Source organism: Arthrobacter sp. 131MFCol6.1 (genome assembly GCF_000374925.1).
In the GTDB taxonomy this organism is placed as follows: Bacteria; Actinomycetota; Actinomycetes; order Actinomycetales; family Micrococcaceae; genus Arthrobacter.
Window position 1 is genome coordinate 1 of record NZ_KB895556.1, and the last position, 86765, is coordinate 86765.

Annotated in this window: 72 protein-coding genes, 3 tRNA genes and 1 pseudogene; 31 read left to right on the forward strand and 45 right to left on the reverse strand. The window is 68.0% G+C overall.

The genetic code is table 11. The features are described from left to right. The 14 genes and pseudogenes from C566_RS0118910 to C566_RS0118975 all read right to left on the reverse strand — a co-directional run. Nucleotides 1-584 (reverse strand): annotated as a pseudogene (locus tag C566_RS0118910) (bifunctional D-altronate/D-mannonate dehydratase); the annotation flags it as partial. Between the two features lie 32 nt (nt 585-616). Further along, the gene (uidB, locus tag C566_RS0118915) at nt 617-2041 is read right to left on the reverse strand and encodes a glucuronide transporter (protein ID WP_018775927.1); all 1425 of its coding nucleotides are present in this window, start codon (nt 2039-2041) and stop codon (nt 617-619) included. A 58-nt stretch (nt 2042-2099) separates the two neighbouring features. After that, nucleotides 2100-3911, reverse strand: a complete 1812-nt coding sequence (gene uidA / locus C566_RS0118920; RefSeq protein ID WP_018775928.1) for a beta-glucuronidase — start codon at nt 3909-3911, stop codon at nt 2100-2102. Nucleotides 3912-4119: 208 nt separating this feature from the next. Then, nucleotides 4120-5553: a mannitol dehydrogenase family protein gene (locus tag C566_RS0118925; RefSeq protein ID WP_018775929.1), complete on the reverse strand. Its 1434-nt coding sequence runs from the start codon at nt 5551-5553 to the stop codon at nt 4120-4122. Continuing rightward, nucleotides 5550-6956 (reverse strand): glucuronate isomerase, encoded by a 1407-nt coding sequence (gene uxaC, locus C566_RS0118930; RefSeq protein WP_018775930.1) that lies wholly within the window; start codon nt 6954-6956, stop codon nt 5550-5552. Before uxaC ends, C566_RS0118925 begins: the two co-directional genes overlap by 4 nt. Before the next feature lie 83 nt (nt 6957-7039). Next, nucleotides 7040-8116, reverse strand: coding sequence for a LacI family DNA-binding transcriptional regulator (locus C566_RS0118935; RefSeq protein WP_018775931.1), 1077 nt, complete (start codon nt 8114-8116; stop codon nt 7040-7042). Between the two features lie 94 nt (nt 8117-8210). Further along, nucleotides 8211-9377: a Gfo/Idh/MocA family protein gene (locus tag C566_RS0118940; RefSeq protein ID WP_018775932.1), complete on the reverse strand. Its 1167-nt coding sequence runs from the start codon at nt 9375-9377 to the stop codon at nt 8211-8213. Between the two features lie 25 nt (nt 9378-9402). Beyond that, complete coding sequence (locus tag C566_RS0118945) at nt 9403-10263, reverse strand: sugar phosphate isomerase/epimerase family protein (RefSeq protein WP_231386440.1); 861 nt, start codon at nt 10261-10263, stop codon at nt 9403-9405. Nucleotides 10264-10374: 111 nt separating this feature from the next. Continuing rightward, complete coding sequence (locus tag C566_RS0118950; RefSeq protein WP_018775934.1) at nt 10375-11250, reverse strand: ATP-binding cassette domain-containing protein; 876 nt, start codon at nt 11248-11250, stop codon at nt 10375-10377. Next, a complete protein-coding gene (locus C566_RS0118955) occupies nt 11247-13124 on the reverse strand; it encodes a dipeptide/oligopeptide/nickel ABC transporter permease/ATP-binding protein (protein WP_018775935.1) in 1878 nt (625 codons plus the stop codon). Before C566_RS0118955 ends, C566_RS0118950 begins: the two co-directional genes overlap by 4 nt. Beyond that, nucleotides 13121-14062, reverse strand: coding sequence for an ABC transporter permease (locus C566_RS0118960; RefSeq protein ID WP_018775936.1), 942 nt, complete (start codon nt 14060-14062; stop codon nt 13121-13123). Before C566_RS0118960 ends, C566_RS0118955 begins: the two co-directional genes overlap by 4 nt. 6 nt (nt 14063-14068) lie before the next feature. Then, complete coding sequence (locus tag C566_RS0118965) at nt 14069-15595, reverse strand: ABC transporter substrate-binding protein (protein ID WP_018775937.1); 1527 nt, start codon at nt 15593-15595, stop codon at nt 14069-14071. 315 nt (nt 15596-15910) lie between these two features. Then, complete coding sequence (locus C566_RS0118970; RefSeq protein WP_018775938.1) at nt 15911-16918, reverse strand: Gfo/Idh/MocA family protein; 1008 nt, start codon at nt 16916-16918, stop codon at nt 15911-15913. Nucleotides 16919-16956: 38 nt separating this feature from the next. Then, the gene (locus C566_RS0118975; protein ID WP_026266855.1) at nt 16957-17805 is read right to left on the reverse strand and encodes a sugar phosphate isomerase/epimerase family protein; all 849 of its coding nucleotides are present in this window, start codon (nt 17803-17805) and stop codon (nt 16957-16959) included. A 207-nt stretch (nt 17806-18012) separates the two neighbouring features. On the opposite strand from C566_RS0118975, the gene C566_RS0118980 reads away from it, so the two are divergent. Next, nucleotides 18013-19038, forward strand: coding sequence for a LacI family DNA-binding transcriptional regulator (locus C566_RS0118980; protein WP_155846949.1), 1026 nt, complete (start codon nt 18013-18015; stop codon nt 19036-19038). 113 nt (nt 19039-19151) lie between these two features. After that, nucleotides 19152-19973 (forward strand): ammonia-dependent NAD(+) synthetase, encoded by an 822-nt coding sequence (gene nadE, locus C566_RS0118985; protein WP_018775941.1) that lies wholly within the window; start codon nt 19152-19154, stop codon nt 19971-19973. Nucleotides 19974-20121: 148 nt separating this feature from the next. Here nadE and C566_RS0118990 read toward each other — a convergent pair whose 3' ends face one another. Beyond that, nucleotides 20122-21027 carry an NADP-dependent oxidoreductase gene (locus C566_RS0118990; protein WP_018775942.1) on the reverse strand — a complete coding sequence of 302 codons (906 nt, stop codon included), beginning with the start codon at nt 21025-21027 and terminating at the stop codon, nt 20122-20124. Between the two features lie 240 nt (nt 21028-21267). After that, on the reverse strand, nt 21268-22041 hold the full coding sequence (locus tag C566_RS0118995) for an IclR family transcriptional regulator (protein WP_018775943.1): 774 nt from the start codon (nt 22039-22041) through the stop codon (nt 21268-21270). Nucleotides 22042-22290: 249 nt separating this feature from the next. On the opposite strand from C566_RS0118995, the gene C566_RS0119000 reads away from it, so the two are divergent. From C566_RS0119000 to C566_RS0119035, 8 genes are all read left to right on the forward strand, one after another. After that, nucleotides 22291-23025 carry a CoA transferase subunit A gene (locus C566_RS0119000; RefSeq protein ID WP_018775944.1) on the forward strand — a complete coding sequence of 245 codons (735 nt, stop codon included), beginning with the start codon at nt 22291-22293 and terminating at the stop codon, nt 23023-23025. 82 nt (nt 23026-23107) lie between these two features. Beyond that, nucleotides 23108-23788, forward strand: a complete 681-nt coding sequence (locus tag C566_RS0119005; RefSeq protein WP_018775945.1) for a CoA transferase subunit B — start codon at nt 23108-23110, stop codon at nt 23786-23788. Beyond that, complete coding sequence (locus C566_RS0119010; RefSeq protein WP_018775946.1) at nt 23785-24987, forward strand: acetyl-CoA acetyltransferase; 1203 nt, start codon at nt 23785-23787, stop codon at nt 24985-24987. The genes C566_RS0119005 and C566_RS0119010 overlap by 4 nt, the downstream gene beginning before the upstream one ends. Nucleotides 24988-25136: 149 nt before the next feature. Continuing rightward, nucleotides 25137-26192 (forward strand): zinc-dependent alcohol dehydrogenase family protein, encoded by a 1056-nt coding sequence (locus C566_RS0119015; protein WP_018775947.1) that lies wholly within the window; start codon nt 25137-25139, stop codon nt 26190-26192. A gap of 93 nt (nt 26193-26285) precedes the next feature. Beyond that, a complete protein-coding gene (locus C566_RS0119020; RefSeq protein ID WP_231386441.1) occupies nt 26286-26642 on the forward strand; it encodes a hypothetical protein in 357 nt (118 codons plus the stop codon). A gap of 165 nt (nt 26643-26807) precedes the next feature. After that, a complete protein-coding gene (locus C566_RS21825) occupies nt 26808-29573 on the forward strand; it encodes a PEP/pyruvate-binding domain-containing protein (RefSeq protein WP_018775949.1) in 2766 nt (921 codons plus the stop codon). A gap of 89 nt (nt 29574-29662) precedes the next feature. Next, nucleotides 29663-30610 carry an alpha/beta fold hydrolase gene (locus tag C566_RS0119030; protein ID WP_018775950.1) on the forward strand — a complete coding sequence of 316 codons (948 nt, stop codon included), beginning with the start codon at nt 29663-29665 and terminating at the stop codon, nt 30608-30610. Between the two features lie 148 nt (nt 30611-30758). Continuing rightward, nucleotides 30759-30962, forward strand: coding sequence for a cold-shock protein (locus C566_RS0119035; protein WP_009357211.1), 204 nt, complete (start codon nt 30759-30761; stop codon nt 30960-30962). Between the two features lie 167 nt (nt 30963-31129). Here the strand turns inward: C566_RS0119035 and C566_RS0119040 are convergent, their stop codons facing one another. Further along, entirely contained in the window at nt 31130-33106 is a 1977-nt protein-coding gene (locus C566_RS0119040) for an amino acid transporter (protein ID WP_018775951.1), read from the reverse strand. 323 nt (nt 33107-33429) lie between these two features. Between C566_RS0119040 and C566_RS0119045 the strand changes: the two genes are divergently transcribed. The 8 genes from C566_RS0119045 to C566_RS22200 all read left to right on the forward strand — a co-directional run bounded on the left by C566_RS0119045 (nt 33430) and on the right by C566_RS22200 (nt 45539). Then, nucleotides 33430-35406, forward strand: a complete 1977-nt coding sequence (locus C566_RS0119045; RefSeq protein WP_018775952.1) for an amino acid transporter — start codon at nt 33430-33432, stop codon at nt 35404-35406. Between the two features lie 339 nt (nt 35407-35745). Next, nucleotides 35746-35844 carry a potassium-transporting ATPase subunit F gene (locus C566_RS22520; protein WP_018775954.1) on the forward strand — a complete coding sequence of 33 codons (99 nt, stop codon included), beginning with the start codon at nt 35746-35748 and terminating at the stop codon, nt 35842-35844. A 7-nt stretch (nt 35845-35851) separates the two neighbouring features. After that, nucleotides 35852-37519, forward strand: a complete 1668-nt coding sequence (gene kdpA / locus C566_RS0119060; protein WP_018775955.1) for a potassium-transporting ATPase subunit KdpA — start codon at nt 35852-35854, stop codon at nt 37517-37519. Next, on the forward strand, nt 37516-39654 hold the full coding sequence (gene kdpB, locus C566_RS0119065) for a potassium-transporting ATPase subunit KdpB (protein WP_018775956.1): 2139 nt from the start codon (nt 37516-37518) through the stop codon (nt 39652-39654). The genes kdpA and kdpB overlap by 4 nt, the downstream gene beginning before the upstream one ends. Before the next feature lie 10 nt (nt 39655-39664). Continuing rightward, entirely contained in the window at nt 39665-40294 is a 630-nt protein-coding gene (gene kdpC, locus C566_RS0119070) for a K(+)-transporting ATPase subunit C (protein ID WP_018775957.1), read from the forward strand. Nucleotides 40295-40306: 12 nt separating this feature from the next. Further along, on the forward strand, nt 40307-42985 hold the full coding sequence (locus C566_RS0119075) for a DUF4118 domain-containing protein (RefSeq protein ID WP_018775958.1): 2679 nt from the start codon (nt 40307-40309) through the stop codon (nt 42983-42985). Continuing rightward, nucleotides 42982-43656, forward strand: coding sequence for a response regulator (locus C566_RS0119080; protein WP_018775959.1), 675 nt, complete (start codon nt 42982-42984; stop codon nt 43654-43656). The genes C566_RS0119075 and C566_RS0119080 overlap by 4 nt, the downstream gene beginning before the upstream one ends. Before the next feature lie 68 nt (nt 43657-43724). Next, nucleotides 43725-45539 (forward strand): sensor domain-containing diguanylate cyclase, encoded by a 1815-nt coding sequence (locus C566_RS22200; protein WP_018775960.1) that lies wholly within the window; start codon nt 43725-43727, stop codon nt 45537-45539. On the opposite strand, the gene C566_RS0119090 is transcribed toward C566_RS22200, so the two are convergent. Beyond that, on the reverse strand, nt 45536-46669 hold the full coding sequence (locus C566_RS0119090; RefSeq protein WP_231386444.1) for an acyl-CoA dehydrogenase family protein: 1134 nt from the start codon (nt 46667-46669) through the stop codon (nt 45536-45538). The two genes, C566_RS22200 and C566_RS0119090, sit on opposite strands and share 4 nt — an antisense overlap. A gap of 375 nt (nt 46670-47044) precedes the next feature. On the opposite strand from C566_RS0119090, the gene C566_RS0119095 reads away from it, so the two are divergent. The 4 genes from C566_RS0119095 to C566_RS0119110 all read left to right on the forward strand — a co-directional run bounded on the left by C566_RS0119095 (nt 47045) and on the right by C566_RS0119110 (nt 53722). Further along, on the forward strand, nt 47045-48805 hold the full coding sequence (locus C566_RS0119095) for an AMP-binding protein (RefSeq protein ID WP_018775962.1): 1761 nt from the start codon (nt 47045-47047) through the stop codon (nt 48803-48805). 2 nt (nt 48806-48807) lie between these two features. Then, the gene (locus C566_RS0119100) at nt 48808-49314 is read left to right on the forward strand and encodes a MarR family winged helix-turn-helix transcriptional regulator (RefSeq protein WP_018775963.1); all 507 of its coding nucleotides are present in this window, start codon (nt 48808-48810) and stop codon (nt 49312-49314) included. Nucleotides 49315-49371: 57 nt separating this feature from the next. Continuing rightward, nucleotides 49372-50370 carry a zinc-binding metallopeptidase family protein gene (locus tag C566_RS0119105; RefSeq protein WP_026266857.1) on the forward strand — a complete coding sequence of 333 codons (999 nt, stop codon included), beginning with the start codon at nt 49372-49374 and terminating at the stop codon, nt 50368-50370. 175 nt (nt 50371-50545) lie between these two features. Further along, entirely contained in the window at nt 50546-53722 is a 3177-nt protein-coding gene (locus C566_RS0119110) for a bifunctional cytochrome P450/NADPH--P450 reductase (RefSeq protein ID WP_026266858.1), read from the forward strand. Between the two features lie 16 nt (nt 53723-53738). On the opposite strand, the gene C566_RS0119115 is transcribed toward C566_RS0119110, so the two are convergent. The 4 genes from C566_RS0119115 to C566_RS0119130 all read right to left on the reverse strand — a co-directional run bounded on the left by C566_RS0119115 (nt 53739) and on the right by C566_RS0119130 (nt 58166). Further along, complete coding sequence (locus tag C566_RS0119115; protein ID WP_018775967.1) at nt 53739-54518, reverse strand: enoyl-CoA hydratase; 780 nt, start codon at nt 54516-54518, stop codon at nt 53739-53741. A 69-nt stretch (nt 54519-54587) separates the two neighbouring features. Then, a complete protein-coding gene (gene mmsB, locus C566_RS0119120; protein ID WP_018775968.1) occupies nt 54588-55547 on the reverse strand; it encodes a 3-hydroxyisobutyrate dehydrogenase in 960 nt (319 codons plus the stop codon). Further along, nucleotides 55540-56667 carry an enoyl-CoA hydratase/isomerase family protein gene (locus C566_RS0119125; RefSeq protein ID WP_018775969.1) on the reverse strand — a complete coding sequence of 376 codons (1128 nt, stop codon included), beginning with the start codon at nt 56665-56667 and terminating at the stop codon, nt 55540-55542. Before C566_RS0119125 ends, mmsB begins: the two co-directional genes overlap by 8 nt. Beyond that, nucleotides 56667-58166 (reverse strand): CoA-acylating methylmalonate-semialdehyde dehydrogenase, encoded by a 1500-nt coding sequence (locus C566_RS0119130; protein WP_018775970.1) that lies wholly within the window; start codon nt 58164-58166, stop codon nt 56667-56669. The genes C566_RS0119125 and C566_RS0119130 overlap by 1 nt, the downstream gene beginning before the upstream one ends. 131 nt (nt 58167-58297) lie before the next feature. Between C566_RS0119130 and C566_RS0119135 the strand changes: the two genes are divergently transcribed. Together C566_RS0119135 and C566_RS0119140 are read left to right on the forward strand one after the other, a co-directional pair. Next, a complete protein-coding gene (locus C566_RS0119135; protein WP_026266859.1) occupies nt 58298-59104 on the forward strand; it encodes an exodeoxyribonuclease III in 807 nt (268 codons plus the stop codon). A gap of 31 nt (nt 59105-59135) precedes the next feature. Further along, nucleotides 59136-60047, forward strand: coding sequence for a hypothetical protein (locus tag C566_RS0119140; protein ID WP_018775972.1), 912 nt, complete (start codon nt 59136-59138; stop codon nt 60045-60047). Between the two features lie 3 nt (nt 60048-60050). Here C566_RS0119140 and C566_RS0119145 read toward each other — a convergent pair whose 3' ends face one another. The 15 genes from C566_RS0119145 to C566_RS0119215 form a co-directional block, all read right to left on the reverse strand. Further along, the gene (locus C566_RS0119145) at nt 60051-61118 is read right to left on the reverse strand and encodes a LacI family DNA-binding transcriptional regulator (RefSeq protein ID WP_018775973.1); all 1068 of its coding nucleotides are present in this window, start codon (nt 61116-61118) and stop codon (nt 60051-60053) included. Between the two features lie 109 nt (nt 61119-61227). Continuing rightward, nucleotides 61228-61482, reverse strand: coding sequence for a hypothetical protein (locus C566_RS0119150; RefSeq protein ID WP_018775974.1), 255 nt, complete (start codon nt 61480-61482; stop codon nt 61228-61230). Between the two features lie 10 nt (nt 61483-61492). Then, a complete protein-coding gene (locus tag C566_RS0119155) occupies nt 61493-62392 on the reverse strand; it encodes a carbohydrate ABC transporter permease (protein WP_018775975.1) in 900 nt (299 codons plus the stop codon). Continuing rightward, a complete protein-coding gene (locus C566_RS0119160; RefSeq protein WP_026266860.1) occupies nt 62389-63426 on the reverse strand; it encodes a carbohydrate ABC transporter permease in 1038 nt (345 codons plus the stop codon). Before C566_RS0119160 ends, C566_RS0119155 begins: the two co-directional genes overlap by 4 nt. Nucleotides 63427-63433: 7 nt before the next feature. Continuing rightward, nucleotides 63434-64717, reverse strand: a complete 1284-nt coding sequence (locus C566_RS0119165; protein WP_018775977.1) for an ABC transporter substrate-binding protein — start codon at nt 64715-64717, stop codon at nt 63434-63436. A 267-nt stretch (nt 64718-64984) separates the two neighbouring features. Beyond that, nucleotides 64985-65596 carry a hypothetical protein gene (locus tag C566_RS0119170; protein ID WP_018775978.1) on the reverse strand — a complete coding sequence of 204 codons (612 nt, stop codon included), beginning with the start codon at nt 65594-65596 and terminating at the stop codon, nt 64985-64987. Then, on the reverse strand, nt 65593-66252 hold the full coding sequence (locus C566_RS0119175; protein WP_018775979.1) for a DUF6286 domain-containing protein: 660 nt from the start codon (nt 66250-66252) through the stop codon (nt 65593-65595). Before C566_RS0119175 ends, C566_RS0119170 begins: the two co-directional genes overlap by 4 nt. Next, complete coding sequence (locus C566_RS0119180; protein ID WP_018775980.1) at nt 66249-66632, reverse strand: hypothetical protein; 384 nt, start codon at nt 66630-66632, stop codon at nt 66249-66251. The genes C566_RS0119175 and C566_RS0119180 overlap by 4 nt, the downstream gene beginning before the upstream one ends. Further along, nucleotides 66629-66820 carry a hypothetical protein gene (locus C566_RS0119185; RefSeq protein WP_026266861.1) on the reverse strand — a complete coding sequence of 64 codons (192 nt, stop codon included), beginning with the start codon at nt 66818-66820 and terminating at the stop codon, nt 66629-66631. The genes C566_RS0119180 and C566_RS0119185 overlap by 4 nt, the downstream gene beginning before the upstream one ends. Continuing rightward, nucleotides 66817-67338, reverse strand: coding sequence for an Asp23/Gls24 family envelope stress response protein (locus tag C566_RS0119190; protein WP_018775982.1), 522 nt, complete (start codon nt 67336-67338; stop codon nt 66817-66819). Before C566_RS0119190 ends, C566_RS0119185 begins: the two co-directional genes overlap by 4 nt. A gap of 196 nt (nt 67339-67534) precedes the next feature. Then, nucleotides 67535-67993, reverse strand: a complete 459-nt coding sequence (locus C566_RS0119195; protein WP_018775983.1) for a hypothetical protein — start codon at nt 67991-67993, stop codon at nt 67535-67537. Between the two features lie 429 nt (nt 67994-68422). Beyond that, nucleotides 68423-69127: a class I SAM-dependent methyltransferase gene (locus C566_RS0119200; protein ID WP_018775984.1), complete on the reverse strand. Its 705-nt coding sequence runs from the start codon at nt 69125-69127 to the stop codon at nt 68423-68425. 278 nt (nt 69128-69405) lie between these two features. Continuing rightward, a tRNA-Phe gene (locus C566_RS0119205) sits at nt 69406-69481 on the reverse strand. A 48-nt stretch (nt 69482-69529) separates the two neighbouring features. After that, nucleotides 69530-69603: transfer RNA gene (locus C566_RS0119210), tRNA-Asp, on the reverse strand. Between the two features lie 105 nt (nt 69604-69708). Further along, nucleotides 69709-69781 (reverse strand) — tRNA-Glu (locus tag C566_RS0119215). 189 nt (nt 69782-69970) lie between these two features. Between C566_RS0119215 and C566_RS0119220 the strand changes: the two genes are divergently transcribed. Beyond that, entirely contained in the window at nt 69971-70990 is a 1020-nt protein-coding gene (locus C566_RS0119220) for a PHP domain-containing protein (protein ID WP_018775985.1), read from the forward strand. A gap of 71 nt (nt 70991-71061) precedes the next feature. On the opposite strand, the gene C566_RS0119225 is transcribed toward C566_RS0119220, so the two are convergent. Both C566_RS0119225 and C566_RS0119230 read right to left on the reverse strand, forming a co-directional pair. Continuing rightward, nucleotides 71062-71607, reverse strand: a complete 546-nt coding sequence (locus C566_RS0119225; protein WP_018775986.1) for a methyltransferase family protein — start codon at nt 71605-71607, stop codon at nt 71062-71064. Nucleotides 71608-71734: 127 nt separating this feature from the next. Beyond that, entirely contained in the window at nt 71735-72337 is a 603-nt protein-coding gene (locus C566_RS0119230) for a LysE/ArgO family amino acid transporter (protein WP_018775987.1), read from the reverse strand. A 68-nt stretch (nt 72338-72405) separates the two neighbouring features. On the opposite strand from C566_RS0119230, the gene C566_RS0119235 reads away from it, so the two are divergent. From C566_RS0119235 to C566_RS0119255, 5 genes are all read left to right on the forward strand, one after another. Then, nucleotides 72406-73287 (forward strand): ArgP/LysG family DNA-binding transcriptional regulator, encoded by an 882-nt coding sequence (locus C566_RS0119235; protein WP_018775988.1) that lies wholly within the window; start codon nt 72406-72408, stop codon nt 73285-73287. An 86-nt stretch (nt 73288-73373) separates the two neighbouring features. Beyond that, nucleotides 73374-74354, forward strand: coding sequence for a DMT family transporter (locus C566_RS0119240; RefSeq protein WP_018775989.1), 981 nt, complete (start codon nt 73374-73376; stop codon nt 74352-74354). A 9-nt stretch (nt 74355-74363) separates the two neighbouring features. Then, entirely contained in the window at nt 74364-74834 is a 471-nt protein-coding gene (locus C566_RS0119245; protein ID WP_018775990.1) for a metallopeptidase family protein, read from the forward strand. A gap of 10 nt (nt 74835-74844) precedes the next feature. Next, nucleotides 74845-75765, forward strand: a complete 921-nt coding sequence (locus C566_RS0119250; RefSeq protein ID WP_018775991.1) for a cation diffusion facilitator family transporter — start codon at nt 74845-74847, stop codon at nt 75763-75765. A gap of 193 nt (nt 75766-75958) precedes the next feature. Continuing rightward, complete coding sequence (locus C566_RS0119255) at nt 75959-77422, forward strand: C40 family peptidase (protein ID WP_018775992.1); 1464 nt, start codon at nt 75959-75961, stop codon at nt 77420-77422. A gap of 51 nt (nt 77423-77473) precedes the next feature. Here C566_RS0119255 and C566_RS0119260 read toward each other — a convergent pair whose 3' ends face one another. The 6 genes from C566_RS0119260 to C566_RS0119285 form a co-directional block, all read right to left on the reverse strand. Next, nucleotides 77474-78286: an ABC transporter permease gene (locus C566_RS0119260; RefSeq protein ID WP_051082378.1), complete on the reverse strand. Its 813-nt coding sequence runs from the start codon at nt 78284-78286 to the stop codon at nt 77474-77476. Nucleotides 78287-78425: 139 nt separating this feature from the next. Next, the gene (locus tag C566_RS0119265; RefSeq protein WP_018775994.1) at nt 78426-79520 is read right to left on the reverse strand and encodes an ABC transporter ATP-binding protein; all 1095 of its coding nucleotides are present in this window, start codon (nt 79518-79520) and stop codon (nt 78426-78428) included. Between the two features lie 40 nt (nt 79521-79560). Beyond that, a complete protein-coding gene (locus C566_RS0119270; RefSeq protein WP_018775995.1) occupies nt 79561-80649 on the reverse strand; it encodes a LolA family protein in 1089 nt (362 codons plus the stop codon). 109 nt (nt 80650-80758) lie between these two features. Next, nucleotides 80759-81556 carry a hypothetical protein gene (locus tag C566_RS0119275; protein WP_018775996.1) on the reverse strand — a complete coding sequence of 266 codons (798 nt, stop codon included), beginning with the start codon at nt 81554-81556 and terminating at the stop codon, nt 80759-80761. 9 nt (nt 81557-81565) lie between these two features. Further along, nucleotides 81566-84316, reverse strand: coding sequence for a PEP/pyruvate-binding domain-containing protein (locus C566_RS0119280; protein ID WP_018775997.1), 2751 nt, complete (start codon nt 84314-84316; stop codon nt 81566-81568). A gap of 43 nt (nt 84317-84359) precedes the next feature. After that, a complete protein-coding gene (locus tag C566_RS0119285; RefSeq protein WP_018775998.1) occupies nt 84360-85397 on the reverse strand; it encodes a universal stress protein in 1038 nt (345 codons plus the stop codon). A 472-nt stretch (nt 85398-85869) separates the two neighbouring features. On the opposite strand from C566_RS0119285, the gene C566_RS0119290 reads away from it, so the two are divergent. Further along, nucleotides 85870-86499 (forward strand): FAD-binding protein, encoded by a 630-nt coding sequence (locus C566_RS0119290; RefSeq protein WP_043467483.1) that lies wholly within the window; start codon nt 85870-85872, stop codon nt 86497-86499. Nucleotides 86500-86765: the final 266 nt, after the last annotated feature.

Sequence of the window (86765 nt, forward strand, 5' to 3'; positions counted from 1 at the left end):
CGGAGGTAGGCGCGGGTGTCCCAGTCCTCTTCCTGCGGGAACGCGCCGCGCCCGGCCGGTTCGTAGTCGTACCGCTCCCCGGAGGCCTGGGCCTGGGCCGCGACGCCGTAGACGGCCTTGATCCCGGGGACCGCGGTCTGGATCCGGATCGACTTGTACCCGAGCTCCAGGTGTTCGCGGACCGAGTCGAAGAGCGAGGGCAGGTCCGCGCCGGAGGCGTGCCCGTAGGCGCGCAGCCCGTTCCGGGACGCCCCGCCCAGGAGCTGGTAGACCGGCATCCCGGCGAGCTTGCCCTTGATGTCCCACAACGCCATGTCCACCGCGGCGATCGCGGCCATCGTGACCGGCCCGCGGCGCCAGTACGAGGACCGGTACAGGAACTGCCAGGTGTCCTCGATCCGGTGCGGGTCCTTGCCGATCAGCAGCTGCGCGACGTGCTCCTTCAAATACGCGGCCACGGCCAGCTCGCGCCCGTTCAGGGTCGCGTCCCCGATCCCGGTCACCCCGTCCTCGGTGGTGATCCGCAGGGTCACGAAGTTCCGGGAGGGGCTGGTGACGAACACTTCAGCGGCAATGATTTTCACAACAGGTCCTTATCTGCTCTAACGGGGATGTCTTAATTGCCCGGCGCCAGCGGCGCGGCATCGGCCGTGACGGCGGGGGCGGCGCCGTCGGAATCGGAGGGCCGGTCGCCGGCCGACGATCCTTCGCCGTCGGTGCGGCGGGCCTGGATCTCGGTGAGGATCCGGGCGTGCATGGTGTCGGTGAGCGTGTACTTGGCCATGACGATCACGGCCAGGATGGTCATGGCCGCCGGCAGGGCGCCGGCGGCGAGCTGGATGCCGAAGACGGCGTCGGGCGTCTGGACGGCGCCGGACTTGTAGCCGCCCAGGGCCAGGGCGTAGGCCGCGAGCGCGCCGCCGACTGCCTGGCCGGTCTTGCGGGTGAAGGAGAACAGCGCGTACGTGATGCCCTCGGTGCGGACGCCGGTCTTCCATTCGCCGTATTCGACCGTGTCGGCTTCGAGGGCCCACACCACGATGTTGACCGCGAGGACGCCCACGAGGCTGACCACCAGGCCGGTGAAACCGATCCAGACCTGGCTGGCCGGGGTGAAGAAGACGACGGTGCCGCCAATCACCGTGAGCAGCGACGAGAGGATGTAGACCCGCTTCTTGCCGAGGTTCCGGACCAGCTTGGGCATGAAGGCGGCCAGCACGAAGGTGAGGACGAGCTGGATGATGGACAGCACCGGGTACAGGTCCAGCCGGCCCAGGACGTCGCGGAGGTAGTAGAGCTGGACCGAGGTGAGGGCCAGGTAGCCGGTCAGGAAGAAGAAGGAGCTCAGGCACAGCATCAGCAGCGGCCGGTTGCCCTTGAGGGTGTCCATGCTCTGCTTGAACGTGACGTTGGGGACGGCGCGGTGGACCCGCTCCTTGGCGGTCAGGACGGTGAAGAAGTACAGGGCCGCACCGATGACGACGAACGCCAGGGTGATGGTGGTGAAGGTGGCCTGCAGGTCGGCGCCGGGCTTGATCAGCGGGGCCACGAAGATGCCCAGGGCGGAGCCGACCAGCAGCGCGCCGATCATCCGGGCGGAGCCGAGCTTGGCGCGTTCCGCCGGGTCCTGGGTCATGGCGCCGGCGAGGGAGCCGTAGGGGATGTTGACCAGGCTGTAGGCCAGGCCCAGGGCGGCGTACGTGACGTAGGCGTAGAGCAGGGTGCCGGATTCGCCGAGCTCAGGAATGGAGAAGGTGGCCACACTCAGCAGCAGCAGCGGGATGGAGCCGAACATGATGAACGGACGGAACTTGCCGAACCGCTTGCTGTAGGTCCGGTCCACCACGCGGCCGGCGAAGACGTCCGCGAAGGCATCGAAGATCCGCACCACCAGCAGCAGGGTGCCGGCGGCCGCGGCGGAGATCCCGGCCACATCCGTGTAGTACACGAGCAGGAACATGGTGGCGGTGGTGAAGGCCAGATTGTTTGCGGCGTCGCCGGCGCCATAGCCGACGATGCTGAGCTTGTTCAGCTTTTTCATGATTGGGCTCCTTTACCCGTTGCCGGACCTGGGTCCGGCGAAAAATGTGCGGTAAGGCCTACGCCTTGGAGGTGCTGTTCTTGGTGCCGGCCAGTGCCGTCCACCGTTGGCGCAGGGCATAGGCGGCGGGTTTGGGCCGCCTGTCCCGGGTGAAGACGCCCTTCTTGTTGCCGTCCACGCGCATGATGCCGTTGGAGGTCTGGAAGTCCGCGAAGTTCCAGACCTGTTCACCGGCCATGGCGTCCACCCGGTCGAAGACCCGGTGGTACATGGCCAGGAACGCTGCCTGGTATTCCTCGCTCCAGGGCTGTTCATAGATGGAGTGGAAGCCGGGCATGGTGTCCGGTCCGTACTCGGTCATGATCATGGGCTTGCCGTACTTGGCTTCCCACTCGCGCAGCTCCTTCTCGAGGTGCTGTTCGGCGGTTTCGAGGTCGCCGTTGTCGACGTACCAGCCGTAGTAGCGGTTGAGCATGATCACGTCGAACAGGTCCCCGAGCAGTTCCTTGTCCGGGGTGTCGAACAGGACGTTGACGTAGCCGACGGGCCGGGTGGGGTCCAGGCTGCGGGTCAGCTCCACGAGGGGTGCGAAGTACTCGCGGGCGCCCTCCTCGGAACCGTTCGGTTCGTTGGCGATCGACCAGATCACGACCGAGGGGTGGTTCTTGTCGCGGGCGACGAGTTCGGTAATCGCCTGCCGGTGGTTGGCGGCGGTGTTGGCGTCCACGCCGCCCTCGACGTAGGTCTTCTTGGCGATGCCGCCGAAGACGGCGCCGAAGCCCAGGTGCAGCCCGACGGCGGCGGTTTCGTCAATCACCACAATGCCGTGCCGGTCCGCGAACTCCATGACTTCCTCGGCGTAGGGATAGTGCGAGGTCCGGAACGAGTTGGCGCCCACCCAGTCCAGGAGCTGGAAGTCGTTGACCATCTGGGCGTTGCTGTGGCCCTTGCCGATGGCCACGTGGTCCTCGTGCATGCCGAAGCCGGTGAAGTAGAACGGTTCGCCGTTGATGAGGAATTCCTTGCCGCTGACTTCCACGGTGCGGACGCCGACCGGCAGGGTGTAGCTGTCCAACAGCCGGCCGCCGTCGCGGATCTGCGCGGTGAGGCTGTACAGGTAGGCGGCGCCGGGCTTCCAGAGCACGACGTCGGCGACCGCCAGCGTGCCGCGGGCACCGTCGGCGCGGGCGACCTCGACGCCGTCGGCGTCGCGGAGGGAAACGGTGACCGTTTCGCTGCCGGTCCCGCCGGCGGTGGCAATCGTATAGTCGACGCTGCCGGTGGTTCCCTCGAAGCCGGTGACGACGGTGATGTCATCGACCGTGACCGCGGGGGTGCTGAACAGCCAGAGGCTGCGGTGCAGGCCGGCGTAGTTGTAGAAATCGTGGAGGTAGCTCTGCTGGCGGCGGCCGTCCCCGGTGACGGTGATGGTGCCGGGCGGGATGGTGGCCTGCGTGAGCTCGTTGTTGACCGAGACCGTCAGGCGGAAGACCTGCCCCGGTGTCACGTGGTCCGTGATGTCCGCGCTGAAAGGCATGTAGCCGCCGGTGTGCTGGGCCACCAGGGTGTCATCCACCCACACCATGCCCTCGTGGGTGGCCGAGTCGAGGCGGACGTGGATCCGCTCCCCTGCCCAGCCGCGCGGGACCCGGACATCGCGCTGGTACCAGACGTAGCCCACGTGGTCCCGGACGGCCTTGTCGGGGAAGACATCGTTGTAGCTGGCCGGGACGCCCATTTCCAGCCCGGTTTCCAGGGGCGCCTTGAACCATTCGTCCCGGTGGCCGGAGCGGTCAAAGTCGACCTTGAAGCGGTACAGGCCGTCGAGATTGACGATCTCGCGGGTTTCGCTGGCCTGGGGCTTGAGCATTGGAAGGTCCTATCGCGTCTTTGCGGGCAGTGCCGGGGAGTATTTATTGGGGTCCGGCCGCGGGGCCGGTTTGTGCTCTTGCTGTAATCCTAATCACTTGGCAATCATTTGGCAAGCGGTTGCCATAATTCTTGTGAAAGTTCATCGAAACACTGCTGCCCGGCTCCCCATGGTCGGGGGCCGGGCAGCAGTCCTTGCACGCAGGGCGTTACGGGGAGACAGCCTGCTCCCCGAACGTTCCGCGCAAGCCTTCGATGAGGTCCACGGCGGAACTGTCTCCGGCCAGGGCAGGATCCACCAGGGCCAGCAAGGCACGGGTCCGCTCGGCGCCCGCGAGCCGGTTGGCTGCGGCCACCTCGTCGGCCAGCGGATCCTGGAACGCGGCGGAGGCGGCGCTGTAGTCCATCCAGGCGGCAATCATGAGCGCGGCCGCCGCGCCGGGCCTGCCCGCGGCACGCTCGGCCCGCAGCACCGGAATGGCGCGCATCCGCAGCTTCGTGCTGCCGTCCATCGCGATCTGTGCGAGGTGGTGGGCAATCCGGGCGTTGCCGAATCGCTCCAGCAGGGCGGCGCGGTAGGCCGGGATCTGCAGGTCCGCGGCATTTCCCTCCGGTCCGGACAGGTTTGCCTCCGCCTCGTCCCAGAACTTTTCGACGGCCCGCAGGCACAGCGGGTCCGCCAGGGCCTGGGCCACGGTGGTGTGGCCGCGCAGCTGCCCGGCGTAGGCCAGCAGGGAGTGTGCGCCGTTCAGGAGCCAGAGTTTACGGTTCTCGTACGGCTCGATCTCGGCGACGAACACGGCACCGGCGTCTTCCCAACGCGGCCGCCCGGCGGGGAACTCCCCGCTGAGCACCCAGTTGGAGAAGGGCTCGGCCACCACGGGCGAATTGTCGCGGTAGCCGCACGCGGCCTGGACGGCGGCGATGTCCGCGGCCGTGGTGCGGGGAGTGATGCGGTCCACCGAGGTGCTGACGAAGCTGACGTTGGCGTCGATCCATCCGGCCAGGCCCGCGTCCCATGCCCCGGCCATGCCTGCCACGGCGTTGTGCGCGACGGTGCCGTTGTTGGAAAGGTTGTCGCAGCAGACGACGGCGAGCGGTCCCGACCCGGCAGCCCGGCGGGCTGCGAGGGCCAGCACCAGCCGGCCCAGCGGCGTCGCCGGGCTTCCGCTGCCGGACGTCAGCAGCGCCAGGTCGGCGGCGACGTCGGGCGCGGTGCGGTCAAGCTGCCCGTCGACGCGGAGCCGGTAGGCCGCTTCGGTGATGGTCAGGGTGATCACCGCGGTGGCCGGCGCGGCGACCAGCTCCGCGAGCCGCCGCACATCCGCCCCGTCCACGGCTTCGACGATGCTGCTGACAACGGTGAAGGAGTCGCCGCCGTCGGCCCGGTTCACGATCGTGTAGAGCCCGTCCTGTTCGGCCAGCGCCAGGGCGGCGTCGGGGCGGCGGCCGGTGAAGGCCGCGATGCCCCAGTCCGCGGCGTCGGACGCCTGGTGGGTGTACCACCCCTGGTGCGAGCGGTGGAAGGCGCCCAGGCCCAGGTGGATGATCCGCACGGGTGCCTTGGCGCCGGGGCGCAGGCGGCGGCTCAGTTGGGGAAGTTCCACGCCGGCCGGGGCCCCGGTGTGCTGTTCGACGCTCACAGTTTGAACACCCGTCGGGGTGAGCCGTCCACGATGTCGACGATCAGTTCATGGGCGCGGTCCTCGCTGACGCGGTGTTCCGCGACCAGCCGCGCCAGGAAGGAGGCCTCGATCCGGCGGGAGGCGTCGTGGCGCGCGGGGATGGAGCAGAAGGCGCGGGTGTCATCGATGAAGCCGGACGAGCGGGAGAATCCTGCGGTTTCGGTCACGGCCGAGCGGAAGCGCAGCATGGCGTCGGGTGCGTCCAGGAACCACCACGGGGCGCCGAGGTAGACGGAGGGGTAGAAGCCTGCCAACGGCGCGAGTTCGCGGGAGAACACGGTCTCATCGAGGGTGAAGAGCACCAGGTGGAAGTCCTTGGCGGTGCCGAAGTCCTGCAGCAGCGGACGGATCGCCTCGGTGTAGTTGACGGCGAACGGGATGTCGTGGCCGGTGTCGGCGCCGAAGGCGTTGAACGTGGGTTCGTGGTGGTTGCGGTAGGACCCCGGGTGGATGGTCATGACCAGGCCGTCCTCCACGGACATCCGGGCCATCTGGTACATCATGTGGGCTTCGAAGCCGTCGCGGTCGGCCGCCGTGGCCTGGCCCGAGCGGGCGCGGTCGAACAGCCTGGCCGCGTCGCCGGCGTCGAGCTTGAGCGTTGCCGGGGTCCGGACGCCGTGGTCGGCCGAGACTGCGCCATGGTCCACGAAGTAGCGACGCCGGTTTTCCAGTGCGGTGATGTAGCCGGCATAGCCGGTGGCGCCGTCGCCCGCTGCCGCGACGAGCCGGTCCACGTTCGCGGACCATGTGGGGTGCGCGATGTTGAGGTAGGCGTCGGGGCGGAAGGTGGGCAGGACGCGGCCGTGGAACGTGGGGTCCTCGGCGATCGCCGCGTGGCTGGCGAGGCTGTCCAGGGGGTCGTCCGTGGTGGCCAGCACCTCGATGTTGAAGTCCTTGAAGAGCTGGCGGGGACGGAATCCGGGCTCCAGCAGCTTGGCGGAGATCGCATCGAAGCTGGCATCGGCGGTCTCGGCGCTAATCTCCTGCCGGAGGCCGAAGACGCTGCTGAACTGGGTGCGGAGCCAGTAGCCGGAGGCCGTGCCTTCGAACAGCGGCCAGGCCTTGCAGAACTCGCGCCAGACCGTGCGGGAGTCCGGCTCCGCCGCTGCCGAGCCCCGCAGCCGGTCCAGCGGGACGCCGCTGGCGTGGATCAGCCGGGTGACGTAGTGGTCCGGGCTGACCAGCAGCGCTGCCGGGTCCGGGAAGGGGCTGTTGTGCTCGATGACCGCGGCGTCAACGTGCCCGTGCGGGGAAATGATGGGGAGGTCCTGGACGCGCTGCAGGAGGTCGCGCGCAATGCTGCGCGTTCCGGGATCCGCGGGCAGGAGCCGGTCTGGGTTGGCGGCAATCGACTGTGACATAGATCAATGGTCCGGCTTGCCTCCGGCATTTGTCAACCGGTTGCCAAAAATTGCCACCAGGTTGCGAGTGGCCCCAGGCGCGGCTAGCCCGCGGGCAGCAGCCGCCCGCTCGAGCCGCGCAGCACCAGCTCCGTCTCGACGCGCAGGGTGGGGGCAGGTTCCCCCGCGCTGCGCGGGAGATCATCGTGCAGCAGATCCAGGAGCAGCGTGGCGGCGCCCGAGCCGCACTCCCCCAGCGGCGAGCGCACGGTGGTGAGCGGAGGCGTGGTGAAATCCGCCCCGAAGATGTCGTCGAAGCCCACGATGCTGATCTGGTCCGGGACTACCATGCCGGCGGCCTGGAGTTCCTGCATGAGCCCGATGGCCAGGAGGTCGTTGTAGGTCAGTACGGCCGTGGCCCCGCTGGCCCGGACGTCGCGCGCCACCTGGCGGCCGCCGTCGACGGTGGGTTTGGCGGATTCCAGCCGCACGGCCTCGAGCCGGGACCATTCGCAGGCCGCCTGCACGCCTTCCCAGCGGCGCGCGGACATCCAGGACTGCGGCGGCCCGGCAACAAAGGCAACCTTGTGGTGCCCGTTGGCGGCCAGGCTGCGGACGGCCTCGCTGATGCCCTTGTTGACGTCGGGAACCACGCACGGCACGCCGTCGACCTCGCGGTTGATGACCACCACCGGCTTGTCCCGGGCGATGGCGCGGATGTCGTCGTCGTCCATGCGGGGGCTGGCCAGGATGAGTCCGTCCACGGTGGCCATCATCCGTCGTGCTGCCGTCAGTTCGGTGACGCCGGACTCGGCCGACTCGGCCAGCACCAGGGTGTAGTCCCGCAGGGTGGCCGTCGTTTCCGCCCCGCGGATGATGTCGAAAAACGTGGGGTTGGTGATGTCCGCGACGATCAGGCCGAAGGTGTTGGTGCGGCCGGTGGGCAGCGCGCGGGCGAACGGATTGACCTGGTAGTTCAGCTCGGCTGCGGCGTCCTCGATGAGTTTCTGCGTCTTGGCGCTGACCCGGCCGGGCTTGCTGAGCGCCCGTGAGACGGTGGAGGGATTGACGCCGGCAACCTTGGCAATGTCGTAGATGGTGGCGTGGGACTTTCCGGACCGGGAATGCTTCTTGGCCGGCTCTGTTGTTGCGGCAGCGTCCGGCATCTTGGGTTCAGTCACCGCCCCATCCTAACGAGGAAACAACCCAACCAGCTCGCAGCAGGGGCCGTTTTGAGCGCTCAAAACGGCCCCTGCCGCGACTGGGTCGGGTGGGCTAGGAGCGCTCGGGGAACTTGCCTTCCTCCGCGATGCGCTTGTTCAGCTCGGCGAGGAACTCGTCCTCGTCGAAGTCCAGCGCCACCTCCGTGCCGGTCCAGCTGGAGAGGTGGATGGCGTTGGCCAGGCGGACACCCTTGATGCCGTCCGATCCCGGGGCCAGCAGCGGCGTCCCGTCCAGGATGTTGGCGGCGAAGTTCGCCAGGACGCCGGAGTGCTGCGCGCCCCAGGCGGACTCGAACTCGATGACCTCGGTGGTGTAGTACTCCCCGGGGTTCAGCTCGCCCATGAAGAGCTTGCGGACATCGTCCATGCCCATGCCGTCGCTGAGTTCACGCTCGGGCTTCTTCAGCCGGGTCACGGTGGCGGTCTTGCTGTTCTCCACCACGATCTTGCCCTTCTCGCCCAGGATCTCGAAGCGGTCGGTACCCACGAGGTCGTGCGTCGCGGTGACGAAGACGCCGGTGGCGCCGCTGCCGTAGTCCACGACGGCCGTGACTTCGTCCTCCACGGCGATGTCGCGGCGGAAGCCGTAGGCAACCTTGGCGTACACGGACTTCGGCACGCCGCAGATCCACTGCCACAGGTCCAGCTGGTGCGGTGCCTGGTTGACCAGGACGCCGCCGCCCTCGCCGCCCCAGGTGGCGCGCCATTCGCTGGAGTTGTAATAGCCCTGCGGGCGCCACCAGTTGGTGATGATCCAGTTGGTGCGGCGGATGCCGCCGATCTCGCCGCCGTCGACGATCTCTTTCAGCTTCTGGTACAGCGGGTTGTTGCGCTGGTTGAACATGATGGCGAAGGACAGCTCGGGCTTGCTAGCGGCAAATTCGTTGAGCTCCCTGACCTGCTTGGTGTACACGCCGGCCGGCTTCTCCACGAGGGCGTGGATGTTGCGCTTGAGGGTCTCGATCCCCATTTCCGGGTGCAGGAAGTGCGGCACGCACGTCACGACCGCGTCGACGTCGCCGCTTTCCAGCATGGCGATGTAGTCGTCGTAGAAGGGTGCGTCGGGGTACCTGGCGGCCGCCAGTTCCTTTTTCGCGGGGTCGGTGTCGCAAATGGCACCGATCACCATGTTCGGGACCAGGCCGTCGGTGATGAACTGGGCGTAGGCGCCGCCCTGCTGGCCCAGGCCGATGATGCCGAGGCGTACTTTCTTGCTCATGAGTGAATTCTCCATAGTCAGGGGGTTAGAAAAGGTCGGCGTGGCCGAGCGCCACCAGGTTGTCGTAGGAGGTCTGCAGCGCGTCCCACACGGTGCGCCCGTAGAGCTCGTCCTGCTCCACCAGCAGGTACTCGGCACCGGCGGCCTGGGCGGCCGGAATGATGGAGGCGAAGTCCAGGTTGCCTTCGCCCACTTCGGCGAACTGGACCACGTCCTTGAACTCGGCCATGAAGCCCTTGATGTCCCCGGTTTCCAGGAGCCCGAAGGCGCGTTCGGGGAGCTGGCCGATCCGGTAGTCCTTCAGGTGGACCATGGCCGTGCGGCCGGCGTACTTCTGCAGCGTCCGGACGGGGTCCAGGCCGCCGCGCTGCACCCAGTGCACGTCGATTTCCAGGCCCATGGCCGGGGAGTTCGCGGCGATGATGTCCAGCATGTAGGTGCCGTCGAACTTCGCGAACTCGATGTGGTGGTTGTGGTAGTACAGGCTCAGGCCCTGTTCCTGCAGGCGCTCCGCGTACTCGTTGGCCTGCTTGGCGAAATCAACGACTGCCGCGATCGACTTCATGGCCGGGAACGGCAGCATGCCGATCCGCAGGAGGTTGGAGTCCAGGCGCTTGGCCTCCTCCACGATCTTGTCGAAGTGTTCCGCCAGCGAATCTCCGGGACGGCCCTTGGGGGTCTCCAGCGCGACGGAGAGTGCCGCGATGTCCATGCCCAGTTCACTCCGGGATCGGTCCAGCTCGGCGACGTTCTCCGTGGTCATCGGGATCTGGGAGATTTCGACGGCGTTGTATCCGATCGCGCTCACCTTGCGGAGCGTCTCGAACGCCCCCACTTCGGCGAAGCTGTCTCTCAGCATCATCGCTTGTACGCCAATCTTGGCCACTGTATTCCTCCGTGGTGTTCCGGACCCTTAGGGCCCTCTTTGCCGGTTAGGTGCTGCCGCCAGGGCGCCGGCCGTTGTAGCCGGCCGTTCTATCTGACGGCGAGGGTTTCCTCAGGCGAGGGCACCCGCTTGTTCGTGCTGCATCCGCTGCGTTTCGAGCAGGCGGTGCCGGTCTGCGCGGCGCTGTTCCTGCCGGTCCGGGTCCGGGACCGGGGAGGCGAGCAGCAGCCGCTGGGTGTAGGGGTGGTCGGGGTCGGTGGTGACGACGCCGGCCGGGCCTTGTTCGACAATCTCCCCGTGGTACATCACGGCGACGCGATGGCTGATGTGCCGGACGACGTCGAGGTCGTGGGAGACGAAGAGGTAGGACACACCGGTGTCCTTCTGGATCTGCAGGAACAGGTCCAGCACCCGGGCCTGGGTGGAGAGGTCCAGGGCACTGACCGGCTCGTCACAGACGATCAGCTTGGGCGAGAGGGCCAGGGCGCGGGCGATCGCCACGCGCTGGCGCTGTCCGCCGCTGAATTCGCGCGGCAGCCGGTGGATGGCGTCGGCGGGCAGGCCCACCTGGTCCAGCAGTTCCTTGACACGCTTCTTGGCCGCCGCTGGCTCCATGCCCTGCACGCCCAGAGGTTCGGCGAGGATGTCGCCGATCTCCAGGGCGGGGTTCAGCGAGGTGTAGGGATCCTGGAACACCACCTGCAGGTCCCGGCTCAAGACCCGCCGGTCCCTGCGGGTGGCGTGGCTGATGTCCTTGCCGTCGAAGCTGATCTTCCCGCCGGTCACCGGGGCCAGCCCCAGGATGGCGCGGCCCAGGGTGGTTTTGCCGGAACCGGATTCCCCCACCAGGCCGAGGGTTTCGCCGCGGCCGATGCTGATGTTGATGTCCGTCAGGGCGCGGAAGGGTTTGGCACGGAACTTCTTGCTGGGGTACTCGACCACCAGCTGGTCCACTGTGAGCAGCGGAGCGCTTTCGGTGGGGCTCATGCGACTGGCTCCTTCTGGCCGGTGGAAACGAGCATGGACATGGGTTCCTTGCCTTCAAGCATCGATGCAAGGAGTGTTTGCGTGTAGGGTTCCTGCGGATTGCGCAGGATGTCGCGGACGGATCCTTCCTCTACGAGCCGGCCGTTCTGCATGACAGCCACACGGTCGCAGAGGTCCGCCACCACCCCGAAGTTGTGGGTGACCAGGATGACGCCGATGTTCAGGCGCTGCTGGAGTTCGCGCAGCAGGTCCAGCACGTCCGCCTGCACCGTGACATCCAGGGCCGTGGTGGGCTCATCGGCGATCACCAGGTCCGGTTCGCAGCTGATGGCGCCGGCGATCAGGACGCGCTGGGCCATGCCGCCGGAGACTTCGTGCGGGTAGGCGTTGAAGGTCCGTTCCGGGCTGACGATTCCGACGTCGGTGAGCAGCTTCAGCGCCCGCTTCCTGGCCTCGGCCTTGGAGATCCCGAGGACGCGCACCATGGGAGTCACCAGCTGGTTGCCGATGGTGAAGGCCGGGTCCAGGTTGCTCATGGGCTCCTGCGGGATGTAGGAAATCCGTCTGCCGCGGAGTTTGGACAGGCGCTCCTGGCTGACATGTTCCTCGCCCGGGGCCACGGTGTAGCTGCCGTCGAACTGGATGGAGCCGGCCACGATGCGGGCATTGTCCGGCAGCAGCCCCAGGATGGAGAAGGCGGTCTGGGACTTGCCCGAACCGGATTCGCCCACGATGCCCAGGATCTCGCCGCGGTCCACGTGGAAGGAGACGTCGTCGACGACCTTCTTGATGGAGCCATCCGCCTGCGGATAGCCGACGCCCAGATTGGTCACCTTGACCAGGTGGTGTTCGGTTCCGGGGTCGACGGCGGCCACGGACTTTCGCGACGGCCGGGCGGCCGGCGCCGCCGCCCGGCCTGCAACCGGGACCGTGACCGGCGCCTTGGTGCGGCGGGGCTTGATCTTTTCACCGTCCTCGAGGGCATCGCGGATGGCGTTGCCCAGCAGGACCAGGCCGCCGATGGTCAGCGCCATGGCCAGTGCCGGCCAGAACAGCAACGTCGGGTTCAGGTAGACGTTCTTGAAGCCCTCCGAGAGCATGACGCCCCAGGTGGACTTGGTGGGGTCGCCCAGACCGAGGAATTCCAGGCCGGACTGGATGGCGATGGCCACGCCGGCGATCGCCGCGGTCTGGATGATGATGGGGGCGCGGACCACGGAGAAGATGTGGCGGGCGATGATACTCAGATCGGACAGTCCGGAGACCCGTGCGGCGTCGACATAGAGCTCGTTGCGCACCGACTGGACGGCCGTGCGGGTCAGCCGGAAGTAGGACGGGCTGATCAGGATGCCGAAGGCGATCATGGACATCCAGACCGAGGGGCCGAAGGCCGCCCGGATGGTCAGCAGCACGATCAGGCCCGGGAGGCTCATGAGGATGCCGACCACCCAGTTGGAGGCTGCCTCGAATTTGCCGGCGTAGTACCCGGCGATCAGGCCGGCCGGCAGGCCGATGGCAATGGCCACGCCCGCGCAGAGCAGGGCGGAAAGCAGCGTCAGCTGCGCGCCGTACAGCAGCCGGCTGAAGACGTCGCGCCCGGCGCTGTCCGTTCCGAGGATGTTCACGGAGTCCGGGGCGGCGAGGGTCTTGGCGATGTTGGCGTAGTTCTGGTCGAAGGGCGCCAAGACCGGGGCCAGTACCGCCAGGAGCGAGACCGCCAGCAGGATGGTCATGGCAACGATGCCCAGCGGGTTCTTGAACAGGCGCCGGATGACGGTGGACCGGACCACCGTGCCGCTTTGCCCGGCGGGAATCGCAGTGGCGGGCGCGGCGGCTGCCGCGGTTGCGGCGGCTTCTTCGGAAGAATTGTTCATGACACACGTACTTTCGGGTTGAGCCAGCCATTGAGAATGTCCACCAGCAGGTTCACCACAATGACCACGACCACCGTGTACATCACGACGCCCATCACCACGGGAAGATCCGACTGCCCGGTAGCGGCGACCGCCAGCGGACCCATGCCGGGAAGGGCGAAGATCTGCTCGATGATCACCACGCCGCCCAGCATGCCGATCAGCTGCAGGCTCAGCACGGTCAGGCCGGCCGGCGCGGCACTGCGCAGGACATGCTTGAACAGGATCTCGCGCTCGCCGATCCCGCGGCTGCGCAGGGTGCGGACGTAGTCCCGCTCGAGTTGTTTGATGACGGCGCTGCGGATCTGCTGCGCGCCCCCGGTGACGCCGTTGATCAGCAGGGCGATCACCGGAAGGGACATGGAATAGACCCACGCGTCGGCCCCGGAATCCGGTGAAATGGTGCTCGTGGCCGGGAAGAGGCCCAGCTGGATGGCCAGGATGGTGACCAGGATGACGCCGATCACGAACCCGGGAACGGAGTCGCCGACGATGGCGCCAACCTGGACCACCCTGTCCACCCAGCCGCGCTTGACCGCGGCGATGACACCAATGAGTGCCGCACAAATTGCGATCAGGATCATTGCGGCGAGAACCATGGTCATGGTCACCGGAATCCGGGTGGCCAGGGAGTTGGCCACCGGTTCCGAGGAGAACCAGGAAGCACCCAGGTTTCCGCTGAGGGCATCGGCCACCCAGGCAAAGTAGCGGGTCAGCAGGGGCTGGTCCAGCCCCAGCTCGTGTTCCTTCATCGCCACCTGCTCAGCGGTGGCCTGATCGCCCAGGATGTTCCGGGCGATGCTCCCGCTGGACATATACAGCAGGAAGAAGGTGAGCGCCGAGACAACAAGCAGCACCACCAGCCCGCTGCCCAGTCGTTTCGCAATGAACCTGATCATGGTGTCCTACTTGGCGGGTGAGTAGTTGTAGATGGACGGAACGGCCTGCTGGATCTGGGGCGTGACGTTGACCTTGGCGTTGTGGTAATACATCTGGTTGACGCGGAACAGCGGCGCGAACCAGGCCTGCTCCACCACGTACTTGTTCACTTCCTGGGCCAGCTTGCCCGCGTCGGCCCCGCCGGCGCGCACGGCCTCAATCTTGGCGTCCAGCTCCGGCGTCGCATTCTTGAACGGGTTGTAGAGCGCCTTGGTGGAGATGATCTGGTTGACCGCAACCGTCGGTTCACCCTGGAAGAGGGAGAAGTACATGGTGGTGTACTTCTGGGCGGCGACATCGGATGTGAAGGTGTTGGTCAGCGCGGCGCCCACCTTGAGGGTGATGCCGACGTCGGCCAGCTGCTGCTGGACAACGGAAATCTGGGTTTCGAAACCGGGGACGCTGGGGATTTCCAGGGTTACGCCTGTTTCATAGCCCGCTTCCTTGAGGAGCTGTTTGGCCTTGGCAGGATCGTAGCTGTAGTAGTTCTCCAGCTCTTCGGTCCAGGCCCCGCTGGCCTTACCGAACGGCTGGGACGTCGGCGTGCCCTGCCCCAGCATGACCTGGTCCAGGATGGTCTTGCGGTCAAAGGCGTAGTTGATGGCCTGGCGGACCTTGACGTTTTGCAGGGCCGGGTTCTTGGCACCGTCGCGGTCCAGGAGGAGCAGGCCCTGCCAGTCAACCTCGTTGGCGGCCAGCTTCATCTTGGCGCCCTCGGCCTGCTTGCCGTTCTTGGGGTCCAGGATCGTCGCATCCACCTGGCCGGAGACGAGGGCGTTGGTGCGGGCGGTGAGATCGGTCAGGATCTTGAAGGTGAGCTTCTGGAACTTCTGCAGGTCCTTGTTCCAGTAGTCCTTGCGCGCCGTGAACACCGTCTGGGAATCCTTGACGGACGCGGCCTTGTCCATCACGTACGGGCCGGAGCCGACCGGTTCGGTCTTGATGCCTTCGGTTCCCAGCGCCTTTGGGCTGCCCATCAGGCCGGCCGCCTGGCTGAGGAAGTATTCCAGGGCCGGGTCCGGGGTGCTGAGGTTGATGTCGATGGTGTCGGCGTCCACGACGGCCACGTCTTTGACCGCACTGAGCTGGGCCATCTGCGGCCCATTGGCTTTCTTGAAGTGGTCCATGTTGGCCTTGGCCGCCGCGGCGTCGAACGTGGCGCCGTCACTGAACGTGACATCAGAGCGCAGGTCCACCGTCAGCTTGGTGTTGGCTGCGTTGTACTTCCATGCCGTGGCCAGCATCGGGCTGAGCTTGCCGTCCGGCTCGCGCAGGATCAGGGTGTCGTAGACGGCCTGGTACGGCTGCAGGATGTGGCCCACGTGCGCCTGGGCCGGGTCCCAGGACCGGACGTCTTGGATGGTGCCCAGCGTCAGGGACGTGGCCGTGGAGCCTGCGGCCGCGCCGCCGGCTGCGGTGCCGCCACAGGCGGTGAGCGCGAGGGACGCGCTGAGGATGAGGGCAGCAGCTGCTGCCTTGGGACCGAACTTCATTGTTGGCTCCTTTTGGATCGCTTCTCGAGGTCCGTTACCCGGACGATGGCGGCGGCAATGTGGCCTGAGCCACACTGCCGCTTGTGGGTTCAGCGTACGTTGGGTTGCCACTTCTGGCAACCGATTGTCATTACCTTTTTGAATTATTGCGCCCGGGCCATGGCCGGGCAGCACGACGGCGCATGACGGCGCGCCCGAGGCGCGCACGCAGTGCGTGGGCACGACGTTCGCAAGCACTGCGTGCGCAGCGGAAAGCGGTACGGAGTCCGCGCGCTGCCGCAGGGGCAGTGCGCGCGGCCGCGGAGGCGGCTTCGGTTAGGACACTTTTTCCTCAGAGCCGGGGTAGGACTGCCGGTAGAGTTCCTTCACGATCCGCAGCGACTTCGCCCCTTCGGCGGCGTCAATCCAGAACGGGCCCGGTTGCGCCAGCCCGGCATAGAAATCTGCGATCAGCAGCCCATGCGAAACACCCCAGTAGGAGCGGCCGCCCGATCCGGCGGCGCGTTCACGCACCACCTCGCTGCGCCCGCCGTCGTAACTGACCGTCAGGTCCCCGCGCAGACTCAGTGTTGCCGTCTCGGTACTGATGTCCAGCGTGACGGGCGCGTTGCGGGTGTTGGCGAGGGTGGCGTAGAAGACGCTGCGCGCGCCGTTGCTGTGCAGCGCGGCGAACTCCGCCGTATCCTCCACCTCAATGGCCTCTGCCAGCGCATGGGTCGAGGCGCTGCCGGCGAGCGAAACGACGTCGCCCACCAGCCATTGCAGCAGGTCCACGGTGTGGATGGCCTGGTTCATCATCAGGCCTCCGCCGCCCTCGCCCCAGCTTCCGCGCCAGGGCCGGCTGAGATAGTAATCGGGTTGCCGGTGCCACATGACCGTGGCCGAGGCCCCCAGCACCTGGCCCAGATCGCCCGAGTCCAGCAGCCGGCGCATTTCCTGTACCGGGGCGTTGTAGCGGTTCTGGAAACACAGGCCAATTTTCGCCGTGCTTTCGGCAGCCGCGGCCAGCAGCCTTTCACCCTCAGTCAGGGTGTGCGCCAGGGGCTTTTCCAGCACCACGTTGACGCCGCGGCGCAGGCATTCGATCGCGATCGCCGCGTGTTCGTGATGCGGGGTGGTGATGTGCACGACGTCGGGAGCGGCCGCCTCGAGCATGTCGCGGTAGTCCTCGAAGCCGGGGACGCCGTGGGCTTCCTGTGCCGCGGCGCGGCGGCCCGGATCCGTGTCACAGACAGCCACCAATCCGGCGTCGTCCATCCCTGCAAGTGCTTCAAAGTGAACGACCGACACGTCGCCGCAGCCGATGATTGCCGCCTTTGGCATCCGGAGCTCCCTCTTTCCGTAGTGGTGGTGCGTTCCTGCTAGACGAGTTCGATCTGGTTTTTTGCGGCCAGCGCGGCGAAGGCACGGGCCGCGGCGCCGAAGGCCGCCGGGCCCGAGAAGCCGCCGAGTTCGTGGGCGCTGGCCAGATGGGGTTCCAGCGAGGCGAAGCCGGCGAAACCATCCGCCTTGAGGGCGGCGATGGTGGCGTCGAGTTCGCCGTCGCCCTCGCCGGAGGGGACCACTTCCCCGGTGGTGGCGAGCGCGTCCTTGACCTGGAAGTACTCGAGGTAGGGGCGCAGCAGGGCGTAGCCCTCGGTGTAGGGCTTGACGCCCACCTGGACGAAGTTGGCGTTGTCCCACGCGACGCGGAGCGCGGGCGAATTCACGGACTCCATGATGTCCAGCACGCGCTGCGGCGTATCGCCATAGATGCCCTTTTCGTTTTCATGCAGGAGCACGACGCCGGCTTCCGCGGCGAGTGCCGCAAGGGCGCCCATGCGGTCCAGGACGTCCTCGCGGATGTCTTCCGCGCTGCGTCCTTCGGCCCGGAAGAAGGAGAAGATCCGGACGTACTGTGTATCCAGCCCCTTGGCCACCGAGATGATCTGGCGGAGCCGTGCCAGCTCGTGCTCCACCGGCAGGCTCACGTCCACCTTGCCGATGGGGCTGGCCACGGCGGAGACCTTGAGGCCCTTTTCATCCAGGATGTCCTTGAGCCGGGCAACCTGCTCGGGCTCCAGCTCGGAGACGTTGGTGCCCCAGGCACTGCGAACCTCGATGTGGCTTGCGCCCAGCGCCAGGAGCACGGCGGCCTGAACTGCCGGGTCCGGATCTATTTCGTCGCCGAAGCCTGACAGCGACCAGACTGCGGGTGGTGTTTTGCTCACGCGGATCTCCTGGGTTTCGCGGCCGCCGCGGGCAGCTTCCGGCTCCGGCGCGGTGACGCAGTTCACAAACGGTGTAGGGCCCCAGTCTAACCAGCGCTCGCGTCCAATGACAACCGGTTGCCAACCTTTGACAATCTGTGGCATTCTTTGCTGACCGGTCCTGTGGCGGCAATCACAGCCCGGCCACCACGTTCAGAGAGGAGCGCCGTGGCGACGACGCAACCAGCAGCAGTGGACCGCCCGGCCACCATCCACGACATCGCCGCGCTCTGCGGCGTGGCGGCCTCCACGGTTTCCCGCGCCCTCTCCACACCGGACCGCGTCAACATCAGGACGCGGCAGCGGATCGAGGCGGCCGCGGCCCAGCTGCACTACACACCCAACAGCCAGGCGAAGGCGCTGAGCTCCGGGCGCACGGGCGCGGTAGGAGTCCTGGTTCCGGATATCACCAACCCGTACTACTTCGACCTCATCAGGGGCACCCAGCTCCAGCTCAAGGCGGCCGGGTACACCCAGTTGCTGGTGGACACGGAAGAATCCGACGAGGTGGAGGCCAGCACCGTGGAGCAGCTGCGCAAGAGCGCTGACGGCATCATCGTTGCCGCATCCCGGCTCAGCGACGAAGCCCTGCTGGACGCGGCGGCGAAGATGCCCATGGTCGCCATCAACCGTGACGTGCCCGGCGTTCCCGCGGTCCTGATCGACACCCCGTCCGGCACCAGCCAGGCGCTGGACCACCTGATCTCGCTGGGACACACCCGGGTGGCCTATGTCGCCGGCCCGACGACGTCGCAGTCCAGCGAGCGGCGGTGGACCGCATTGTCCGTGGCAGCCGAGGAGCGCGGCGTGGAGGTGCGCCGGCTCGGTCCGTTCGCCCCCAAGACACAATCCGGCGCTGCAGCCGCGGACGCCGCAGTCCACAGTGGAGTCACCGCCTGCCTCGCGTTCAACGACCTCATCGCCATCGGCATGCTCCAGCGCCTTCGCGAACGCGGCATCCGCGTCCCGCAGGACATGAGCATTGTGGGCTGCGACGACATCTTTGGCGCCGACTTCTGTAATCCGCCGCTGTCCACCATGGCCTCCCCGATCGAGCAGGCCGGCCGCGTGGCGGTGTCCATGCTGCTGGCCCAGCTGAACCCGCTCGCCGGCGGCGGCACCCGAAACCGGTCCGTGATGCCCACCCACCTCACGGTCCGCGGCTCCACCGGCCCGGTGCGGCAGGAGCGCTAGGCCAGGCGTCCACCAGCCGGCGCCGCTGGAGCGCGCGGCCGGAGCGCCGGCCGGAGCGACCGTCCGGCTGCAACAGTTGAGCGTGGTTGACAGTGCTGACTAGGCTGTGAGGCATGCGTGAACTCCAGGCGAAGATCATCGAGGAAATGGGCGTGCAGCCCCGGATCGACCCTGCCGGGGAGGTGCGCAAACGCGTGACGTTCCTGAAGGAATACTTGACGGCCACCCACAACAAGGGCTTCGTCCTGGGCATCTCGGGCGGCCTGGACTCCTCCCTGGCCGGGCGGCTGGCCCAGCTGGCAGTCGAGGAACTCGAGGCCGAGGGCACCGAGGCGAACTTCGTGGCCGTGCGGCTCCCCTACGGCGTCCAGCACGACGAGGACGACGCCCAGGCCGCCCTTGACTTCGTGCGCGCCAAGACCGAATGGACGTTTAACATCTCAGCAGCGGTGGACGGCTTCGAGGACGAGTTCGAGAAGACCGTGGGCACGGAGATCTCCGATTTCCACAAGGGCAACACCAAGGCCCGGACCAGGATGATTGCCCAGTACGCCCTAGCCGGCGAGCACAACTACCTGGTGATCGGCACGGATCACGGCGCCGAGTCCGTCACGGGATTCTTCACCAAGTTCGGCGACGGCGGCGCGGACATCCTGCCGCTGTTCGGCCTCAACAAGCGCCAGAACCGCGCGCTGCTGGCGGAACTCGGCGCGCCGGCCCGGATCTGGGAAAAGGTTCCGACGGCGGATCTGCTGGACGGCAAGCCGGGCCGCACCGACGAGGACGAACTCGGCCTGGGCTATGACCTGATCGATGACTACCTCGAGGGCCGCGACGTACCCGATGCCGCCGCCGAACGGATCGAGGCGATGTACCTGCGGACCCGCCACAAGCGCACGGTCCCGGTGACGATTTTCGACACCTGGTGGAAATAGCCTGATCCGAGAGCCCCGGGCCGGGGCTGCAGGCCGAAACGGGGCACTTTGAACAGTGGCCGGGCCCTTTTGACTTCAACGGCCGGCGTGTCCGTGTCAAAGTGCCCCACGACAGGCTTCTTTGTCTTCTGGCCCTGCTGGGTTCCAATTACGGGATCAGCACGAGTTTGCCCCGGACATGGCCTGCGCGGCTGATGCCCAGTGCCCGGGCCGCATCGGTGAGGGGAATCCGCTCCTGGATGCTGAAGCGGAGCTTTCCATCGGCCGACAGCCGGGCCGCCTCCGCTACCCGTCCGTCCAGCAGCCTGACCGGTGCAATGCCGGCGGCGTTGGCCTCCGTTCCAGGCACAGTAGTCACCGCGGCGCCGTGGCCGCCGAGCAACTGGACCGTCGCCGTCGTCGTCTCCTCCCCGCCAAAGGTGTCCACGACGGCGGTGATGGTGCCCAGTGAGCGGACGCGTTCCACGAGCCCTTCGACATAGGCCACAGGCTCGGCGCCGAGGCCGCGCAAATAGTCATGGTTCTGCTCTGAAGCGGTGCCGATGACCTGGGCGCCGAGGTGCCGCGCGATCTGGACTGCCGCCGAGCCGACCCCGCCCGCTGCGCCGTGGATGAGGACCGTGTCCCCCACGCCAATGCCAAGCTGAACCAGCGCCGAATACGCTGTGCCGCCAGCTATCGCGACGCACGCCGCCTGGTCAAAATCGATGCCCGCGGGCTTAGGCGTCAGCTGGTTGGCCGGAAGATTGGCCACGGCACGGTAGCCCCCGGAAATGCCATTCCAGATGACTTCGTCGCCTACCTCGTAGCCGGTCACGCCGGGGCCGACGGCGGTCACGATTCCTGCCGCCTCACAGCCGGGAACAGCAGGGAAGTCCAGGGGAAGGTGCCGCTCCAGGTAGCCGGCCACGACTTTCCAGTCCATCGGGTTGACGCCGACGGCGCGGATTCCCACCTGGACCTCGTTCTCCCCCGGAACCGGCGGTTCCTCTTCGCCAACGGTGACGACGTCCGGGCTGCCATAGTGATCGAAGGAGATCTTGATGTTTTTCATGAGGCTTTGCTCCTTCGGCTCGACCCGATGCGGCCTGTGCTGCCAGCTTCTGGCACCAGCGGCGGCTGCGCAAGAGTCTCCCGACAGGATGAACTGCCCGAGGTGGCCTGAGCCGAACCGGGGCACTTTGAGCCCTGGCTGGACCGTTTCGGCTTCAATTGCCGGCGTGTCCGCGTCAAAGTGCCCCACGATGGCCGGGCACCGGGGCACCGCCGTCGAGGTCCAGGCCCTTGACTAGGGTCAGGCGCCCTGCAGCAGCGTCGAGATCCGGTGGGCTTCATCCATGAGCAGCCGCCCCAGCTGCGGGCGCCGGTCTTCCCGAAAGCGCGGCTCGATGCCGGTCAGGGACAGTGCCCAGGCGGGGCGCCCCCGCTGGTCGAAGACCGCCGCACCCATCCCCCAGCTGCCTTCCAGGACCAGCCCCGGATTGACCGAATAGCCGGCCTGCCGCGTCGCTTCGAGGTTCTCCCTGACAAGGGCTTCGGTGTGCGCGGCCGCGAAGCTGCCGGCGTGGGCGGCCCAGTTGGCGAGGAGCTCTTCCTGCTCTTGTGCCGGCAGGAAGGCCATGATGGCGGTGCCGGCGGAAGCGACGCCCAGCGGGAACCGCACCCCCTCATGCAGCACGAAGGAACGGACCGGGAAGCTGCCTTCCTCCCGGAGCAGGCACACGGTCTCGTTGCCGCGGCGGATGGAGAAGAACGCGCTTTCGCCGGTCTCTTCGGCGAGGCGGCGCAGGCTCGGCCTTGCGAGGTCCTCCATGGGGAAGCGCGCCGAGGCCACAGACCCCAGCAGCAGGATCTCCGGGCCCAGGACCCAGTTGCCGCTGCCTGGATCCTGGTCCAGCAGCCCCTCGGCCGCGAGTGAGCTCAGCAGCCGATGAACGGTGGGGCGGGTCAGCCCCGATTCGCGCACGAGCTCCACCAGAGGGCAGCCCTCCGGCTTCCGGCCGACCAGGCGCAGCAGGCTGGCTGCCCGGCTGACCACCTGGGCGCCCTGGACAGGTGTTGTAGTCATTGCTTGCCTCACGTCGGCCGGGAGCTGAACGATGCCTTTGCCAAGTTGCTTTTACCCAAACTCTCGCATCGACTATCCACATAATGGATAGTCTCAAGGATAGCGTCCACACTATAAACTCCGCCAGTTCGCAGGGAAACTTCGCATTGACAGTGGTCTGCGACACACCATAGGCTCCTTCTTCAGACATGGAGTCCACAAAGTGGATTGCCGGAGTGGATAGCAAGACCAGCTCAATGAGGAGATGCAATGTCAAAGGTGAAATCCGGGGCAGCGGCCGCTTTGCAGGACGTACTCCGGGACGGCATGACGCTCGCCGTCGGCGGTTTCGGCCTCAGCGGGATCCCCGCTGACCTGATCGAGGCGGTGCGGGACTCCGGGGTGAAGGACCTGACGGTCGTCTCCAACAACATGGGCGTGGACGGCAAGGGCCTGGGCGTCCTGATCGAAGGAGGCCAGGTCCGCAAGGTCATCGCGTCCTACGTCGGGGAAAACAAGCTCTTCGCCGAGCAGTACCTCGCCGGCCAGTTGGAGGTGGAGTTCACCCCGCAGGGCACCCTTGCCGAGCGGCTGCGCGCCGGCGGCGCCGGCATCCCGGCGTTCTACACAAAGACCGGCGTGGGCACCCTCGTCGCCGAAGGCAAGCCGCTGGCGGAGTTCGACGGCGAGACCTATGTCCAGGAACGCGCCATCAAGGCCGACGTCGCCCTGGTCCACGCCCACACGGCCGACACCGACGGCAACCTGATCTACCGGTACACCGCGCAGAACTTCAATCCGGTTGTGGCTACCGCCGGAGCCGTGACGGTCGCCGAGGCCGAGGTGATCGTCGAGCCCGGCCAGCTGGACCCGAACCACATCATCACCCCCGGCGTGTTCGTCCAGCGCCTGGTCCAGGCCAGCGGCCGCGTCAAGGACATCGAACAGCGGACCGTCCGCCCCCGGCTCGAAGCAGAAGCGGCGCACGCCGGCTCCACCGTCTAATCCGGCCCCGGGCGCCGCCCGCCCCGGGCGCGCCGGCATTGGCGCCCACCCTTTCCACCCTGACTTTCCGAGGAGAACCACCATGGCCTGGACCCGAGATGAAATGGCCGCAATCGCGGCCGAAGAACTGAACGACGGCGACTACGTCAACCTTGGCATCGGCATCCCCACGCTGGTGGCCAACAACCTGCCCGACGGCGTCCGCGTTGTCCTGCAGAGCGAGAACGGCCTGCTCGGCATGGGCCCGTTCCCCTACGAGGGCGAGGAAGACGCGGACCTGATCAACGCCGGCAAGCAGACCGTCACGGTCCTGCCCGGCGGCAGCATCTTCGACTCCGCGACGTCCTTCGGCATGATCCGCGGCGGCCACGTGAAGGTCGCGATCCTGGGCGCCATGCAGGTCTCCGGGAACGGCGACCTCGCCAACTGGACCATCCCCGGCAAGATGGTCAAGGGCATGGGCGGCGCCATGGACCTCGTGGCCGGCACCCCGCGCGTCGTGGTCCTCACGGAGCACAACGCCAAGGACGGCACCGCCAAGATCGTCAAGGAATGCACGCTGCCGCTCACCGGGCTCAGCTGCGTGGACCGCATCATCAGCGACCTCGCGGTCTTCGATCTGGATAAGCAGGAAAACGCAACAGGCGGCGGGCGGAAGCTCACGCTCACGCGCCTCGCGCCCGGCGTCACCGTGGCGGAGATCCGCGAGAAGACCGAGGCCGACTTCGATGTCGCGCTCGAATTTGAAGGAGCCCCGGCATGAGCCTCAAAGACCAGTTCGGCAAGGACGTCCTGCTCACCGGTTGGGGCCACAGCCGCTTCGGCAAGCTCACCGATGAGACCCTCGAGTCCCTGATCGTGCAGGTCGCCACCGAGGCGATCGGCAACGCCGGGATCGAGCCGGGCCAGATCGATGAGATTTACCTCGGCCAGTTCAACTCCGGCATGATGCCGCTGGCCTTCCCGTCCTCCCTCGCACTGCAGGTCTCGGACCAGCTGGCCAACGTCCCCTCCACCCGGGTGGAGAACGCGTGCGCCTCCGGCTCGGCCGCGTTCCAGCAGGGCACCAAGTCCCTCCTGGCCGGCACCGCGAAGACCGTCCTGGTGATCGGCGCCGAAAAGATGACGCAGGCCGGGGCCGACGTTGTGGGCGCGGCCCTGCTCGGCGCGGACTACGACATGGCCGGCAAGGCCTCCTCCACCGGGTTCACCGGGCTCTTCGCGGAAGTCGCGAAGCACTACGGGAAGCGCTACGGCGCTGGTTCGACCCTTGGCAGTCTCGGCGATGTCCTGGGCACCATCGCGGCAAAGAACCACCGCAACGGCGTCGACAACCCCTACGCCCAGCTCCGCAAGGACCTCGGCGAGGACTTCTGCCGCACCGTCTCGGACAAGAACCCGATGGTGGCCGATCCGCTGCGCCGCACCGACTGCTCCCCCGTGTCCGACGGCGCCGCCGCCGTCGTCCTCAGCGTTGCCCCGACCGGCGGCGCCACCGCTCCGGTGCGGCTCGCCGGCTTCGGCCAGGCGAACGACTTCTTCCCGGCCGAGCGCCGGGACCCCACCGAATTCGCCGCCACGCGCGCCTCCTGGCAGCGGGCCCTGGGGATGGCCGGCGTCGGGCTGGAGGAGCTCGACTTCGCGGAAGTCCACGACTGCTTCACCATTGCCGAACTGCTGATGTATGAGGCCATGGGGCTGACCGAACGCGGCCAGGGTGCCCGGGCGCTCGAGGAAGGCTGGGTCTTCAAGGACGGCAAGCTGCCGGTCAACGTCTCCGGCGGGCTCAAGGCCAAGGGCCATCCCGTCGGCGCCACCGGCGTCTCCCAGCACGTCATCGCCGCGATGCAGCTCACCGGCACGGCCGGCGACATGCAGCTGGCCAGCCCGCGTCGGGCCGCGGTGCAGAACATGGGCGGCGTGGGCATCGCCAACTACGTCAGCGTGCTCGAGGCCGTCTAAGGCAACGCGGGGTCAGATACGGCTCAACCCGCCCGCCGGGCTTAATGAGCCGTATCCGACCCCGCGTTGCTTGTCCGCGCCTGCGTGGCCGGCATTGCGCGGGACTAAACTCGTTCGCAGCCCATCCACCACAAATGCGAGGAGCACCCATGCGCGCCACCATCATCCACGGCCCCGGCGACATCCGAGTCGAAGACCGCGACTACCCCACGATCCAGCTGCCCACCGACGTGATCGTGAAGGTCACCGCCTCCTGCGTCTGCGGCTCGGATCTCTGGCCGTACCGCGGGGTCAAGCCCACCCACAAGCCGTCCGCGATCGGGCACGAGTTCATCGGAACGGTCGAAAGCGTCGGCGCGGATGTCAAGGGCCTCGCCGTGGGCGACTTCGTGATCGCACCGTTCGTGGTCAGCTGCGGGAAGTGCCCGCAGTGCCTCGACGGCGTCACGGTGGCTTGCGACCACCTCGCCGGCTGGGGCGGCAAGGATGACACCGGTCACGGGATCGACGGCGGCCAGGGCCAGGCCGTCCGCGTACCGCTCGCCGAGTCCACGCTGGTCAAGGTACCGGGCGTCACCGATCCGGACGACGCCCTCCGCGCCAGCCTGCTCACGCTCTCCGATGTCATGGCCACCGGCCACCACGCGGCCCTCGCCGCCAAGGCCGGTCCCGGCCGGACGGTCGTGGTGGTCGGCGACGGCGCCGTCGGGCTCTGCGGCGTCCTGGCCGCCAAGCGCCTCGGCGCGGAGCGGATCATCGCCATGTCGCGGCACGCCGACCGCCAGGCGATCGCCCGCGAATTCGGAGCCACGGACATCGTCGCCGAGCGCGGCGACGAGGGCGTCGCCAAGGTCCGCGAACTGCTCGGCGGTGTGCTGGCCGATTCGGTGCTGGAGTGCGTGGGGACCAAGGAATCCATGGAGCAGGCCCTGCACAGCGTCCGCCCGGGCGGCGCGCTCGGCTTTGTCGGCGTCCCCACCGGCGGCGCCGAGGCCCCGCTGCGCTTCCTGTTCGACACCAACATCTCGATCGGCGGCGGCATGGCCCCGGCCCGGACGTACATCCCGGAACTGCTGGCCGATGTGCTGGACGGCACCATCAATCCGGGCCGCGTGTTCGACTCGGTCATGCCGCTGGAGGAGGCGCCGGAGGCCTACCGCGCAATGGACGAAAGGCGCGCCATCAAGGTCCTCCTGACCCCGTAACAGGGTCTCGACGGCGGCCGCGCCTGCAGCCGCGCGGCCGCCTGCACCGGGCCCTGGCTCCCGCCCTTGCACGGGCAAGGACGAGGGTCTAGCGTGAAGCGCATCAGCATCCGCCGCCGTCAAGGAGCCGTCATGGCCAGGTTCGTGCAGATCATCGAATTTCAGTCCTCCCGCATTGAGGAGATCGAGCAGCTCGGCCGGCCCTCCAGGACCGAGGGATCCACTGCCCCGACCTTCCGCCGCATCTTGGCCACCGCAGACCGCGACCGCCCCGGAACCTACTTCACGATCGTGGAATTCGACTCCTACGAGTCGGCCATGGAGAACTCCAACCGGCCCGAGACCTCCGAATTCGCCGCGAAGATGGCCGCCCTGTGTGACGGCCCTCCGGTCTTCCGCAACCTGGATCTGATGTGGGAGGACACCGGCGAGGCCGACGCCGGCCAGTAGGCCAGCAGGCTCGCTTGGCAGAGGTGCCGCTGCACCGCCGGACTCAGGGCCGGCGGCCGCCCGCGGCTTGAATACGTGGCTTGACCACGTGGCTTGAAGACGCGGACAGGACGTGGGAGCAGGGAAATGGGTTCTGCAGATGGCAGGGCGCCGGAAAGTCTCGTCATGGATCTCAGCGAACTGGGTTCCGCTCCCCTGCCGCTCGTGGGCGGAAAGGCCCTGAACCTCGGCAAGCTCACGGCCGCCGGGTTCCGCGTACCCCGCGGATTCTGCCTCACCACGGTTGCCTACCGAAAGGCGGCCCCGGCCGAACTGGACGCGCTGGCAGCCCGGCTGGACAGTGCGCAGTCCGGCTCGTGGAACGACGACAAAGCAGACGACGGCGAACCAGGCCGCCCCGGGTTGGCTCAGCCCGGACCAGACTTGGGCGAACTGGCCCGGCAGGCGCGGGAAATGATCGTGACCGCGCCGATTCCCGCCGACGTCGATGCCGCCCTCCGCGGCGCGTATGCCGCGCTCGGCAGCCGTGCCACAGTGGCGGTCAGATCCTCCGCCACCGCCGAGGACCTGCCCTTCGCCAGCTTCGCCGGTCAGCAGGATTCCTTCCTCAACATCTCCGGAGCAGATGCCGTCGTCGAGTCTGCCCGGCGCTGCTGGGCCTCGCTCTGGACCGAACGGGCTGTGGCCTACCGCGCCGCGAACGGGATCAGCCACCGTGACGTGGGGCTCGCCGTCGTCGTCCAGGACCTGATCACCGCCACCAGCGCCGGTGTGCTCTTCACCGCCAATCCCGTGACGGGCACCCGGACCGAAACGGTCATCGATGCGAGCGCCGGGCCCGGCCAGGCGGTGGTCTCCGGCAGCGTGGACCCGGACCATTTCGTCGTGGATACGGCCACGGGACGCGTCCTCCTCCGTTCACCGAAGGGGACCGCGGGCCGGCGGCGGCCGAGCCTGGACGACGCCCGGATCCGCGAACTCACGGCCCTGGGCGATACCGTCCAGCGGCTGTTCGGTGCACCCCAGGATGTGGAATGGGTGATCGACGCCGCGGGCAGGATCTGGGTGACCCAGTCGCGGCCCATCACCACGTTGTATCCGCTTCCGGACCCTGCGGCCACCGAAGACCTGGGCGCGGAGGCAGGGACCGACGCCGACCCCCGCGTGTACCTGTGCGGCACCTTGCTCCAGGGCCTGACCAGGCCACTGACCCCCATGGGGCTCTCAGTGCTGGGCTCAATGCGGAACCGCAACGGGCCGTGGCGGTACGTCAACCCGGGGCTGCGGATGTATGTGGACGTGACGGCCATGGTGCGCAACAGGTACGGCCGCCGCTACCTGCTGCGGATGCTGCCGCTGGCGGACGGCAGGTCCGGCGCGGTCTTTCCGGCACTCCTGGATGACCCTCGGTTCGGCGTGCGCAAACGGCAGTCCCGGCGGGCACGGCGCGGCGCAGCGGGCAGGCAGGCCCCCCGGCAGCCGGGGACTGGCAGCGGCGCAGCGGGCAATCGTGCAGGGCACGATCCCGGAACCATGGCCGGCCTGGGCCTGACGGTCCGGCTGATTCCGGCCCTGGTACGGGCCGCGGTGCGGCCGTCCGCCGAACTGCGCCGCGCCTTCGATTACGGAAATCGCCTCCAGACCGAACTGGTCCTGCCGGAACCGGCCACCACTTTTGGCCGCCTCGATCACGCCCAGCGCATCCTGGAGAACACCGTGGACGGGCTGATCCTGGCGACACTGCCCGGACCGTCCGTCGGCTACCTCATGCTGGCTTGGGCCCGCAGGCTGCTGCGCGGCATCGCGGCACCGCGGGAACTCGAGGCCGTGCTGCGGGGGCTGCCCAACAACGTCACCACCGAGATGGACCTCGAGCTCTGGCAACTGGCCGTCACGATCGGCGCGCATGCCGCGTCCCGGGAGGTGTTCCTGGCCCACGGGCCAAGGGAACTGGCCGCCCTGTACAAGGCCGGCTCGCTGCCCGCGGTGGCACAGACCGGCCTGCACGGGTTCCTGGACCGTTACGGCCACCGCGCCGTGGCGGAGATCGACCTTGGCATGCCGCGGTGGTCGGAGAAGCCGGACCACATCCTCGGGATGATCTCGAACTACCTTCATGTAACGGACCCCGAGCAAGCGCCCGACCGGCAGTTCGCCCGCGCCGAGGAACACGCCGAGGCCAGAATCCGCAGCCTGGTGGAACGGACCAGGGTCCGGAGCCGGATCCGCGCCCGGCTGGTGGAGTTCTGCCTGCGCCGGACCCGCCAGTTGTCCGGCCTGCGCGAACTGCCCAAGTTCTACATCATCCTCGCCCTCGCGGAGATGCACCGCCAGCTCAACGCGATCGGCATCGAGCTGGCCCGGTCCGGTGCGATCGCCACCGCGGACGACGTGTATTTCCTGGAATTCGACGAGGTCCGGGTGGGTCTGCGGGGCGCTGACCTCAAGGGCATCATCGCGGGCCGCCACCGGATCTACGACGTCGAACTGCGCCGGCGCCGGATTCCCCGGCTCCTGCTCTCCGACGGCACGGACGTGGAGGCGGCCGTGATGGCCAAGTCCCCCGCTTCCGGCGCCCTCGCCGGGACGCCGGCCTCGGCCGGCACCGCCACCGGAACGGTCCGGGTCATCCTGGATCCGGTGGGCGCGCACCTCGAGCCCGGGGAAATCCTCGTGGCACCCTCCACCGACCCCGGCTGGACGCCGCTGTTCATGACCGCCGGCGCCCTGGTGATGGAAATGGGCGGGGTGATCTCGCATGGCGCCGTGGTAGCCCGCGAATACGGCATCCCGGCGGTGGTGGGCGTGCCGGACGCGACCACCCGTTTACGGACCGGAGAGACCGTGACCGTGGACGGATCGGCCGGCACGGTGCGGCAGGTGGATGCCCCGCTCTCCCCCGCGACGGCCGCCGGCAGCCTGGCCGGCTGAGCGCGAACCTCCGGACCGTGCCGGCGCCCGGGGCGTCGAATTGCAGCGGGACCTCCGCCACGCCGCCGGCAGGGGGCTATGTTAGATAGATGGTGTCCGCCGGCAGTAACGCACAGGGCGGCCAGGTTCCCGAGGGCTTTGGTTCGGGGCTGGTGGACGATGCCGCCCGCCGGGACGCCGCGTTGCCCGACTTCGACTGGGCCGTCCTTCCGGAAGGCGTGATGCGCGGCGAGTTCGAGGCACCGAGCGGGACCCTGGCGACGATCGCCGCCGGAGATCCCGGGAAGCCGCGCGTCGTGCTCGTCCCGGGCGCAACCGGCTCCAAGGAAGACTTCATTCTCATGCTGCCCGAGCTCGCCGCGGCCGGCTACTTCGTCCTCAGCTGCGACATTGCCGGGCAGTATGAATCCGCCCAGGCCGGGCCCGAAAACCTCGTTCCGCCCCGGAACTGCTACGACTACGAGCTGTTCCGCGACGATCTCCTGGCCATGCTGGACACCGAAGAAGGCGCGGTGCACGTCGTGGGGTACTCCTTCGCGGCGGTCGTTGCCCAACTGGCGTTCGCCCAGCGGCCAGAAAAGTTCCGCAGCCTGACCTTGATCAGCTGCCCGCCGGAGCCGGGCCAGAGCCTCCGCTACGTGCGCCTGGCAGGCTGGATCAGCTGTTGGGTCAACTCCAGGGTCGGCACCGCATTAATGATTTGGGGTATCCGCAGGAATATTGCGCGGGTGGCGCCGCAGCGGCTGCGGTTCGTCAGGAGCCGGTTCGCGTTCACGCGCCGCGCCTCGGTGGTAGACATCATCGGCCTTATGAAGCGCACCCCGGATCTGCGGCGGGTGCTGGCGGCCGCGACGCTGCCAAAGCTGGTCGCAGTCGGCGAACATGACCTCTGGCCGCTGGCGTTGCATCGGAGCTTCGCGCAGTCGATCGGTGCGCGGATTTCGGTCTACCGCGGGGGCCACAGCCCGTCCGAGACCTCGCCTTACCAGATCAGCCGGGACCTGATTGCGCTGTTCGACGCCACCGTCTCGGCCTGACGAAAGCGGCCGGTTCGGGACGAAGACCCCCGTCAGACCCTTGCACCGCGGCCCGTCGCACCGTACGTTGGGGACAGCGGACGAATGTCTCCGCAGCCGTTGGCCTTATGGCCGCCGGAGATCAGCAGCATTTCAGAAGGATAAAGGCATGGCTACAGGCACAGTTAAATGGTTCAACGCCGAAAAGGGTTTTGGCTTCATTGCCCCGGATGACGGGTCGGCCGACGTTTTCGCCCACTACTCGGCAATCGCTACCAGCGGCTACCGCTCGCTGGACGAGAACCAGAAGGTTGAATTCGACGTCACGCAGGGCCCGAAGGGTCCGCAGGCTGAGAACATCCGCCCGCTCTAAGTACTCCGGAAAAAGCCCCGGCCGCCTGGCCGGGACACTTTCCCCGAAGACCACAACGCCCCTCCGGAGGATTCCTCCGGAGGGGCGTTTGTGCTTGGGGCGTTTGTGTTCGGGGACGTTTGTGTTTGGGACGTTTGTGCTTGCCGGCCCTGCTGCCGGGCGCGGTGTCAGCCGACGTGCACCCACGGGCGCCGCGTGACGTCCGGCTCGGCCTCGCGCAGCACTTCACGGGTGACCGGGGCGATCTCGCCTTCGCCGAAAGCCAGGAACCGCAGCAGGTTGGTAAACGGGTTTCCCTCCGTCCAGCGGAAGTAGATGTGCGGCATCAGCCCGGTAACGTCGCGGATGTGCAGCAGCACCGAGGCGATCGTATTCGGAACGACAGGACCGTGGACCTCCAGGATCTGGTACCCGTGCCGGACGATGCCCCGGACCTCGAGCTCGGTCTCGAAGTCCGAAGAGTCGTCCACCACCACTTCGAGGAACAGCGCCTGGGAGTCCAGCGGAAGATGGCTGACCTCGATCGCGGACGTGAGCTTGTCCAGGTACGCCTGGGCACTGAGCCGCAGCGGTTCGTGGGCGACGATCGCGATCGGGCCGGATTCATTGGCGGCCAGGAATTCCAGGGCCGGGGTGTCCATGCGCACATGCGTGGCATGGAGCTCGAAGGAGCGCCGGACGCGCGAGAGCAGGGAGATCACGATGATCCCGAGAATAAAGAACGCCGCGATCCGGATGCCTTCGGGGCGCTCGAAGATGTTGGCCACCGTGGTGTAGATGAACACGACGGCGATGATGCCGAAGCCGATGCTGCGCTTACGCTGCCGGCGGCTGCGCGCCGACAGCGTCACGGCAATCGCCGCCGACGTCATCAGGACCAGGACGCCGGTGGCGTAGGCGCCGCCCTGGGCGTCGACGTCGGCGTCGAACAGCCAGGTGATCAGGAACCCCACGAGCGTGAAGACCAGGACCAGCGGCCGCACGGCGCGGGCCCACTCCGGAGCCATGCCGTACCGGGGCAGATAGCGCGGCACGAGGTTCAGGAGCCCGGCCATGGCAGAGGCGCCCGCGAACCACAGGATGGCAATGGTGCTGATGTCGTAGACGGTGCCGAATCCGTCCCCCAGGTATTCGTGCGCGAGGTAGGCCAGCGCACGCCCGTTCGCCTGGCCGCCGGGCTGGAACTCCTGCGCCGGGATCAGCACCACCGTGGTGAAGCTCGTGGTGACGAGGAACGCACTCATGATGAGGGCTGCCGTCGTCAGCAGCCGGCGGGCACCCTTGATCCGGCCTTCAGGATTCTCCTCGGTGTCCGTGGCGTGACCACGGATCTGCGGCATCACGGCGACGCCGGTCTCGAAGCCCGACAGGCCCAGGGCCAGCTTCGGGAAGACGAGCAGCGCGATGCCCACCACCATCAGCGGATTGCCGTGGGACGTGGTCAGGGCCAGCCACCAGTTGTCGACCGCCACCGGCTGCTGCAGGACCTCGATGATCGTTGTGATGACCACGACGACGTTCAGTCCGAGGTAGATGGCGACCAGGACGACGGCGACGCCGATGGCTTCCTTGAAGCCGCGCAGGAACACGGCGGCCAGCAGGGCCAGGAAGACCAGCGTGACCGCGACGTTCTGGCCGTGCATCCAGTCGGGAGCGAAGGGGTTCTCGATGGCGTGCGCGGTCGCGTCTGCGGCGGAGAGCGTCATGGTGATCATGAAGTCGGTGGCCGCGAACCCCAGCAGCACCAGGACGAGGAGTTTCCCGCCCCAGCGTGGGAGCAGCCGCTCCAGCATGGCGATGGACCCTTCACCGCGCGGGCTCTCACCGGCCACCCGGCGGTACACCGGCAGCGCGCCCAACAGGGTCACGGCCACCAGGACCAGGGTGGCCAGCGGCGAAATCACACCGGCTGCGAGCGCGGCAATGGCGGGCTGGTAGCCCAGCGTGGAGAAGTAGTCCACGCCGGTCAGGCACATGACCTGCCACCACGTGTGTTTCTTCAGGTGACTGTCGCTCACAGCCCCGGGCCCTTGATGGATTCCCTTGGCGTCCTGGAGGCCGAACAGCAGCCAGTTCCTGAAGTGCTCCCCGGCGCCGGGCCGCAGTGCCGAGGGGTCTGCCGGTGGCCGGCTGAGCGTGGTCATGTAGTCCTTTCCAGGCGACGCAGCGCGCCGCTTCCGTCCGCGAGAGTACCAGCGCCCGCAGCCGCCACGGCCCTCCGGCGGACAATCCTGACGGTTCCTTAACGCGGCCCTTCGGATACGCGCCCCCGCCGGACCGGCCACCGATCGTCGCGGATTCGAAATCCCCGCCGCAGCAACCCACTGAGACCGTTCCTCCGCCGCCGGCCGGCGGCTGGAACGTGTTAAGGATCCGTCAAGATCGCCCCCGGGCCGGGAACGGCTCCCGGCGCCGGTGTTATCGTCGGCATTAAACACGATGGTGGGCATCGCGCGGAGAGGCAAAGATGACCACGATGAGCAGGCCACCTTCGGATCCCTCAGCGGCACGGCCGGGAGCCGGGGACAACTTCAGAAGATGGCTGCTGTTCGGCCTGCAGGATGCCAAGGGAATCCACCAGGGCCCCGGGGCCGTGAGCGACTCCCACCTGAAGAAGCACACGTGGTGGCAGGTGATGTGCCTGACCGGCGTCGATTACTTCTCCACCCTGGGCTACCAGCCGGCCATTGCGGCCTTGGCCGCCGGCGTGATCTCGCCGCTGGCGACCATCGTGCTGGTGGCTGTCACCCTGTTGGGCGCCCTCCCGGTGTACCGCCGGGTGGCCGGCGAAAGCCACCGCGGCGAGGGATCCATCGCCATGCTGGAACGGCTGATGCCGCGCTGGGGCGGGAAACTCCTGGTGCTGGTCCTGCTGGGCTTCGCAGCGACGGACTTCATGATCACCATGACGCTGTCCGCCGCAGACGCGACCGCACACGCCATCGAAAACCCCTTCGCACCCGCCTGGATGCAGGGACAGAACGTTGCAGTCACGCTGTTCCTGCTCGCAATGCTGGCCGCCGTGTTCCTCCGCGGCTTCAAGGAAGCCATCGGTGTCGCCGTCGTCCTGGTCGCCATCTACCTGGGCCTGAATGTCGTGGTGGTGATCACGACCCTCTTCGAAGCGTTCACCCACCCGGTTGCCGTGGGCGACTGGTGGCTGGCCCTGACCACCCAGCACGGGAGCCCACTCATGGTGGTCGGGATCGCCCTGCTCGTCTTCCCCAAGCTGGCCCTGGGCCTGTCCGGCTTCGAAACCGGCGTCGCCGTGATGCCGCAGATCCAGGGACGCCCCGGTGACACCGAAGAGAAACCGGCAGGCCGCATCGACGGCGCACGCCGGCTGCTGACCACAGCCGCCGGCATCATGAGCGTTTTCCTCATCACGAGCAGCTTCACCACGGTGGTCCTGATCCCGGAGCAGGACTTCGAACCCGGGGGGCCGGCGAACGGCCGCGCCCTGGCGTACCTGGCCCACGAATACCTGGGGAACGGCTTTGGCACGGTCTATGACCTGAGCACGATCGCCATTCTGTGGTTCGCCGGCGCCTCCGCCATGGCCGGTCTCCTGAACCTCGTGCCGCGTTATTTGCCCCGGTACGGCATGGCCCCGGAGTGGGCCCGGGCCGTGCGGCCGCTCGTGCTGGTGTTCACCGCCGTCGGGTTCCTGATCACCTGGCTGTTCGACGCCGACGTCGACGCCCAGGGCGGCGCCTACGCCACCGGCGTCCTGGTCCTGATGACCTCCGCCGCCGTCGCCGTGACGCTTTCCGCCCGCCGCCGGCGTCAGCGCAAGCGCACCATCGGGTTCGGCATCATCGCCGTGGTGTTCATCTACACCACGGTTGCCAACATCTTCGAACGCCCCGAAGGTATCCGGATCGCCTCGTTCTTCATCCTTGGCATCATCGTGATCTCGCTGCTCTCGAGGGTCCGGCGTTCCTTTGAGCTCCATGCCACCCATGTCCATCTGGACCGTCAAGCGCTGGAATTCATGTCTTCCAGCTTGGACGGGCCCATCTCGCTGATCGCCCACGAACCCCTGCGGCTTAGTGCTGAGGCCTACCGGGACAAACTGACCTCCGCGATTGAAGTCAGCCACCTTCCGCTGGACAAACAGGCGCTCTTCCTGGAAGTCATCGTGGACGATTCCTCCGACTTTGAAACGGCGCTGGAGGTCCGGGGCATCGTCCGGCACGGGTACCAGATCCTGGAGGTCCACGGGCCTGTTGTGCCGAACACCATTGCCTCGGTGCTGCTCCACATCAGGGACGTGACCGGGCTGATGCCGCACATCTACTTCCGCTGGACTGAGGGAAACCCGGTGGTGAACCTCCTACGGTTCCTGTTCCTGGGCGAAGGCGAGATCGCCCCGGTCACGCGCGAAGTGCTGCGCGAGGCCGAGCCGGACGTCACACGGCGGCCCTGGGTCCACGTCGGCTGAGCGCCGGGGATCCCCAGCCCTGAACTCGTTGCCGGCGGAGCCGGCCTCCTCCGCCGCAGCCCCCTTCACCAGCAGCCCTGTTGCCGGTTTCCGCGCCTGTTAAGACGGCGTCAAGATCCGCCGTCCGGGCGTTAAGAAACCATCAGGACCCGGCCTTTTGCCTCTGGGGAGGGATTGACTTTCAGTAGCCCCGCAAACGGGGCGCGGATGAAAGGAACCTGCAATGGCCGACCTGGCTGTTCTCGGAATCCTCATGGTTGCCATGGGGTTCGTTATGTGGATCGGCCACGTCCTGGCCGGGATGGTCGGCAGTGCCGATGACCGGCCGGAGAGTGGCAAGTGAGCGCCGATGCAGTGATGTGGCTCGTTCTGTTACTGGCAGGGCTGTGCCTCTTCGGCTACCTGCTGGCCGTCCTGATCCATCCGGAAAAGTGGTGAGCGGATCATGACCTTCAACCCCGCATCCTTCGCTGTCCAGGTGGCGGCACTCCTTATCGTTCTGGCGGCTGTGCACAAGCCTCTGGGGATCTACCTGACCGGGGTTTTCGAGGGCAAAACGTCGTCCCGGCCCGAGCGTCTGTTCTACCGGCTGTCCGGGATCGACGCCGACACCGAGCAGACCTGGCCCGTCTACCTGCGCAGCGTCCTGGCGTTCTCGGCCGTGTCCATTCTGGCCGTGTTCGGCCTCCAACGTCTTCAGGGCGTCCTGCCCGGCAGCGGCTCCCTGCCTCCCGTGGATCCGTGGGTGGCCATGAACACGGCCATTTCCTTCGTGACCAACACGAACTGGCAGACCTACGTACCGGAGACCACGGTAGGCATTTTTGTGCAGATGGCCCTCCTTGCGGTGCAGAACTTCCTCTCCGCCGCCGTCGGCATCGTCGTCGTCGTCGCCCTCATCCGGGGTATCGCCCGGACCCGCACCGACCGGCTGGGCAACTTCTGGGTGGACCTGACCCGAACATCGTTCCGGGTCCTGCTGCCGATCGCGTTCGTCGCGGCAGTGGTGATGGTCCTCGGCGGTGTGGTGCAGAACTTCTGGCCTACGGACGTCGTCAACCAGGCGTCCGGGGTCAGCCAGACCATTCCCGGCGGTCCCGTCGCGTCCCAGGAAGCCATCAAGATCCTCGGAACCAACGGCGGCGGCTACTTCAATGCCAACTCGGCCCACCCGTTCGAGAACCCCAACTCCCTCATCAGTCTTTTTGAAGTGTTCCTGATCCTGCTCATCCCCTCCGCGTTGCCTTACGCCTACGGCCGGATGGTGGGCGACCAAAAGCAGGGCTATACGGTGGTCGCCGTGATGGGCACCCTGTGGCTGGCCGCCACCGTCCTGATGGGCTGGGCCGTCGCCGCCGGCCAGGGAACCGCGACGGCAGCCGCCGGCGGCCTGGGCGAAGGCTTCGAACAGCGCCTCGGTCCGGTGGCTAGCGCGATCTTTGCCACCTCCACCACGCTGACCTCCACCGGCGCCGTCAACGTCGCCCACGATTCCCTGCCGCCGCTGGCCGGCGGGGTGGCCATGGTCAACATGATGCTCGGCGAAGTCGCCCCCGGCGGAACCGGCTCAGGACTCTACGGCCTGCTGATCCTGTCCATCATTTCCGTCTTCATCGCCGGGCTGATGGTCGGGCGCACCCCGGAGTATTTGGGCAAGAAGATCGGCCCGACGGAAATGAAGCTTGCCGCCATGTACATCCTGGTCACGCCGACCCTGGTGCTCGCCCTGTCCGGAATCACCGTCCTGCTGCCGGACATCATGGCCAACGCGCCGGCAACCGGTCCCCACCAGTTCAGCGAAGTGCTCTACGCCTTCACCTCCGGGGCCAACAACAACGGCTCGGCGTTTGGTGGCATCACCACCTCCGGCCCCTTCATGTCGGTCATGCTGGGCCTGGGCATGCTGCTGGGCCGCTTCCTCCCCATCGTTCTGGTGCTCGCCCTGGCCGGCTCCCTCGCCCGTCAGGGCAAGATTCCCGCCTCCACCGGCACTGTCCCCACCCACGGCCCGCTGTTCGGCACGCTGCTGCTCGGCGTGACAGTGATCATGACTGCCCTGAGCTACTTCCCGGCCCTTGCCCTGGGCCCCCTCGCAGAAGGACTCCTCAAATGACCCGGTCCCACACGGCATTAGCCACGGACACCGACGCCCAGACCTACGCCGACGGCAACCCCCTCGGCACCCCCGGCGAACACAAGCACCACACCAAGGCCCCGGCAAAACTCACGTTCGCGTCCGTCATCGCTGCCCTGCCGCTCGCGGTCCGCAAACTCTCCCCGCGGCAGATGATCCATTCCCCGGTCATGTTCACCGTGCTGGTCGGGGCCGCCCTGTGCACGGCGATCTCCCTGTACCGGCCCTCGGTGTTCGGCATCGCGGTCACGGCGTGGCTGTGGCTCACCGTCCTCTTCGGCACGTTGTCCGAATCCATCGCCGAGGGTCGCGGCAAGGCCCAGGCCGACAGCCTTCGCGCCAGCCGCAAAGGCGTCCACGCCCGGCTCCGCCGGCCCGATGGCACCACCCGCGATGTCCCCGGCACGGAGCTGCGGCTCAATGACGTGGTGATCTGCGAGGCCGGGGACGTCATCCCCTCGGACGGCGAAATCATCGAAGGCCTGGCGAGCGTCGACGAATCGACCATCACCGGCGAATCAGCCCCGGTGATCCGCGAATCCGGCGGTGACCGGTCGTCCGTCACCGGCGGCACGAGGGTCCTCTCGGACCGGATTGTCATCCGTATTACCGCCGAGCCGGGACAGACGTTCATCGACCGGATGATCAAGCTGGTCGAGGGTGCTGTGCGGCAAAAGACGCCCAACGAGATCGCCCTGCACGTGCTCCTGGTGTCCCTGACCATCGTGTTCCTGGTGGTCACCATGTCGCTGGCCCCGTTTGCGGCCCTTGCCGGCGCCACCCCGTCCCCGATCGTGCTGGTCGCCCTGCTCGTCTGCCTGATCCCCACCACCATCGGTGCCCTAGTGCCCGCGATCGGGATCGCCGGGATGGACCGCCTGGTCCAGCACAATGTGCTGGCCACCTCCGGCCGTGCCGTGGAAACCGCCGGGGACATCACCACGTTGCTGCTGGACAAGACCGGCACGATTACGTATGGCAACCGCCGCGCCGTCAATTTCTTCCCCGCCAACCATGTGGAACGGACTCGGATGATCGAAGCGGCCCGGGTCTGCAGCCTGGCCGATGAAACCCCCGAGGGACGCTCCATCCTGGATCTCGCCGCGGACAAGGGCGTGACCGGGTCCGATCTGGCCACACTCGAACGCTCCTCCGGCAATTTTGCCGTGGTCCCCTTCAGCGCCAGCACCCGCATGAGCGGGCTGGACCTTGACGGGTTGCAGATTCGAAAGGGTGCTGCCACCACGGTGGCGGCATTCGTTGCCGACTTCGGCGGGCACACCCCGGCGGAGGTCGACCACCGGGTGCAGGAAATCTCGGCCCAGGGCGGCACCCCCCTGCTGGTCGCCCAGGTGGACAAGGGCGGCCGGGCGGACATCCTGGGAACGATCCATCTTGCCGACGTCGTCAAACCCGGCATGCACGCCCGCTTCGCCGAACTGCGACAAATGGGTATCCGGACCGTGATGATCACCGGTGACAACCCCATCACCGCCAAGGCGATTGCCGCGGAGGCCGGCGTCGATGATTTCCTGGCCGAGGCAACCCCGGAGGACAAGCTCGCGGTCATTAAGAAGGAGCAGTCCGCAGGCCGGCTGGTGGCGATGACCGGAGACGGCACCAACGACGCCCCGGCCCTGGCCGCTGCCGACGTCGGCGTCGCCATGAACTCCGGAACCCCGGCCGCGAAGGACGCTGCCAACATGGTGGACCTTGACTCCGACCCCACCAAACTGATCAACATCGTCGGCATCGGCAAGCAGCTGCTCATCACCCGCGGCGCACTGACCACGTTCTCGGTGGCCAACGACGTCGCCAAGTACTTCGCGATCGTCCCGGCGCTCTTTACCGCTGCTTTCCCGGGGCTTGGACTGCTGAACATCATGGGCCTGGCCACCCCGTCCTCGGCAATCCTGTCCGCAGTGATCTTCAACGCCCTGATCATCATCGCCCTGGTGCCGCTGGCGCTCCGCGGCGTCAAATACCGTGCCGTCTCCGCCAACCAGGCGCTGGCCCGGAACCTGCTGATCTACGGGCTCGGCGGCCTCATCGCACCCTTCATCGGCATCAAGATCATCGACCTCATGATTTCGCTCATCCCCGGAATCGGCTAGGAACATCCCCATGAACATCCTCACCGGCTACCTCCGTCAACTGGGCACCGCCCTGCGGTTCCTGCTCTTCGCCACACTGGTCCTCGGCGTCGCCTACCCCCTGGCCGTCTTCGGCGCAGGACAACTGATCGCCCCGTACCAGGCCAACGGCTCCATCATCAAGGACGGCACCGGCGCCCCGGCTGCGTCCGCCCTGATTGCCCAGGCCGCGGCCGACGACTCCGGCGCCCAGGACCCGCGCTGGTTCCATGCCCGGCCCTCGGCCGTGAAATGGGACCCGGCGTCGTCCTCGGCCAGCAACTTGGGTCCCAACGACCCGAAACTGCTCGACGCCGTCGCCGCCAACCGTTCCGCGGTCGCCGCGGCTGAAGGCGTGGATCCAGCAGCGGTGCCGGCCGACGCCGTGACAGCCAGCGGTTCCGGACTGGACCCGGACATCTCACCCAAATACGCCAGACTGCAGATGGCGCGGGTGGCAGCGGCGAACGGCCTCGGTTCCGACGCCGTGGCTTCCCTCGTGGAGCAATACACCAGCAATGGGCCAGCCGCATTTCTCGGCCAGCCGTCGGTCAACGTGACCGCCCTCAACCTCGCCGTGGCGGCGGCCGCACGGTCGTCGCAGCCGGCTCAATCCAAGTGAGAGAATGACGGCATGGCACGTGGAACGCTGCGGATCTTCCTGGGGGCCGCGCCGGGGGTGGGCAAGACCTACGAGATGCTCGAGGAAGCACACCGGCTCGGCGGACGCGGCGAGGACGTCGTAGTCGCGTTCGCCATGGACCACGGACGCAGCGAGACGCGGGCGCTCCTGGCGGGACTCGAGGTCATCCCGCCCCGGCGCCTGCCCTACCGGGGCACGGAGTTCGAGGAAATGGACCTCGACGCCGTCCTGGCCCGGGCCCCGGGGACCGCGATCGTGGACGAATACGCCCACTCCAACGTCCCGGGCAGCCGCAACGAGAAACGCTGGCAGGACGTCGATGCCCTCCTGGACGCCGGCATCAACGTTCTCTCCACCGTCAACGTCCAGCATCTGGCGTCCCTGGGCGATGTCGTCAGCGCCATCACGGACGTCCACCAGGCGGAGACGGTGCCGGACGACGTCGTCCGGAGGGCTGACCAGATCCATCTCGTGGACATCTCCCCCGAGCTGCTCCGCCAGCGCCTGGGCGACGGCAAGATCTACGCCGCCGAAAAGATCGACGCCGCCCTCTCGAACTATTTCCGCCTCGGCAACCTCACGGCACTGCGCGAACTGGCATTGCTGTGGCTGGCCGACAGGGTGGACGAGGGCCTGGCCAAGTACCGGGCCGAACAGGGCATCGAGGCCAGCTGGCCGGCCCGGGAACGCATCGTGGTGGGGCTGACCGGCAGCCCCGAAGGGGAAGTCCTGATCCGCCGCGGGGCCAGGATCCTCAACCGCGTCAGCGGCGGGGACCTGCTGGCGGTCCACGTCCGGTCCGCCGATGGTCTCGCCGAGGAGTCGCCCCAGGCGCTGGAGGCCCAGCGCCGCCTGATCCTGGACCTGGGCGGCAGCTACCACATCGTGGCCGGAGAGGATCCGGCCGCCGCGCTCCTGGACTTCGCCCGCAGCGTCAACGCGACCCAGATCGTCGTCGGCATCTCCCGGCACAAGAAACTCGCCGGCCTGATCGGAAACCTGCTCGGCGGTGGGGTCGGCACCCGGGTCGTCCGCGATTCCGGGGACATCGACGTCCACATGGTCTCCCATCCGCTGGGCGGCCGCGGAACCCGCCCGGCCCGGGAGCGCGACCTCGGCCGCATCCGAGTCACCGTCGGGTTCGGCCTCGCCGTGCTGCTGCCCATGGTCCTGCAGTTGCTGCTGTCCCTGCTGAACCCGGAGCAGAATGTGGCCGCCGCCATGCTGGTCCAGCTCACCGGATCGGTGGCGGTGGCCCTGATCGGCGGGTTGTGGCCGGCCATCCTGGCCGCGCTGTGGAGCAGCCTCCTGGTGAACTACTTCTCCACCCCGCCGCTGGGCACCCTCACCATCAACGATCCGCAGAACTTCCTGGCCCTGCTGGTGTTTGTGGGCGTCTCGGCCGCAGTTGCCGTTGTGGTCGACTTATCGGCCCGCCGCTCCAAAGAGGCCGCGCGAGCCCGCGCCGAAGCCACGACGCTCGGTGACCTGACGCGCAGTGCAGCCGGCTCGGAGGACACGGTTCAGGCATTGCTGGAACAAGCGCTGAGCGTTTTCCAGGTGCGGGGTGCTGCTGTTTTCAGCCTCGGCTACGGCATCGGGGACGGCGAAAGCGGCGCAGGACCAGACCGGCGATGGCAACTTCAGGCCGCCGTGGGAGATATTCCAGCCCTGTCCGCCGGCCCGCAAGGGGACGATGCCGCCGGCGACAATGTGGAAGAAATCGACGCCTCCACGCGCCTCGTGCTGTTCGGTCGGATTCTGCCGGCAAGCGACCGGCGCCTTCTCGGGGCGTTCGGCGTTCATCTGGCAGCGCAGCTGGAACGCCAGCAACTGGTGGCCAGCCGGCGGGAAATGCTGCGCCTGGCCGAGAGCAACACGATGCGCACCTCCATCCTCCGTGCTGTCTCGCACGACCTGCGCACCCCCCTGGCCGGGATCAAGCTTGCCGTCGGCGGACTACGGCACGACGACGTTCATTTCACCAAGGAAGAGGAGCAGGAGCTGCTGGCTACGATAGAGGAGTGCTCGGACAGGCTGGACGCCCTGGTGGGCAACCTGCTGGACATGTCCAGGATCACCTCGGATGCCGTCAATCCCCTGCTCAAACCCGTGCGGTGGTACGAGGTCATCCCGGGTTCCCTGAGCGCCGTCCCCGCGGGGCGGGTGCGCGTGGACCTGCCCCCCAACATGCCGGAGATTGAAGCCGACCCTGGAATGCTGGAACGGGTGATTGCGAACATCGTCGAGAATGCCGTGAAGTATGCCCCCGATTCGGACATCGTCCTTGTCGGGGCGGCCGGCGGGCTGAGCCCGGCAACACTCGGAGGGCGCCCCGCCGGCGAGTTGCGGATCATCGATCACGGCCGGGGAATCCCGGCGGAGAGAGTCCTGGAAATGTTCCGGCCCTTCCAGCGGCTCGACGACGCCCCGCAGGCCACCGGGATCGGGCTTGGGCTTGCGGTGGCGAAAGGGTTCACGGATGCCATGGGTGGCAGCCTGACCGCGGAAGCTACACCGGGCGGAGGGCTGACAATGATTATTCGGCTTCCGTTGTCCACGGGGACCCCGTATGACGGGCACCGCGCCCAGGCTCCGTTCGAGCCCCGGTCGCAGGTGGCGCGCCGGGCTCATGCGCTGCCCCTTGCCTCCGGGCCGGACGCAGCATGACGTCCGTCCTGGTGGTCGACGACGATCCGCATCTGCTCAGGGCCCTCCGGATCACGCTCCAGGCCCACGGCTACGCCGTCACCACTGCAGTGGACGGGACCTCGGCGCTGTTGGCGGCCACCCAGACCCCGCTCTCCCTCGTCATCCTGGACCTCGGCCTGCCTGACATTGACGGAACCAGCGTCCTCAAGGAACTGCGCGGCTTCAGCAGCGTGCCGGTCCTGGTGCTGTCCGCCAGGCACGGATCCGAAGACAAAGTTGAGGCTCTTGACGCCGGCGCGGATGATTACATCACCAAACCGTTCGGCCTGGACGAGCTCCTTGCCCGGCTTCGGGCCCTGTTGCGCCGCAGCGTCGAAGCGGAACAGGAAGCCGTGGTCAGGACCGAAGCCTTCACCGTGGACCTGGGCCGGCACCGGGTGACCAGGGACGGCGGGGACGTCCGGCTCACGCCCACAGAATGGAAAATTCTGGAGGTTCTGGTCCGGAATCCGGAAAAACTCATCACCCAGCAGCAGTTGCTCTCCAGGGTCTGGGGTCCGGCCTACGCGAAAGAGACCAACTACCTCAGGGTCTACATGGCTCAGCTGCGACGCAAACTGGAGCCGGACACCGCCAGCCCGCGGCATTTGCTCACCGAGGCCGGCATCGGCTACCGGTTCATGCCCTGAGCCTGCCCGCAGACGGTCGGTGATACTGCCGTTTCCCTCCAGGCAACCCGGGCGTGGATACTGGGGCAATGACTAATCGCAGCCCGCTCAACAGGGACGATGCCGGCATATCGCCGTTGCCGGAGATTCCGGCGCAGCTGCGCGCCGTCCTCAATGGGATCCCGGCCATGGTGGGCTATTGGGACACGGGTCTCCGCAACCGTCTGGCCAACGACGCCTACTGCGAGTGGTTCGGGTTCGCGCCCCGGCAGCTTCACGGCATGCACGTCCGGGACGTGCTCGGCGAGACCGTCTTCGAGGCCAACCGGCCGCACATTGAAGGGGCGCTCGCCGGGGAGCCGCAGCAGTTTGACCGGACCCTGGTGGATGCCGCGGGCCGGTCCCGGTTCACCGAGGTGACTTACACCCCCGATTCCCAGGACTGCGTGGTGCAGGGCTTCTTCGTGGTGGTCACGGACATCACCGGGCGGGTGCTGGCCGACCGGCGCCGGCAACAGGACATGGACCGGTACCGTGCCCTGGCGCGAAGCGTCCCCGGCGTCTTCGTCCTCCTCTTCGACGCCGAGCTGCGCTACCTGATCGCCGAAGGCCAGGAACTGGAGACCTTCGGCTACCGCAGGGAAGAACTTGAAGGCCAGCGCATCCAGGACGTGCTCAAGGGCGATCTCGCCAGCGAGCTCGAGCCGCGCTACCGTGCGGCCCTCGCCGGCCGCGACGTGTCATGGAACCGGCGGATCGGCCACCGCACGTACCGGCTGAACGCCGGGCCGGTCTTCTCCGACGACGAGGCCGCGGCCGGCATGGTGGTGGCGGTTGATATCACCGAGCGCCTGCAGCAGCAAAAGGTTTGGGAGGCTTTGCATGAGATAGCCACCGAGGTCGCCCGCAACGCCGCCCCCGCAGCCATCTCCGAGCGGGTGGCCGCGATTGTCCGCGACCTGTTCAACGTCGATTCCGCCGCCGTCGTCCGGTTCACGGGCGCGTCCTCGGCGGAAATCGTCGCCATGGCGCCGACGCTTCCGCCGACGCTGAGCCGGCGGCAGATCTTCGCACCGACGGACGAGTCCGCCACCGTCCGGGTGGCCGTGACCGGCAAACCGGCCCTGGTTGTCTACGGGGCGGAAGGCGGACAGGCCGCGGAGCAGATGCGCGCCGGAGGCTTCCAGTCCGCGGCGGCGGCACCGATCAGGGTCCGCGGCAGCCTGTGGGGCGCGGTGAGCCTGACCTCGAAATCGCGCACCGGGGTCACGGAAGCGATGATGGAGCGGCTGGCCCAGTTCGCGGAGCTCGTCGAGATCGCCATCGGCAACACGGAGGCACGGACCGACCTGGAGCAGCAGGCCACCACCGATGCCCTCAGCGGCCTGCCCAACCGGCGGGCCCTGGAACGGCACCTGGCCGAACACGTTGCGCAGGCCGCGAGCCGCGGGACGCGCCTGAGTGCCGTCGTCCTGGATATCGACCACTTCAAGAGGGTCAATGACACCCACGGCCACCTGACGGGCGACGTGGTCCTGGCGGAGGTCGCGGCGAGGCTCCGGACGGTCGCCCGCGCCAAGGAGATCGTGGCCCGATTCGGCGGCGAGGAGTTCGTGTGGCTGCTTCCGGAGACGGACGGCGCCGAGGCCCTGCGCGCCGCCGAACGCGCCCGCGAGGCCATCGCGTCAGAACCGTTCGGCGACGTTGGTTTCCTGACGATCTCCGCCGGAGTCTGCGAGCAAAGCGACGCCGCGGCCGGCTCGCTCCTGGACTGCGCGGACCGGGCCCTGTACGAGGCCAAGAACGGCGGCCGCAACCGCACGTCCCGCTACGGCCACGCCAGCCCGGCCGCGCAGACCCAGGCAGGCCAGGCGCAGGACGGCACTCAGACGCGGGGAGCCTAGACGAACGCGGACTTCCCCGTCACGGCCCGCGCCACGATCAGTGAATTGATTTCGTAGCTGCCCTCATAGGTATAGAGGATCTCGGCGTCGCCGAAGAGCTTGCCCATCTCGTAGTCGCTGCTGATGCCGTTGCCGCCCAGCAGGGACCGGCCCATCGCCACCGAGGCACGCGCCAGCCGCGTGGTGGTCGCTTTGGCCATGGCGGCCTGGACCATCTCGAGCTTGCCCTCCTCCTGGATGCGCGCCAGCTGGGCCATCAGGGCCAGGGAGGCGGTCGCGTTGCCCAGGATCTCGGCGAGCTGCTGCTGGACGAGCTGGAAGCGGGCCAGTTCCTTGCCGAACTGGCGGCGCTGCAGCGAATAGGCGCGCGCGACGTCGAACGCGGCCAGCTGGATGCCCGCACCCTGCCAGCCCACCCAAGCCCGCGAATCGCGCAGGAGCTCGTTGGCCTTGGAGAAGCTGGTGGCGCCGGGGAGCAGGTTGGCCGCCGGGATGCGGACCTCGTCGAGGACGATGTCCGCGTTCTGCATGATGCGCAGACCGATCTTGTTGGCGATCTTCGTGGCGGTGTAGCCCGGCCGGTCCGTCTCCACGATGAAGCCCTTGATGTGCTGGTCGGCGACGTCCCGGGCCCAAACGAGGGCGAAGTCCGCGATGGTGCCGGCGCCGATCCAACGCTTGGCGCCGTTGATGACCCACTCGTCGCCGTCCAGCCGTGCGGTGGTTTCCAGGCCGCCGGCGATGTCCGAGCCGTGGTCCGGCTCCGTCAGGGCGAACGCCCCGAGCTGGGTGAACGCGGTGAGGCCGGGGAGCCAGCGTGCCTTCTGTTCCGCCGAGCCCAGCTCGTCGATCATGCCGACGATCAGCTCGTTGTGGATGCCGACGAGCGCCGAGAGGGAGACGTCGGCGCGGGCCACCTCGACGTACATGAGCCCCTTGAAGAGCTTGGACGTGCCGTCCGTTTGCAGCCCGCCCAAACCGTATTTGCCGAGTTCGGCGAGCAGTCCGAAGGGAAACTCCTCGCGGTTCCAGTAGTCGATCGACGCGGCCCGGATCCGGGACTGGAGGAATTCCCGGACCTCCTGGTAGCGGAGCTGTTCGTCCGGCGGCAGCAGGTCCACGATGTACATGAGGTCGGCGTCGGGAAACGGCGGCTGCGGTGCGGCAATGGCTGCGTTCGATCCGGTGTTTGTTTCCGCTGTTTTTAAGGCTGTGTTCGATTCCGTGTTTGCTTCGGCTGTGTTTACGGCTGTGTTCAATTCCGCTGTGTTTACGGCTGGCGCCGACTGTCCGCTGGCACGTCCTTGTGGCTGCACGGGCACGTATCCCTTCGTCATGCAACGCCTGCAGAGCAGCGCCGCCCTTCCAAACCCTTGGATGTCCTAGTATATTGCACAGTGACGGGGATCACTAGGCAGGCACTGCCGGCCGGTGGATCCCAGGCAACGGCGCCGTGCCACCGACCGCCCGGAACGGCAGCGCCAGAGGACTTCGAAAGGTGCACCATGACCGTGACTGAGGAATTCCGGGCCGCGCGGGACCGGCTGCTGGCCCTGCGCGGGGACTACGACGGCGCCCGCAGCGAATTCCAGTGGCCCCGCTTCGAGGAGTTCAACTTCGCACTGGACTGGTTCGACCAGCTCGCCGCAGACCCTGCCAAGGCCGACAAGCCTGCGCTGGTGATCGTCGAACAGGACGGGTCCGCGACCCGGCGCAGCTTCGCGGACCTCTCCCGGCGCTCCTCCCAGGTGGCCAACTGGCTGCGCGGGGCGGGTGTGCGGCGCGGGGACCGGATGATCATCATGCTCGGCAACCAGGTGGAACTCTGGGAACTCATGCTGGCCGGCATCAAGCTGGGCATCGTCATGATTCCCACCACCACACTGATGGGACCTGCCGACCTCCAGGACCGGGTGGAGCGCGGCGGCGCGGCCTGGGCCGCCGTCGGCAGTGCCAACATTGCGAAGTTCGCCGACGTCGCCGGCGACTACACGCTGATTGAAATCGGCAGCGGCGCCGGGGACCCCGCCGCCGCTGCCCAGGAGAATGACCAGGACAATGCCTTGCAGTACTACGGGGCCGACGCTGCCGCGGCCGGCGCGGACTTCACCCCGGACGCCCCCACCCTGGCCGACGAGACGCTTTTGCTCTACTTCACCTCGGGCACCACGTCCAAGGCCAAACTCGTGGAACACACGCACACCTCCTACCCGGTGGGACACCTGTCCACGATGTTCTGGATCGGGATGGAACCGGGCGACGTGCACCTCAACGTGGCCTCGCCGGGCTGGGCCAAGCACGCCTGGTCCAATGTGTTCACCCCCTGGATCGCCGAGGCGTGCGTGTTCATCTACAACTACGAACGCTTCGATGCCAGGGCGCTCATGGAGCAGATGGACCGCGAGCGGGTCACGAGTTTCTGCGCCCCGCCCACGGTCTGGCGGATGCTGATCCAGGCGGACCTGACCCTGTTGAAGAATCCGCCCACCAAGGTGGTGTCCGCCGGCGAGCCGCTCAACGCCGAGGTGATCGACCAGGTCCACCGCGCCTGGGGCCAGACCATCCGGGACGGCTTCGGGCAGACCGAATCCACCGTGCAGATCGCGAACACGCCGGGCCAGCCGATCAAGATCGGCGCCATGGGCAGGCCGCTGCCGGGGTACGACGTCGTGCTTGTGGACCCCGCTACTGGTGAGGAGGCCGACGACGGCGAGCTCTGTCTGCGCCTCGACCCCCGCCCTGTGGGGCTCATGAAGGCGTACCACGGCGACCCGGACAAGACGGCGGAGGCGTTCCGTGACGGCTACTACCACACAGGGGACATGGCGAGCCGGGACGAGCGCGGCATCATCACGTATGTGGGCCGCGGCGACGACGTCTTCAAGTCCTCTGACTACCGGCTGTCCCCGTTCGAGCTGGAGAGCGTGCTGATTGAGCACCCGGCGGTGGCGGAGGCCGCCGTCGTCCCCTCCCCTGACCCGCTCAAGCTGTCGGTGCCGAAGGCGTTTGTGGTCCTGGCGGCCGGGCACCAGCCGGGCCCTGAGCTGGCGGAAGACATCCTGCGGTACTGCCGGGAGCACCTGGCGCCGTTCAAAAGGATCCGCCGGCTGGAGTTTGCCGAGCTCCCCAAGACGATCTCCGGCAAGATCCGGCGCGTGGAGCTGCGGCACAGCGAGGAAGTGCGCCACGGCGGCGGGGCCGCCCCGGAAGGCCTCGGCGTCGAGTACTCCGACTCCGATTTCCCCGGGCTCAAGGGTCAGGGCTGAAGATGGGAACACCGCTGCCGCGAGATCCGATCGCCGACGCCCGGCTGAACTGGGAGCGCCACGGCTGGTCCGACGTCGCCGCCCCGATGGCCGCCATCACCGCCATCATGCGGACCCAGCAGATCCTGCTCGGCCGGATCGAGGCGGTGCTCAAGCCGTTCGGGCTCACCTTTGCCCGGTACGAGCTGCTCGCGTTGCTCAGCTTCGCCCGCAGCGGGGCGCTGCCCATGAACAAGGCGAGCGCGCTGCTGCAGGTCCATCCCACCTCGGTCACCAACGCCGTGGACCGGCTCCAGGAGGCCGGGCTGGTGATCCGCTCGCCGCACCCGACAGACGGCCGCACCACCTTGATCGAGCTCACCTCCGACGGGCGCGCCCTGGCCAAACGGGCGACGGCGGTGCTGAACTCCGAGGTCTTCGGCCAGTCCGGCTTCGGCGACCAGGACGTGGACCAGCTGATCCGGATCCTGGGCACCTTCCGCCGGAACGCCGGTGATTTCAGCGGCTGACGCCCGGGCCATGGCGGGCAACGGGTGAGGCCCGGTGGCCGCGGCTAAGATCATGAAGTGAAAAAACAATCCTGCGGTGTCTGCGGTTCGATCGTGTACTTTGAAAATTCGGTCTGCCTGCACTGCGGAACTGACTTGGCCTACCTGCGGAACGCCCGCGCCATAGTCGCGACAGGCAATCAGGGACAGTACACCGATGATTCGGGAGCAACCTGGCACCGGTGCGCCAATTCTTTGCTTTCCGGTTGCACTTGGCTTGCCCGGGAGGGCGGCGGTCAATGCTTCAGCTGTGAACTCACGCGGACTCGACCAAACGACAGCGACGCCAAAGGCCTATCGCAGTTCGTTGCGGCTGAGCGGGCCAAGCGTCGTCTCATTGCTGAGCTCGATTGGCTGGGCCTGCCGATCATCACGCGCGCAGAAGACCCTGACGGGGGACTTGCTTTCGACCTGTTGTCCAGTGTCAAGGAAGATGTGGTGATCGGTCATGCTGACGGTGTGATCACCATCAATCTGGCCGAAAGCGACGATGCCTATCGGGAACGGATGCGTAACCAACTCGATGAGCCGTACCGGACGATGCTCGGGCATTTCCGGCATGAAGTGGGGCACTATTTTGAGACGGTGCTGGTGTTCAGCGATGACGGACGGACGCGCGAGGCCCGTCATCTCTTTGGCGACGACACCAAGGACTACCAGGCAGAGATAGACCGCCACTACAGCGAAGGCGCCCCGGCGGACTGGAATGAACGGTTCATCTCAAAGTACGCAACCATGCACCCCTACGAGGACTTTGCGGAGTCGTTCGCCCATTACCTTCACATCTGCGACACCCTCGACACCGCCCGGGAATTCGGGCTCATCCCCAGCACTCCCCGGGGGACCTCTTTCCAGGAACGTGTGGAAACCGAATGGCTGCCGCTCTCCCTTGCCCTGAACCAGGTCAATCGCAGCATGGGGAAAGATGATCTCTACCCCTTCGTCCTTTCCGGCGCAGTTATCGACAAGCTTGAGTTCGTCCACGGGCTGCGCGCCGCCGCGACGGCCGCCGGCTAAGGAACGCCCCGCCCGCTGACAACGAGGGCGTCCGGGCAGGCGGCAGGAGGCCGGGCAGGAGCTATTCTGTGCGGGATCGGACCGGAGTATCGTGGTGCGGAGCCGGACAGTGCCGTCCGGCCACGCAGCAAGCAGTGCTCACAGCGCGTCCATTGGCGATCGCCCAGGAGTGGCCATGACTTCGCCCAGCGTCCCCATACCGCAGCCTCCCACGAAGCCGGTGGTCGGCAATTTGGCCGACATCGACTCCAGCAAGGGAATCTTAGGAATAGTCGAGGTGGCCGAGCGGTACGGCCCCATTGTGCGGATCCAGTTCTTCAACCGCAGCGTCATCGCCATCTCCTCCCAGGAACTCGTCAACGAAGTGTGCGACGAGTCCCGGTTCGGCAAGGTGCTCGGCGTCTCCCTGCGGCAGGTACGCGACTTTATCGGCGACGGCCTTTTCACGGCAAGAACCGAAGAACCAAACTGGCAAAAGGCCCACCGGATCCTGATGCCGGCATTCGGGCCCGCCGCGCTGAAACGGATGTTCACCGGCATGGACGACATCGCCGAGCAGCTGCTCCTGAAATGGGAGAGGCTCGGCCCCGCGGCCCGGATCGACGTTCCGGACAACACCACCCGGCTGACCCTGGACACCATTGCCCTGTGCTCGTTCAGCTACCGTTTCAACAGCCTCTACCGCGAAGAGATGCATCCCTTCGTCGGAGCCATGGTCCGCTCCCTCGTCGAATCCGGGGAACGGGCCCGCCGGCTGCCGGTCCAGAACAAAATCATGCTGCGCCGACGCCACCAGCTCGAGGAAGACCACGCCCTGATGTTCGAGGTCGCCGACCAGATGATCAGAGACCGTCGGCGCAACCCCAGCCCGGCAGGCAGCGAAGACATTCTGGACACCATGCTCAACGCCGCGGATCCAGTGACCGGCGAGCGCTTGGACGAGGAAAACGTCCGCTACCAGATGGTCACCTTCCTGGTGGCCGGGCATGAGACCACCAGCGGCCTGCTCTCCTTTGCGCTGTACGAACTACTGCGCCACCCGGAGGTCCTCGCCAAGGCGCGCGCCCAGGTGGACGAGGTCCTCGGCACCGAAAGCGCCCGGTTCGAGCACCTGCCCCGGCTGGGGTACCTGGACCAGATCCTCAAGGAGACCCTCCGGCTGTGGCCCACCGCCCCGGCGTTCAACGTCGCCCCGTACGAGGACACGACACTTGGCGGCCGCTACGAGGTCCCGGCAGGCCAGCCCATCCTGGTCCTGATCCCGCAGCTGCACCGGGACAAGGCGGCGTGGGGCGAGGACGCCGGGATCTTCGATCCGGACCGGTTCTCCCCCGTTCGGGCCGCCGAAATCCCTGCCAATGCCTGGAAGCCCTTCGGCAACGGGCAGCGCTCCTGCATCGGCCGGGGATTTGCCCTGCAGGAGGCCATGCTCTTCCTGGCCAAGCTCCTGCAGCGTTTCGAGGTCACGGCGGCGGACCCGGGCTATGAGCTGCAGATCAAACACACGCTGACGATGAAGCCTGAGGGGCTGTTCATCCACGTGCGCAGGCGGGACGTCACCATCGCGGCCGGCCCCACGGCCGCCGTCGAAGCGCGGCAGGCCGAAGCCGCAGCGGCGGCCGCCGCGCCCAACGGCGTCCCGATCCGCGTGCTCTACGGTTCCAATGCGGGCACGTCCAAGGACTTCGCCCAACGCCTCGCCAACGACGCCGGGCGGCGCGGCTACAGCCCCACCATCGGTCCGCTCGACGAGGCGGCCGGCGGGCTGCCAACAGAGGGGCTCGTCGCGATCGTGACGTCCTCCTACGAGGGACAGCCGCCGGACAACGCCCGAAAATTCGTGGCCTGGACCGAAGGCCTGCGGCCGGGCGCCCTCGCCGGGGTGCGGTACACGGTCTTCGGCAACGGCAACAAGGACTGGGCGCGAACCTACCAGGAGGTGCCCAAGGCCATCGACGCACGGCTCGAGGATGCCGGTGCCACCCGGATCTATGCCCGGGGCGAAGCCAACGCCCGCGGCGACTTCTTCGGCGATTTCGAAGAGTGGTACGCGGGATTCTGGCCCGCGGTGGACGCCGCCCTGGGGCAGCGGACCAGCCCGCCGACAGCCCAGCCCGAACTGGAACTGCAGTTCGTCGGCAACGTCAGGGACCCGATGCTGCGCCAAAACGGGCTGGCGCTGGGTACCGTCGTCGCGAACCGGGAACTGGTCGATCTGGCCAAACCCGACGCCCGGTCCAAGCGGCACGTCGAGATCGCCCTGCCCGAGGGGATGAGTTACCGGACCGGGGACTATCTGGCCGTGCTGCCGCTGAATCCCAGCGAACTCGTGCAGCGGGCCCTGGCCCGCTTCAACCTCGACTACGACTCGCACGTCCAGCTGACCATGGAGCGCGGGGACACGTTCCTGCCCACGGGCGCACCGGTGGCCGTGGGCGAACTGTTGAGCAGCTACGTGGAGCTCGCCGTCCCCGCCACCCGCACCCAGCTCGAGGACCTGGCCGATGTCGCGGCGGATCCTGCCCACCGCGCCGAACTTGAGGCCCTGGCGCAGGACCGCGTGCGGTACGCGGCCGAGATCCTCGACAAACGCGTTTCCATCCTTGACCTGCTGGAGACGTACCCGTCATGCCAGCTGTCGTTCACCTCGTTCCTGCAACTGCTCACCCAGCTGACCCCCCGGCGGTACTCCATCTCCTCGTCCCCGCTCTGGAGCCCCGACCACGTGACCCTGACCTTCGCCGTCATCCAGGCTCCGGCGTGGTCCGGCCGCGGGGTCTTCGAAGGGGCCTCGTCCACCTACCTCGCCCAGGCCAGGCCCGGGTCAAGGGTCGCGGTTACTGTCCGTCCCTCGAACGCGGCCTTCCACCCGCCGCCGTCGCTGGCGGTCCCGCTCATCATGGTCTGTGCGGGGACGGGGCTGGCCCCGTTCCGCGGGTTCGTCCAGGACAGGGCGCTGCGGGCCGAGGCCGAGGACACGACGCCGGCGCCCGCCCTGCTGTTCTTCGGCTGCCGCGCCCCGGACACGGATTTCCTCTACCGCGCGGAACTTGCGTCGTGGGCGGACCAAGCCAACCTCGATCTGCGGCCGGTCTTTTCCACCGCACCCGAGGACGGCCTGAAATACGTCCAGGACCGGCTGTGGGCAGACCGGGCCGACGTCGTCGAGCTGGTCCGGCAGGGCGCCACGGTCTACGTTTGCGGCGACGGCAAGCACATGGCGCCGCAGGTCCGGGAGACGTGCGCCCTCATTTACCAGGAAGCGACCGGCGCCTCCAAGGCGGAGGCCGAGGCCTGGATGGATGAAGTGGAGCGCACCCACGGCAGGTACGTGGCCGACATCTTCACCTGATGCAGGCCGGCACCGCTTAGCGGTGGTTGAACTCCGGCTGCCGCTTCTCGGTGAAGGCGGCCATGCCTTCCTTCTGGTCCTCGGTGGCGAACAGCGAGTGGAACACGCGCCGTTCAAACAGCACGCCCTGGGCAAGCCCGGTCTCAAACGCGGCGTTCACCGCTTCCTTGGCCACCATCGCCACCGGCTTGGATTTGGACGCGATCACCTCGGCGGCCTTCAGCGCCTCCGCGACGACGTCCGCGGCGGGGACCACCCGGGAGACCAGGCCCGCGCGTTCGGCCTCCTCGGCGTCCATGAAGCGGCCGGTCAGGATCATGTCCATCGCCTTGGACTTGCCCACCGCGCGGGTCAGGCGCTGCGAGCCGCCCATGCCGGGGAGCACGCCAAGGTTGATTTCCGGCTGGCCGAACTTGGCGTTGTCCCCGGCGATGATGAAGTCGCACATCATCGCCAGCTCGCAGCCGCCGCCGAGCGCGAAGCCGGACACGGCTGCCACGACGGGGATGCGGAGCCGGGTGAAGTCCTCCCAGCCGCGGAACCAGTCCGCCGCGTACATGTCCATGTAGCCCTTGGACTGCATTTCCTTGATGTCCGCGCCGGCGGCGAAGGCCTTCGCCGAACCGGTCACCACCACGGCACCGATACCCGCGTCCGCGTCCATCCCGGCGACGGCCTTCACGAGTTCGTCCATCGTGGCCTTGTTCAGGGCGTTGAGGGCTTCGGGCCGGTTGAGCGTCACGAGGCCCACGCGGCCGCGGCGCTCCACCAGGATGTTTGCGTACTGTTCCGTCATGGGTGGTCCCCTTAGGTGGTGCTCGTCTGGTTCTGGTTCTGTTGTTGCGGGTAGAGCCCCGGTCCGGGGCTAGTGCGCTGCCGTGCCGGCTTCTGATGTGCCTGCTTCCGACTTTTCACGGATGTCGGTGATGATGCCGGAGAAGTCCCGGCCGGCACCGCCTTCCGCGGCAAAGGTATCGTAAATTTCGGCCGCGAGGGGGCCGAGCCGGGCCGCGACGCCGGTGCTCTGCAGCGCGTTGAGGGCCAGGTTGAGGTCCTTGGCCATGAGCGCCCCGGCGAAGCCCGGCTGGTAGTCCCGGTTGGCGGGGCTCGTCGGGACGGGACCGGGCACGGGGCAGTTGGTGGTCAGCGCCCAGCACTGTCCCGAGGCGGCGGAGGCCACGTCGAACAGTGCCTGGTGGGTCAGGCCGAGCTTCTCGCCCAGCACAAAGGCCTCACTGACGGCGATCATCGAGACGCCCAGGATCATGTTGTTGCAGATCTTGGCCGCCTGGCCGGCACCGTGCGCGCCGCAGTGGACCACCCGTTTGCCCATGACTTCCAGCAGCGGGTGGACGGCCTCGAAGTCCTCGGGGAGGGCCCCGACCATGAACGTGAGCGTGCCGGCCTCGGCGCCCACCACGCCTCCGGACACGGGGGCGTCGACGGCACGGTGACCGGCCGCGACCGCGAGTTCTGCGGCCTCGCGGGCCTCGTCCACGTTAATCGTGGAACAGTCCAGGAACATGGTGCCCGGGGCGGCCGCTTCGAGCAGGCCGGGCGCGCCGCCCGTGCCGCGGTAGGCGTCAAGGAGGTGCTTGCCGCTGGGCAGCATGGTCAGCACGACGGCGGCGCCCGTCGCCGCCTCGACAGCCGTCCCGGCAGTGGGAATACCGTGCTCCCGGGCGGCGTCCAGGGCCGCGGGCACGACGTCGAAGCCGGTCACCCGGTAGCCGGCCTTGACCAGGTTGACGGCCATGGGGCCGCCCATGTGGCCCAGGCCGAGGAAGGCGATGGTGCCGGTTTCCGGGGCTCCTGCGTCAGACATTGTTCTTCTCCTTGTTCTTCTCCTTCGGAGAGAGCATCAGTTCGCTCCCGCCCAGCGGGGCGAAGTAGGCCGCGACGTCCGTCCCGGTCACCTCGGCGAGGGTGGCGGGCTTCCAGCGGGGATTGCGGTCCTTGTCCACCACCTGGGCCCGGATGCCTTCGCGGAAGTCGGGGCCGGCGAGGAAGCGCAGGCCGACGCGGTACTCCTGCTCCAGCGCCTGCTCCAGGCTCAGTCCGCGGACCCGGCGCAAGGATGCCAGCGCCACCTTGACCGCCGTCGGCGACTTGGCCTCGATGGTGTCCGCGGCTGCGGCGGCCTCCCCGCCCCGCACTCCGCCAAAGGCCCGCAGCCGGCGCAGAATCTCCTCGGCGTCGTCGCTGGAGTAGCAGGCGTCAATCCACTCCTGCTGTCCGGCCAGGACTGACGTCGGTGCCGGTTCGGCGAAACGGGCGACGGCGGCCTCCGCCGCCTCGGTTTCGAGCGCGGCCGCCAGTTCCGGCAAACGGCCGGAGGGCACGAAGCAGTCGGCGAGGCCCAGGAACAGCGCGTCCGCGCCGCTCAGGTGGGCACCGGTCAGGGCCGCATGGGTGCCGGTCTCACCCGGCGAGCCGGAGAGCAGCAGGGTGCCGCCGACGTCGGGAACAAACCCGATCGTCGTTTCGGGCATGCCCGTGCGGGTACGTTCGGTGACGATCCGCAGGGACCCGTGCGCCGAGATCCCGACGCCGCCGCCCAGAACCAGCCCGTCCATGAACGCGACGTACGGCTTGGGGTACTCGGAGATGAGCAGGTTCAGTCGGTACTCGACCGCCCAGAAGTCCGCGGTGGCATCCCCGCCGTCGAGCATGTCCCGGTATATGGCCACGATGTCACCGCCGGCGCAGAGGCCCCGGTCGCCGGCGCCGCGGACCAGCACCGCGGCGACGGCGTCGTCGTCGGCCCAGCGCGTGAGCTGTTCGAGCATCGCGGCGGCCATGCCGGCCGTCAGGGCGTTGACGGCCGCGGGCCGGTTGAGGGTCACGACGCCGAGGCGGCCGCGCCGTTCAAACGTCACGTCCCCGGTCAAGGGTTCGCCGGCCGCTGCTCCGCTGACCGCTTCCCGCGAAGCCTCCGCCCCCATCAGCTGCCTTCCGGCATGATGAAGCTGGCGCCCTGGCGGATGCCGGAGGGCCAGCGGCTGGTGACCGTCTTGGTCTTGGTGTAGAAGCGGAAGGCGTCGGCCCCGTGCTGGTTGAGGTCGCCGAATCCGGACGCCTTCCAGCCGCCGAAGGTGTAGTACGCGATCGGCACGGGGATGGGGACGTTGATGCCCACCATGCCCACCTGGACCCGGCTGGCGAAGTCGCGGGCGGCGTCGCCGTCGCGGGTGAAGATGGCCACGCCGTTGCCGAACTCGTGTTCGCTGCAGAGCCGGAGCGCCTCGTCGTAGTCTTCGGCGCGGAGCACGCTGAGGACCGGGCCGAAGATTTCCTCCTTGTAGATCTTCATGTCTTTCGTGACGTTGTCGAAGAGCGTGGGCCCGACCCAGAAGCCGCCGTCGTAGCCTTCCACCTTCAGGCCGCGGCCATCGGTGACGAGGCTGGCGCCTTCGTCGACGCCGGAGGCGATGTAGCCTTCGATCCGCTCCTTCGCGGAGGCCGCCACCACCGGGCCAAAGTCGGAATCCTTGGCAAGGCTGTGGCCGACCTTGAGGCCGGCGATCCGCTCCTGCAGTTTCTCCACGAGGACGTCCGCGGTTTTCCGGCCGACCGGAACGGCCACCGAAATCGCCATGCAGCGCTCGCCCGCGGAGCCGAAGCCTGCCCCGATGAGGGCGTCCGCGGCCATGTCCAAGTCCGCGTCGGGCATGATCACCATGTGGTTCTTGGCGCCGCCGAAGCACTGCGCGCGCTTGCCGTTCGCCGCGGCGGTGGCGTAGATGTACTGGGCAATGGGCGTGGAGCCGACGAACCCGATGGCCTGGACCCGGGGGTCTTCCAGCAGCGCGTCCACCGCTTCCTTGTCCCCGTTGACCACGTTGAACACGCCGTCGGGGAGGCCCGCCTCGGTGAAGAGCTCGGCCAGCCGCAGCGGCACGGAGGGGTCCCGTTCGGAGGGCTTGAGGATGAAGGAGTTGCCGGCGGCGAGTGCGGGCCCGGACTTCCAGAGCGGGATCATGGCCGGGAAGTTGAACGGAGTGATGCCGGCGACGACGCCGAGGGGCTGGCGCATCGAGTGCACGTCGACGCCGGTTCCGGCGTTGTCCGAGAACTCGCCCTTGAGCAGGTGCGGCGCGCCGGCGGCGAATTCGACGACTTCGATGCCGCGCTGGATGTCGCCCTTGGCGTCGGGGAAGGTCTTGCCGTGCTCGGAGGACAGCAGGGTGGCGAGCTCGTCCATGTGCTCGTTGACCAGGTCCACGAACTTGAGCAGGATCCGGCCGCGCCGCTGCGGATTCATCGCAGCCCATTCCACCTGCCCCTTTTCGGCGCTGGCAATCACATTGTGCACTTCCTCCGTGCTGGCCAGCGGCAGCCGGGCCTGGACCTCGCCGGTGCAGGGATCATAGACATCGCTGAACCGGCCGGAGGTGCCGTCAACCCGCTGCCCGTCAATGTAATGGGATAGTTCTCGAACCATGACCGAATGCTCCTTTGCATGTGACCTAGATCATCTCTGAAGCCGAATATACTCGGACTTCCTACTAATTTCCAGAGGACGGAGCCGGCCGGCTGCTTCGTCCGGGGGCCAAGTTCGGTAAGTTAGGGACTGTGAAGATTGCTACTTGGAATGTGAACTCGCTCCGTGCCCGCGCCGACCGTGTGGAGGCCTGGCTTCAGCGCACGGACTGCGACGTCCTGGCCATCCAGGAAACCAAGTGCAAGGACGAGAACTTCCCCTGGGAGCTCTTCGAGAGCATGGGCTACGAGGTGGCGCACTTCGGCCTGAGCCAGTGGAACGGCGTCGCGATCGCCTCCCGGGTGGGGCTCGACGACGTCGAACGCACCTTCCTGGACCAGCCCGTGTTCGGCAAGAGCGGCAAGGACGCCGTCCAGGAGGCCCGCGCCATCGGCGCCACGTGCGGCGGCGTCCGGGTCTGGAGCCTCTACGTCCCCAACGGCCGCGCCCTCGACGATGAACACATGCCCTACAAGCTCAACTGGCTGGACACCCTGAAAACCCACGCCGGCACCTGGGTCAAGGAGGACCCCCAGGCTCAGATTGCGCTGATGGGCGATTTCAATATCGCACCCCTGGATGATGACGTCTGGGACATCGACTACTTCCGATCCGAGGGCCTCACCCACGTCAGCGAGCCTGAGCGGGCCGCCTTCCACGCCTTTGAGGAGGCCGGCTTCCAGGATGTCGTCCGCCCGCACACCCCCGGGCCCGGCGTCTACACCTACTGGGATTACACGCAGCTCCGCTTCCCCAAAAAGGAGGGAATGCGGATCGACTTCATCCTCGCCTCCCCGGCCCTGGCGGCACGGGTCACCGGTGCGATGATCGACCGCGAGGAGCGCAAGGGCAAGGGCGCCTCGGACCATGCCCCGGTGATTGCGGAACTGGCGGACTGATGGCTGCCGCCCAGGGAAGCGTCGTGATCCAATGACGGGGAGCATCTACCACGGACAGGCCGGGCTGCCGTTCTCTTCCGCGCTCCGGATCTACGAGCCCCTCGAGGCGTTCCCCGAGCAGCAGCAGGAAACCCTGAGGGCCGCCGGCGCCGGCCAGGCGTCCCGCGCGGCTGTGGAGAACGCCGAGCTGCTGGCGTCCCTGGGCCGCATCACCCGGCCCGACGGGGACCCGTTTCCCACCGGCCGGACCGATCTGGTGCGCGTTGTTCCAGCTCCGGCCAGGCGGGCGTCGTCCGGCGCAGCGCACGAGGGCGCCGAGTCCGGGACTGCCGCCGCCGCGCAGGCCGACCGGTTGCTGTACTGCCCCAGCCAGCTGGTCCTCCGCGCCGGGCTGGCCGCCAATGCGCTGATGGAAGGCATCCACGGGCCCCTGGCCCAGCTGCTGATCCCGGAAGAGCAGCGGGACAAACACCAGGAACGCATTGATGAGGTGCGGGCCCACGATGGCCTGAGCCGGGTCCACACACGGGCGTCCACGTGGGGCATCCCCTTCAGCTGGTTCTGCCTCTTCCAGGAATCGGATCCCACCGACGTCGTCGAAGCCGAGGGCCACATTGTCACGGTCCGCATCCGTGCGGGCATCGGCAAGGCACTGGAAAGGGTGAGCTACGCGGTGGCGCACCTGGCCCTCGCCGCGCCCGATCTGGACATGCTCGAGGACCTGACCCAGCTCACGGAATGGCTTGAACTCTTCCACCCGGATTCGGCTGTGGAACTCGATTACGGCGGGGTGGCGGACAAGGTCTATCCGGATGATTCGCCGCTGGATGTGCGCCTCGGCATCGAGTGCCTGGCGGAGGGGGACATGACCGGCGCCGCCGCGGCCTACCGCCGGCTGGCCTCGCGCTGGGTGCCGATCCGCCAGCTCGCCCGCGCGTCCTAGCCGCTAGCGGAGCCGCGCGGACTGGCGCAGCGGCGGCGCCGTCGTCGTCCGGACGATCAGCCGGTGCGGCGCCACCGCGGACTGCACGGAACCGGCGATGCCATCGAGCTCGTCCAGCAGCATTTTGGTGCCAAGTTCGGCCTGCTGGTCCGGGCGCTGCCCGACCGTGGTCAGGCCCATGGCCTCGGCGAAGTCGTGGTCGTCGATGCCGATGACCGACAGGTCCTCCGGGACGCGCACACCGGCTTTGTTGGCCTCGAAGATGATGCCCATGGCCATCTCATCGGAGGCGCAGAAGATTGCGGTGGGCTTGGGACCGTCGGCGGCCCAGAGGCGGCGGAATGCCTCCTGCCCGCTGCGCACGGTGAAGTCCCCCCAGAGGTCCCATTCGGTCCGGACGGGCAGCCGCGCCTCGCCCATGATGTCGTGGAAGGCCTGGATCCGGACCCTGGGGACGTCGAAGTTGAGGTCGGTTTCGTCGTCGCCGTGCAGGAGCGCGATGTCCGTGTGGCCCAGCCCGATCAGGTGGCGCACTGCGGTGGCGGCCGCGGCGTAGTCGTCGATGCCAATGTAGGGGCACTCCTCGACATGGCCTCCCACCACCACCAGCGGGATGTCGATTTTCTGCAGATGCTCGATTTCCTCGTGGGTGAGCGCCATGCAGAGGACCAGCAGGGCGTCGATCTGCTTGTAGACCATGGTCTTGCTGAAGAGCCGCTCACGGTGGCTGCCGTGCCCGCCGAGGTTGAAGAGGGACAGGTTGTACTGCCGGGAGTGCAGTTCCCGGTCGGCGCCCTCGATGGCCTTGGAGAAGAACCAGCGGCTGACGAACGGGGCCAGTACACCGATGGTCTTGGTCCGGCCCGTCGCCAGGCCGGACGCCGAGGACGACGCGACGTAGCCCAGGGATTCGGCAATGCCGAGGATCTTTTCCCGGGTCGCCGGGGAAACACGGGGCAGTCCGCGGACGGCCCGGGAGACGGTGGCAGTGGACACGCCCGCGGCGGCGGCTACATCCTCAATGCTGACGCCGGAGTGGCCGCCGCGCTGGGCCCTTTCTGTCCGTGCCACCTGTGCCCCCTTGTAAACGGTCTGTGGAAGCCTGGCGGTTGCCCGCAGACGTGTTGCGTCCGCCGCCCCCGGCGGCTGAATGATCCTGTCCCTGGCGGCTGGCCCCTTGCTAGGCGCGCCGGCTGGCCGTCCGGCGCGGCAACCGCCGGCGCAAGCGGATCATCCCGTAGAGGGCCAGCAGCATGGCGAGCAGACCCAGGGCCCAGCCGAGGGCATCCTGGGCTGTCACTTCCATCCAGACGGTGACCACCAGCAGCACCAAGGCCCAGAAGCCGAGGAACCCGATGATGATGTCGAAGTCCTCGCCGGAGCGCACCTTTCGACGCGTCGCCGGCACGTGGCCCTGGTTCTGCTCGTCAGTCATCATCCCTCAGTCACTTAACCGCGCCGGCCGTGAGGCCCGCGACAATCTTACGCTGGAACACCAGCACCAGGATGACCAAGGGAATGGTCACGATGGTGCCCGCAGCCATGATGGCGGTGTACGGAATCTGGTTCGGCTGCGCACCCGCGAAGCTTGCAATGGCCACGGTGACCGGCTGCGTTGCGTCGGACGAGAGCTGGCTGGCGATCAGGAATTCATTCCACGAGGAGATGAAGGCCAGGATGGCGGTCGTGAAGATGGCCGGGGCGGCCAGCGGCATGATGACCTTCCGGAACGCCTGTCCCTGCGTGCACCCGTCCACCCGCGCCGATTCCTCGAGCTCCCACGGCATCTCCCGGAAGAAGGACGTCATGGTGTAGACGGTCAGCGGCAGCACGAACGAGATGTTCGGGATGATCAGGGCCTGGTAGGTGCCCATCCAGCCGATGTTCGTGAAGAGCTGGAACAGCGGGGTGATGAGGGCGACGCCGGGGAACATGGAAGCCCCCAGGATGAAGCCCAGCACGAGGTACTTGAACTTGAAGTTCAAGCGGGCCAGGGCGTAGGCGGCAAACACGCCGATCACCAGCGACACCAGGGTGACGACGGTGCCGATGAACAGGCTGTTGAGCAGGGCCTGGCCGAAGTGGTTGCCGAAGGACGTGTCGAACGCCGTCTTGAAGTTGTCCAGCGTCACGTGGGTCGGCAGGATCGAGGTGTCGTAGGTGTAGCCGACGTCGCGGAACGCGGTTACCACCATCCAGTAGGCCGGAGCCAGGCACCAGAAGAGAATCACGGCCGCGCTGATGTAAGTGCGGCTCTGGGCCCACTTCTCGCGGTTCTGCGCGGCCTTCCGCCCCCGGTCCTGCTCTGCGCGCAACTCGGTTGCGGCGCTCGTCGCGGCGGTCATTTCTTCCCCTTACCTGCGCCGGTCTGCTGTTCCACGACGTTCGCCCCGAGGAAGCGCACGAAGATGAAAGCCACCAGAAAGATGATGATGAACGTGATGGTGGACAAAGCCGCCGCCGCGTTGAAGCCCTGCCTGATCTGGTTGATCACCAGGATGGACAGCGTCGTGGTGTTGTTCGCTCCGCCCGTCAGGATGTACGGGAGGTCGAACATGCGCAGTGCATCCAGGGTGCGGAACAGGATGGCCACCATGAGCGCGGGCTTGACCAGCGGCAGGGTGATCATACGGAACCGCTGCCAGGCGCTGGCGCCGTCGACCTTGGCCGCCTCATACACTTCAGCGGGAATCATCTGCAGGCCGGCAAGAATCAACAGCGCCATGAAGGGAGTGGTCTTCCAGACATCCGCGATGATCACTGCCCACCTGGCCGGCCATTCGCTGCCGGTCCACAGGACGGTGGTGTTGAAGAGCTTGTTGCCGATGCCTTCGAAGGCGAAGATGAACAGCCACAGCTTGGCCGTCACGGCGGTGGGGATGGCCCACGGCACCAGGACAGCGGCGCGGACCAGGCTGCGGCCCTTGAAGGCACGTGCCATGATGACGGCCATCCAGAAGCCGAGCACAGTCTCCAGTGCCACCGTGACGATGGTGAAGAAGAATGTGGTTCCGGTGGCGGACCAGAACTGCGCGCCCAGGGTTCCCGGCGGGCAGTCAACGGTTCCGCCGGACGGTGCCGGGCATTGCTGGAAAATCCAGTTGTAGTAGTTCGAGAAGCCGGCCGGGCCACCCTCAACGAAGAGACCCGTGGCGGGGTCCAGACCGGCATCCTTCTGGAATGACATCACAATGGCGGTGATGATCGGGTACACGATCACGACCGACAATGCGAGAATAGTCGGCGCCAGCAGCCATGCTGCCCAGCGCCCCTGCGTCGCGATGCGGTTGTCCTCTCCAACACCCTTGGGTGCGTGGTGGATCGGAGCCCCGCCCGACGCCGGTGCCTTGACCGACGTCGGGCCTACTTCAGTTGCCATGATGGACCTACTGTCCCGCGCTAGCGGACTCGATGGACTTCTGCATGTCGGACAGGGCCGCGTCTACGGTCTTCTCGCCCTTGATGGCCGAGTACGCGTTTTCCTGGATGGCCTTGGTGACGGCCGGGTAGAACGGGGTGACCGGGCGCGGCACGGCGTTCTCGATCGAGGTCTTCAGGACCGGCAGGTACGGCAGCTTGGCGACGAGTTCCTTGTCGTCGTAGAGCTTGCCGAGCACCGGTGCGAGCGAACCCTGCGTGGCGAAGAACTTCTGGGTCTCTTCGGTGGTGAGGAACTTCAGGAAGTCCACTGCGGTGGCCTTGTTCTTGGAGTAGACGCTGATCGCGGCGCTGTGGCCGCCGAGGGACGAAGCGCCCGGACCGTCCTTGCCGGGGAGTGCGGTCATGCCCAGGACGTCCTTGACCTTCGAGGAACCTTCGGTGGTGGCCAGGTTGTAGACGTAGGGCCAGTTGCGCAGGAACAGCAGCTTGCCGTCCTGGAACGCCTGGCGGCTTTCCTCTTCCTGGAACGTGATGGCTTCCTTCGGGATTGCGCCGTCTGCGTAGGCCTTGGTCAGGTTGGCCATGCCGGCCTTTGCCTCCGCGGTGAGCAGGTTGGGCTTGCCGTTCTCGTCCAGCACGGCTCCGCCGGCGGAGTTGATTGCCTCGGAGGCGTTGACGGTCAGTCCCTCGTACTTCTTGAACTGGCCCGAGTAGCAGCCGATGTTGTTGGTCTTGGCGATGGAGCACATGCTCATCATCTCGTCCCAGGTCTTCGGGGGCGTGGGGACCAGGTCCTTGCGGTAGTACAGGATGCCGCCGTCGGATGATTCCGGTGCCGCGTACAGCGTGCCCTTGTAGGAAGCGGCATCAACGGTCGGCTTCAGCATGGCCGAGGTGTCCAGCGCCATCTTGTCCTTGAGCGGCTGCAGCCAGCCCTTGGCGGCGAATTCGGCGGTCCAGACGACGTCGACGCTCGCGACGTCGTAGCCCGCGTCCTTGGCCTGGAAGTGCTGGACGAGGTCGTCGTGCTGCTGGTCGGCCTGGTCCGTCTGCTCCTTGAAGGTGACCTTCTCGTTCGGGTGGGCGGCGTTCCACTTCTCGATCAGCGGGCGGACCACGTTGCTGTTGTCCTTGCCCTGAACGTAAGTGATGGGGCCGCGCCCGTCCAGGCCCTGCGAGGCGGCGTCGCTGCCGCTGGTAGTGCCGCCACCTCCGCCGCCACACGCCGAAAGGGTGATAGCCAAAATGCCTGCCGTGGCGACGGGAAGTAGGAAATTGCGGGTTTTCATACTGGAGTGCTCCTCGCTGAGTACCTGTGAAAAACGGCCGTAGTGTTGGCGTGCCGACCATCACAGTAATCAACAGGCAGCCCGGAATGCAAGCGTTTACATGAAACCTTTATGCAAAGGAGATTCCGGGGCCGGCCGTCCAGCCCGGGTGGCCATGCCGCCACCCCGGGCGTCATTCCGGACGATTCAGCCGCCATTCCGGGCGCTCTGGCCGCCGACCGGCTCCGTGGCGCCTACCGGGAAGGCTGCCTCCGCCTCACGGCCGGCTCAGCGGACCCGCTCGGAACGGCCGAACCGCGACCGCGCGCCCGATCCGATGTGGATCAGCACCGGGGTGCGTTTGCCGATCACCGCGTCGAGCGCCTCCACCAGGGCGGAAACTTCGGCGGCGAGCCGGTGCGGGGCGACGCCCTGGCGCGGTTCCACCCGGATCTTGAGGGCCGGCTCCCCGCCGATTTCGTAGGCGGCTACCGTGACGCCGGCCAGGTCGGGCCGGTCCGCGAGCGCCGCTCGGAGCGTCTGCTCCGCCACGCCGCCGCTGATTCCGACGTTGCCGGGCACCTCCCCCGGGTCCTCCTCTGCCACGAGCAGGCTGGTCCGGCCCTTACCCTGTTGGGCAATCCAGGCGATCATCAGGCCAAGCACCACCAGCAGCGCCAGGCAGATGGCAAGCCACAGCCAGCTCCCTTGGCGGCGCGGGAACTGCGTCCGTTCGAACAAATCGAGCCAGAAGCTCAGGACGCCGCCTGCCCACTCATGCCACCACACACCGACGATGGGGACGGTTGCAAGCAAAATCAGGAGGACGCCGATGGCGAGGAGGATGATGCCGAGGATGCCAATCAGTACGCGGTTCAGCACCCGGGGAGTGTTGTTCATGCCCCCACCACCCCTGCCGTGGATACCTGGATCCGCACTTCCGGCATCGGCCAGGGGCGCATTTCCTCAACTTCCCGGCGCACAGCCTCCAGGACGGCGTCCGGGCTCAGCGGCACACCGGAGGTCGGCCGGACGTTGACCGTGATCCGGTTCCGCGACACGACCACCATCACTTGTTCCTTGGCCACGTTGGCGGCCAGCCGGGCCCGGCGCGCCAGGGCAGCGGCGATCACCTCATCGTCCACCACGACGCCGGCCCGGCGGTCCGGGAGCAGGTGGCGTGCCCGCCGGCCGGGCAGCACGGCGTTGAGGAAGAAAAACAATCCGGCCATCGCGACCACGGCGCCCGTGACGCCCAGCAGGAGCGGCGGGATTCCCGCCGGGAGCGCGACCACCCGCTCGGCCGCGGTCTGCGGATCCACGAGCCACGGCGGCTGCCCGATCGCACGGACCCCGGTCTCAAGCAGCGCATAGCCGAACACGGCCATGACCAGGCAGGCCGCGATCACGGACACAACGGCGCGCGAGGTGTGCGTCTCCCGTTTCAATATCCGATCCATGCCCGCGGCGCCGGAACCCAGCGGCGCGCTCCCCGGCACCGCATCGGCGTCGTGCCCGCCGGAGCCCGTTCCGGCGTGTTGGATGTCCTGGCTCAATGTACCCGGCCTCCCCCGCGCACTGCGGCTCCGCTGATGCGGATGTCCACCCGGCTCAGCTGCGCTCCGGTCAGTTCCGTTACGCGGCGCAGGATCTGGGCCTTGGCGGCGACGGCACGTTCCCAGATGGAACCGCCGAATCCGGCGACGCGGCCGGGGTCCCGGACCACAGCGGTGAGGTTCGGGACCGCGACGGGCATGACAAGCGACAGCGCGAGCAGTCCGTCATCGTCCGACCAGTTGGCGCGCACGTCGTGCGCCGGGACACCGAGGGCCTCCCCCGCGGCCGCCCGGGCCACGCTCGTCAGGGCCTGGGTGCTGATGCGGTTGTGCCCGGCCATCGCGGCGCCGGCGATCGGCGCTTCAGCCGTGATGCTCATGAGGAGGAACGCCGGCCTGTGAGGGCGTCAAACACGCTGCGCAGGTCCAGCTTCCCCTCTGCGGCCCGGCCCAGGAGGGCGCCGATGGCCATGAAGAACAGGGCGCCGAGGAAACCCCAGACACCGAACTGGAAGGACATGAAGGCCACGAAGGCGCCCATGGCGATTCCCACTACCGTCAGACTCATTGGATAGCCTCCCTGACTGGCCGGGCCTCGGCGGACGCGGCCGGTTTGGCCGGGCCGGGCACATAAACGTCGTTGATCTCGATATTGACCTCGATCACTTCGAGACCCACGAGTTCCCCGACGGCGGCGTAGACGGCGGCGCGGACCTGGTCCGCGAGGGCCTGCAGGGGCGTGCCGTACACCGCAACAAGATCGATGTCCACGGCGACCTGCGTTTCGCCGACTTCCACGCGGACGCCCGCGGCGTGATCGGCGTTGCCGACGGCGTCGCGGATGGCCCCGAGGGCGCGTGAGGGTCCTGATCCCAACGAGTAGACGCCGGGTACCGATCGGGCGGCGATGCCCGCGACCTTGGCGACGGCGGTTTCCGCTATGACCGTGCGGCCGGTGCCGGCCGGTGCGGACAGACCGTCCGCAGGACTGGCCAGAGCACCAGCCACGGGCTGACCGGCCGCGAGGCCGGCAACGTGCTGACCGGCCGCGGGACCGGCGACGGGTTGAGAATTCTGGTATTCCATAACGCACTCCCCCTTCTCTTTGACACAACCCTAGTCCCTGCTTTGGGGCGCGTGGGGGAATCTTGCGGCGCCCGTTCCCACAGTCCATGCAGGTGGGGGCGGGAACGGGCGACCTGCGGCGGGGGCAGGGCCGGCCGCGTGTCAGCTGCGGGATGCCAGCCGGGAGCCGACGCGGGCGATGGCCTGGCCGAACGCCCTACTTGCAGTTGGTGGTGATCCAGGTCGTGACCGGCGCCATGGCGGCCTGGAGCTTTCCGCTGGAGAAGACCGTCTGGTCGGTGACGCCGGCAACGGCCACCTCCTTGAGGTTGGCGAAGTCGGCCTTGAGGCTGTCCGGGACGCGCTCGGCTGTCTCGGCCAGCTCCGTTTTGAACTGTTCCAGTTCCGCCGTCTTGCCCTGGGCGGCCGACAGCGGAAGGAGCGTGGCGCCGGTTGCCTGCTCCGAAATCTTGGAGCACGCCTCGGCGGCGCTGCTAAAGCCGCCGAACGGTCCCGAGGTCTCGCTGGGGCTCGGCGCAGCGGACGCGGAAGCAGTGGACGAGCCAGTGGCGGACGACGGCGCGCTGCCGGCCTGCGGGGCCGAACAGCCGGTGAGTGCCAGGGCGGCGAGCAGGGCGGTTACGGCGAGAGGGCGGGCAATATTCTTCGAAGTCACGTTGCAGAATCACTTTTCGGTTGAGATTGCGCCGCCTGCCCGGACCGGGCTGCCGGCGGCCTTGGTGTTCTTTCCCCAGCGTGCGAGTCTAGCCGGGCCAGCTGGACGGCCCCCAACCGGTCGCCCCCGTCGTCCGCCGTCCGCCCCTGGCTGCGGGGCGCCTATCCCCGTCGATTGCTCCGCAACTGCCCTTTTGGCCCGTCAAAACGGCACTTGCGGAGCAGTCGATAGTATTCACGGCTCTGCCAGTGGTTTCTGCGGGTGTCAGCATCGCCGCGATAGGCAGGAACGGTGCCCGTTTGGATTCAACTGACAGCCACCCGCTCAGCTGCCTGCGCTCGACCGCCCCGAACGGCTGGGGCGCCGCTCCCAAGTGGATGCGAGCTGGGACGGTGCCGACGGCTCTGCTTTCACGTCCCTCCGCAACCCTCAGGCGGCTTCGAGGACGAAGAAGATGAAGGACAGGAACGCTGTCTTCTCGCCGGTGAGGATGCGCGGCGGAAGCAGTTCGTGCGGTGTGTCTGGAGATGGCCCTGGCTCGCTCACGGTGGCTACGCGGTATCCCGCCGACGTGAAGGCGTTGATCATCGCGTGAAGTGGCCGGTGCCAGAAGGTCAGGACCGCAGGCTCGCCAGCGAACGCGTAATCCTCCGAGTACTGCCGGATCGCGAAGTAGTCCTCGGTTGGTTGGGTGATCACGCTGACCGTGGGGTGGTTGACCGAGAGGATCAGGCGACCGCCGGGCTTCAGCACGCGCCGCAGTTCGGCAAGTGGTGCCGACCAGTCCTCCAGATAGTGCAGGACCAGGGACGAGACAACGTCGTCGAAGGAGCCGTCGGCGAAAGGGAGCGGCTTGCTGAGGTCGGCCACGTGCAGGTCCGCGGTCGCGCCCAAGCGCTGTCTTGCCAATGCGAGCATCGCAGGACTGGAATCGAAGCCGGTCATGATCGCGCCTCTCGCGCTCAGTGCCGCGGACAGGGGCCCGGAGCCGCACCCTGCGTCCAGGACCCGGTGGCCGTCGACGTCGCCGGCGAGGCCAATCATCGCCGGCCGCTCGTAGTAGGCGTTGAGGAGGCTGGACTCGTTCTCCGCCGAATAGCTCTCGGCGAACCTGTCATAGTGGTCGGCTTTCACGGATCCTCGCTCTCGGGCGAACGCTCATGGTCAGGACGGTCGGCCCGATCCTAACAACCTGGTCGCCGAATCCTCATCCATCCAGAAGCCGCAGACGAACCCTTCGAGAGCAGGGGCCGTTGGGTGATCCAAGGGGGCGGGGCCCCGTCGATTGCTCCGTAACTGCCCTTTTGACCCGTCAGAACGGCAGTTACGGAGCAATCGATGGGGTTAAGGCGGAGCAGTCGATGGCGTTAAAGAAGAAAAGCACCAGTTCTCAAAGAACTGATGCTTCCCAGTGGTGGCTCCGACCGGCGTCGATCCGGTGACCTTTCGATTTTCAGTCGAACGCTCTACCAACTGAGCTACAGAGCCTAGGTGACATGTCACCTTGAAGGCCGGAATTTCTTCCGGCAATCAGAGCGACCCTGACGGGACTTGAACCCGCGACCTCCGCCGTGACAGGGCGGCGCGCTAACCAACTGCGCTACAGGGCCTTGCTTGTTTACTGCTTGTTCTTGCTCTCTGCGGTATCGCTACCGCAAATTTTCAAGGCCTTTAGCCTACCAGACTTTTTCATCCGGTTTGACCAGTTCCTTGCGTACCCCCAACGGGATTCGAACCCGTGCCGCCGCCGTGAAAGGGCGGTGTCCTAGGCCGCTAGACGATGGGGGCCAGGACGCCATCCGGTGAAACATATCAGGGCAAAAATTAAGGGCCGAAGCCTGTCGTTTTTGTCCTTTCGGGTTCCTCCGAACTGGACTATAAAACTATAAGGGCAGACCCCCGGAATATCCAAAATCGACCCCTCCGCCGGGGCAGGACCGGGGGCAGGGCTGGGCAAAGTGGGTGCAAGATGGACTGATGGATGCCGTTGATGCCCTCAATGAGATCGCGTTCTGGCTGGAACGCGAGCTGGCCCCCACCTTCAAGATTCAGGCGTTCCGAAAGGCAGCCGGGATTATCGGCGCCCTGGACCCGGACGAGGTCGCAGCGCGGGCACGCAACGGCAGGCTCAAGAACATGAAGGGCATCGGGGACAGGACGTTCGAAGTCATCCGGCAGGCGGTCGACGGCGGCGTGCCCGACTACCTTGAGGGCCTGCGGCAACGCGGGCAGCAGCCCCTGGCGACCGGCGGCACCGAACTGCGCTCCGCCCTCCGCGGGGACCTGCACAGCCACAGCGACTGGTCCGACGGCGGTTCCCCGATCGGACTCATGGCTGACGCCGCCCGGACGCTGGGCCGGGACTACCTCGCCCTGACGGACCACTCCCCCAGCCTCAAGATCGCCAACGGGCTGAGCGCCGAACGGCTTCGGGAACAGCTGGACGTTGTAGCGGACATCAACGGGGACGGCGGGGGCTTCCGCCTCCTGGCCGGGATCGAGGTGGACATCCTGGAGGACGGCACCCTGGACCAGTCCCCGGAAATGCTGGACCGCTTGGACATCGTGGTGGCGAGCGTGCACTCGAAGCTCCGTTCCGACCGGCGCACCATGACCGAGAGGATGTTGGGCGCCATCAATGATCCGCACATGAACGTCCTTGGCCACTGCACCGGCCGGCTGCTGCAGGGGTCGAGGGGAACCCGGCCTCAGTCCGAGTTCGACGCCGGGCGCGTCTTCGCGGCGTGCGCCGAGAATAATGTGGCCGTCGAAATCAATTCCCGCCCCGAACGGCAGGATCCGCCGGACGAACTGATCCGGCTGGCCCTCGATGCCGGCTGCCTGTTCAGCATCGACAGTGACGCCCATGCGCCGGGCCAGTTGGATTTCCTGCAGTACGGTGCCGAGCGGGCGGCCTCGAACGGCGTGCCCGCCGAGCGGATCGTCACCACCTGGCCGCTGGATCGGCTGCTGGAATGGTCCGGAAGCGGCAAATAGCGGGCGGTTCAACTGTTCTGGGCAATGCCCCGGGCCTCCCCCAGCCCGCCAATACCCAGCCCGACGATGCCCTAGGCTCGGGACTGGTCCGGCCCCTCGGGCCGCCACGGCGTGGGCCTGGGCAGCCAGCGCGGGACGTTGCTGCGGTACTCCTCGTAGGCCGCACCGAACTTCCGGGTCAGCGCCGGCTCCTCGTACAGCCGGACGAAAGCCACCACCGGGATGGCACCGATGCCCAGGGCCAGGAAAAGCTTCGGCTGGCCCAGCAGGAGCCCCTGGCCTGCGACCGCCGCCGCAATGGATACGTACATCGGATTCCGCACGTACCGGTAAAGGCCGCCAACCACCAGTTGCCTGGGCGGGGCAAATGGCGCGGGGGTCCCGATGCCCTCGACGGCGAAATGCACAAAGGAGTTCGCGATGACGGCCGCGCCCGCACCGATCATCAGGGCGCCGGCGACCTGCGCGGGCACCCCGCCGGGGGCCGGGGAGTCCACTTTCCAGCGGGTCAGAAGCCACGGCACCACGCCGGCGGCGGTTGCGGGGGCAACCGCGAAGGCGGCTGTACCGATGGCTGCACGCCGCCGCTCGCGGGCGGAAGCTGGGGCTGCGGTCATACCAGCAATCGTGGCCCCGCCACGCTAAGCGGGCAAGGGCCCGCCCGCCCCATGGTGGCGGATCAGCCCGGGGTTTCCCCACACCTTGCGGCAGCGCGCTTTGGGAGGATCGGTGGGCGGGCGCGAGTCAGGTCAGCAGCAGCACGGCAAGGGTGACCATCACGACGGCGATTCCGGCGTCGAGCACGCGCCAGGCCGTCCGGCGCCGGAACAGGGACGTCAGGAACCGCGCCCCCGCGCCGAGGGCGGTGAACCAGGCAATGCTTCCAAGGCCGGCCCCGGCGGCGAACCACCAGCGCCCGGCCTCGCCCTGGGCGGCAGCGAGGGACCCGAGCAGCAGCACCGTGTCCAGGTAGACGTGCGGGTTCAGCCAGGTGAAGGCCAGGCAGGTGCCAAGGACGGCGGCCCGGCCGGCGGCCGGCTTGCCGGCGGGATTCTCCATCTGCTCCCCGCGGACCGCACGCCGGGCCGCGAGCGCCCCGTAGGCGAGGAGGAACGCGGCCCCGGCCCACCGGATCACGATGAGGGCAGCGGGCGCCCGGTCCAGGAGGATGCCGATGCCCGCGACGCCCAGCAGAATCAGCACGAGGTCCGAGACCGCGCAGACGGCCACCACCATGAACACGTGCGAGCGCTGGATGCCCTGCCGGAGGACAAAAGCGTTCTGCGCGCCAATGGCAACGATGAGGGACAGTCCGGCGGAGAGACCGGAAAACAGGGGGAGGATCACCACTCCACGGTAAGCGCCCGCCAAAGATGAAACCAGTTAAAGATTCTATTGATACGTAAGATGGGCTAATGATGGAGATCACCCCAGAGCAGGCCCGGACACTGGCCGCGATTCTGACGCACGGGAGCTTCGACGCCGCGGCCGCGCACCTGTCGGTGACGCCTTCGGCGATCAGCCAGCGGGTGCGGGCCCTCGAGACCGCCGTCGGCCGGCCGGTCCTGACCCGGGCGCGTCCGCCCGGACTCACGGAGCCCGGCGAGGCCGTGGTGCGCTTCGCCCGGCAGCTGGAATTGCTCTCCGCGGATTTGGCCGAGGAGCTGCAGCCGGACCAACCCCGCGGGGCGACGCGGCTGACGCTGGTGATCAACAGCGATTCCTTGCACACCTGGGCGCTGGCTGGCCTCGCGGCGGCCAGCGACAACGTCCAGCTCGAGATCCTGCGCGAAGACCAGGAGCATTCGTTGGACCTGCTGCGCGCCGGAGCCGCCGCTGCCGCGATCACGGCGACGGCCCAGCCCGTGCCCGGCTGCTCGTCCAGCAAACTGGGCACCATGCGCTATCTCCCGGTATGCGCTCCGAGCTTCACCCGCCGCTGGTTTGGGGCCGGGGCGACCGGCGCGACGCTCGCCGCGGCTCCCGTCGTGGTCTTCGATCGCAAGGACGATCTGCAGGACCGCTGGCTGCGCCGGATCAGCCGCGACCCCCTTCAGCCCCCGCGCCACTATGTCCCGGCCGCCCAGGAATTCGGCGATGCCATCCGCTGGGGCATGGGCTGGGGCATGATGCCCGAGATCGAAATCGGCGAGGACCTGTTGGCCGGCAGGCTCGAGGCGCTCGCCCCGCGGGCGCACGTGGACGTTGCCCTCTACTGGCAGCAGTGGCGGCGCGGCTCGGCGGCGCTGACCGACGTAGCGGCCGCTGTCCGGGCGGCGGCGCGCGTCCTGCGCTGAGGCCATCCGGGATGTTGGCAGGATCTCGACTAGACGTGACCGATTCCCGCCAGCCGGGCGACGGCGGGAACGGCTAGATTGACAGCATGGCAACAACCGCCGCATCCGGCCCCACTCCGTCCGCAGGCCCCCACGAAGGGTCTCCGCACGCTGCCCCCGCACCCGCCCCGCAACCTGCGCCGCCCCCTTCCGGGCAGCCGGGCACGATCAGCAGACTCGGCATCGCCGCCGTCGTCGTCACCGTGGTCCTGTGGGCCTCCGCGTTCGTGGGCATCCGCGCCGTGGGCCCGAGCTTCTCCCCCGGCTCCCTGACGCTCGGCCGGCTGGCGGTTGCCGCCGTCGTGCTGGGCCTGCTGGTGGTGCCCAAGCTCAGGGGCCTGCCCCGGGGCCGCGAGTGGTGGCCCATCCTGGCCTACGGCGTCATGTGGTTCGGAGGCTACAACGTGGCCCTGAACGCCGCCGAACACATGCTCGACGCCGGCACAGCCGCCCTGCTGATCAACGTCAACCCCATCCTGGTCGCCGTCATGGCCGGCGTGATCCTGAAGGAAGGGTTTCCGCGCTGGCTCATCATCGGCAGCCTGATCGCGTTCGGCGGCGTGGCCGTGATCGCGCTTGGTTCCGGCCAGCGGTCGACGGCGGATGTGGCCGGCGTGCTGCTCTGCCTGCTCGCGGCCGCGCTGGCCGCGGTGAGCGTGATCGTCCAGAAGCCGGTGCTCCGCAAGTTCCCGGCCGCCCAGGCCACCTGGTTCGGCATCATGGTGGGCGCCCTCTGCTGCCTCCCCTTCAGCGGCCAGTTGATCACCGAGCTGCAGGCCGCTCCCCTGCCGGCCACGCTGGGCCTGGTCTATCTGGGCATCTTCCCCACCGCGATCGCGTTCACCACCTGGGCCTACGCGCTCTCGATGATTGATGCGGGACGCCTCGCCGCCACCACCTACCTGGTCCCGGGCACCACAATCCTGATCTCCTGGCTGGTCCTGGGCGAGATTCCGACCATCTGGGGCCTGGTGGGCGGCGCGATCTGCCTCGTGGGCGTGGGGCTGACCCGGCGCCGGTCCCGCTAGAGTTTGCCTATGCCCTCCTCCCTGCCGCCCGGCCTGCCGATCGTTCCGAGCGGCGGGGACGGCGGTGACGGTGGTGACGGTGGTGACAATGGTGACGTCCAGGCTGACGGCCCCTTCCCGATGTCCGAGGCCGATTTCGAGGCCGCCGTGAGTGATGCCCTGGACCGGATCCCGCCCGATCTTGCAAGGACCATGAGCAATGTCGCGATCTTCATCGAGGACGACTACACCCCGCAGCCCGGGGAGGATCCGGACACCGTGCTGCTGGGGCTCTACGAGGGCGTCCCCCTGACCGAACGGGACTCCTGGTGGGACGCCGGCTCGCTGCCGGACCGGATCACCATCTTCCGCCAGCCCATCCTGGACATCTGCGCCTCCCGCGAGGACGTGATCGAGGAAGTCACCGTCACCGTGGTGCACGAGATCGCCCACCACTTCGGCATCAGCGACGCGCGCCTGCACGAGCTCGGCTGGGGATAGCCTTGTAGGCATGGGACACGACCACAGCCACACGCACGGCGTTACCGCCACAGGGAAGCACCGCAAGCGCCTGGTCGCCGTCCTGGCCATCACGCTCGCCGTGGTGCTCGTGCAGACGATCGGCGCCGTGGTCTCCGGATCCCTGGCCCTGCTGGCCGATGCCGGGCACATGCTCTCGGACGCCGCCGGCGTCTTCATCGCCCTGCTGGCCGCGTGGATCGCCACCCGGCCCGCCAGCGATCTGCGCACCTACGGTTACCAGCGCGCCGAGGTATTGGCGGCGCTGGCAAACGCCCTGGTCCTGATTGTCATCTCGGTGGTCATCTTCACCGAGGCCATCCGCCGGCTCGGCGCCACCCCCGAGGTCCACACCGACATCATGCTCGCGGCGGCGGTCCTCGGCGCCGTCGCCAACCTCGTTTCCCTGCTGATCCTGCGCGGCGCCCAGAAGGACAGCCTGAACGTCCGCGGCGCCTACCTCGAAGTCCTGGGGGATCTGCTGGGCTCCTTCGCCGTGATCGCGGCGGCGGTGGTCATCATGGTCACCGGGTTCCAGGCGGCCGACACCATCGCCTCGATCCTCATCGCCCTCATGATCCTGCCCCGCGCCTGGCACCTGCTGCGCGACGTCGTGGACGTGCTCCTCGAGGCCACGCCCAAGGGTGTGGACGTTCAGATGATCCGCGAGCACATCCTCGCAGTGGACGGAGTGGTCTCCGTCCATGACATCCACATCTGGACCATTACCTCCGGCGTGCCCGTCTTCTCCGCCCACGTGGTGGTGGAGGACGCGGCGCTCGGTGCCAAGGGCGCCGACCGGGTCCTGGACAAGCTCACCAGCTGTCTGGGCTCCCACTTCGACACCGAACACTGCACGTTCCAGCTCGAGCCCGCCACGCATTCGGAGCACGAGGCCCACCAGCACGCCTGATCCGGCGGCGGGACACACCCGCGGCGGACGTGGCCAAATGACACCAGTGTTGTTTATGTTATTCATGTGACTCGTGTTGCCAAAGTGACCTTTGGCACGTAGCCTCATGCCTGCTGGGTGATCCGCAGAGGGGCTTGCACGCGCCAAAATCCGACCTCGCTCATTCCAGCCTGAAACTTCGCGAGGTTTGCCAATGAGTTGGACCGGATCCGGCCGCAAGACGGCTGTGCTCTGCACCGCCGTCGTCCTCCTTGGAACGCTCGCGCTCCCCGCCCAGGCCGCACCGCTGACTTCCGCGCCGGCGGCTGCCGGCCGGGTTCCGGCCTCGCCCGAGATCCCCTCACCCGAAGAAATCGCTGCCGCCAAGTCCAATGCGAGCTCGACGGCGGCAGAGGTCACCAGGATCGACGGGCTGCTGGCCGACGCGTCGGCCGGCCAGGAAACCAGCCTGGCCGCATCCCTGCAAGCAAACAACGCGTACGGCGAGGCCCTCGTGGAGCTGGCCACACGCCGTGACACGGCGGCTGTGGCGGCCGCCCGGGCTGCCGCCGCCGGGACGGAACAGGCCAAGGCCCGCAAGCAGGTTGGCCAGCTGGCCGGCGACCTGTACCGCAACGGCGGCCTGAACCCGGCCCTCAGCAGCTTTGTCAGTGGCTCCGGGCGGGACCTGGAGGAGGCCGCCACGCTGGAGGCTGTAACGGCCGGACGTGCGCGGGCCTTCGAGTCCGCGGAAAACGCGGCCACTGCCGCGCAGTCCCTGACCGAGGCCGCAGCGGACGCCAACCGCGCCGCCGACGAGGCCGCCGCGACCGCCGAGGACCGCAAGGCCGACGCCGACCGCGCCGCCGCCGCCCAGCGTCAGGTCGTGGCCGATGCCAAAGCGCAGCGCAGCGCGCTCGTGGACCAGCTGGCAAGCCTGAGAAACACCACCGCGGCGCTGGAATCGGCCCGGGTGGACGCCCTGGACCGCCAGCGCCAGCAGGCTCGGCTCGCAGCATTGACCGCGGCCGCCGGCCCCGCGCCGCAGCCCGGCACGGGTTCACAGCCTGCCCCGGCAGCACCGGGACGGGACGATTCGGCAGCAGGGCAGCCCGCCGCTCCGGCTCCGGTCGACGTACCGGCCCCCGCCGCAGCGCCCGCCCCCGCGCCCGCTCCTGCACCCGTTCCGGCACCCGCGTCCGCGCCGGATCCCGCGCCGGCACCCGTTCCTGCGCCCATTCCGGCGCCAGTTCCTGCGCCAGTTCCTGCGCCCGTACCCGTTCCGGTTCCGGCGCCGATTTCCGGCGGGTCAAACCAGACCGCGATTTCGGTGGCGCTCGGCAAGACCGGATCGCCGTTCTTCTACCAGTACGGCGGAACCGGGACCCGTGGGTTTGACTGCTCGGGACTGGTGCAGAATGCGTTCGCCGCGGCCGGCAAGTACCTGCCCCGCACGGCCTCCCAGCAGTTCGCCCAGGCCCCCGTCCATGTCCCGCTCTCCCAGGCGCGTCCCGGCGATTTGTTTGTCTGGGGTTCGGCACCGGGCTTCTACCACGTGGCGATCTATCTCGGCGGCGGCCGCGTGGTCCAGGCACTGAACCCCGACGCCGGCATTACCGTGACCGATGTTGCCGCCATGTCCGGGATGCAGCTCTACGGCTACGCGGCCCGCTACTGAGACCCGTTCCGGGGGACCGTTCCTTGGGCTCCGTTACGGCCTCTCTGGCGGCTAGGAGAGCACGTCCTTGGTGATGAACCTGCCGTAAGCCAGCGCGCCAAAGACGGCGACGTAGCCGCCCTGGAGGAGGGCATTGGCGGCAAAGGAATCCCAGGAAACCGGCTGCCGGAGGAGATCGCCAAAGTCCAGCCAGTAGTGGCTGAAAAGCCAGGGATGCAGCCACTCGAGCTGCGGCAGCGCGTCCAGGACCTGCGCGACGACCGAGAGCACCACGGTGGCCGCCATGGCCCCCACCGGAACATCGGTCAGGGTGGAGATGAACAGCCCGATCGCCGACAACCCCAGCAGCGAAACCGCCAGATAGGCGGCAATCAGCAGGAGCCGGATCATGGCCTCGCCCGTGCCGATCGTGTCGCCGGAAAGCAAAGTCACCGGCCCCACGGGGAAGAGCGCCGCACCGATTCCGGCCCCGGTCAGGGCCACCACGAGCGGGGCAACGACCACGAACACGGCCGCCCCGGCATACTTGATGATCAGCAGGCGGGTCCGCCCGGCGGGAGCCACCAGCAAATACCGCAGGGTTCCCTGCCCGGCCTCGCCGGCGATGGTATCTCCGGCCACGACGCCGACGGTGAGGGGCAGGAACAGCGGAACCGAGACCACCATGGCCGTGACGCCCACGAACAGGCCGTTCTGGGCGATCCGGTCCAGGAAGGCCGGCCCGCGGCCCGGCGGCACGGCCGAGGAGACCCGCACCGCCACCGCGATCAGGATCGGGATGGCCGCCAGCGCGCACAACATGGCCCACGTCCTGCGGCGGCGGAACAGCACCCCGAGTTCGGACGCCAGCAGTCCGCCGGTCAGGGACCCGCGCCGGGACGAAGGGGCGCCTACCCCGCCGTCACGGCCTGCGGCCCCTGCACTGCGGCCAGGGGTTGGTCCGCTGCGGCCGGCCGCCGGGGCAAGTGCTGGTCCGGCGGCCGGATCGCCTATGGATGAGCTGTTACTGGACAACGTCGAACCCCTCCCCCGTCAATGCCACAAAACGGTCCTCGAGGCTGGCCTGTTCGGTCGCGAAGCCGCGGACCCGGACCCCCGCCGCCACCAGGGCGGCCACCACAGCTTCCGGCTGCACGGCCGCCCGCTCCACGGCCGGTGCCGATCCTCCGTCTTCCCGGGCGGCCGCCCCTGGCGGAGCCGCAGGCGGAGCCGCAGCCGGAGCCGGAGCCGCAGGCAGCGACGCGAACAGGGCCGCGTCCGTCCCGGAGCCAGCGGCACCGGAACCATCGCCGCCGGCTGTTCGGCCGTCGGCGCCCAGGGTCGCGGTCAGGCCCAGGCCGGCCAGCACCTGCGCCGCGGTCCCCGGATCCGGGGTCAGCACGCGGATCCTTGCCTGGCCCGCCCCGCGAAGTTCCGCCAGGGTTCCCTGCGCCACAAGCCGGCCAGCGCTCATGATGGCCGCATGGGTGCAGATCTGCTCGACCTCGGCCAGCAGGTGGCTGGAGACGAACACCGTGGCGCCGTCGGCCGCGAGCGATCGCACGAGGCTCCGCACTTCACGGGTGCCCTGGGGATCCAGCCCGTTGGTGGGCTCGTCCAGCACCAGCAGTTCCCGCGGGGCGAGCAGGGCGTTGGCGATCCCCAGCCGCTGCTTCATCCCCAGTGAATAGGCCCGGACCTGCTTGTCCGCGGCGTGCGTCAAACCCACCCGTTCCAGGGCTGACTGGACGCGGGCACGCCGTGTCGCGGCCGAACCATAGGGGTCCGCGGCGTCCATGCGGCGCAGATTGGCGGCACCGGAGAGGAACGGATAGAACGCCGGTCCTTCCACCAACGCCCCGACCCGGGGCAGCACGACGTTCAGTTTCCCGGGCATCTCCTCGCCCAGCACGCGCATGGAGCCACCGGTGGCCGTAGCCAGGCCGAGCAGGAGCCTGATGGTGGTGGTCTTCCCCGACCCATTCGGGCCCAGGAAACCAAAGACCGCGCCTTTCGGCACGGCGAGGTCGACGCCGCCGACAGCCAGCTGCTGGCCGAACCGTTTGGTCAGGCCCCTGGTCTCAATGCTCAGCTCGGCCGCCGGCCGGGCGGCACTCACGCGGCCGTCACCGGGCAGTCACCGGATACCGCGCCCGTCATCACTTCTGTGCGGCAGCGGCCTGGAGCCGCTCCAGTGGCACGGAGCCGGCAACGACCCGGCCGTCGTCGAGCACCAACACGTTCACCAGCGCGGTGGACAAGAGCCGGCCGCCCTGGACCGGAACGGTGGCCTGTTCGAGCAGGGCCGTGGCGTCCGACGCCGGTCCGGCCGTTCCCGCCGGGAACTCAACAACCGAGTCCCAGCCGGAGCCGGTAACGGCCGGCTTGCGGTTGCTGTCCCTGGCTGCAGGGGCCGTCGCGTTCCCGGCGTCGTTGCCGTGCTTGTGCTCCTTTACCGGAATCTCCTCGACCGTGGCGCCCGGCGGCGGAGTGAACGCGAAGACCGACGCGTCGGGGGCCCCGAGCGTCAGGCTGGTGTAGGCGACGCGGAAGGCGGGATCCGACTGTCCACGCGCATTGATCTCGACACCCAGCGGCAGCCCGGTCTGGCCGTCAACAGCTACTGCGATGGACCCGACCAGCGTCGCATCGGACTTCGGTGTGAGCACCAGGTTGTAGGCGGCCCGGCCGGCTACCTGGACATCAGCGCCCACCGCCACGTCCGTGCCCGGTTCGATCTTGGCCAGAAGCATCGCGGCGAGCTGGTCGGGGGTGGCGGTGATGTCGCTGCCGGCGCTGTGACGGCCGGGGTCACCGGCGTCGTCGGCCGGGAGCTGGGCGTGGGCGGCCGTGTTGTCCTTGGAGTTGTAGAACCACACGTCGTTGCCGTGACGGATGGCGTTGCGTTCGGCCAGCCGGTCCATCACCTGGATGCGGGCGTTGTCCGGGCCGTCGCGATATATCCGCGCGGTGTGCGGACCTGTCAGCAGCTCGAGCCATGCCGTCCCTGACGCGTCCGAGCCGGCACCAGTCTTGGGCAGCTCGGGGAGCCCGAGCTCAGAGGACTGTTCCAGGGTTCCGGAGAGGGCAGGCTCGCTGTGCTGGGCGATCAACTGCAGCACCTGCTCCGGCGTCTTGGGCGGCAGGGGGTCCCCGGCGCTGGCGGGCAGGGATCCGGCCAGCGCGCCGGCGGCAATAACGGCCGGAACGGCGACGGCGGGCAGCCAGCGCAGCCATTTGGGCGTCATCGTAACCGCGCCCCGGAAAGAGATGTTCCAACTATCCGCGCCTGGGGAATGCGCGCTTCAGTGCAGCTCATAGGTCAACAGTACGCCTGGCCCCGGCAGCCCGGTCCTCCTACTTCAGCACATTAATGGTCAGTTCCACCGCGCCCAGCAGGAACGCGAGCACGGACGTGCCAAGGCCCGCCACGAGCAGCAGGCCGGGATGGGCCAGGCCCACCACTACCCGCCTCAGCCGGGGCCTGTCCCGCAGGAACTTCTTGGGCACGGCGCCCGGGTCCGGCGTCTGTTTCCAGCCCCGGAGCCGCCGCAGGAACCAGGCGCAGCGAATGATGAAAGCCAGCCACAGAACGGAGACCACCAGCGGGATCGCGGCCAGCAGGAGGTTGAAGCCCACCGCGGTGACCTCGCGTTCGGACGCCCCGACGAGTGACTGAAGGGTGGTCGAGATCGAGGCGCTCATGACCACGGACACGCCCCACACAAGGAAGGCGGCGATCAGGGCCAGGAAGCGGACGAAGAAATGGCCCAGGACCGAGTCCCGGCGCGGCTTCAGGTAGCGGCGCGGGGTGGCGTGCAGAAGCGCGATGCTTGCCAGCAGCGTCGGCAGGGCGGCCAGGCCAACCAGCACATACCAGGACCAGCCGGCCAGATCCAGGAATTCATCGGCCACGATCAGCACCGCCCAGAACCCCGCCCACGCCCAGCCGGCCGTGAGCGGACGCCCCACGAACCAGTCCGGCAGCCACGCGTCCGGGTCCGCGGGCGCGGGGGTGCCTGCCGCGGGCAATTCGGGCGCGGAGGCTCCGGGCGCGGGGATTTCGGGCGGCCCGGTATCAGGCGCCGGGGTGCCCGCAGCGGGCATTCCGGCGGTCCCGGTCTCCCGGCCCTCGGAGCCGCGCTCTTCGCTCATGGGCCGGCGCTAGTCGGCCGGCGTCACGGTGCCGGCGGCGCCGTCGACCGTAATGCTGTGGCCCGTGGTGATCCTCGCTGTCGCGTCGGGGACGCCCACCACCGCTGGGATCCCGTATTCCCGCGCGACGACGGCGCCGTGGGAGTTGGGCCCGCCCATTTCCATCACGAGGCCGCCGGCCGTCAGGAACAACGGCGTCCAGCCCGGATCGGTGGACGGCGCCACGAGGATCTCGCCGGGTTCCAGGTGCGCGCCGTGGGGGTCGAGGATCACGCGGGCCCTGGCCGTGATGGTGCCGGCCGAAGCCGGCGTGCCGGAGAGCCGCCCCGCGCCGCCGTCGGAACCCGCCGGCCCCCATCCACCGGGGGCGGTTCGCACTGCACCGGCCTGGGCAGCACCGGTCTGCACCGCCTCGGGCTCGGTTCCGTCCGAGAGCAGCACACGGGGAATGTGCCGGCGGCCCAGTTCAGCCGCGTACGCTTCCCGTCGCTGGGCCACAAGCCCCTGCAGCGCGGCGCCGCCGAGCCCCCGGTGCGCGTCGGTCAGGTCGACGAAGAAGATATCGTCCGCCGCATCGATTGCCCCGGCCGCGGCGAGTTCGGCCCCGACCGTCGCCAACTCCTGCCGGACGGCGCCGAGCGCTTCCACGAGGTGGTACTTGGGCAGCTCACGCAGCCCGGCGAACATCCGGGTCCGCCGCAGCGCGGCCCGCACGAGTGCACCGCGAAGGCGGCTGCGCTGCCCCGCGGCGGCCACAAGCCGACCTACCTGCGCCTCCGCCTCGCGGGCCGCCTTGCCGAACTGCCGGTCCGGGGCGAGCGCAGGATCATCCATGCGCAGATAGTTGGCCAGGACCCCCAGGATGTGGGTCGGGTCATCAGACCAGCGGGGCATGCCGACGTCGATCTCCGCCACGGCGCGGTGGCCGTACCGGCCCAGGAAGTCCCGCAGCCCGGATTGCACGACGCCGGGGAGGTCCGCCGCCCGGTAACGCCGGGCTATCTCGGGCAATGCGGCGCCGCCGAACACCGCCGCCGACGCCGGGTCGTTGCGGATGGCAGTAGCCAGCGACCACAGATCCAGGTCCATTTCGGTGGTCACGTTGTTGGGCAGCCCCCGCAGGACTTCCTGCAAGGCCCCGTTCCCCGGGTTCCCGGCGAGTTTTCCGGCCGCGGCCAGCAAGGCGAACCCCAGGGCGGGCAGCGGCAGGATCGCGGGAACCACGGGAAAGACATGCTGGCCGAGGATCCGCTCGACGTGGTCCAGGCGCTGCGTGGCGGTGGCGCCGGCGGGCACCGCGAGTGCGGCGCGGAGCTGCTCGCCCACACGGCCTGCCCGGCGCAGTGCCGCCTCGGGCCGGATGAAGCCGCGGATCAGGGTCTCCGGGACTTTCGCCCGGGCCGCCACCGGGGCGACGTGACGCAGGAGCCGCCACGGGGTTTTTGTGGTCACGGAGAACCTGGGATCGGCGAAAAGGTTGCGCATCACGGTGGCCGAGCGCGCCTCCATGACGTCAAACACGCGGGGGACGATCGCGCGCCCGGTCTGGCTCCGGACCACCGGCGTGAGATCGAAGAAAATGCGCTGACCGGCTTCCGTGTAGGGCGCGGGCCCGTCACGGGGCGCCGGCACCGGGAAATGCGCCGCCCCCGCAACCGAGGACGCAATCAGCCGGATGCTGGCGAGGCCCATCGGCGTGAGGGGCCGGGTGAGCCCCTGGGCCAGGCTGAAGCACAAATACACGCGCGGGGTTGGCCCGGAGGGACGCCGATCCGGCATCGGATAGAGCGTGGTGATGGGCCTGGACTGCGTAAGCCATACGGCACCGTCCTGGCCGATGGCCCATTCGAGGTCCTGCGGCGAGCCGAAGTGCACCTCCGCGCGGCGGCCCAGGAGCTCCAGGGCGGCCAGTTGGGCATCGTCCAGGCTGGGCGCCAACCCTGCGTCCGGTTGCGCCACCCGCTCGGTGCCGCCGCCGGGCAGGGGACGGATGAGCAGGCCCTTGTCCCCAATTCGCCGCTCGAGAATCCGTCCGGTGGCGCCGTCGATCACGAAGTGGTCAGGGTTGACCGCCCCGGACACCACGGCCTCCCCCAGCCCCGGGCTGGCGTCGATGACGGCCTCGTGCCGCCGGCCGGTCACGGGATTGGCCGTGAACAGCACTCCGGCCACGGCCGCGTCCACCATGCGCTGGACCACCACGGCGAGGGACACCGCGGAGGGCTCGATCCCCTGCACCGCACGGTAGGTCACCGCGCGGTCTGTCCACAGCGAGGCCCAGCACCGGCGGACGGCAGCCAGCACGGCATCCGCGCCCACCACGTTCAGGAATGTGTCCTGCTGGCCGGCGAAACTGGCGAACGGCAGGTCTTCGGCGGTCGCCGAGGACCGCACCGCAACGGCCGTGTCAGCGCCCAGCGCCGCGTAGGCGGCGCGGACGGCGGCGTCGATGCCGGCGGGCACACCGGCGTCGAGCACCAGCGCGCGGGCCTCCGCGGCAAGCGAAGCCAGCCCCGCCAGGTCATCGGGCGCTGTTGCGGCGAGGGCGCGGTGCACCTCCGCCAGCGCCGGGGAGGCCGTGGCCTCCAGATAGGCCCGGGTGGTCAGGCAGAAGCCGGCGGGTACCGGAAGGCCGGCGCGTGCCAGTTCGCCCAGGTTCGCCGCCTTGCCGCCGACCGTGGCCAGCATGTCCGGGCCAAGGCGTTCCAAGGCCAGGACCGGCCCGCCCTCGGCAGGGTCCGGCGTCCCGGGGTGCTCCATCCGCAATCCGTCCTTCCGACGCCGGGCCCGTGGCCTCGGGATCCTAAGAGTCGCCGAGCATCGGGCCGAAGCTGGCCCTGTCCGCCAGCCGCGGGTCGTCACGGTCCGGCACCACCATGACCGGCCCCTTGGCGTGGTGGAGGACGCCGTCGGACGTGGAGCCCAGCAGCATTCCGGTGAAACCGCCGCGTCCGCGGGTGCCGACCACCACGAGCTCCACGTGCCGGCTGGCATCGACGAGGATGTCGACGGGCGAACCGTCCACGAGCTGCGTCTCCACCTGCAGGGCGGGGAAGTGGCTCCGCAGCCAGGCCACGCCGGCGTCGAGCTGGACCTTGATGTCGGCGAACAGGGCGTCGCGGTCCATCGGGGTGGGCACCCAGGCCAGCGAGCCGGTGTACTGCGGCACCGCGCACACCACGCGGAGCCGGGCGGAGAGCCGCTCCGCCTGGGCTGCGGCCTCCAGCACGGCGACACGGGCCTGCTCGGAGCCGTCGACGCCGACGACCACGACGTTCTCGACGGGCTGGCTGCCCGACTTTGCCCGTTCGGCGAGGACGTGCTTGTCCTCTGTGGTTTCGCCCAGGCGGTCCGAGCAGATCAGCGGCACAGTCACGGTGGGGCACTTCGAGTGGGCGGGCAGCGCGCTGCTGACGGAGCCGAGCAGCCGGCCCACGAAGCCACCCCGGCCGCGGGTGCCGAAGACCAGAAGCTCCGCGGTTTCGCTCATTTCCAGCAGCACGCCGGATGCGTCCCCGTTTTCGACGGACGCGTCGACGTCGATGTTGTAAAACGCGACCTTGTCCATGGCGTGCTTGAGGATGGCTTCGGCGCCCTCGCGGATGACGGAGTCGTCCACGGTGGCGTAGCCGCCGTCGAGCCCGGAAGCGGCGAAGATCGGAACGGAATAGGCGGTCACGATGTGCAGCGGGCGGCGGCGGCGCTCAGCCTCGCGGGCTGCCCAGACCAAGGCGCAATGGCTGTGGTCCGAGCCGTCCACTCCCACCACGATTCCGCGGGGCGGCGCCGGCTCGCCACCGGTCTCCCATGCCGGGTCCGGGTGCACCTGTTCACGGCCCATGGGGTCCGCCTCCTCGCGATTCTTGCCTGATGTTGCGGCTATTCTGCCAGAAGTACTGCCGCCCGGCGTCCACCGGCGAGGCGACCCGGAATCCGCGTACAGGAACCCCTGATTTTCCTCACTATTCTCGGTTATTTGCGAACATTCAAGACGGCGGCAGGGGCGTCCCCGGCGGGCCTTGGCGGAAGGATTTACGCAGAGTTAACACGCCGTTTCATGTCCCGGATTCCCGGGACTTTGGGACGGTTTCCATTGGATCCGGGCACGGAAACCGCCGAAATCCGGGACCACAGCCGATGTCCTACCTCCTCTATCCACGGGCGGGAAACTTAGGTATCCTTCGAGGCACTGCTGAACCGAGACTGGCATTCCAGAAAGCAGCCGCTGGGGCTGTGGGACCAGGACTGGGTTGGCGTCCGGGGTTTTCCCCGCGACTCGCACCATTTCAAGGAGGTACCCTGCAGTGTCGAGCATGCCTTTGTACGGCGGGATTGAGCGGACCACCGCCGTAGTCATCGGGACGGGGCTCTCCGGCCTGGCCGTGGCCAGCGAGCTCCAGCGCCGGGGTGTCTCGTCCATCATTGTGGACGGGCTCGACCTCCTGGGAGCCGGCCATCCGGCCAACACCTCCTCGCTCCAGCGCTGCGACGCGGCGGACGCCGCCAGCCTGAGGGAGCGCAACGAAATCCTGCGTCACCTGCGCAACTACGCCGCAAGCCACAAGCTCGATGTGCGGAACAACATCCGGGCCCTGCAGCTGGACCTCCTCGAGGCCGGCACGGACGGCTCAGCGACGGAGAAGTGGGCCGTCCGGACCCCGGGCGGCGTCCTGCTGGCCGACCACCTTGTCCTGACCCGCTGCGCCCACAGCCAGCTGCGCCGCATGCTCTCGGAGCTTGGCATGGCGGCCGGGCAGAACCTCATGGCGGCGATGCACGCCCTCGGAATGTACCTCGTGGGCGTGGGCGAGCTCATTACCCCGACGCCCAAGGAAGTCCTGCGCCAGGCCAAAGTGGTGGGACAGGCGATCTCCGCCAAGGTCCACCCGAACGGGATCCCCGCCCTGCTGCCTGGCGGCTTTGCCCTGGCGGCCCCCGCCTGATATGTGGTGTTCGTCTGTCAAGGGCGTGGGGAAGCGGTCCCGGACTGGGTTGTCCGGGACCGCTTCCTTTTGGGATGCCGGTTGGTCTGGCGGGGTAGTCAGCGTGTCAAAGGCGACGGCGCGGTCAGACTGATATGCGCGGATTGAGTACCGCAGGACGAGGTGTTCGGCTGGAGACTACCGCTGGTCTAGCAATGTCGGGCGTGGCCGTTGCCGGCTGCCCATAGGCGGATCGCGGGTTTACTCCACGCGCTGCAAGGAACCAC

What these genes read in the sequence shown, in the direction of transcription:
- C566_RS0119080 (WP_018775959.1), top strand. Translation starts at nt 42,982, where the DNA reads ATGACGTCCGTCCTGGTGGTCGACGACGATCCGCATCTGCTCAGGGCC.
- C566_RS0119280 (WP_018775997.1), bottom strand. Translation starts at nt 84,316, where the DNA reads ATGGAGCACCCCGGGACGCCGGACCCTGCCGAGGGCGGGCCGGTCCTG.
- C566_RS0119140 (WP_018775972.1), top strand. Translation starts at nt 59,136, where the DNA reads ATGACGGGGAGCATCTACCACGGACAGGCCGGGCTGCCGTTCTCTTCC.
- C566_RS0119095 (WP_018775962.1), top strand. Translation starts at nt 47,045, where the DNA reads ATGACCGTGACTGAGGAATTCCGGGCCGCGCGGGACCGGCTGCTGGCC.
- C566_RS0119115 (WP_018775967.1), bottom strand. Translation starts at nt 54,518, where the DNA reads ATGACGGAACAGTACGCAAACATCCTGGTGGAGCGCCGCGGCCGCGTG.
- C566_RS0119220 (WP_018775985.1), top strand. Translation starts at nt 69,971, where the DNA reads ATGGATGCCGTTGATGCCCTCAATGAGATCGCGTTCTGGCTGGAACGC.
- nadE (WP_018775941.1), top strand. Translation starts at nt 19,152, where the DNA reads ATGCGTGAACTCCAGGCGAAGATCATCGAGGAAATGGGCGTGCAGCCC.
- C566_RS0119240 (WP_018775989.1), top strand. Translation starts at nt 73,374, where the DNA reads ATGGCAACAACCGCCGCATCCGGCCCCACTCCGTCCGCAGGCCCCCAC.
- C566_RS0118955 (WP_018775935.1), bottom strand. Translation starts at nt 13,124, where the DNA reads ATGAACAATTCTTCCGAAGAAGCCGCCGCAACCGCGGCAGCCGCCGCG.
- C566_RS0119010 (WP_018775946.1), top strand. Translation starts at nt 23,785, where the DNA reads ATGAGCCTCAAAGACCAGTTCGGCAAGGACGTCCTGCTCACCGGTTGG.
- uxaC (WP_018775930.1), bottom strand. Translation starts at nt 6,956, where the DNA reads ATGTCACAGTCGATTGCCGCCAACCCAGACCGGCTCCTGCCCGCGGAT.
- C566_RS0119250 (WP_018775991.1), top strand. Translation starts at nt 74,845, where the DNA reads ATGGGACACGACCACAGCCACACGCACGGCGTTACCGCCACAGGGAAG.
- C566_RS0119030 (WP_018775950.1), top strand. Translation starts at nt 29,663, where the DNA reads ATGGTGTCCGCCGGCAGTAACGCACAGGGCGGCCAGGTTCCCGAGGGC.
- C566_RS0119285 (WP_018775998.1), bottom strand. Translation starts at nt 85,397, where the DNA reads ATGGGCCGTGAACAGGTGCACCCGGACCCGGCATGGGAGACCGGTGGC.
- C566_RS0119045 (WP_018775952.1), top strand. Translation starts at nt 33,430, where the DNA reads ATGACCACGATGAGCAGGCCACCTTCGGATCCCTCAGCGGCACGGCCG.
- C566_RS0119190 (WP_018775982.1), bottom strand. Translation starts at nt 67,338, where the DNA reads ATGGAATACCAGAATTCTCAACCCGTCGCCGGTCCCGCGGCCGGTCAG.
- C566_RS0119040 (WP_018775951.1), bottom strand. Translation starts at nt 33,106, where the DNA reads ATGACCACGCTCAGCCGGCCACCGGCAGACCCCTCGGCACTGCGGCCC.
- C566_RS0119150 (WP_018775974.1), bottom strand. Translation starts at nt 61,482, where the DNA reads ATGACTGACGAGCAGAACCAGGGCCACGTGCCGGCGACGCGTCGAAAG.
- C566_RS0119170 (WP_018775978.1), bottom strand. Translation starts at nt 65,596, where the DNA reads ATGAACAACACTCCCCGGGTGCTGAACCGCGTACTGATTGGCATCCTC.
- C566_RS0119090 (WP_231386444.1), bottom strand. Translation starts at nt 46,669, where the DNA reads ATGTACATCGTGGACCTGCTGCCGCCGGACGAACAGCTCCGCTACCAG.
- C566_RS0118965 (WP_018775937.1), bottom strand. Translation starts at nt 15,595, where the DNA reads ATGAAGTTCGGTCCCAAGGCAGCAGCTGCTGCCCTCATCCTCAGCGCG.
- C566_RS0119100 (WP_018775963.1), top strand. Translation starts at nt 48,808, where the DNA reads ATGGGAACACCGCTGCCGCGAGATCCGATCGCCGACGCCCGGCTGAAC.
- C566_RS0119015 (WP_018775947.1), top strand. Translation starts at nt 25,137, where the DNA reads ATGCGCGCCACCATCATCCACGGCCCCGGCGACATCCGAGTCGAAGAC.
- C566_RS0119275 (WP_018775996.1), bottom strand. Translation starts at nt 81,556, where the DNA reads ATGAGCGAAGAGCGCGGCTCCGAGGGCCGGGAGACCGGGACCGCCGGA.
- uidA (WP_018775928.1), bottom strand. Translation starts at nt 3,911, where the DNA reads ATGCTCAAGCCCCAGGCCAGCGAAACCCGCGAGATCGTCAATCTCGAC.
- C566_RS0118990 (WP_018775942.1), bottom strand. Translation starts at nt 21,027, where the DNA reads ATGAAAAACATCAAGATCTCCTTCGATCACTATGGCAGCCCGGACGTC.
- kdpA (WP_018775955.1), top strand. Translation starts at nt 35,852, where the DNA reads ATGACCTTCAACCCCGCATCCTTCGCTGTCCAGGTGGCGGCACTCCTT.
- kdpC (WP_018775957.1), top strand. Translation starts at nt 39,665, where the DNA reads ATGAACATCCTCACCGGCTACCTCCGTCAACTGGGCACCGCCCTGCGG.
- C566_RS0119000 (WP_018775944.1), top strand. Translation starts at nt 22,291, where the DNA reads ATGTCAAAGGTGAAATCCGGGGCAGCGGCCGCTTTGCAGGACGTACTC.
- C566_RS0119225 (WP_018775986.1), bottom strand. Translation starts at nt 71,607, where the DNA reads ATGACCGCAGCCCCAGCTTCCGCCCGCGAGCGGCGGCGTGCAGCCATC.
- C566_RS0118995 (WP_018775943.1), bottom strand. Translation starts at nt 22,041, where the DNA reads ATGACTACAACACCTGTCCAGGGCGCCCAGGTGGTCAGCCGGGCAGCC.
- C566_RS0119185 (WP_026266861.1), bottom strand. Translation starts at nt 66,820, where the DNA reads ATGAGTCTGACGGTAGTGGGAATCGCCATGGGCGCCTTCGTGGCCTTC.
- C566_RS0119245 (WP_018775990.1), top strand. Translation starts at nt 74,364, where the DNA reads ATGCCCTCCTCCCTGCCGCCCGGCCTGCCGATCGTTCCGAGCGGCGGG.
- C566_RS0118960 (WP_018775936.1), bottom strand. Translation starts at nt 14,062, where the DNA reads ATGATCAGGTTCATTGCGAAACGACTGGGCAGCGGGCTGGTGGTGCTG.
- mmsB (WP_018775968.1), bottom strand. Translation starts at nt 55,547, where the DNA reads ATGTCTGACGCAGGAGCCCCGGAAACCGGCACCATCGCCTTCCTCGGC.
- C566_RS0119255 (WP_018775992.1), top strand. Translation starts at nt 75,959, where the DNA reads ATGAGTTGGACCGGATCCGGCCGCAAGACGGCTGTGCTCTGCACCGCC.
- C566_RS0119165 (WP_018775977.1), bottom strand. Translation starts at nt 64,717, where the DNA reads ATGAAAACCCGCAATTTCCTACTTCCCGTCGCCACGGCAGGCATTTTG.
- C566_RS0119160 (WP_026266860.1), bottom strand. Translation starts at nt 63,426, where the DNA reads ATGGCAACTGAAGTAGGCCCGACGTCGGTCAAGGCACCGGCGTCGGGC.
- C566_RS0119155 (WP_018775975.1), bottom strand. Translation starts at nt 62,392, where the DNA reads ATGACCGCCGCGACGAGCGCCGCAACCGAGTTGCGCGCAGAGCAGGAC.
- C566_RS0119125 (WP_018775969.1), bottom strand. Translation starts at nt 56,667, where the DNA reads ATGGGGGCGGAGGCTTCGCGGGAAGCGGTCAGCGGAGCAGCGGCCGGC.
- C566_RS0119130 (WP_018775970.1), bottom strand. Translation starts at nt 58,166, where the DNA reads ATGGTTCGAGAACTATCCCATTACATTGACGGGCAGCGGGTTGACGGC.
- C566_RS0119035 (WP_009357211.1), top strand. Translation starts at nt 30,759, where the DNA reads ATGGCTACAGGCACAGTTAAATGGTTCAACGCCGAAAAGGGTTTTGGC.
- C566_RS0119005 (WP_018775945.1), top strand. Translation starts at nt 23,108, where the DNA reads ATGGCCTGGACCCGAGATGAAATGGCCGCAATCGCGGCCGAAGAACTG.
- C566_RS0118940 (WP_018775932.1), bottom strand. Translation starts at nt 9,377, where the DNA reads ATGAGCAAGAAAGTACGCCTCGGCATCATCGGCCTGGGCCAGCAGGGC.
- C566_RS0119075 (WP_018775958.1), top strand. Translation starts at nt 40,307, where the DNA reads ATGGCACGTGGAACGCTGCGGATCTTCCTGGGGGCCGCGCCGGGGGTG.
- C566_RS0118970 (WP_018775938.1), bottom strand. Translation starts at nt 16,918, where the DNA reads ATGCCAAAGGCGGCAATCATCGGCTGCGGCGACGTGTCGGTCGTTCAC.
- uidB (WP_018775927.1), bottom strand. Translation starts at nt 2,041, where the DNA reads ATGAAAAAGCTGAACAAGCTCAGCATCGTCGGCTATGGCGCCGGCGAC.
- C566_RS21825 (WP_018775949.1), top strand. Translation starts at nt 26,808, where the DNA reads ATGGATCTCAGCGAACTGGGTTCCGCTCCCCTGCCGCTCGTGGGCGGA.
- C566_RS22200 (WP_018775960.1), top strand. Translation starts at nt 43,725, where the DNA reads ATGACTAATCGCAGCCCGCTCAACAGGGACGATGCCGGCATATCGCCG.
- C566_RS0118950 (WP_018775934.1), bottom strand. Translation starts at nt 11,250, where the DNA reads ATGAGCCCCACCGAAAGCGCTCCGCTGCTCACAGTGGACCAGCTGGTG.
- C566_RS0119235 (WP_018775988.1), top strand. Translation starts at nt 72,406, where the DNA reads ATGATGGAGATCACCCCAGAGCAGGCCCGGACACTGGCCGCGATTCTG.
- C566_RS0119180 (WP_018775980.1), bottom strand. Translation starts at nt 66,632, where the DNA reads ATGAGCATCACGGCTGAAGCGCCGATCGCCGGCGCCGCGATGGCCGGG.
- kdpB (WP_018775956.1), top strand. Translation starts at nt 37,516, where the DNA reads ATGACCCGGTCCCACACGGCATTAGCCACGGACACCGACGCCCAGACC.
- C566_RS0119270 (WP_018775995.1), bottom strand. Translation starts at nt 80,649, where the DNA reads ATGACGCCCAAATGGCTGCGCTGGCTGCCCGCCGTCGCCGTTCCGGCC.
- C566_RS0119110 (WP_026266858.1), top strand. Translation starts at nt 50,546, where the DNA reads ATGACTTCGCCCAGCGTCCCCATACCGCAGCCTCCCACGAAGCCGGTG.
- C566_RS0119290 (WP_043467483.1), top strand. Translation starts at nt 85,870, where the DNA reads ATGCCTTTGTACGGCGGGATTGAGCGGACCACCGCCGTAGTCATCGGG.